94 protein-coding genes, 1 pseudogene and 2 riboswitches (1 of these 97 cut by a window edge) are annotated in these 98,103 nt (G+C 51.8%); of the genes and pseudogenes, 31 read left to right on the top strand and 64 right to left on the bottom strand.

Features of this window, described 5'->3' with window-relative positions; translation table 11 throughout:
• Window positions 1-467 precede the first annotated feature (467 nt).
• The 4 genes from A3844_RS31580 to A3844_RS31565 are packed head-to-tail and all read right to left on the bottom strand — an operon-like array spanning window position 468 to window position 4,282.
• Window positions 468-1,541, bottom strand: a complete 1,074-nt coding sequence (locus tag A3844_RS31580) for an ABC transporter substrate-binding protein (RefSeq protein ID WP_074109577.1) — start codon at window positions 1,539-1,541, stop codon at window positions 468-470.
• Complete coding sequence (locus tag A3844_RS31575) at window positions 1,538-2,365, bottom strand: ABC transporter permease (protein ID WP_074088453.1); 828 nt, start codon at window positions 2,363-2,365, stop codon at window positions 1,538-1,540. The genes A3844_RS31580 and A3844_RS31575 overlap by 4 nt, the downstream gene beginning before the upstream one ends.
• The gene (locus A3844_RS31570) at window positions 2,365-3,168 is read right to left on the bottom strand and encodes an ABC transporter permease (protein ID WP_074088452.1); all 804 of its coding nucleotides are present in this window, start codon (window positions 3,166-3,168) and stop codon (window positions 2,365-2,367) included. Before A3844_RS31570 ends, A3844_RS31575 begins: the two co-directional genes overlap by 1 nt.
• Window positions 3,158-4,282 carry an ABC transporter ATP-binding protein gene (locus tag A3844_RS31565; RefSeq protein WP_074088451.1) on the bottom strand — a complete coding sequence of 375 codons (1,125 nt, stop codon included), beginning with the start codon at window positions 4,280-4,282 and terminating at the stop codon, window positions 3,158-3,160. The genes A3844_RS31570 and A3844_RS31565 overlap by 11 nt, the downstream gene beginning before the upstream one ends.
• A 298-nt stretch (window positions 4,283-4,580) precedes the next feature.
• Between A3844_RS31565 and A3844_RS31560 the strand changes: the two genes are divergently transcribed.
• Complete coding sequence (locus A3844_RS31560; protein WP_074088450.1) at window positions 4,581-5,681, top strand: FUSC family protein; 1,101 nt, start codon at window positions 4,581-4,583, stop codon at window positions 5,679-5,681.
• Between the two features lie 305 nt (window positions 5,682-5,986).
• Window positions 5,987-6,080: riboswitch (cyclic di-GMP riboswitch) on the top strand.
• Window positions 6,081-6,182: 102 nt separating this feature from the next.
• On the top strand, window positions 6,183-8,069 hold the full coding sequence (locus A3844_RS31555; RefSeq protein WP_074088449.1) for a flagellar assembly protein A: 1,887 nt from the start codon (window positions 6,183-6,185) through the stop codon (window positions 8,067-8,069).
• A 98-nt stretch (window positions 8,070-8,167) separates the two neighbouring features.
• Here the strand turns inward: A3844_RS31555 and A3844_RS31550 are convergent, their stop codons facing one another.
• On the bottom strand, window positions 8,168-8,770 hold the full coding sequence (locus A3844_RS31550) for a flavin reductase family protein (protein WP_074088448.1): 603 nt from the start codon (window positions 8,768-8,770) through the stop codon (window positions 8,168-8,170).
• 13 nt (window positions 8,771-8,783) lie between these two features.
• A complete protein-coding gene (locus tag A3844_RS31545) occupies window positions 8,784-9,677 on the bottom strand; it encodes a DMT family transporter (RefSeq protein WP_074109576.1) in 894 nt (297 codons plus the stop codon).
• Window positions 9,678-9,772: 95 nt separating this feature from the next.
• On the opposite strand from A3844_RS31545, the gene A3844_RS31540 reads away from it, so the two are divergent.
• Window positions 9,773-10,684, top strand: coding sequence for a LysR family transcriptional regulator (locus A3844_RS31540; protein WP_083607142.1), 912 nt, complete (start codon window positions 9,773-9,775; stop codon window positions 10,682-10,684).
• 34 nt (window positions 10,685-10,718) lie between these two features.
• On the top strand, window positions 10,719-11,693 hold the full coding sequence (locus tag A3844_RS31535) for an aldo/keto reductase (protein ID WP_074109574.1): 975 nt from the start codon (window positions 10,719-10,721) through the stop codon (window positions 11,691-11,693).
• Window positions 11,694-11,776: 83 nt separating this feature from the next.
• On the opposite strand, the gene A3844_RS31530 is transcribed toward A3844_RS31535, so the two are convergent.
• Together A3844_RS31530 and hcp are read right to left on the bottom strand one after the other, a co-directional pair.
• Window positions 11,777-12,091 (bottom strand): hypothetical protein, encoded by a 315-nt coding sequence (locus A3844_RS31530; protein ID WP_143192226.1) that lies wholly within the window; start codon window positions 12,089-12,091, stop codon window positions 11,777-11,779.
• Between the two features lie 221 nt (window positions 12,092-12,312).
• The gene (gene hcp, locus A3844_RS31525; RefSeq protein WP_083607140.1) at window positions 12,313-13,965 is read right to left on the bottom strand and encodes a hydroxylamine reductase; all 1,653 of its coding nucleotides are present in this window, start codon (window positions 13,963-13,965) and stop codon (window positions 12,313-12,315) included.
• Window positions 13,966-14,106: 141 nt separating this feature from the next.
• On the opposite strand from hcp, the gene A3844_RS31520 reads away from it, so the two are divergent.
• Together A3844_RS31520 and A3844_RS31515 are read left to right on the top strand one after the other, a co-directional pair.
• Window positions 14,107-14,814: a Crp/Fnr family transcriptional regulator gene (locus A3844_RS31520; protein ID WP_074088444.1), complete on the top strand. Its 708-nt coding sequence runs from the start codon at window positions 14,107-14,109 to the stop codon at window positions 14,812-14,814.
• A 175-nt stretch (window positions 14,815-14,989) separates the two neighbouring features.
• Window positions 14,990-15,373 (top strand): RidA family protein, encoded by a 384-nt coding sequence (locus tag A3844_RS31515; protein WP_074088443.1) that lies wholly within the window; start codon window positions 14,990-14,992, stop codon window positions 15,371-15,373.
• 130 nt (window positions 15,374-15,503) lie between these two features.
• Here the strand turns inward: A3844_RS31515 and A3844_RS31510 are convergent, their stop codons facing one another.
• Window positions 15,504-18,470, bottom strand: a complete 2,967-nt coding sequence (locus tag A3844_RS31510) for an ABC transporter substrate binding protein (protein WP_074109572.1) — start codon at window positions 18,468-18,470, stop codon at window positions 15,504-15,506.
• Window positions 18,471-18,732: 262 nt separating this feature from the next.
• Here A3844_RS31510 and A3844_RS31505 point away from each other — a divergent pair, with 262 nt between their 5' ends.
• Window positions 18,733-19,710 (top strand): LacI family DNA-binding transcriptional regulator, encoded by a 978-nt coding sequence (locus A3844_RS31505; protein ID WP_074109571.1) that lies wholly within the window; start codon window positions 18,733-18,735, stop codon window positions 19,708-19,710.
• Between the two features lie 414 nt (window positions 19,711-20,124).
• Here the strand turns inward: A3844_RS31505 and pgmB are convergent, their stop codons facing one another.
• From pgmB to A3844_RS31480, 5 genes are all read right to left on the bottom strand, one after another.
• Complete coding sequence (gene pgmB, locus A3844_RS31500) at window positions 20,125-23,133, bottom strand: beta-phosphoglucomutase (RefSeq protein ID WP_244169907.1); 3,009 nt, start codon at window positions 23,131-23,133, stop codon at window positions 20,125-20,127.
• A gap of 51 nt (window positions 23,134-23,184) precedes the next feature.
• Window positions 23,185-24,276, bottom strand: a complete 1,092-nt coding sequence (locus A3844_RS31495; RefSeq protein ID WP_074088440.1) for a carbohydrate ABC transporter permease — start codon at window positions 24,274-24,276, stop codon at window positions 23,185-23,187.
• Entirely contained in the window at window positions 24,277-25,392 is a 1,116-nt protein-coding gene (locus A3844_RS31490; protein ID WP_074088439.1) for a carbohydrate ABC transporter permease, read from the bottom strand.
• 203 nt (window positions 25,393-25,595) lie between these two features.
• Window positions 25,596-27,023 carry an ABC transporter substrate-binding protein gene (locus A3844_RS31485; RefSeq protein ID WP_074103386.1) on the bottom strand — a complete coding sequence of 476 codons (1,428 nt, stop codon included), beginning with the start codon at window positions 27,021-27,023 and terminating at the stop codon, window positions 25,596-25,598.
• Between the two features lie 207 nt (window positions 27,024-27,230).
• Entirely contained in the window at window positions 27,231-28,235 is a 1,005-nt protein-coding gene (locus tag A3844_RS31480; protein WP_074088437.1) for a LacI family DNA-binding transcriptional regulator, read from the bottom strand.
• Window positions 28,236-28,621: 386 nt separating this feature from the next.
• Here A3844_RS31480 and A3844_RS31475 point away from each other — a divergent pair, with 386 nt between their 5' ends.
• The 4 genes from A3844_RS31475 (at window position 28,622) to pepT (ending at window position 33,217) form a co-directional block, all read left to right on the top strand.
• Entirely contained in the window at window positions 28,622-29,635 is a 1,014-nt protein-coding gene (locus A3844_RS31475; RefSeq protein ID WP_244169906.1) for an LLM class flavin-dependent oxidoreductase, read from the top strand.
• A 483-nt stretch (window positions 29,636-30,118) separates the two neighbouring features.
• The gene (locus A3844_RS31470) at window positions 30,119-31,222 is read left to right on the top strand and encodes a hypothetical protein (protein WP_074109570.1); all 1,104 of its coding nucleotides are present in this window, start codon (window positions 30,119-30,121) and stop codon (window positions 31,220-31,222) included.
• Between the two features lie 31 nt (window positions 31,223-31,253).
• Window positions 31,254-31,925, top strand: a complete 672-nt coding sequence (locus A3844_RS31465; RefSeq protein ID WP_074100155.1) for a sortase — start codon at window positions 31,254-31,256, stop codon at window positions 31,923-31,925.
• A gap of 59 nt (window positions 31,926-31,984) precedes the next feature.
• A complete protein-coding gene (gene pepT / locus A3844_RS31460; RefSeq protein ID WP_074100154.1) occupies window positions 31,985-33,217 on the top strand; it encodes a peptidase T in 1,233 nt (410 codons plus the stop codon).
• Between the two features lie 59 nt (window positions 33,218-33,276).
• On the opposite strand, the gene A3844_RS31455 is transcribed toward pepT, so the two are convergent.
• From A3844_RS31455 to A3844_RS31435, 5 genes and pseudogenes are all read right to left on the bottom strand, one after another.
• On the bottom strand, window positions 33,277-33,717 hold the full coding sequence (locus A3844_RS31455; protein WP_074109569.1) for a winged helix-turn-helix transcriptional regulator: 441 nt from the start codon (window positions 33,715-33,717) through the stop codon (window positions 33,277-33,279).
• A 154-nt stretch (window positions 33,718-33,871) separates the two neighbouring features.
• Window positions 33,872-35,008 carry an NADH-dependent flavin oxidoreductase gene (locus A3844_RS31450; RefSeq protein WP_074109568.1) on the bottom strand — a complete coding sequence of 379 codons (1,137 nt, stop codon included), beginning with the start codon at window positions 35,006-35,008 and terminating at the stop codon, window positions 33,872-33,874.
• A gap of 175 nt (window positions 35,009-35,183) precedes the next feature.
• Complete coding sequence (locus A3844_RS31445; RefSeq protein WP_074088430.1) at window positions 35,184-35,558, bottom strand: winged helix-turn-helix transcriptional regulator; 375 nt, start codon at window positions 35,556-35,558, stop codon at window positions 35,184-35,186.
• 141 nt (window positions 35,559-35,699) lie between these two features.
• Window positions 35,700-35,885 carry a hypothetical protein gene (locus A3844_RS31440; protein ID WP_178382096.1) on the bottom strand — a complete coding sequence of 62 codons (186 nt, stop codon included), beginning with the start codon at window positions 35,883-35,885 and terminating at the stop codon, window positions 35,700-35,702.
• 17 nt (window positions 35,886-35,902) lie between these two features.
• Window positions 35,903-36,336: pseudogene (locus tag A3844_RS31435) on the bottom strand (carbohydrate ABC transporter permease); the annotation flags it as partial.
• A 236-nt stretch (window positions 36,337-36,572) separates the two neighbouring features.
• Between A3844_RS31435 and A3844_RS31430 the strand changes: the two are divergent.
• Genes A3844_RS31430 through A3844_RS31415 form a run of 4 tightly spaced genes read left to right on the top strand, consistent with a single transcriptional unit; the run spans window position 36,573 to window position 38,915 of the window.
• The gene (locus tag A3844_RS31430) at window positions 36,573-37,019 is read left to right on the top strand and encodes a hypothetical protein (RefSeq protein ID WP_074109567.1); all 447 of its coding nucleotides are present in this window, start codon (window positions 36,573-36,575) and stop codon (window positions 37,017-37,019) included.
• A gap of 58 nt (window positions 37,020-37,077) precedes the next feature.
• A complete protein-coding gene (locus A3844_RS31425; RefSeq protein WP_074109566.1) occupies window positions 37,078-37,611 on the top strand; it encodes a hypothetical protein in 534 nt (177 codons plus the stop codon).
• Window positions 37,524-38,543 carry a heparinase II/III domain-containing protein gene (locus A3844_RS31420; RefSeq protein ID WP_167374797.1) on the top strand — a complete coding sequence of 340 codons (1,020 nt, stop codon included), beginning with the start codon at window positions 37,524-37,526 and terminating at the stop codon, window positions 38,541-38,543. The genes A3844_RS31425 and A3844_RS31420 overlap by 88 nt, the downstream gene beginning before the upstream one ends.
• Before the next feature lie 51 nt (window positions 38,544-38,594).
• Window positions 38,595-38,915, top strand: coding sequence for a cupin domain-containing protein (locus A3844_RS31415; RefSeq protein ID WP_074109564.1), 321 nt, complete (start codon window positions 38,595-38,597; stop codon window positions 38,913-38,915).
• A gap of 90 nt (window positions 38,916-39,005) precedes the next feature.
• On the opposite strand, the gene hxlB is transcribed toward A3844_RS31415, so the two are convergent.
• On the bottom strand, window positions 39,006-39,563 hold the full coding sequence (gene hxlB, locus A3844_RS31410) for a 6-phospho-3-hexuloisomerase (protein WP_074088425.1): 558 nt from the start codon (window positions 39,561-39,563) through the stop codon (window positions 39,006-39,008).
• Between the two features lie 7 nt (window positions 39,564-39,570).
• Window positions 39,571-40,203 (bottom strand): 3-hexulose-6-phosphate synthase, encoded by a 633-nt coding sequence (gene hxlA, locus A3844_RS31405; protein ID WP_074088424.1) that lies wholly within the window; start codon window positions 40,201-40,203, stop codon window positions 39,571-39,573.
• A 208-nt stretch (window positions 40,204-40,411) separates the two neighbouring features.
• On the opposite strand from hxlA, the gene A3844_RS31400 reads away from it, so the two are divergent.
• Together A3844_RS31400 and A3844_RS31395 are read left to right on the top strand one after the other, a co-directional pair.
• Window positions 40,412-41,860, top strand: coding sequence for an MATE family efflux transporter (locus A3844_RS31400; RefSeq protein ID WP_425270631.1), 1,449 nt, complete (start codon window positions 40,412-40,414; stop codon window positions 41,858-41,860).
• 108 nt (window positions 41,861-41,968) lie between these two features.
• Window positions 41,969-42,571: a class I SAM-dependent methyltransferase gene (locus A3844_RS31395; protein WP_167374796.1), complete on the top strand. Its 603-nt coding sequence runs from the start codon at window positions 41,969-41,971 to the stop codon at window positions 42,569-42,571.
• Between the two features lie 279 nt (window positions 42,572-42,850).
• Here the strand turns inward: A3844_RS31395 and A3844_RS31390 are convergent, their stop codons facing one another.
• The 8 genes from A3844_RS31390 to A3844_RS31355 form a co-directional block, all read right to left on the bottom strand.
• Complete coding sequence (locus A3844_RS31390) at window positions 42,851-44,188, bottom strand: extracellular solute-binding protein (RefSeq protein WP_074109562.1); 1,338 nt, start codon at window positions 44,186-44,188, stop codon at window positions 42,851-42,853.
• Between the two features lie 111 nt (window positions 44,189-44,299).
• Complete coding sequence (locus A3844_RS31385) at window positions 44,300-45,100, bottom strand: response regulator transcription factor (RefSeq protein WP_074088421.1); 801 nt, start codon at window positions 45,098-45,100, stop codon at window positions 44,300-44,302.
• On the bottom strand, window positions 45,084-46,790 hold the full coding sequence (locus A3844_RS31380; RefSeq protein ID WP_083607146.1) for a cache domain-containing sensor histidine kinase: 1,707 nt from the start codon (window positions 46,788-46,790) through the stop codon (window positions 45,084-45,086). The genes A3844_RS31385 and A3844_RS31380 overlap by 17 nt, the downstream gene beginning before the upstream one ends.
• A 311-nt stretch (window positions 46,791-47,101) precedes the next feature.
• Entirely contained in the window at window positions 47,102-47,332 is a 231-nt protein-coding gene (locus A3844_RS31375; protein WP_074088419.1) for a cold-shock protein, read from the bottom strand.
• Window positions 47,333-47,468: 136 nt separating this feature from the next.
• Window positions 47,469-47,669 (bottom strand): cold-shock protein, encoded by a 201-nt coding sequence (locus tag A3844_RS31370; RefSeq protein WP_019914790.1) that lies wholly within the window; start codon window positions 47,667-47,669, stop codon window positions 47,469-47,471.
• 258 nt (window positions 47,670-47,927) lie between these two features.
• On the bottom strand, window positions 47,928-48,206 hold the full coding sequence (locus A3844_RS31365; protein WP_074088418.1) for a hypothetical protein: 279 nt from the start codon (window positions 48,204-48,206) through the stop codon (window positions 47,928-47,930).
• Window positions 48,207-48,277: 71 nt separating this feature from the next.
• A complete protein-coding gene (locus A3844_RS31360; protein WP_074109561.1) occupies window positions 48,278-49,381 on the bottom strand; it encodes an MBL fold metallo-hydrolase in 1,104 nt (367 codons plus the stop codon).
• A 93-nt stretch (window positions 49,382-49,474) separates the two neighbouring features.
• On the bottom strand, window positions 49,475-50,188 hold the full coding sequence (locus A3844_RS31355) for an HAD family hydrolase (protein ID WP_074088416.1): 714 nt from the start codon (window positions 50,186-50,188) through the stop codon (window positions 49,475-49,477).
• Between the two features lie 148 nt (window positions 50,189-50,336).
• Between A3844_RS31355 and A3844_RS31350 the strand changes: the two genes are divergently transcribed.
• The gene (locus A3844_RS31350) at window positions 50,337-51,362 is read left to right on the top strand and encodes a copper amine oxidase N-terminal domain-containing protein (RefSeq protein WP_074109560.1); all 1,026 of its coding nucleotides are present in this window, start codon (window positions 50,337-50,339) and stop codon (window positions 51,360-51,362) included.
• A gap of 131 nt (window positions 51,363-51,493) precedes the next feature.
• On the opposite strand, the gene A3844_RS31345 is transcribed toward A3844_RS31350, so the two are convergent.
• The 17 genes from A3844_RS31345 to A3844_RS31265 all read right to left on the bottom strand — a co-directional run bounded on the left by A3844_RS31345 (window position 51,494) and on the right by A3844_RS31265 (window position 70,618).
• The gene (locus A3844_RS31345; protein ID WP_074109559.1) at window positions 51,494-53,080 is read right to left on the bottom strand and encodes a histidine kinase N-terminal 7TM domain-containing diguanylate cyclase; all 1,587 of its coding nucleotides are present in this window, start codon (window positions 53,078-53,080) and stop codon (window positions 51,494-51,496) included.
• 493 nt (window positions 53,081-53,573) lie between these two features.
• Window positions 53,574-53,822: a type B 50S ribosomal protein L31 gene (locus A3844_RS31340; RefSeq protein ID WP_074088414.1), complete on the bottom strand. Its 249-nt coding sequence runs from the start codon at window positions 53,820-53,822 to the stop codon at window positions 53,574-53,576.
• 257 nt (window positions 53,823-54,079) lie between these two features.
• Window positions 54,080-54,934: a diguanylate cyclase domain-containing protein gene (locus A3844_RS31335; protein WP_074109558.1), complete on the bottom strand. Its 855-nt coding sequence runs from the start codon at window positions 54,932-54,934 to the stop codon at window positions 54,080-54,082.
• Window positions 54,924-57,020, bottom strand: a complete 2,097-nt coding sequence (locus A3844_RS31330) for a cellulose biosynthesis cyclic di-GMP-binding regulatory protein BcsB (protein ID WP_074109557.1) — start codon at window positions 57,018-57,020, stop codon at window positions 54,924-54,926. Before A3844_RS31330 ends, A3844_RS31335 begins: the two co-directional genes overlap by 11 nt.
• Before the next feature lie 44 nt (window positions 57,021-57,064).
• Window positions 57,065-58,315 (bottom strand): glycosyltransferase family 2 protein, encoded by a 1,251-nt coding sequence (locus A3844_RS31325; RefSeq protein WP_074109556.1) that lies wholly within the window; start codon window positions 58,313-58,315, stop codon window positions 57,065-57,067.
• 21 nt (window positions 58,316-58,336) lie between these two features.
• Window positions 58,337-59,875: a hypothetical protein gene (locus A3844_RS31320; protein ID WP_083607132.1), complete on the bottom strand. Its 1,539-nt coding sequence runs from the start codon at window positions 59,873-59,875 to the stop codon at window positions 58,337-58,339.
• Entirely contained in the window at window positions 59,872-61,449 is a 1,578-nt protein-coding gene (wsfD, locus tag A3844_RS31315; RefSeq protein ID WP_074109555.1) for a glycan biosynthesis hexose transferase WsfD, read from the bottom strand. Before wsfD ends, A3844_RS31320 begins: the two co-directional genes overlap by 4 nt.
• A gap of 24 nt (window positions 61,450-61,473) precedes the next feature.
• Window positions 61,474-62,625 (bottom strand): hypothetical protein, encoded by a 1,152-nt coding sequence (locus tag A3844_RS31310; RefSeq protein WP_074109554.1) that lies wholly within the window; start codon window positions 62,623-62,625, stop codon window positions 61,474-61,476.
• Between the two features lie 201 nt (window positions 62,626-62,826).
• Complete coding sequence (locus tag A3844_RS31305; RefSeq protein WP_341864911.1) at window positions 62,827-63,807, bottom strand: potassium channel family protein; 981 nt, start codon at window positions 63,805-63,807, stop codon at window positions 62,827-62,829.
• A 37-nt stretch (window positions 63,808-63,844) separates the two neighbouring features.
• A complete protein-coding gene (locus A3844_RS31300) occupies window positions 63,845-64,237 on the bottom strand; it encodes a DUF350 domain-containing protein (RefSeq protein WP_074088407.1) in 393 nt (130 codons plus the stop codon).
• Entirely contained in the window at window positions 64,234-64,890 is a 657-nt protein-coding gene (locus A3844_RS31295; protein WP_074088406.1) for a hypothetical protein, read from the bottom strand. Before A3844_RS31295 ends, A3844_RS31300 begins: the two co-directional genes overlap by 4 nt.
• Entirely contained in the window at window positions 64,877-66,100 is a 1,224-nt protein-coding gene (locus tag A3844_RS31290) for a glutathionylspermidine synthase family protein (RefSeq protein ID WP_074109552.1), read from the bottom strand. Before A3844_RS31290 ends, A3844_RS31295 begins: the two co-directional genes overlap by 14 nt.
• Window positions 66,097-66,783 (bottom strand): hypothetical protein, encoded by a 687-nt coding sequence (locus A3844_RS31285; RefSeq protein WP_074088404.1) that lies wholly within the window; start codon window positions 66,781-66,783, stop codon window positions 66,097-66,099. The genes A3844_RS31290 and A3844_RS31285 overlap by 4 nt, the downstream gene beginning before the upstream one ends.
• A 23-nt stretch (window positions 66,784-66,806) precedes the next feature.
• On the bottom strand, window positions 66,807-67,025 hold the full coding sequence (locus A3844_RS31280; protein WP_167374795.1) for a hypothetical protein: 219 nt from the start codon (window positions 67,023-67,025) through the stop codon (window positions 66,807-66,809).
• Window positions 67,026-67,051: 26 nt separating this feature from the next.
• The gene (locus A3844_RS31275; protein WP_083607130.1) at window positions 67,052-68,401 is read right to left on the bottom strand and encodes an MFS transporter; all 1,350 of its coding nucleotides are present in this window, start codon (window positions 68,399-68,401) and stop codon (window positions 67,052-67,054) included.
• Between the two features lie 313 nt (window positions 68,402-68,714).
• Window positions 68,715-70,013, bottom strand: coding sequence for a nucleobase:cation symporter-2 family protein (locus tag A3844_RS31270; RefSeq protein ID WP_074109551.1), 1,299 nt, complete (start codon window positions 70,011-70,013; stop codon window positions 68,715-68,717).
• A complete protein-coding gene (locus tag A3844_RS31265) occupies window positions 70,007-70,618 on the bottom strand; it encodes a xanthine phosphoribosyltransferase (RefSeq protein WP_074088401.1) in 612 nt (203 codons plus the stop codon). Before A3844_RS31265 ends, A3844_RS31270 begins: the two co-directional genes overlap by 7 nt.
• Window positions 70,619-70,786: 168 nt before the next feature.
• Window positions 70,787-70,890: riboswitch (purine riboswitch) on the bottom strand.
• Window positions 70,891-70,985: 95 nt separating this feature from the next.
• Between A3844_RS31265 and A3844_RS33830 the strand changes: the two genes are divergently transcribed.
• A complete protein-coding gene (locus A3844_RS33830; RefSeq protein ID WP_279629286.1) occupies window positions 70,986-71,111 on the top strand; it encodes a hypothetical protein in 126 nt (41 codons plus the stop codon).
• A gap of 15 nt (window positions 71,112-71,126) precedes the next feature.
• Here A3844_RS33830 and A3844_RS31260 read toward each other — a convergent pair whose 3' ends face one another.
• Together A3844_RS31260 and A3844_RS31255 are read right to left on the bottom strand one after the other, a co-directional pair.
• Window positions 71,127-71,807 carry an S-layer homology domain-containing protein gene (locus A3844_RS31260; RefSeq protein WP_074109550.1) on the bottom strand — a complete coding sequence of 227 codons (681 nt, stop codon included), beginning with the start codon at window positions 71,805-71,807 and terminating at the stop codon, window positions 71,127-71,129.
• 162 nt (window positions 71,808-71,969) lie between these two features.
• Window positions 71,970-72,362, bottom strand: coding sequence for a winged helix-turn-helix transcriptional regulator (locus A3844_RS31255; protein WP_074088399.1), 393 nt, complete (start codon window positions 72,360-72,362; stop codon window positions 71,970-71,972).
• A gap of 199 nt (window positions 72,363-72,561) precedes the next feature.
• Here A3844_RS31255 and A3844_RS31250 point away from each other — a divergent pair, with 199 nt between their 5' ends.
• The gene (locus A3844_RS31250) at window positions 72,562-73,767 is read left to right on the top strand and encodes an MFS transporter (RefSeq protein ID WP_074100135.1); all 1,206 of its coding nucleotides are present in this window, start codon (window positions 72,562-72,564) and stop codon (window positions 73,765-73,767) included.
• A gap of 133 nt (window positions 73,768-73,900) precedes the next feature.
• A complete protein-coding gene (locus A3844_RS31245) occupies window positions 73,901-74,743 on the top strand; it encodes an aldo/keto reductase (protein ID WP_074088397.1) in 843 nt (280 codons plus the stop codon).
• Between the two features lie 109 nt (window positions 74,744-74,852).
• Here A3844_RS31245 and A3844_RS31240 read toward each other — a convergent pair whose 3' ends face one another.
• Window positions 74,853-75,782, bottom strand: a complete 930-nt coding sequence (locus tag A3844_RS31240) for an AEC family transporter (RefSeq protein ID WP_074100133.1) — start codon at window positions 75,780-75,782, stop codon at window positions 74,853-74,855.
• A gap of 178 nt (window positions 75,783-75,960) precedes the next feature.
• Here A3844_RS31240 and A3844_RS31235 point away from each other — a divergent pair, with 178 nt between their 5' ends.
• Window positions 75,961-76,299, top strand: coding sequence for a winged helix-turn-helix transcriptional regulator (locus tag A3844_RS31235; RefSeq protein ID WP_074088395.1), 339 nt, complete (start codon window positions 75,961-75,963; stop codon window positions 76,297-76,299).
• 160 nt (window positions 76,300-76,459) lie between these two features.
• On the top strand, window positions 76,460-77,179 hold the full coding sequence (locus A3844_RS31230) for an SDR family oxidoreductase (RefSeq protein WP_074109549.1): 720 nt from the start codon (window positions 76,460-76,462) through the stop codon (window positions 77,177-77,179).
• Between the two features lie 84 nt (window positions 77,180-77,263).
• Here the strand turns inward: A3844_RS31230 and greA are convergent, their stop codons facing one another.
• A complete protein-coding gene (gene greA / locus A3844_RS31225; RefSeq protein ID WP_074088393.1) occupies window positions 77,264-77,743 on the bottom strand; it encodes a transcription elongation factor GreA in 480 nt (159 codons plus the stop codon).
• A 174-nt stretch (window positions 77,744-77,917) separates the two neighbouring features.
• Here greA and A3844_RS31220 point away from each other — a divergent pair, with 174 nt between their 5' ends.
• Entirely contained in the window at window positions 77,918-79,357 is a 1,440-nt protein-coding gene (locus tag A3844_RS31220) for an FAD-dependent oxidoreductase (RefSeq protein ID WP_074109548.1), read from the top strand.
• 116 nt (window positions 79,358-79,473) lie between these two features.
• On the opposite strand, the gene A3844_RS31215 is transcribed toward A3844_RS31220, so the two are convergent.
• Window positions 79,474-80,955: an MDR family MFS transporter gene (locus A3844_RS31215; protein WP_074109547.1), complete on the bottom strand. Its 1,482-nt coding sequence runs from the start codon at window positions 80,953-80,955 to the stop codon at window positions 79,474-79,476.
• A gap of 226 nt (window positions 80,956-81,181) precedes the next feature.
• On the opposite strand from A3844_RS31215, the gene A3844_RS31210 reads away from it, so the two are divergent.
• The 3 genes from A3844_RS31210 (at window position 81,182) to A3844_RS31200 (ending at window position 83,652) form a co-directional block, all read left to right on the top strand.
• The gene (locus A3844_RS31210) at window positions 81,182-81,652 is read left to right on the top strand and encodes a MarR family winged helix-turn-helix transcriptional regulator (RefSeq protein ID WP_074100130.1); all 471 of its coding nucleotides are present in this window, start codon (window positions 81,182-81,184) and stop codon (window positions 81,650-81,652) included.
• Window positions 81,653-81,716: 64 nt separating this feature from the next.
• A complete protein-coding gene (locus tag A3844_RS31205) occupies window positions 81,717-82,889 on the top strand; it encodes an ATP-grasp domain-containing protein (protein WP_074109546.1) in 1,173 nt (390 codons plus the stop codon).
• A 13-nt stretch (window positions 82,890-82,902) separates the two neighbouring features.
• Complete coding sequence (locus A3844_RS31200; RefSeq protein WP_074109545.1) at window positions 82,903-83,652, top strand: esterase family protein; 750 nt, start codon at window positions 82,903-82,905, stop codon at window positions 83,650-83,652.
• 94 nt (window positions 83,653-83,746) lie between these two features.
• On the opposite strand, the gene A3844_RS31195 is transcribed toward A3844_RS31200, so the two are convergent.
• The 9 genes from A3844_RS31195 to A3844_RS31155 form a co-directional block, all read right to left on the bottom strand.
• Window positions 83,747-84,034 (bottom strand): DUF6509 family protein, encoded by a 288-nt coding sequence (locus A3844_RS31195; protein WP_074088387.1) that lies wholly within the window; start codon window positions 84,032-84,034, stop codon window positions 83,747-83,749.
• 437 nt (window positions 84,035-84,471) lie between these two features.
• A complete protein-coding gene (gene rlmN, locus A3844_RS31190) occupies window positions 84,472-85,566 on the bottom strand; it encodes a dual-specificity RNA methyltransferase RlmN (RefSeq protein ID WP_074109544.1) in 1,095 nt (364 codons plus the stop codon).
• A 218-nt stretch (window positions 85,567-85,784) separates the two neighbouring features.
• Window positions 85,785-87,035: a polysaccharide deacetylase family protein gene (locus tag A3844_RS31185; protein ID WP_074109543.1), complete on the bottom strand. Its 1,251-nt coding sequence runs from the start codon at window positions 87,033-87,035 to the stop codon at window positions 85,785-85,787.
• A gap of 35 nt (window positions 87,036-87,070) precedes the next feature.
• Entirely contained in the window at window positions 87,071-87,790 is a 720-nt protein-coding gene (locus A3844_RS31180) for a hypothetical protein (protein WP_074109542.1), read from the bottom strand.
• A gap of 293 nt (window positions 87,791-88,083) precedes the next feature.
• Window positions 88,084-88,440 carry a nucleotide excision repair endonuclease gene (locus tag A3844_RS31175; protein ID WP_074088383.1) on the bottom strand — a complete coding sequence of 119 codons (357 nt, stop codon included), beginning with the start codon at window positions 88,438-88,440 and terminating at the stop codon, window positions 88,084-88,086.
• Window positions 88,441-88,576: 136 nt separating this feature from the next.
• Complete coding sequence (locus tag A3844_RS31170; RefSeq protein WP_074109541.1) at window positions 88,577-89,560, bottom strand: NAD-dependent epimerase/dehydratase family protein; 984 nt, start codon at window positions 89,558-89,560, stop codon at window positions 88,577-88,579.
• A gap of 111 nt (window positions 89,561-89,671) precedes the next feature.
• A complete protein-coding gene (locus A3844_RS31165) occupies window positions 89,672-90,220 on the bottom strand; it encodes a TetR/AcrR family transcriptional regulator (RefSeq protein WP_074109540.1) in 549 nt (182 codons plus the stop codon).
• A 260-nt stretch (window positions 90,221-90,480) separates the two neighbouring features.
• Window positions 90,481-91,221: a Bax inhibitor-1/YccA family protein gene (locus A3844_RS31160; RefSeq protein ID WP_074088380.1), complete on the bottom strand. Its 741-nt coding sequence runs from the start codon at window positions 91,219-91,221 to the stop codon at window positions 90,481-90,483.
• 78 nt (window positions 91,222-91,299) lie between these two features.
• On the bottom strand, window positions 91,300-92,526 hold the full coding sequence (locus A3844_RS31155; protein WP_074109581.1) for a nitric oxide synthase oxygenase: 1,227 nt from the start codon (window positions 92,524-92,526) through the stop codon (window positions 91,300-91,302).
• 222 nt (window positions 92,527-92,748) lie between these two features.
• Here A3844_RS31155 and A3844_RS31150 point away from each other — a divergent pair, with 222 nt between their 5' ends.
• The gene (locus tag A3844_RS31150; protein WP_074100123.1) at window positions 92,749-93,072 is read left to right on the top strand and encodes a putative quinol monooxygenase; all 324 of its coding nucleotides are present in this window, start codon (window positions 92,749-92,751) and stop codon (window positions 93,070-93,072) included.
• A 104-nt stretch (window positions 93,073-93,176) separates the two neighbouring features.
• On the opposite strand, the gene A3844_RS31145 is transcribed toward A3844_RS31150, so the two are convergent.
• From A3844_RS31145 to A3844_RS31135, 4 genes are all read right to left on the bottom strand, one after another.
• Window positions 93,177-94,007, bottom strand: coding sequence for an EcsC family protein (locus A3844_RS31145; protein ID WP_074100122.1), 831 nt, complete (start codon window positions 94,005-94,007; stop codon window positions 93,177-93,179).
• Between the two features lie 66 nt (window positions 94,008-94,073).
• Window positions 94,074-94,292: a hypothetical protein gene (locus A3844_RS31140; RefSeq protein WP_074088377.1), complete on the bottom strand. Its 219-nt coding sequence runs from the start codon at window positions 94,290-94,292 to the stop codon at window positions 94,074-94,076.
• Complete coding sequence (locus A3844_RS32990) at window positions 94,282-94,446, bottom strand: hypothetical protein (protein ID WP_167374794.1); 165 nt, start codon at window positions 94,444-94,446, stop codon at window positions 94,282-94,284. Before A3844_RS32990 ends, A3844_RS31140 begins: the two co-directional genes overlap by 11 nt.
• Window positions 94,447-94,569: 123 nt before the next feature.
• Window positions 94,570-94,851 carry a hypothetical protein gene (locus A3844_RS31135; protein WP_074109539.1) on the bottom strand — a complete coding sequence of 94 codons (282 nt, stop codon included), beginning with the start codon at window positions 94,849-94,851 and terminating at the stop codon, window positions 94,570-94,572.
• A 268-nt stretch (window positions 94,852-95,119) separates the two neighbouring features.
• Between A3844_RS31135 and A3844_RS31130 the strand changes: the two genes are divergently transcribed.
• The 3 genes in view from A3844_RS31130 to A3844_RS31120 are tightly spaced (at most 2 nt apart) and all read left to right on the top strand, a layout consistent with a single transcriptional unit that may run on beyond the window.
• On the top strand, window positions 95,120-96,097 hold the full coding sequence (locus A3844_RS31130) for a CehA/McbA family metallohydrolase domain-containing protein (RefSeq protein ID WP_074100120.1): 978 nt from the start codon (window positions 95,120-95,122) through the stop codon (window positions 96,095-96,097).
• A 2-nt stretch (window positions 96,098-96,099) separates the two neighbouring features.
• Window positions 96,100-97,071 carry a PHP domain-containing protein gene (locus A3844_RS31125; RefSeq protein WP_074088374.1) on the top strand — a complete coding sequence of 324 codons (972 nt, stop codon included), beginning with the start codon at window positions 96,100-96,102 and terminating at the stop codon, window positions 97,069-97,071.
• Between the two features lies 1 nt (window position 97,072).
• Window positions 97,073-98,103 carry the 5' portion of an MATE family efflux transporter gene (locus tag A3844_RS31120; protein ID WP_074109538.1) on the top strand. It continues 322 nt past the right edge of the window, so the window shows 1,031 of its 1,353 coding nt (coding positions 1-1,031); it begins with the start codon at window positions 97,073-97,075; the stop codon falls past the right edge of the window.

Here is a 98,103-nt window from a genome sequence, read left to right as displayed (position 1 = left end):
GGGGTACGGGGGTACGAGGGTACGGAGGCCCCACGCCTAAACCACCCGACTTAGGCCGCAGCCTGCCTTCTTAACTCATTAGGCGTGGTTCCACCACCCACGGCTCCACGGAAAGAGCCTGACGCGTAGTTCAACGTCAGGCTCTTTTTTTGCCGAGTGTGCTGCCAAGCGCTTGTACAGACCCGTTCCCGGAGCCTCGCACAGCAGCAACAATAGATGATTTTCCAGCTCTTCCAGCTTTCCCAGCTTTCCCAGCTCTTCCAGCTTTACTGGACCTTCCAGCTTATCCAGCTTTTCTGGACCTTCCGGACTTTCCGGATTTCGCAGCTTTTTCGGATTTCATATCTCTTCCAGCTTTTCCGGATTTCATATCTCTTCTATCTTTCCCAGCCTTTCCAACCGTTCTATCTCAGCTCAGCCTATCTCAGCCCAGCTCATTACCAGGTCATTCCTATCCCTTCCGCCACTCACTTCTTGTTCATCTTGAAGCGCAGGAATAGCTCGTTGTAGTGAGCGAGCATCCGTTTGCCGAGGTTGTCGTAGACCTCCAGCTTGTCGGTGATTTCGGCGGGCGGGTAGAAGCGGGTATCCCCGGAGATATCCTCGGGAAGCAGCTTCAGCGCCGGAATGTTGGGAGTGGAGTAACCGACATACTCTGCGTTTTTGGCGGCCACATCGGGGCGGAGCATGAAGTTGATGAACTTATGTGCCCCTTCCACGTTGGCTGCCTTGCGCGGAATGACCATGTTATCGAACCATTTGTTCGAGCCTTCCTTTGGCACCACGTAATCCAGCTTGTCGTTCTGGTCCATGATTTCCGAAGCATCGCCGGACCATACGATCCCAACAGCCGCTTCTTCATTCGCCAGCAGCATCTTGATCTCATCGCCGACAATCGCCTTCACGTTAGGGGAGAGCCTGTCAAGCTTGGCCAGCGCCTCCTGCAGATGCTCCTCATTCTTGTCGTTGACCGAATAGTGCAGGCTGTTCAGCGCCATACCCATGACCTCGCGGGCACCATCCACAAGGAAGATATTATTCTTCAGCCTGCTGTCCCACAGGGAATCCCAGCTGCTGAAATCCATACCCTTGGTCATGTCCGGGTTGAAGATAATCCCGACCGTCCCCCAGAAATAGGGCACGGAATACACGTTCCCCGGATCGAACGACAGATTCATAAACCGCGAATCGATGTTGGCCAGATTCGGAATCTTGCTTTTATCCAGCGGCAGCAGCAGGTTCTCTTCCCGCATTTTGGCAATGGCGTAGTCGGACGGGACCACGACATCGAAGTTCGTACCGCCCTGCTCAACCTTGGTCAGCATAGCTTCATTGGAGTCAAACGTCTGGTAGATGACCGTGATTCCGGTCTCTTTCTCGAACTGCTTCAACAGCTCAGGCTCAATATAATCGCCCCAGTTGTAGATGGTCAGCGTATTTCCCCCGGAATATCCCTCAGCCGAGTTCAGCCGGGCCGCGAGGAACATCAGCCCGAAGGCCACAATAAGAATCGCCAGAAAAGCATTTACCAGTTGCTTCATCTAGGCACCCCCATTTCGGCGGCAGGCTCGGTGAGCGGGGCTGCCGGGCGGTTCTTGCGGCGGTTCAGGAAGTAATACCCGGTCACCAGCAGAATGGTGAACAGGAAGATCAGCGTCGACAGCGCATTGATCGACAGAGATACACCTTGCCGCGCGCGGGAGTAGATCTCCACCGACAGCGTGGAATATCCATTCCCGGTGACAAAGAATGTCACCGCAAAATCATCCAGTGAATACGTCAGGGCCATGAAAAACCCGCTGAAAATCCCCGGTTTGATAATCGGCAGCACGACCTTCGTCAGCACATCACGGCGGCTGGCCCCGAGATCCCGGGCCGCATCGGTCAGCGTTGGGCTCATCTCCTGCAGATGCGGCAGGATCATCAGCACAGCAATCGGCACACTGAATGCCACATGCGAGAGCAGGACTGACGTGAAGCCGAGCTTAACGCCAACAATGGTGAACAGGATGAGAAAGGAGGCCCCGATAATGACGTCGGGACTGACGATTAGCACATTGTTGAGCGAGAGCAGCGTATTTTTGGCCCGCCGGCTGCGGACACGCTGAATGGCCAGTGCGCCGATAATCGCGATCAGCGTGGCCATCGCCGAAGACAGCAGCGCAATGACCAGTGTGTTGATGACAATAATCATCAGCCGGGTATCCTGAAGGACCTCGCGGTAATACTCCAGCGTGAAGCCCTTGAATTCATGCATCGTGCCCCCGCTATTGAACGAGTAATACATCAGATACAGAATCGGTGCATAGAGCACGGCGAAGACCAGAACCAGATACAGGTTGGCAAATCCGTTTTTATTCCTCACTAGCGCACCCCTTTCCGTGAACCGCCCGTCAGCACCATGAACAGCGCCATAATGACGATCAGGAAGACGGCAACGGTAGAGCCCATGCCCCAGTCCTGTGTGACCAGAAAATGCTGCTCAATCGCGGTACCCAGGGTAATCACACGGTTGCCGGCGATAAGGCGCGTAATCATGAACAGCGATAAGGCCGGAATGAACACCGCCATGCAGCCGGAACGCACTCCCGAGATCGTCAGCGGGAAAATTACCCGCCGGAAGGTCGTCCACCCGGATGCGCCCAAATCGCGCGCGGCATCTACCAGCGACAAATTCAGCTCCTCCAGAGCGCTGAAGATCGGCAGGATCATGAACGGAATAAAGATATACACCGACACAAATACAAAGCTGAAACCCGTGAACAGAATCTGCTGTTCCCCGATCCCGAGCAGGTCGAAGAAATTATTAATCGGCCCAAAGGTGCCAAATATCCCGATGAACGCATACGTCTTCAGCAGCAGATTAATCCAAGTGGGGAGAATAATCAGCAGCAGCCACAGCTGCTTATGCTTGGTCCGTGTGAGCAGATAAGCTGCCGGATAAGCAACCAAAAGCGAGAACACCGTGATCAGGAATGCATACCAGAAGGAGTTAAGCATCATCCGCATATATACTGGTGTGAAGAAATTAATATAGTTATCCAGAGTGAGATGCCCGTCCAGGTCAAACAGGGAATAATAGAGGACCAGCAGCACCGGTGCGATGACAAACAGCGCGATCCACAAGTAATAAGGGATGAGAACATACGACCGGCCCTTACTGTTCATGGCTTTCCACCTCGCCGTACGCTTCCAGACGTTTGTCGAATTCTTCCTCCGTTTCACCGAAACGCATAACATGAATCGCTTCCGGGTCAAAATAAAGCCCGATTTCACTGCCGACCTCGGCCTTCCGGGTAGAATGGACCAGCCACTCATGGCCGGATTCATCATAGCAGCTGATCTCGTAATGTACGCCCCGGAACAGCTGGGAATCCACACGCACGCGCAGCTTGCCCTGCTCAAGCGTGGTAATTTCCAGGTCCTCAGGACGAATGACAATCTCTACCGCCTCATTCCGTTTGAGCCCCGCATCGACACATTCAAACCGGTGCCCGCCCCACTCCACGAGGTAGTCGTCAATCATCACACCCGGTACAATATTCGACTCTCCGATGAAATCGGCCACGAAGCGGTTGATCGGCTCATCATAAATATCATTGGGCGTGCCACTCTGTTCGATCCGTCCGCCGTTCATGACGAAGATCCAGTCCGACATCGCGAGCGCCTCTTCCTGGTCATGGGTCACGAAGATGAAGGTAATACCCAGCCGCTGCTGCATTTCCCGCAGAATATATTGCATCTCTGTACGAAGCTTCAGATCCAGCGCAGATAACGGCTCATCCAGCAGCAGCACCTGTGGCTCGTTGACGATGGCGCGGGCAATCGCTACACGCTGTCTTTGTCCGCCGGACATTTCATTAATGGCGCGCTGATCGTAGCCTACGAGGTTCACAAAGCGCAGCGCTTCCTGCACCTTTTGCGTGATCACATCCTTCTTAAGCTTTTTAATGCGCAGTCCGAAGGCCACATTCTCGAATACGTTCAGGTGCGGAAACAGGGCATAATCCTGAAAAACTGTATTGACCTGCCGTTCATTAGCGGGAATGTGGTTGATTAATTGGCCATTGAGAACAATCGAGCCTTCCGTGGGCTCGGCGAAGCCGGCGATCAACCGCAGAATAGTCGTCTTGCCACAGCCCGAAGGGCCCAGCAGGGTATAGAACTTGCCGCGTTCGATCTCGAAGCTGACGCCTTTTAGTACCGGCTCTTCATCGTCGTATTGTTTAACCACCTGGTCAAAAGAAATAATAGTGCCTTCCGGGGTAGCTATAGCTAACAACCTCCCTTACCTTATGTAATACAACCTATTTTACCCGCTTCTTGCGGGAGGAAATCGAAATGGCATGCTCAGCGCGAATAAGCGACAGTTCCCCCCTTCCTTCGACATACTTCCATAATATACAGCATAAAGGATAAGTCCTATATATGCGATAGCATACATTGGTGAAAATCAGCACCGGAAACTTAACAAGTTCGTAAAAATTAAGGCTCTTCCGGCCCGTTTTGCGGTGCTATAATGAAAACGGCTGAAAGTTATTTCATTTTTTCTCTTAATAACCTGAAAGAAGATGACCCTCATGAACGAAGGATTACAGGACCGCCTGGAGAAATTCGGACTGTCTTTATATATGATACGCGTTACACTGGCTGCTTCACTCTCCTGGCTGACGGTGCACACCTTGTATGGAGACAGCTACTTATATTTCGCTCCACTGGCGGCAATTCTGATCACTCAGGGAAGCGTCAAGGCTTCCTTTGAAAAGGGTGTATACCGGATGACCGGCGTTGTGCTTGGCGGAATTGTGAGCTTGATCGTGGGACGATTCTTCGATGTCGGAGCGCTCTCCATTCTGCTGATGCTGCTGGTTGGTATCGGAGTCGCTACTGCCTGCCGGATTAATATCCAAGCCATCTCCCAGGTCGGTGTAACCTCTGTTCTGGCCCTTACCTTCTATCATGACCATTATATCGAGTGGCGGGTCGCCGAAACGCTTATCGGAGTCATTATTGCGCTAATCATCAATATGATTATCGTTCCGCCTAAGGGGTTCGTCAAGGTGAAAGGCTTGGCACTCGAAGGCAGTCTGCTGCTGGCTGATGCCCTAAGCGGCCTTGCGGGTGGCGGACGGGGAGCGCCTCCGGTTTCGGATACGCTGGCACGTTCCGCTTCGCTGCTGGCCAAGAGCGAGCAACAGCAAAAGGAACTACATTATACCCTAACGCATTACCAGTGCCGCAGCGAGCTTCGCGGACTCTCCCAGGCCACTGCACATCTCAAGCAAATACAATGCTATGTCAAGGAGATCAGCTCAGAAATTGCGCTGCTGCCAACACATCATGCTGCGGCTGACTGGATGGCAGAGATCGTAACTGCCACCGCAGACTGTATCGCGCTCTATGGTACCAAAACACTCTCAGATGCCGAAAGTCAGCATTCGCTTCCCGAGTCACTGCGCCGGGCCCGTGATCTTCAGCTAGCCTGGTTCTCGGAGCTGCAGGGACAATGCTCACTGACTTCCATCCGCGATCTCGGCGCGGTCTTCTCCCACCTGAACCGGGTGCTGGAGGAAATCGAACAGGCCGACTACGTAGTGATATCAGCCGCACCGCAGAACAGCAAGACTGAGGCAGCCCGCGCTATACACTTCATACAAAAAGGACTCTCCCACAAGCTTTAGGCTTGGGAGCGTCCTTTTTTTCTGGAGTATCGGCCATAATCCCCCGCTAAATCCCCTTTTAGTTTAGAATTCAATAAACAGAAAAAAATCCTTAATTACATTTAATTTACAATAAATCAACAATTAGTTACATTTATCATTATTTATAGTCTAAATCAATTATTCCAGTTGAAAATTCGCTACTTAAGTACTAGAATTAATGTTGTTTGCTGAAGTTTTTATTGGACAGAGTGCCAGTATTGACCATTTTTTTGTCGATTGTAGTCGATTTAAATGGGCCTTGTACTGAGTATATATCATTGATCTATTCCTAAAGGCAAACTGTCTGAAAGGACAGGACGCAAAGCCATGGGCCTAAGAGTACAGTTATTGCTGTTTTATGGTCGCCAGGTTGCCAATAGAGACGCCATTTGGTCGGATATCCCAAGATATCGCATCACGGCTCCATGATGTTCTTTCTGTACAGATACCATTGATTATACGAAAAGTGAGGTTACGAGAATGCCGCAGCATATTATCGAACGTTCACGGTACGAGTTCATTGCTTCCATGCTTCTTGGAAAGCACGATCTCATGGATCTTTATTCTGTGGATGCTCAGACGTTTGGCGGAACAGACAGAGCGAAGAACGGCGTTATCATTATCCAGAACAACCAAATTTTCATCACCCCTCCTCTGCCTGGCGGCATGCCGGCTGTAATTTCAGCTGTCCATCCCGTAATTCTTAAGATCAATGGACAAACCCTCACAGAGCCAACTCCAATCACGTCTGCAGATGATCTCACCTGGGAGATTTGCGAGAAGCCACAATACCAGATTACCGTATCCGATGATAAGCTCAAAGTGTACTTTACGCTTTACCGTGCCGAAAGATATGCCTGGAACCTGGTCAACAGTCCGGCTTCAGCCAATGTCACTGTACGTGCAGAAATGAACCGTGATTCCTTGTTGTCCGTTCTGTCGATAGCGCAGATTATGTCTGGCCTTGAGAAAAGCTCCATTGTCAGCTCGCTCAACATCCCCGCTCTCTATGAGGAGCTGAACAACCCGACCTATCTTCCTGTCTGCATAGCAGAAGGCAAGGCTCCCGTACCCGGGACCAATGCGAGGCTGGAGCTGCTGTTTCAGAAGAAAATAGAAAATGCATTTAAGGGGACATGCCTTTCTGAAGATGAATCCTGCCACGGTGAATTCCTTACTGTCCAGGAAGGCGAAGTGTTTGCACAGAAGCTGCCACCCCAAGAGGGCCTGCCTGGATTCACCGTGTACGGAGGTGTCCTTCCCCCGCCCCCGCCGCGGGACCTTACTCTATTGACCGGACATTATGCGTCACTGCTTCCGGGGGGACAGATCTCTGCCCGCTGTAAAGGCAGACCGCGTATTACCGGAAACGGAACCTTTGTGAAAACGATTGATTTCCCCCAAACCTATGTGGTTCCGCAGAATGATGCCGTGGAACCAGCCACCATCAGGTTCCCGGGAGATGTCATTGCAGCTCATCCTCTGAACAAGAACACGGTGATTGAAGCCTTGGGTAATGTATACATATACGGTGACGTTCACAATTCCAGAATTGCAGCAACAGGCAGTATATTTATCAGCGGCAAGGCCGTCGATAGTGAATTGTATGCCGGAGCGTTCGGCGCCGCACACCACCGTCTGTGCAGCTTTTCTGAGCTGCTGATCCAAGAGATCTCCAGTCTGAGAGAAGCAGCTAAGAACCTTGCCGAGACGGTCGAGTCCACGATGCAGACGGTAAAGTACGGCCTAGTCATTATGCTGCTGCTGGAGAGCAAATATGAGCATCTTCCCCTTCTGATTAGCGATATGCGGGAACTGTTGTCGGACTTGAGCGCTGACTACCCGCAGGATACCAAAATTGTGAGGCACATGATGGATATTTTTCTGAGACCCGGACATTTTACCGACCTCATTACGGATGCGGGAATAGGCTCTTTTCTGAGTCTGCTTAAAAACCTTATCGAGGGAATCTCCCTCATGCAGGAGGAGCAAGTCCGGATCGATATTTCGGGGGCACAGAACAGCATCATTAAATCCGGCGGAGATATCCATATTCATGGGGAAGGGATTGGCCGGAGCACGCTGTGTTCCTGCGGCGATATTTATTTTGCGAAGGATGGTTCCATGTGCTCCGACTCCGCTATGGAAGCAGAGGGAACGATCACAGCTCAGAATGTCAGCGGTGAGTCCCTTCCCGGATCGCTCCTTGTGGCAGGCCAGCAAATCACAGCTAGCGCCATTCATAATGCATCAGTAACCATAGACGGGTATTCCTTAGAGATTGCTAAACCCGGCGGGGGAATTACGTTTACAGCCAAGAGCCTGAAACAAAAATGTAGAGAATCCGGCGCTATTCCCATCGAATAACCACCAGAATCCTCTACATACAGCATGAATCGCCAAAAAAACAAAGAGACCCTGCAGAGCCGCGTGGCGGCATCCTGCTGGGTCTCTTTTCCGAGCGCTCAAGATTCGTACTGGGGTCTTTCTAGCTCAAACGTCCGGCCGATGGCCGCATAAGAAGCTCCGGCAAGACGGCTGACCGGCTTCAGCTTAGCAGCGTCAATGCGCCCGCCCTGAATCAGTTCATCCTCTATATAGAAACAGAGCACTTCACCGACCAGCATATCGCAGTGTCCCAGCTCCACATGCCGCACGAGACGGCATTCCATGGCGATCCTGCACTCCTCTATACGCGGAACCCGGATCATCTGCCCGGGTATTGGCGTAAGTCCGGCCAACTCCACCTCGCTGATGCCTTCAGGGGCATTGATCGAGGTGTGATTAATAGCGCCAACATTATCCTCGTCCACGATATGTACAACAAACTCTCCATTTCCCAAAATGTTGCTTGCGGTGTGCTTCATCTCTCCGGTTGCCTTGCGCACACAGGAGATCATAATCATTGGAGGTTCATCATTCACAATATTAAAAAAGCTAAATGGGGCGGCGTTCACTACGCCTTGTTCGTTCATCGAGGTGACAAAGGCAATGGGCCGGGGAATAATACTGCCGATCAGCAGCTTGTAGTTATCATGCGCCGTTTGTTCAGAAGCTTTGATATACATGGTACACCTCCAATTAATGAGTAGGACGTCTTAGGGTTCTTCGGCTTATTCTAACATTAACCAGAACAATGCTGCTCACAATAAGCAGCAGGCCAATCACCAGATTCAAGGTAATCTGCTCATGCAGCAGCACTACACTTGAACCGATAGAGATTAGCGGAATCAGGAAGGTGAACGAACCTACTCTGCCCGCCTCCCCATTCTTAATAAGATTGAAATATACCATCCAGCCCAGAGCAATCACAAATACGGAAATAAACAGGGTGTTCAAGATAAAAGCCGCATTCCAGGTGATATCCGCCCAGCTCTCGGTCACCGACCCTGCAGATAGCAGAATGATGCCGCCGATCATAATCTGCATGGCGGTCATCCAGAGCATATCTACACGCGCCGCATTGCGTTTGGTATAGACGGTGGCAAACGCCCAACTGAGCGCACTGGCTAAGGCGAGCACAATTCCCTGGACCGAGATGCTCCCGTTGAAGCCGCCGATGCTGAGCGAGGCCACGCCGAGGAAACCAAGCAGGAGACCGGCCAGCTTCAGGCCGTACATGCTCTCCCCCAGCCAGATCCAGGCGAAGATACCGAGCAGCACCGGCTGCAGGAAGACGATGGCCGAGAACAGGCCGGAGGGCACATACTGCAGGCCAATGGTCTGGAAGCCATAATAGAAGACGATACTTAGAAAAGCCGAAATCAGATATACAGGCCACAGCCGCTTAAAATCAAGCTTCTTCCACTTCGGAAGCGCAGCGAATATCAGAATTATACCGGCGATCACGGTTCGGATGCCGGCAAACAAAAGCGGCGGAGCGTAATGTAGAGCAATTTTGGAAAGAGGCCAATTGATGCCCCAGACAATAACCAGAAAGATAAGCAAAGCAATGGTTTTTCTCTGCTGATGCATGTATTCACCTCTTGTTCTATTTTCAACCTAATGATACATTAAAATTAGTTATAATTGAAATGAATTATACTCATAAGGGGCATACCAAATCTGATATGAACAATACTCAAATTCGTTTGTTTGTCAGCATCGCCGAAAGCGGCAGCTTCACCAAAGCCGGATTGGAAATGAATATGACCCAGCCGGCAGTCAGCCGGGCAATCTCTGCACTGGAGGCGGAGCTTGCGGTAAAGCTGCTGCTGCGGGACCGGCGCAACGGGCTGATGCTGACCGATATTGGCAAGCGCGTCCTTGTTGTTTTCCGCGAGATTCTGATCGGGTATGACAAAGTGGAACAGGAGATCGCCGCTGAGAAAGGGCTGGAGAAGGGGCTGATCCGGATCGGGGCATTTCCGGTTGCCTCGGCCCACCTGGTACCGAAGATTATTCGCGAAATCGCGGCAAGCTACCCCGAAATTGAGATCAGGCTGTTTGAAGGAACCGTAGCCGAGGTGAAGGAATGGCTGGAAGCCCGGATCATCGATGTGGGACTGATCATTCCGCCGGAAGGGGAGTTCGACTCCGTTCCGCTTTATCGGGAGAAGCTGTATGCTGTACTCCAGGATGACCATCCGCTCCGGCACAAGCATGTCATTTGCGTGAAGGATCTGGAAGATGAGCCGATGCTGATCTGCAGATCCGGGTATGAGCCTCCGGTAGTTGATTTATTCAAGAGAGGCGACAGTAACCTCAATGTAAAATATGAGGTCAGCAGCTATATGACTGCACTGAGTATGGTGAAGGAAGGGCTGGCTGTGGGCGTGATGTCCCAGCTCTCACTGCTCTCGCTTCCTCCGGGTGTGATTATCCGGGAGCTTGCTCCCGATGCCTACCGGGATATTCATCTCGCGGTCAACTCCCTTGCAGAAGTTTCGATTGCCGTCAGATTGTTCATGGATACCGCACTGCGGCTAACCTCGGAGTCCGGTACTGCTGTACCCCCGTCCATCCAGGGCGGACGAGTATAGCTGTTCAGATGGAATGAAAAAGGAGTGAGATGAAGTGAAAATTAACCGTTTGGGCCACAGCGGGTTGCAGGTCTCTGCGCTGGGCCTCGGAACCAACGCATTCGGAAAAAGAGCCGATGAGCAGACCTCCATTGACATTGTTCATGCCGCGCTCGATCTGGGAATTAACTTTATAGATACCGCGAATATTTATGCCGGGACAGAATCGGAGCGAATTATCGGACTGGCGCTTGAGGGGAGACGGGAGAAAGCGGTCCTGGCTACCAAGGCAGGGCTGCCGGTACATGGAGGACCCGGGGGCAGCGGCTCTTCCCGTCATCATCTGATGCAGGAGCTGGAGGGAAGCCTGCGCCGCCTGAAGACAGACTATGTGGATCTGTATCAGATACATACCTTCGATCCCTATACACCGCTGGAAGAAACCCTCCGTACCTTAGATGATATGGTATCCGCAGGCAAGATCCGCTATATCGGCGCTTCCAATTATGCCGCCTGGGAGCTCATGAAGGCACTGGGAATTAGCGAAGCCCGTAATCTGGTCAAGTATGTCTCCATTCAGACCAGCTATTCTCTTGCCGACCGCACCCCAGAGGGCGAGCTGCTTCCCCTCTGTCTGGATCAGGGAATCGGCATTATCCCTTACTTCCCGCTGGCCGGAGGCATACTCACCGGCAAATATGGCGGCAGCGGGCCTGCGCCTGCCGGCTCCAGAGCGCAGACCGATCCGAACTTTAGCCGCTTCCTGAACAAAGACCGGATCGCCCTTGGCGATGCGGTGGGAGGCATCGCCACTGAGCTGGAGACCTCCCCCACCGTGCTGTCGCTGGCCTGGCTGATGCACCAGCCAGCCGTCTCCACCGTCATTGTCGGCGCTACGAAACCCGCGCAGCTGCAAGAAAGCATCCAGAGCGCTGCGCTCGCTCTGGATGCCGGCAGCCTGCACCAGCTGGACGAAGCCAGCCGGGCCTTCCGGCACGGCGAGCCGTTCGCCTACTACCGGCTGCCGTAGACAGCACAGCCGCTGCCTTTGGTGAAGGGCAGCGGCTGATCGCTGTAACGTGAGCGCTTATGGCGAAGCCAATAGCTGCTTTATTACTTGGAGGCCGGGGAGGCCGGAGTATAAATCAGGCAGCGCAGTTTCTTCTCGGGATAACGAAGTTCTGCGGTGTAGGAGCTTCCGTCTTTCAGTTTAACCAAAACTGCTACAACCCCACGTTTGTCATATATGCTGTCTTTAATAATAGTAGTGCCGATAATCTCACGGGTGTCGCCCTGTTTGTCCGCAACAATGGTGCGCGCGGCTTGGAGCCAGCTGGAATCTACATTGAATAGACGGGTCACACTCTCTCTTGCTTTGACGAGGGGGTCAGCCTCACCGATGCCCTTATGACCGGGCTGCGGCTTCACATCGTTCAGGCTTAGCAGATAGCTCTAGCGATAATTCCAATCGATCAACTGCAGCATTTCCTCATCCGTCAAGGCACGCTGGGGACCCAATTCCCTCTATTTTACAAACCTGTAGCCGTTCCTCAACCCTTGGAGTATGGAGCCTATCCATCTTAAACGCCAATAGGCCGGACGCTATTCTCCCAGCGGGAGTAAGCGTCCGGCCTATTTAACTGTCTATGTTACACAGCAGCGATAAAATGCTCCATATCCTCTTTTACAGTTGTAATACCGCTAATCCCGAAGGTGTCTACCAGCACCTGGGCCACGTTCGGGGAGAGGAAGGCCGGCAGCGTCGGGCCGAGGTGAATATTCTTGACCCCCAGATGCAGCAGGGCCAGCAGGACAATAACTGCCTTTTGCTCGTACCAGGCAATATTGTAAGCAATCGGCAGATCATTAATGTCATCCAGTCCGAATACCTCTTTCAGCTTCAGCGCAATGACGACCAGAGAATAGGAGTCGTTGCATTGTCCGGCATCCAGCACGCGGGGAATCCCGCCGATCTCACCAAGCGCCAGCTTATTGTATTTATACTTCGCGCAACCCGCCGTCAGGATCACTGTATCCTCCGGCAGTTCGGCAGCGAAATCGGTATAGTAATTCCGGCTCTTCATCCGGCCGTCGCAGCCTGCCATCACGAAGAACTGCTTGATTGCGCCGCTCTGTACCGCTTCTACCACCTGATCGGCCACATTCATTACCGCAGCATGGGCGAAGCCGCCGACAATCTCTCCGGTCTCGATTTCAGTCGGTGCATCGCAGTTCTTGGCCTGTTCAATGACCGCAGAGAAATCTTTCTCTCCGTTCTCATCAGCCGCAATATGCTGCACTCCAGGGAAGCCGGTATGACCTGTGGTGTACAGACGGTTTATATAGCTCTCCTTAGGAGGTACAATACAGTTCGTAGTCATCAGAATCGGACCATTAAAGCTCGCAAATTCCTCGGTTTGCTTCCACCAGGCGTTCCCGTAATTGCCTACGAAATGGCTGTACTTTTTGAAGGCAGGATAATAGTGGGCCGGCAGCATCTCACTGTGTGTATACACATCCACTCCGGTCCCTTCCGTCTGCTTCAGGAGCGCCTCCATATCCTTCAGGTCATGCCCGCTGATCAGAATTCCCGGACGGGCTCCCACGCCGATATTCACCTTGGTGATCTCCGGGTTGCCATAAGTCGTTGTATTCGCCCGGTCCAGCAGCGCCATCACATCCACACCCAGCTTCCCGCATTCCAGAACAAGTGCCGTCAACTCATCACCACTTAGTGTGTCATCCAGTGCCGCAGCCAACCCTTTTTCCATAAAAGCCTGTGCACCGGGTTCGTAATAACCCAGCACCGCCGCATGCTCCATATAGGCCGCCATCCCTTTCAGCCCATAGGTCAGCAGCTCGCGCAGGGAACGGATATCCTCATGCTCTGTGGCTAGAACACCTACCTCTTGTGCTTTCAGCATCAGCTCTTCGTCCGTACCGGCAACCCAGAGGGCTGCGTCATGACCGGTAAGGGCAACCTCTGCCCCTGCCAGCTTCAGTCTGTCTCTCCACTGGTCACGAAGCCTCACGCCTTCCCTGATGCTTGCGGTAAAATGCTCCGGGGTGAAGTTTGCATTGGTGATGGTAGCAAACATGCTCCCGGTCATAAATTTCTCCGTAGCCGGATCGGTGATCCCGAGTTCGCGGCCCCGCTGTGCAAAGATCGCAATGCCTTTTAGCGTATACAGCAGCAGATCCTGGAGATTAGCCACCTCGCTGGTTTTGCCGCAGACGCCCTGGATCGTACAGCCTGACCCCTTTGCTGCCTCCTGACATTGAAAACAGAACATTTCGCTCATTCACATTCACTCCTTATGGGTTATTGGAACCTTGCGAGGACCTCTTCATCCCGCCTTTACAGTTACCAGTAATTGTAGTAGACTTTCGTCGAACAATCGGTAACGGATGTTACCGGATACTTAAAATTCAGGAGGAAATCTATGAAACCGCACCCTGCTGTGCTGCAGGCCTGTCTGCTGTTTCGGGGACGGTCTGTAGAAGAGATTGAAGCGCTGCTGCAAAAGATGATCTACACCGTCAGCGAGTATCCGAAGAAAGCCGTAATCCTGGCTGAGGGTGATACGGCTGACCGTCTGGGCATCGTGCTCTCCGGGCGGGTGGAGGTGCAAAAGAACCATCCTACCGGCAGCGGTGTCACCATCGCCCATCTGAATCAAGGTCAGACCATTGGCGAAGCCGTACTGTTCCGCAGGAACAACAGCGTTCCCGCCACGGCAACCGCCGCTGACCCCTGTACCATTATGTTCATCGGCAAGCAGGAGCTCCTGCGCATGTTCACGGCAGATACAGACATGCTGACCCGGTTCATTGAGAACCTGTCCGAGCGTCTGGTGCTGGTCAACCGGAAAATCGAGATACTCTCCGCAGGCCCATTGCGGCGCCGGATTGTCGATTTCCTGCTGGAACAGGCCGAACTGCAGTCTTCCGATCAGATCCGCCTTCCTTTCAGCAGGAAAGAATGGGCAGAGCATTTAAATACAGCAAGGCCTTCACTTTCCCGTGAAATGGGGATTCTGCGTGATCAGGGCTGGATTCAGTTCAAGGGCAGGGAGATTGCCCTGCTGGATATGCTTCAAATGAAGGATTACATTCACAGCGTAGAAGCTGCTCCCGGGGACAACCGCTGAAATACAGAGGATATGAAACGAGCTAAAGAACTTACGTATGGGTAAAAAGTGACGCAGGGAAAGTTTAGATACTTGCAGAATGCTATAGGATCAGTTTAGATAGGATATATGGTTTAGGATGCTGGAAACAGCACCACAAAAAAATAGAACAAGCCTAGAATGGAGAGGAGCTATTATGGAGCGAAAACAAGTGTTTACAGGCTCGCCTTGGGAGTCCACTGTAGGGTACTGCAGGGCCATCCGGGTTGGGACCCGGATTGAAGTGGCAGGAACAACAGCGATGAAGGACGGGGAAGTTGTCGGTAAAGGGGATCCCTATGGGCAGACCCGGTATATCCTGGAGATTATTGAGAAGGCGCTTGGCGAATTGGGCGCAGGCCTCGCAAATGTTGTAAGAACCAGAATGTTTGTTACGGATATCTCCAAATGGGAGGAATTCGGAAAAGCTCATGGGGAGTTTTTCAAGGATATTCAGCCTGTTGCGACAATGGTTGAGGTACAAGCGCTGATCGACCCCGATCTGCTGATTGAAATTGAAGTAGAAGCTATTGCACCCTGAAAAAAGGTACAAATGATTACCCTCTCTACAGTGGCTGCCATCGGCGCTCCAACAACGGCGTTTCTGCCGTTGTTTCAGAGCGGATTGGCCATTTGCGCTTCGGACATTGACTCTCAAATTCTCCTCAGGTTCAGCCGGCAGTTCTGGCGGCAACCCAGGCGACGACCTCTTTTTCCGGGATCGGTCTGCTGATAAAGTAGCCCTGGATCTTATCACAGTTTGTACGCTCCAGGAAAGCCAGCTGGTCCTGTGTCTCTACGCCTTCGGCGGTTACGTTCAGTCCCATATCATGTCCGATAGTGACAATGGAGCTGGCCAGCGACATATTGTTCGGTGCATCAATACTGTCGATAAAAGACTTATCGATCTTCAGTGTGGTAATCGGCAGCTGCTTCAGATAGCTCAGCGAGGAGTAACCTGTCCCGAAGTCGTCCAGCGCAATACCAATCCCCTTCTGCTTCAGAGATTCCAGCTTGGAGCTGATCGCTTCGAAGGATTCCATAAAGATCGACTCCGTAATCTCCAGCTCCAGATACTCCGGTGCAAGCCCAGTTTCCCTAAGTATAGTCAGTACCATTTCCGTGAAGTCATCCAGCATCAGCTGGATCACTGAGATATTGACCGAGATGCGATAACCTTCGTAACCCTGTGCGTGCAGCTCCTTCGTGAAGCGGCAGGCATTCCGGAGGACCCATTCGCCAATCGGAACAATCAGCCGGCAATCCTCGGCGATCGTGATAAATGACAGCGGAGACACAAAGCCAAGCACAGGACTATTCCAGCGGAGTAATGCCTCAAAGCCCCAGATGTCTCCTGAGCCGATATCCACCAGCGGCTGATAGTGCAGCGACAACTCATTGTTCGCAATCGCATTTCTTAAGTGATGCTCCACAATCATCCGTTCATCAAAATGCCGCTGCATCTCCTCACCATACATGACATAAGTGCCCTTGCCTTCCTCCTTCGCCTTATACATCGCGATATCGGCATTCTTCAACAGCTCACCAGCACGGGTCCCATTCTCCGGATACCTGGCAATTCCGATACTGACCGAGATATGCACACTGCTGTCATTAAGCTCAAAAGGCTCACCGAAGCCCTGAACCAGCGACTCCGCACAGAAAACCACCTCAGAATATCCGTCAATATCCTTGATCAGAATCACAAACTCATCCCCGCCAAAACGGAAATGCAAACACCGCCCGTCTGATAATTCCAGCAGCCGTTCACCCGCCTTCACCAGCAGCTGATCACCCAAGGTGTGGCCCATGGTGTCATTAATGTATTTAAAGTTATCGATATCGAGAAAAAAGAGTGCGGCTTGCCCGTCCGGATGCTCTTCGATAAAATTCTCCAGCTCTTCAGACAGTGACAGACGGTTTGGCAGACCGCTCAGGATATCGTTATAGGCCAAATACCGGTATTTCTCTTCACTGGTCTGCAGCAGCTCCTGATTCTCCACGACCTTGTTATACTGCTCCAGAAGCTCATCCTGCAGTGCCGTAAGCTCCTCATAAGTGGACTCCAGCTCCTGATAGCTCATTTGGAGCTTACTCTCATAGCCCTTACGGTCCGTAACATCCATCATCGATCCTGCAAAACGGACATACCCTCCGGCTGCATTCCGCAGCACTTTACCCCGGGCCTGAAACCATTTATACTCCCCTGACTTAGAGCGCATCCGGTATTCCGCATAATAATAGGAAGAGCGTCCCTCCAGATGCTGTGACCGCGCTTTTTCCTGCTGCTCTGCATCCTCAGGATGGACAATGTCCCTCCATCCCCCATGGCTCTCATTAATCTCATCACGTTCATAGCCCAGCAGCTCATACCAGCTGTCCGAGAAATAATAGATCATTGTGGACATATCCACGTCCCAGATCACCGCATCCGAACCATAGGCAGCGAGACTAAAGCGCTCATTGCTTTTCTCCAGGTTGCTTCTCATCCGCTTCACCAGCTGGACGTAGAACAACAAGATAAAGATGAAGGTCACCAGCACGGCAAAAGCAGCGATAATGCTCAGAACCAGCGTCTTATAGGTTTCATAGAAGGAAAAAGGTTTGTTGATAATCTCGCTGCCCTTCGGCAGCTTATTCACGGAAATGTCAAAATGCCGAAGCTCGTTATAGTCGAAAACATTCCGTTTGGTGCCATCTGTAACAATGGGCAGTTCATCGGCATGTTCCCCCTGAAGAATACGCAGCGCCAGGCTGGCTGAAGTCTGGCCCTGGATTTTGCCGCTAATCAGGCTTCCGCCAAAAGCTCCATGGTTCAGGCCGAAATCATATAAATGGTATACCGGTACGCTGCTGCTGTCCGCCAGCTCACTGGCGAATCTATCAAACTCGATAATTCTGCCGGTGGAATCGCTATAATATGTAGTCATCAGCACAATACTGTCTGAAGAAAGGGAAGAGACGTTTTGTTTGATTTGTTCAATGGAGAAACGGTTCATAGGAATGATCTCGAGACCCCGATGGAGCGAGGTAATCTGATCCATAACCATTTGGCCCGTAGAGAGTCCGCTTTCAGAGTTGTCAAATACAACATACACCTTGCGGATCAGGGGGTTAATATGCAGTGCCATTTGTATCGTTTGGGAAGAGTTGATCTGTTCGATCACACCGGTCAGATTGTGCTTGTCCCGGATGCTGGCCACACCCCGTTCATTGACCCCACTGAATATAATCGGCGCATCATGCAGGAGCTCCTGCCGGTATTTCAAGGCGAAGCTAAGCGCGGCGTCATCTGTGGTAATGATGGCATCGATAGGGCTATTCTGGTATTTGAACTTCAATCTATTGTACAATTGCTGGAGATTTTCCTGGCTTGGGTAGCGTTTCCAGTCCATATACTCCGTATAGATCAAAGGCACATTGCCTGTACCTTTCAGAGTCTCTTCGATACCCGTGCTTTGTTCATCCGTCCACTCGAAACCCTTCTGATAGGAATGAAGTACCAGCACATTCTTCGGAAGAGCCTCCTCGGCGCTGGCGGTGAATGTCGGATACAGAAATGCCCACAGCATGACACACAGAATCAGAGGCACAAGCCAGCTCTGCAAACCTTTGAGATGAAATCTCCCTACGCCCATTAGTATACCCCCATGCATCTATCCCAAAGTCTTCCTCATACTCCAAAGGCAGGTCCCCACACCCTTTAGAGCCGCATCACAAAACGAGGAGTTTCGACAATATACTAATTCGTTGACCAGCTTCAGCTTCCCTCTTTATATATCGTTTTCATTTAATTATACGGGGAACGTTTATTTTTTCAAACCGGGGTTTTCTAGACAGCTTAAGGCATAGGGGATAGAATAAATTAGCAGTAACCCCTTAGACAGGAGACCTTATGTTATGCCTACCATAAAAGACGTAGCCCTCAAAGCGGGCGTATCAGCGACAACCGTATCCCGGGTGCTGAACAGCAGAGGCTACTTAAGCGACGCACTGAAGAAAAAGGTCTATGCCGCGATGGAGGAACTAAACTACAGACCCAATGAGCTGGCCCGTTCGCTGAGCCGCTCCAGGTCCAATATTATAGGACTGATTATTCCCCACGTCTCACTGCCGTTCTTCGGTGAATTGACGAGCCGGATTGAGGAGCATGCCTACCGGAACGGGTATAAGCTGCTGCTCTGCAACTCCCAACAAGACAAAATCAAAGAGCTTGAGTATATCGATATGCTGCGCGCAAGCCGGGTCGACGGCATCATTATGGGCAGTCATACGCTGGAAGTAGAAGCTTACCGGCAAATGAATCTGCCCCTGGTCACCTTTGACCGGCAGATTTCACCGGATATCCCTTATGTCTGTTCAGACAACTATGCCGGAGGACAGCTGGCTACCACATTATTAATAGAAAAGGGCTGCCGGAAGCTCGCCCATATTGGCGGTCATCCTCAGCTGAACCTCTTATCCCACCTCCGGTATGAGGCTTTTGCCGATACGGCCCGGGAGCATGGCGTATGGCAAACTTCACTGCATACGGACAATAACAGTTTCGATATGCAGGCTTATGAAAGGCTGCTGGAGCAGCTATTCCGGGAGCATCCCGAGATTGACGGTATCTTCGCCGGCAGCGACCTCATCGCTGCCTACGCACTGAAAGCCTGCCGGGAGAGTGGCCGCAGCGTGCCTGAAAATGTGCGGATTATCGGCTATGACGGAATCGCACTGCGCAGCCTCTTCCATCCCGCCATCTCATCCATCCGCCAGCCGATGGATGAGATGGGCCGGCTGGCGGTAGAACTGATCGTGAAGCAGGTCGAAGGCACCGCAGTCGCTGCCGAGAATATTTTGCCGGTAGAACTCGCGCAGGGGGCTACGACATAAAGCTTGGACGAGGGCGAACCGCATGACGAAAGCGGTGGATTGCGAACAGCAAACGTGAGACGCGTTTGTAGTTGTACGAAATACAACCACCTCTCCCATACTAGCCGTAATGTGAACCGGGATCAGCCTATTTTTCCGGAATTTCAATATTTTTAATTTAGATTGAAAGGCAGTGAGAAGAACCCGCTTGTTTTCCTGATGGAGAACGGCGGAACCGTCACCCTGCAATGGTTAATTGAAGATTATCTAGATCACATGAAGCATCACTTGGAGCAAATCTTCCCGGATCAACATCTGCTGTAACCGGCTGGCTCTAATACATATTCGGAACAGAGCCTCCATTCCGGAACGTAGTTCTAAATGCGAATACCCCGTCTCTCCTCCAACCATGGAGGGTAGACGGGGTATTTCCATTTAGAGCTGGATTAGCTCCATAAGCTTCTCAACACTCAGCCCCGAAGGCCCGGGTACCAGCAGATCAGCCGTGCCAAGCTGAGCTGCGCTACCGATGCCCACTGCCTTCATGCCGGCAGCCTTGATAGCGGCTATGCCCGCTGCCGCATCCTCCACGCCGATACAATGGCCCGGCGTGACCCCAAGCAGCTCCGCCGCCTGCAGGAAGATCTCCGGGTCGGGTTTGCCCTTCCGCAGACCAGCCGGGTCGGCGATCGCCTGGAACCAGCGGGCTGCGCCGAGACGCTCCAGAATCTGCGGAGCATTCAGGCTCGCCGAGGCCAGCCCCAAGAGGATTCCCCGCTCCCGCAGGGAATCCAGCAGCTCCGGGATCCCCGGCAGCAGATCCTCCGGGGTGATCCGCCCGATCATTTCCCTGTAATGATCGTTCTTCTGCTCCGCCAGCCGTTGCTTCTCGGCTTCCGGGAGGCTCAGGCCGCTGTCCTCCAGCACGATGTCCAGCGACTCCATGCGGCTCACGCCTTTCAGCCGTTCATTCTTCTCCCGGCTGAAGGGCACCCCCAGGCCATCGGCCAGCGCCAGCCAGGCTAGATAATGATATTCGGCCGTGTCAGTAATTACGCCGTCCAGATCGAAGATCACCGCTTCCAGCCGTCTCGCAAGCGAGACGGTCACCGGCTCCCGCGGAGACAGCTGCAGCGTCTGCTCCAGGTGCCGGATCGTGAGGCCTTCCCCCTCAAGCAGCGTATAAACTGCCGCCTCACGGTCTACATACACATCCAGCAGCTGGCCCCTGGATGTGATTTTGAAGCGGTAGCTCTGCCACTGCTCCGGCAGCGCCGGATGGAAGCACAGCACGCCGTCATACTGGCGCATTCCACCGAAGCCGTTCACGATCGACATCCACGAGCCTGCCATTGCCGCCATGTGCAGCCCGTCTTTAGCGTTGCGGTTGATATCATCCAGGTCCATCCGCACCGTGCGGTCAAAGTAGGCATAGGCACCTGCCAAGTCACCGATTTCAGCGGAGACGATGCTGTGAATACACGGGGACAGGGAAGAATCATGGGTCGTCAGCGGCTCATAATACTGATAATTGCGGATTTTGTCGGCCAGGCTGAACTGGTCACCAAGCAGGAACAATGCCATAACGAGATCGGCCTGCTTCAGCACCTGGTGGCGGTAGATCACGAGCGGGTGATAGTTCAGCAGCAGCGGATACTTATCCGCCGGGGTGCGCTCGAAATCCCATTTCCGCTTGCTAAGAAACGTATCATCCTGTGCATAGATGCCCAAGGCCCGGTCAAATGGGATATACATCTTCTCCGCAGCCTCCAGCCAGCCCTCTGCCTCCTGCGTGCTCAGTCCTATACTTCGTTCCAGCCGTTCGTAATCTCCGGGATATTCCCGGCGGAGCAGATCAGCTGTCTCAAAAGCATACAGAAGCTGATCCCGCACCATCAGGTTCGTATAGGCGTTATTGTTCACAATGGCTGTATATTCATCGGGACCGGTTACGGCATCAATGCAGAAGGCTCCGCCGCGTGCCGGATTATAATGGCCCAGATCCGCCCAGAAGCGCGACGTTTCAAACAGAACCTCCGCACCCTTAGCGGCGAGAAACTCTACATCGCCTGTCGCCTGCACATACTGCTTGATGCCATAAGCAATATCCGCATTGATATGTGCCTGGGCCGTACCTGCCGGGAAATAAGCCGAGTTCTCCGCGCCGTCAATTGTCCGCCAGGGATAGAGCGCCCCTGTCTGCGACATCACTGCCGCCCGCTCCCGCGCTTTACCTAATGTGGCATAGCGGAACTCCAATAGTGCACGGCTCACTTCGGGCTGGGTGTACGTGAAGAACGGCAGCATGTACATTTCGGTATCCCAGAAATAATGGCCCTCATAGCCTTCACCGGTGAGGCCTTTGGCTCCGATATTGGTTACACCGTCACGTCCTACAGACTGCAGCAGCTGAAAGGCATTGAAGCGGATCCCCTGCTGCAGCGCCGGGTCGCCGGTAATCTCTACATCCGTGTGACTCCAAAAAACATCCAGGTAGGCCTGCTGTTCAGCAGCAAGCCCGTCAAAGCCGCAATCCGCTGCCATCTCCAGTACGGCCATGCTCCGGCTATGCAGTTCCTCTTCATCATAATCCTTGGAGGTATGATACGAAATATACTTGCTGAGCGAAACACTCTGTCCACTAAGCACTTCAGCGGTATAACATACCGAGATCCGCGGCCCGGTCAGGTGGCGGCTTACCTCATGGCCGGACTCGGCCTGCAGCTTATGGCTCATCGCCGTCAGCAGTGCGAACTGCGTATGCCGGGTCCGCTGCTTCATCCACAGCATTCCTGCAGCCTCATCATAACCCGTGCCTTCCAGCAGCAGGCTTGGTTCACGGCTACCCGATCCGAGCCGGGGATCTCCGCTTGCCTCCTGCCGGACGATATCCCCGTCCATGGCGGAACTGAACGTTAGCGTACCGTCGAAATTAAGCGCTGTTACGCTGTAGTGGGTGGCGGCGAGATGCTTATGCTTCAGGGACACCATCCGCCGGATCTGCAGCAGGACACGGTGGCCTGCCGGCGATTCCCACTCCACTTCACGGTGGAGGATGCCGCTTCGCATATCCAGCCAGCGCCCGTAGCGGTGTACCGTACCACTGTTCAGATGGAAGGCATGGCCTTCAATACTCAGCTCGATGATCCGGGCATCGGTTACATTCAGCATGGCCTGGTTGCGCTCAGGATACCCGTACGCCCCCTCGGGATACACAATGGGCTCAGAATCAAAGAATCCGTTCAAGTAGTTGCCGGCCACCGAGGTTCCCGCCAGGCCATGATAACCTTCCTCAAAATTGCCGCGCATGCCGATATATCCGTTGCCCAGCGCGAACACGCTCTCGCTTCTCTGGTTGTGCTCATCCTCGTAGGCATCCTCACCAAGGCTCCAATCCCGGTAGGGATACAGTGCCGCCGGATGCTCATAGGGCTTCATCTTCATCTTGAACATCTCCTCCTGATCGCGAGACTCTTAGAACCCTCCAGCTCTACATCATCCTTTCACTGAACCGCCCATCAGGCCGCGGACGAAGTACTTTTGCAGCAGGAAAAAAATCGCCAGCGGCATCAGCATCGAAATAAACGCCGCCGAGGTCAGCAGATGCCAGTCGTTACCGCGCGAGCCGACCAGATCGGCGATCTTCATCGACATAACCTGAACCGAAGGCTGGTTGCCGATAAAGATCAGCGAGACGAGATAATCATTCCAGACCCACAGGAATTGGAAGATCCCGATGGAAGCCAGGGCAGGAACGGACAGCGGCAGAATCAGTCTGCTGAAAATGGTGAAATGGCTCGCGCCATCAATAAAGGCCGATTCAAACAAATCCTTAGGCAGCTGGCTGATGAAGTTATACATGAAATAGGTGACCAGCGGCAGACCGAAGGCGGTATGCGCCAGCCAGATCCCCAGATAGCTTCCGTTCAGACCCAGTGCGGTATAATCCTTAAGCACAGGAATCAGTGCGACCTGAATCGGAATCACGAGCATGGCGATAATGATCACGAACAGTGTTTTGCGGCCCGGGAACCGCAGCCAAGCGAAGGCATACGCGGCAAAAGAAGCGATCAGCACCGGAATAACTGTAGCCGGAACCGCAATCGTCAGCGTGTTCCAGAAGGCCTGCGACAGCCCCGTTCCTTTTTGTACCGTTTCACTGCCGTCGGCCTCCTTGAGTTTGTACTCTTTGCCGGACAGCACATTATTGTAATTATCCAGTGTAAAATCAGGTTTGGTCTCCCAGCCCTGCTCCTGCATATTGACCGTGCGCGCTCTGCGGTTCTCCCACATCAGACGGCTGTCATCCACCTCCACGCCTGCCTTCAACTGGTCGTCTGTGTAGGTTTTGCCGTTCACCTCAATCGGCTGGCGCAGATCCACATCCTTGGACAGCTGCAGCGTTTCGCCTGCCTTCCACTCCTGATGGGGGAACACTTTCCACCAGCCGGTCTGCAGAATATCCGCTGCCGGACGGAACGAGGAAATAAAGAGGCCCAGCGTGGGAAGCAGCCAGATAAAACAAATGACACCCAGTGCCAGATTGACGATGGTTTTGCCGCCTTTTCTTTTCTTTTTGCCGACCATTTAGAATCCCCCCTGCTTGCGGAACTGTCGAAGATTAATAATAATAACCGGCAAGACCGCGATCAGGAGAACAATAGCCAGCGTCGAGCCGTACCCGAAATTACGGTACATAAAGAACTGCCGGTAGAACTGTGTCGCTACCACTTCCGTATCGTATTGACCTCCTGTCATCACCATGACGACGTCAAATATTTTCAATGTAAAGACGATAATGGTGGTGGTAACGGTAAGGATTGTCGCAGAAATGATCGGAATCATAATCCCAAAGAAAATCTTCACCTCACCCGCCCCATCCACGCGCGCAGCTTCCAGAATATCGTCAGGGACCCCTTTGATCGCAGCAGAGAAAATGACCATCGCAAACCCGGTCTGCATCCAGATCAAAATGACAATGAGAAAAAAGTTATTCCAGGGCTGCAGCATACTCGTCCAGGCTTGCGGCTCGCCGCCAAAATAGGTCACGACCGCATTCAGCAGTCCGATTTGCTCATCACCCGGCTGATAGTAATAGACGAATTTCCAGATTACGCCTGCGGCTACAAAAGATATAGCCATCGGCATGAAGATGATCGATTTGGCGATTTTCTCGTAGCTGCTGCGATCGGCAAGGATGGCGATGAGCAGCCCGAAGCAGACACAAGCCAGCGTCCCCACGAACACCCAGAGCAGATTATTACGCAGTGCAGTCGCCATGAGGTGGTCGCTGAATATCGCAGCGTAGTTGCTGAGTCCGACAAATTTCTCCGAGGAAGCATTAAAGAAGCTCAAGTACAACGTACGCAGTGCAGGCAACACCAGCAGCCAGCCCAGAATGATCACAGCCGGCCCGATAAAAATATACGGCAGCACCTTCCTGCGGATATAGTCAGGGTACTGCTCCACCGCCCAGGTCAGCGTATAGTAAATGAGATACACCCCCAGCACGCCCCACAGTACAGCAAGAACCGCCGTGAGCAGCGGATTCAGCGTGGAATCCCGGAAAAACATGAAAATCACACCGTTGATAACGATGTTGGAGAGTAGTACAACAAGGGACAGGAGCACCGCCCTGAGGCTGATTTTCTGCTTCGCCCCGGTACCTGCAACACTGGATTCCGGCTTTATTTGTGCATCCATATTAGCTCCTCCTATAAGTTTTGCTGGAGCAAAACTTCCTCGCAAGCATAGGCTCTGGTTTCGCCGAGCAAAGCTTTCTTCGTAAGCCTTGTACATGGTCGATCTGTTCGGTCAGAATACGTTAACAGAGAAAAAGCGGGACAGGCCATACTCACTGCACACTGCCCCGCTTTTAGATGAATATATGACTTAATAAGTTCCGCTTAGTTTTTCCAGCCTGACTGGATCTGTTCCAGAGCCTTATCCAGTGTTGCCGTTCCGCTCACATAGTCGGTCATGCCTTTCCAGAACGTACCCGCACCCACTTTACCCGGCATCAGGTCAGAACCGTCAAAACGGAGCGTGGATGCATCCTGCACCAGCTTCGCCATGCGGCGGTCGGATTCAGAGGTGTACCAATCCAGAGAAGCATCATTCATTGGAGCGATTACACCGCCGGACTGCACCCAGCTCTTGATGGATTCACCGGTGGTGAAGAATTCCATTACTGCACGGACTTCCGGACGGTCATTGAACATGGCATAGATATCGCCTGCTACCAGCACCGGCTTGCCGTACTGCGGATCAATCGGCGGCAGGTAGAACCAGTCGTAATCCTGATCCACCTTAGCGGTTTCCGGGAAGAAACTTGTGATAAAGTTGCCCATCAGGTTGAACCAGGCCTTTGGAGGATTCTCAAACATCGGTTTAGGAGCATCCCCGAAGGCTGTAGTTACGATCGATTTGGTTCCGCCATAGACATAATCCTTGTTGAGCCAGATCTTGGACATGACTTCAACGGCGTTCTTCACTTCCGGGGAAGTGAACGGCAGCTCACCCTTCACCCATTTGTCATAGTTCTCCGGCGTGGTTGTCCGCAGCATGATGTTCTCTACCCAGTCCGTTGCCGCCCAGCCTGTAGCCGCACCACTCTCGATACCGATGGTCCAGGCCGGATCGCCGTCCTTGGCGATTTGCTCAGTCAGTGCCATCATCTCATCCCAGGTTTCTGGAACTTTATATCCGGCTTCTTCGAATTGTTTTTTTGGATACCACACCAGGCTCTTCACATTGCTGCGGTTCCAGATCCCGGCCATAATCTTGCCGTCTTTGCCATCCATAGTCGACATATCGAGCCAGCTTTTATTGTAGTTGGCCTTCAGTTTCTCCTGGTCCAGCACTCCTGTCAGGTCAACCACCTTGCCGGTTTTGGCAATGGAGGCCAGCAGACCAGGCTGCGGGAAGTCAGCGATATCCGGCGCATTTCCGCCGTCGACGCGGATATTGATCGTTGCTTCGAATTCCTTGGAGCCTTCATATTGAATGTCGATGCCGGTCTTGTCTTCAAATTCCTTGATGCTTTTCTCGAATTTCACCTGGTCAGCATCTACGAAGGGTCCGAACATCGTGACTTTGGTTCCTTTATAATCACCTTTCATAGCCAAATCCAGCGGTGAGCCCGGAGCAGCGGCCTCTGTAGGATCAGGTGATGCCTGATTGTTAGATGCAGCCGGTGCCTCTGTAGTCGCTGGCGGATCAGTCTTAGCCGCATTATTCGTGTTATTATTCCCGCCGCAACCGCTAAGCAGCATGGTGAAGGATAAGCATAGCACCATGGCGAGTGACAGTTTTCGTCCCGTAGCCTTTTTCATTCGTCATACATCCCCTTTAATTATGGTTTGTGAGACTGCATTTCTTGTGCTTACGTTCGGTTGTTGCTCGCTTACCTGCGGGATCACCTCCTTGCAAGAAGTAGTGGAGCATAAGACTGTCTTAGGTTGTATGCGCTACCAATACTATATTGAAAATAATTAGCCTTCATCCTACTCTTGTGAAAAGCTTTTCAAAGTATACAGGACTCATCGTTCCCGTGAGGATTCCCTCACAATCAGCTTATGCTCCATTTTTTCTGTGGTTACTTCCACCTTGCCGGTGGTCAGCAGCTCATGCAGCTTCTCGGCGGCTCTATAGCCCAGTTGATAAATCGGCTGTGCAATTGTCGTCAGCTTCGGAATGAACATCCCCGACATCCGCAGATTATCGAACCCGATAACGGATACCTGGCCCGGCACCAGAATATTACGGTCTTTCAAATACGAGATTGCCCCCATCGCGAACTCATCAGCGACACAGAATAAGCCCGTCACTTCCGGATAATCCGCAAACAGCTCATGCGTAGCTTGATAGGCATGCTCAAAACGGTGATTGGCATATCTGACCTTCTCCACATTGTACTCAAGTCCGGCTTCTGTTAATGCTCTTACAAAGCCGTCATACCTCGGTGGGCCTGACACGGAATTCACATGATCGAACCCGATCATGCCGATTTCGGTGTGACCCAGCTCAATCAGAAATCTGACCGCGTCGCAGGCTGCCTTTTCATCATCAATCTCCACTGTAGGCACATCGAATTCTTCCGAGTGGGATGAGACCAGCACAAAGGGAATTCTGCAGCCGGTCAGCTTCTCATAACATTCCGGGTACAGGACATCACTGGCGTACACAATCCCATCGACCTGCTTCTCATGAAAAGTATCAATGTAGCTCAGCATCCGGTCCTTATCACGGTCGGTATTGCAGATCATCAGACTGTAACCCAGCTTAATGCAGGCATCCTGCATTCCCCGGATCACTCCGGCAAAATAAAGGTTCTCAATATCAGGGATAAGCAAGCCCAGCATATAAGACTTCTTGTAAATCAATCCCCGGGCGAAGGCATTGGGCTGATACTTCAGCTTCTCTATGGCTTCAATTACACGGCTGCGTTTACTCTCAACTACGGTATTCGGTGCATTCATCACGCGGGATACAGTACTGATCGACACCTCTGCCATTTTGGCAACATCTCTGATGGTTGGCTTCATTAGCGTAACTTCCTTTTTTAAAATATAAGAATTTATATGGCTCACAAATAAATTATCCTTATATTTCTCGCTGAAACGGATACCATCCTTAAAAGGACGGCGAAGCCGTTTTTACTTAGAAAAGCTTTTCAAAGCGATTATAGCAGGGGTTTCCATAATTGACAACAGATTTTTTTAAGCGCTTTCATTGTTGGCGTTTAGGCAATACAGAATTCATTTCATCTCATGGCCACCCTTGGAAAAAGGGGGATTCGCAGCAAACTTCCGGACACTAGCTTACTTAAAGTGTGTAAATAATTTATTTTCATGTTATAATTGCCGGGTAGATCATTTCCATGCTGCAAATACTGGTTATTAATAGAAGCATCCATTTGGGAGGGATATTCGTGAAAAAACTGCAGGACATTCCGTTTTCCGTGCTGGATCTGGCTCCTATTGTGGAGGGTGGAACGGCAGCGGATTCTTTTCATAACACGCTTGATCTGGCCCGTCATGCCGAAGGTTGGGGGTATCACCGCTATTGGCTCGCAGAGCATCATAACATGCCTGGAATTGCCAGCTCTGCTACCTCCCTTGTCATCGGCCATGTTGCCGCAGGCACCAAGAGCATTCGGGTAGGGTCGGGAGGCATTATGCTCAGTAACCATGCACCGCTCATGATTGCCGAGCAATTCGGAACACTTGAATCGCTGTATCCCGGCCGGATCGACCTGGGACTGGGCAGAGCTCCCGGTTCAGATCAGGCTGCTGCCCGGGCCATGCGCCGCAGCCTTGGCAGTGACGGCAGTGAATTCCCCGAGCAGCTCAGTGAGCTCAGAGCCTACTTTAATCCGGAGGGAGCCGGCTCACGGCCGCTTGGTGTCCGCGCAGTTCCAGGTGAAGGCCTGAATGTGCCGATCTGGCTGCTAGGCTCCAGCGGCTTCAGTGCCCAGCTCGCAGGCCAGCTTGGTCTACCATTTGCTTTTGCCAGCCACTTCGCACCCGATTATCTGCTTCCGGCCCTTCATCTGTACCGCACCAGCTTCAAGCCGTCAGAGACGCTGGATAAGCCGCATGTCATGGTGGGGCTTGGAATTACGGCGGCCGCAACCACAGAGCAGGCTCGTTGGCTTGCGACTTCGCAGCAGCAGCAATTTCTCAATATTATCCGCGGCCGGACCGGCAAGCTCCAGCCTCCAGTAGACAGCATGGAGGGACTGTGGTCTCCTCAGGAAAAGGCTATGCTGCTCAGCAAGCAGCTCTACTCCATCGCAGGAGATCAAACCTCGATCAAGGAAAGACTGCTGCAAATCGTAGAAGAAACCCAGGCCGATGAATTCATCGTGGCCTCGCAGATTTATGACCACTCTGCACGCTTGCATTCCTATGAGCTTGTTGCCGAACTGGTGAAGGAAAGCTAAACTATCTGAAGCCGGGTTTAGATAAATCATATTCAGAATCAAAAAGAGAAGGCAGCGTATTGTTGCTTTCTCTTTTTTGACGTATTGGAAACAACACACCCGCTGATGTTGAATGGACTATCACAATCGTTCTTTATAAAAAACACAAATATTCTTTAATCCAGAGAAATAAACAGAAATCGGAAGCTATCTTTAAATATTCATCTATTTATCCTAACTTTTGATCCTATAAGACCAATATACATCCTAATTCCCGTTTTTACTTATCTGAAATTTTGATTATACTGATATTATTCGTTATAACGAACATACATAATTCCTTAACAACCTAGACACTTCCCTTTATCGCTTTATACATGTAGTGGTTCTTCAAAAAACCACTCTTTTCGACAAGGTATATGCAAATAGTGAGAATAAAGCGGAGTTTATGCCGAATGTCTGCGGGTAGCAAGGCTGAGCTTCCAGAAAGAAAGGAGCGGGCAAGTGAAGAGAAAATACCACAGGGCAATTATTGGCGTCTATATTCTGATCGTTCTGGCCGGGGTTGTCTGGCATGCCGGGGGCGCAAGTGCAGAGGACACGATAAAGCTTACAGTGAATTCACACACAACCAGTATGGCGAAGATGAACAATATGCAGCCGGGGGATGTCACCTCCTCTGACTATACCGTGATTAATGAAGGTAATGAGCCATTCAATTACTATGTAGACTTCAAATTTATGTCCGGGGACAAGGAATTGTACAATATCCTGCAAATGACCCTGCAAAAAGAGGGAGTCATCCTCTATTCCGGGGTAATGAGCGAGGCGGAGGGGCGGGTGGCAGTAGGAACACTGTCTGGTGGAGCCCAAGAGGCCATTCAAATGGATGTAACTTTTCCGTATGAGGCCGGTAATGAATATCAGGCGAAAACAACCAGTGTAGCCTTTATATTCTCCGCTTCCGGTGAGCCGAATCCTTCGGCTACGCCTAGTGCCACACCTTCGGCTTCTGCTACTCCGAATCCGTCGGCTGCATCTAGTGCCACACCTTCAGCTTCTGCTACTCCGAATCCGTCGGCTGCGCCTAGTGCTACACCTTCGGCTTCTGCTACTCCGAATCCGTCGGCTGCGCCTAGCGCCACGCCTTCAGCTTCTGCTACTCCGAATCCGTCGGCTGCGCCTAGTGCCACACCTTCGGCTTCTGCTACTCCGAATCCGACAGACGGTCCGACCGCTGCGCCAACCGCCAGCTCGGTGCCGGGAACAATCGTTACACCTGCTGCTTCATCTGCAGCAACAGCTTCACCGGGTTTAAATGAAGCTACGGTCACCGACCCGCCGGTTCCACTGGGCGGCAATAACAGCAGCAGCGGAAGTCCACCATCGGCTTCACCGGGAACCGGCAATACAGGAACCGGCAATGAAGCAACATCATCACCGGATCCTGGAGTGACACTAGGGGATGATGAGCTTCCGCTCGGGGGACCCGACGGCGGCGGGAAGCTGCCGGACACTGCAGAACCCTGGTATAACCTGATTCTGATCAGCTTGGCGGTAGCAATTGTGAGCATAATTATCTTACGTAGACTAAGCTCGAAGAAGTAAACCCATTTCAACACAGGCTGGAGGCGAGAGTATGAAGAAGCATTCGGGGCTGGCCATTGCCGTGAAGCTGATCTTCGTACTCTCTTTGTGTATCATGCTCTATTCGGCCTTCCAAATCTTCCGGGCCCCCGCCGAGGCTCGCCAGGCACTGCAGGAATGGGAGAAAAAGAGGGAGGAAGCTCCCATTATATCCCAGTCCAATGATGAAACACCCCTGCCTGACGGCATGATCAGTCCATCGGAAACAAAAAGCACCTCAAAACCCATCTACAAGAAGGGCGAAATTATCGGAGAGATCTATCTGCCCAAACTGGATAAACGGATTGCCATTCTGGAAGGCACGCAGCGGCCACAGCTTAAAAAAGGGGCTGGGCATGATATAGGGAGCGCCCCGCCCGGTACATTGGGCAACAGTGTGGTGGCCGGCCATCGTGACACGGTGTTCCGGGGGCTAGGCACTTTGAAGAAGGGTGATCTAATCGAGGTTGAAACTGTGGGCGGAAAATTCATTTACAGCATTACCGGCAGTACGATTGTAGACGGTGACGCAAGAGGTGTAATCAAGCAGCAGAACAGCGAAGCAGTGCTTACTCTGATTACCTGCTATCCGTTTACCTATATCGGCCCGGCACCAGACCGCTATCTGCTCTCAGCCACTCTGCTCCGCAAAGAGCCGGTTTCCCCATCTGGCGACAAGGGATGAGACATTGTATGGAAAGTGATACTATAGATATACGATGAGATAGAGGAGATGACCTGTTAATGAAAGAAAAGCTGATCGAACGGTTTGTTTCGTATGCCCAAATGGATACCCAATCGAATGATGACAATGAAGCCTGTCCTTCCACACCGGGGCAGATGGACCTGGCCCACAAGCTGGTAGCAGAGCTTCAGGAGCTGGGACTTGTGGAGGTTACAGTGGACGAGCATGCCTATGTCATGGCTACCCTGCCTGCCAACACCCAAAAGCAAGTTCCCACAATCGGTTTCCTGGCACATCTGGATACTGCGACTGATTTCACCGGAGCGGGTGTGAAGCCGCAGATTATCGAGAACTACGATGGCAAGGATATTGTCCTGAATGAAGCATTGGGCGTTGTGCTCTCCACGCAGAGCTTCCCGGAGCTGCCTGAATACAAAGGCCACACGCTGATCACAACCGATGGCACCACCCTGCTGGGGGCAGACAATAAAGCGGGAATCGCTGAGATTATGACCGCCATGGCCTACCTGCTGGAGCATCCGGAAATCAAGCATGGCAAGATCAGAGTGGCTTTTACCCCTGATGAGGAAATTGGACGCGGGCCGCATAAATTCGATGTTGCGCGCTTCGGGGCTTCCCATGCCTATACGGTGGACGGTGGACCGCTCGGGGAATTGGAATACGAAAGCTTCAATGCTGCCGGTGTCAAAATCAGCTTCCACGGTGTAAACGTGCATCCCGGAACTGCCAAAGGCAAGATGATTCATTCGTCCAAAATCGCCATGGCGTTCCACCTCCGACTGCCATCCGGCGAAGCGCCGGAATTCACTGAGGGCTATGAGGGCTTTTACCATTTGATCTCCATGTCGGGTACAGCGGAGCACAGCAAGCTGCAGTATATCATCCGTGACTTTGACCGAGAGGCCTTCGAGAACCGCAAGGCGTATATCGCAGCGATTGTTGAGGAATTTCAGTCTACCTACGGAGCAGAGAATGTAGTTCTGGAAATGAAGGATCAATATTATAATATGCGTGAAAAAATCGAGCCAGTGCGGCATATTGTCGATATCGCCCAGGAAGCTATGGAGAACCTTGGTATTACTCCAGTGATCCGCCCGATCCGCGGTGGCACCGACGGTTCGCAGCTGTCGTATATGGGGCTGCCGACACCGAATATTTTCACTGGTGGCGAGAATTTCCATGGAAAATTCGAGTATGCCTCCGTGGATGTAATGCTAAAGGCCGTGCAGGTCATTGTCGAGATCGCCAAGCTGACTGAGCAGAAGGCCTAACGGCTTAGGTGCAGTGGGTACACACCCCCTTATATGTAACAATATCCCCGGCAGGAGCATTAGCTCCTAGCCGGGGATATTTGTTTAGGCTCTGCCTGCGGTTCTGCAGCCGGAGAAGCAGAGGCTGGCAATTCAGTCAGCCCGGGATGCTCCCTGAAGAGTTCCTGGCGGTAAGTTTCACCCCAGCTTTTGATATTTAGAAGGGCTGTCTCCAGGCCTCGGCCACATTCCGTCAAGGAGTATTCCACCTTCCGCGGGGCCTGCGGATACACCTTTCGATGAACAAGTCCTGCACGCTCCATGTCTCTGAGCTGAAGAGTCAGCATCCGCTGGGTGATGTCCGGGCAGAGCCTGCGGATTTCGTTGAATCGCTTAGTTCCGCTGATTAGATGATAGAGAAGAATCCCCTTCCACTTCCCGCTGATCAGTTCAAGCGTGCTCTGAAGGGATTCCGGGTATTCATTTGAAGTAGATGCTCCGCTGCTCCGCTGTACATTCATTAGGTGTGATCCCCTTTGCCCAAATTATGTATATCGCCAATAAATATGATTGTATCACACATCCCTTGGAATCTACGCAAATAACCTCTCACTGCCCTGATGAAGCAGCAGCGAGAGGTTATGAACAGCATATTTCATTAAGCTGGCGGTCTTCTTAAGACTTCACTGGAATCCAGCCAGGAGTATGGGTCAGAGCACCCCACAGCGGATCGGGGATGACAAGTGTGCTCTGTGCAGCAGTGTCCAGCTCCGTACGGATCTCATCGGCACGGCCTTCAGCAACCTTCTGCACCCAGTCCGGTTCAATCAGCAGCGGACGGCCCAGCGCCACCAGACGGATTCCGCTAGTCAGGCCCTTCAGCGCATCATCTGCGCTGTAGAGCGAACCGACGCCAATCACCGGCAGTCCGCTGCCCGCGCGGTCAACGATCTGTTCAATCCGCGGGCGGCTGTCTTCGGTTCCGCGCCGCGGCAGCGACCAGAGTTCCTGCAGCGAGGCATGGAGATAATCCAGCCCTTCTTCCTTCAGCGCATCGATCAGTACGAAGGATTCGGCCATTGTAATTCCAGGCGTCTCCGGTTCCTCAGGAGAAAAGCGGTAGCCGACAAGAAACGGCGATGATGCATGTTCGTTCACTGCACTTTTTACTGCGCGCAGAACGGCCAGCGGGAAGGCCAGGCGTTTCTGCACATCTCCGCCCCAGCGGTCTTCACGCGTGTTGGAATGCGGAGAGAAGAACTGCTGCAGCAGATAACCATTTGCTCCATGAATCTCCACACCGTCAAATCCGGCTTCAATCGCACGGCGGGTAGCCGCACCAAAGTCGGCGATGATCCCTTCAATTTCTTCATCGGTCAGCGCACGGGGAACAGGTCCATGTCCGCCGCCGGGAAGCTCTGACGGCACATTGCTTGCGCTGACGGGCTGTCCGTCAGGCAGCTGCGCCGGCGGGCATTGGCGTCCGCCGTGGAAAATCTGCAGAACCGCCTTTGCGCCCTCACCCTTTATGGCTTCAGCCAGCTGACGCAGGCTGGGAATCAGCTCATCACGGTCAGCACCGAACTCACCTGCGAATCCCTTGCCTCCACGCGATACGTATACACAGGCGGTAATCACCATTCCTGCTCCTTTGGAGCGGCGGATGTAATAATCAAGCTCCGGTCCGGATACCGTCCCATCCTCATTCGAGGAGAAGTTGGTCATAGGTGCCATTACTACGCGGTTTTTCAACGAAATCCCGCTTGCGAACTGGAATGATTCAAGCAACGGACTGTAATCTGTTTTTAACATCTTCTGTAATCCCTCCAATATAATTTATATACCGAATACCGAATATCTAATATCTTTTAGTAAGCTTCATACTTAGTGTAATCTAGTTGGGCACAAAAAGAAAGCACGCACATTTATGTAACGTACTTTCCTTGCAGATACTATCGATATGAGCATAGAAATTTCTATTCCATTGCTATCTCTCGCCTGGAGGGATGTCCTTCCAGATTACATTCTCTCCGTAGTTTTTGCCCCAGTCATACATCATATGCAGCACAGGAAGCAGGCTTTGCCCGTACTCCGTCAATGAATATTCCACTCTCGGCGGAACCTCGGCATACACTTGTCTGAATACAAGCTGATCCTCTTCCAGCTCACGGAGCTGGTTGGTCAGCATTTTCTGTGTAATATGGGGAATCAGCTTCTTCAGCTCGCTGAAGCGTTTGGTCCCTTCCAGGCCCAGATGCCACAGAATAATCAGCTTCCACTTCCCGCCAATGACAGCAAGCGTAAGCTCCTTCTCGCAGTTGATTTCCTTCAGGTTAATGCGGTCCTTAATCTCCGTTGCCAATTGAAGCAGCTCCCTTCCTTCTTAATCATACTACAGAACACCCGGGAGACGCACATGACCGCGGAGAAGCCAAATCCCGCTCCATATACGCACACAGACCGCCGGCTTGTAAGCAGGCGGTCTGTGTGCGTTCCTTCTATTTTACTTGTCAGCTAATGATCCCTGCAGACTGACCGCGCTGAAATCCGGCTGTGCTGCAATATCGGTGTCGCCCGCAGCTTTGGCTTTTTCCAGTGCTGCATTGTAGCGGGTATTCAAATCCTGGAGCTCCTTGTCCAGATCACCGCCGGCAAAAATAAATTTGTTGAAGACATCGACTTTTTTCATTCCTTCGAGACGTCCTTGGGAGAAGAAATAATCCCGGAGCCTATCAGCAGCTGGTTCACCATTCCGTTGTAGGAATTGAAGATCACATAGAACACGATTGCCATAACCGAAGCACTGATCACGGTAGGCATAAAATAAATTGCCCGGAGCAGCTGCCGCCCCTTCAGTGCACGGTTGAGGACAACGGCCAGTACAAAGGACAACGGCAAAGTAATCAGCAGCTTGCCGCCAGCATAGATGAAGGTGTTGACCACCGACTGCCAGAATTCCTGTCCCGGAACAGGCGCTCGAAATTATCCAGTCCGATGAACAGCGGTTCGCCAAAGCCCTGGTAATCATAGAACATGTACTTTAGAGCCCAAAAGATAGGATACACTCCAAAAATCAGCGTCAGAATCAAGCTGGGAGCAACGGAGGTCCAGGCGTTAATTTGACGTTTCGATTCATTCATTTATTGTTCCTCCTGTCATTGGTCTATGCATCTGTCCTTAATGATAATTCACTCCGTTCATAACGGTTAGGGAGAAAGCGACTGCCCTTGGGGGAGAATTTCACTTTTTCAGTTGCTTTGTCCCCCTTTCTTCCCTTTGTTTATCCATCCCGCCCTTAGTGAAAGCACGGCTATACTAATAAAAGAAAGGGACGCCAGCGAATCATGACAACTTTACAAGGAGGTCTGAACTACCGATGAATTCAGCACACGGCGGCGGTGCCGGGGCCCGCATCGGCGGCCTGCGACTGACTCATTCCCAGCTTGGTTTGCCCATTGCACTGGCGAATGGCGGCTTGCAGTATGCTCTGTCGGGATGGTGCCAGGAGCCGGGTAGCGGCAGTAATGTTTATCTGGAGCAAATGCCAGGGGGCCGGAGTGGTCTTCAGCCTTCGGGCGTGACTCCGGCGGGAAGTGTTCCGGATGAGGATGTGCAGTGTATCCGGATAAGCAATACGGCGGAATCTGAAATGACAGTCCTGCGTTATGAGGAGCTCATCCCTGTACGCGAAGGGGATCATTACAGCATGCAAACAGCACTCAGCCTGGAGGCGCCTCTGAGCGGAGGAATCCGCGCCGAGTGTCCGTTTCCTGAATGCTGCGAAGCAGCCGCTGGGACCGGAACTGCTCTCCCCCACTTTTAACCGGCCCACGCTGACCAATTGGGTGTACCAGCTTGAGTCAACGGGTGCAGACGCCAATATGTATATGATCTCAGGCGAAAGCAGATTTGCGGAACAAGCCAAGCAAAAGCTGCTGTACATGCTGGCAGACATGCAGGTAGGCATGGATATTTTCCGCAGAGACGGCTGGCATGACGATGATACCTACGGTGCGGTGCATATCGGGAGAGGGCTTGCTGCTGCCTCGGTCATCTATGATCAGATAGCTGGCAGCAGTGTTCTCCTTCCCGAGGAGGAGTCTCAGCTTCTCGCCCACTTCCGCTACATTGCCGCAATGATGATGGATACCGGCTACTACCGGTTCGATCTGGAGACCTTCCCGGACGAGAAGGGCGCAAACGCAGCAACTGGAATGCGGACCGGGCGACCGGGCTGGGCGTGTATGCCCTCCTCTTCCCGCAGGAGGAACAGAGCGGAGCCTATCTTGATCATGCCCACTCTGTCATCGACTGGCAGCTCGCGGAAGTGGTGGACCCAGACGGCGCTTGGCCGGAGAACATCCGCTACCACGGGGCCGTGCTGCACCGCTATTTTCTCTTTTTCGTCCTGCTGAAGTGCTTGAAGGGCGTTGATTATTTCAAGCATGACAAGGTAAAGGGCATGTACCGCTTCCTTATGGGCACGGTGACTGCGGCAGATACCCTTCAGGGCGGCGTTTCCGGCCCCCCGGTTCTGCTTACACCGGCTGTTGGTGATGCCAATGTACAGGAGAAGTGGTTTCGCCTACTCGGCTATGCGGCTCCATTCTATACGGAGGAAGACCCGCAGCTTGCCGGGGAAATGATCTGGACCTGGAAGCGCGGCGGTGCACCCGTGGAGGATAACGGAGCATATCCCCTGCCTCTGGTCGCTCTACTGTATCCACAGCCGAACCTCCCGGAGCAGCAGCCCGCTCTCGGCTCCGTACATTATCCCGATATCGGCTATGTCATCTTCCGCAGCGGGGAGCAGAATCTGCAGCATTATGCGATCTACGAGGCTTCGCCGCTGACTTACCATGCTCATCACGATGAGGGGCATTTCTCCATCTGGGCGAACGGGGTTCCGGTAACACTCGATTCCGGAACAGGGGGCTATTATAACGGAGACCGGCACTGGTATGTATCCGGCGCAGCCCATAATGTTGTCCAATTTGATGATAAATCCGGAAGATTCGCCAACGGCCCGCTGCAAAGCAACTGCAAGGAGGTCCGGTTTTCGGAGGAACTGGATTATGTAAGAAGCCGCATTCCAGATGCTAATGCCAGGGAGTATGAGCGTAATTTTGTATTCATTAAGGCAGGCTGCTTGTACAAGATCACCCGGTCGGACGGCGCGTGGTTTATCGCCGCCATCAACGGTACCGGGCAGAGCCGTCATATTACGGTCCCGGACCTTGGACCACTCAGACTGCTTGGAGAGCCTGAGACAGCAGAGCCAGGACAGCCTGAGCCAATGGGACTGAGACTTGAGGCAGGCAGGATTCACATCGCCATGCCTCGATAAGCGGCAAATCCGGGTAATACACACATTAAATAGATGGAGGAAGATTAGAACATGAGCAATCTTGGAGTATGGGAACCGGCAGAGCCTGGAGTCAAACGCTGTATTTTGAATGCGGCAGCAAGTCTGATGATGATGGAGGTTCATTTCGAAAAAGGGGCCGAGGGCTATGAGCACAGCCATCCCCACGAGCAGATGAGCTACTGTCTGCGTGGAAGCTTTGTGTTCCGTATTGACGGCATGGAGCACATTGTTAGCGCAGGCCAAAGTATTGCCATACTGGCAAATGCCAAACATGGCGTAACAGCCTTGGAGGCAGAATCAGCGCTGCTCGATGCCTTCACACCTATCCGCGAGGATTTGCTTAAGCGCTAGAGGGGCAGGCCGTAAGATAGATCAAGAATCTGCCAGCTGTACACAATCAAACACCGCCTATCCGGATTCTTTGGACAGGCGGTGTTATTTTCATTCCAGATTGGCGTGGTTGCCGAACATCCGGGTGGAGGTCTGGCCGGTCTCTTCCATCATCCGCAGAATCACGGCATCGTAAAAGAGCAGCAGGGTCTGTTCAAACAGTGAAGCCATCGGCTGGATGGTGATATGACCTCCGTCCGTCTGTTCCTTGGGTGCACCCGGCAGCTTGACGGTTTGATCAGCCAGCCGGCCAATGGATGACTCCGGGGAAATCGTTACAGCCACAACGGCGGCTCCCGCTGCCTTAGCTTTGCCGGCCATGGTCAAGAGGCTGGCCGTCTCGCCGGAACCGGAGCCCAGCACCAGCACATCTCCCGGCCCGATCCCCGGTGTTACCGTTTCACCGACCACGTAGGCTTCCTTACCGGTGTGCATCAGCCGCATCGCGAAGGCCCGGCCCATAAGACCAGAGCGGCCGGCACCGGCGACGAAGACCTTGCCGGAGCGCAGCAGCAGCGCTGCCAGCTGCTCGGCCTCCGCTGTCTCAAGCTGTCCGACCGAACGCTGCAGCTCATTCACTATCTCCTGTGCATAGCTAACAGTATCCATAAAGGGATTAGGCCTGGCTGACCAGGCGCTTCATTTCCGCCGCCGCAGCCTTCTGATCGCTTTCACCGGTAATGCCGCCGCCAACGATCACCAGATCGGGGCCGGCTGCAATCACTTCAGGCAGCGTGCCCAGCTTGATGCCCCCGGCAATTGCCGTTTTGGCCTGCTTCACTACACTCTTGATGGCCTGCAGATCAGCGAAGGAGTTTTTGCCTTCAGCCTGATGGTCATACCCGGAATGCACACAGACATAATCCACACCAAGCGCGTCCACTTCGGCCGCTCTTCCCTTGATATCCTTGACGTTGATCAGGTCCACAAGAATCTCACGGCCGCTTTTCTTGGCTTCCTCTACAGCCCCTTTAATCGTTGAATCATCGGACACACCAAGTACGGTCACGATATCCGCGCCTGCTTCAGCCGCCTTCATCACCTCGTACCCGCCGGCATCCATAATTTTCAGATCTGCCAATACGGTCAATGCTGGAAAAGCTTCCTTCATCGCCTTCACCGCATGCAGGCCCTCATTAATAACAATCGGTGTTCCAATCTCCACAATATCTATGAATTCGGCTACCTCCGAGACAATATCCTTCGCCCCTTCAATATTTACAAGGTCCAGCGCCAATTGCAGCTTCATCTATTCGACTCCTTTTAATATATTTTAGTAAGTGCTTCACCTATTGTAGGTGCATAGATTCATTAAGGGAAGTAGGCACTTTGCCGTGTTGTAGTTACTCCAAGGATACTATTGTGCCTGGTAAAGGTCTGCTTAACGGGAGTGGTCCAGGAAACTCATGTTGGTTTTTTCAGAATTTTCGTAAATGTACTGCATTTTCATAAAAGCTGTGCTAACATACACCTTGTTTACAGCTGACAGGCAGCAAGAAATAACTAAAAGAAGGTGTGTAATGAACCAAACGAAACACCAGGAGTTTAATTTGATTAAGCTGACCTGGCCTATATTTCTCGAACTGTTCCTGTTTATGCTTATGGGAAGTGTGGATACGTTCATGATCAGCTCGGTATCGGATGATGCGGTGTCCGGTGTAGGCGCAGCCAATCAGATTATTACTATGGCTATCCTCGTGCTGAGCGTAATCGGCAACGGTGCAGCCATTGTCGTGTCCCAGTATCTCGGATCGAGGAGGCCCAAAGAGGCCGCAGAGGTCACCGGCAATGCCATAACATTAAATCTGGCCGTAGGCATTATTCTCAGTACAGCTCTGCTGTTCTTCGGAGGCTCGCTGCTGGGCGCGCTGAATGTCACAGGGGACATTCTCGTACACGCCAAGGTCTATATCCATATCGTCGGAGGCGGGATTTTCCTGCAGGCGCTGCTGAATGCCCTGGCAACGACCATCCGCACACACGGCTTTACCAAGCAGACCATGATGGTCTCCCTGCTGATGAATCTCATTCACGTAGCCGGTAATTATCTGCTGATCTTTGGACATTTCGGCCTGCCTGCGCTGGGTGTGCAAGGAGCAGCAATTTCCACGGTAGCCAGCCGTCTCATTTGCCTGATTCTCTTCTTCCTGCTGCTCTACAGAATTATGGAGGTGCGGGTAAAATGGACGTATTACATTCATCTTTCCAAAAAATATGTCATGCAAATTCTCAAAATCGGTATCCCGTCCGCGTTTGAATCGGTGATCTATCAATCCTGCCAGCTGATTTTCACCCTATATATTACGTATCTGGGCGCCGAAGCTATGGCTACCCGCCAATATGCGCTGAATATCTCCAGCTACATCTTCTTATTCAGCGTTGCTGTATCTATGGGAACCTCCATTATTGTAGGACATCTCGTCGGAGCAGGGCGGCCGGAGGAAGCTTACAAGCGGGTGTTCAACAGTGCAAAATGGGCGCTGCTCGTCACGGTGATTATTGATGCTGCCGTCATTTTCTTCCGTATTCCACTGATGGGTCTATTTACAGATAATATGAGTATCGTCACCATGGGTGCCCAGGTTATTCTGCTCAGTATCTTCCTGGAGACCGGACGAACCTGCAACCTTGTCATTATCAATTCCTTGCGCGCCTCGGGCGATGCCAAGTTCCCTGTCTATATGGGTCTTATATCGATGGTCTGCATCAGTCTGCCGCTCGGCTATGTGCTGGTATTCCAGATGCATTTGGGCCTGGCCGGAGTCTGGCTGGCTACTGCCTTTGATGAATGGCTCCGGGCGATCATCATGTATTTCCGCTGGAAGAGCCGGGCTTGGGAAAAGTATGGACTGATTGGGCACGAGTCTTCGGAGGCTGCTGTCCCTTCGGCCGCACCGGCACACTGATGTATAATGGAATAAAACAAGCGGTTCATCCCGATCTGTCCAGATCCAGAGAACCGCTTTTTATACATATAATTTTCCAATTTATAACAAAGGGAGAGAATGATTGCAATGACAATGAATGAGCGGAAAGAAGCAGAGAAAGAGCAATTCAATACCCTCGCCGCTGTCTGGAGCAATAGTGAGGAAGCAATTGGACAGGCCGAAAAAGTAGTCGCCGCCCTCGGTATACAAAGCGGCCAGAGTCTCATGGACGTGGCTTCCGGCAGCGGCGTCATTCTCCATGCGCTGAAGAAGCGGCAGATTGCTCCCCGGCGCTACTTGGCTATGGACATTTCCCCGGGAATGCTGGAGGAGCTGCGCAGAAGCTTCCCCGAGGCGGAGACGGACTGCGCCGATTTCGAGAGCCCGCTCGCTTACCATCCGGGCTTTGACCATGTGCTGATCTATAACAGCATCCCCCATTTCTCCAATCTGGATATGCTCTTCGCCAACGCCCAGCGGAGCCTGCTTCCTGGAGGCACCTTTGTGATCGCCCACTCCAGAACACGGCAGGGTCTGAAGGAGCATCATCAGCGCATCGGTTACATTAGCGAGCGTGAACCTATTCCCGCAAACGAAGAGCTGTCCCGTCTGGCGGCACAATATGCTTTTGACCAAGTTGTTACCTCGGATGATGAATTTTTCTATTTCTCTTGCCGCAGCAGGAGGTAGGTCTCTTTCTCCGCGACAGCTCTTGATACGCAGAAATGGGATCCCCGGCAAGCCGTCAATCCGGCTGTGGGACATCCCATTTCTCTAAAATGGGCTAAGGCTTCTACAGCCTCCAGAGCGCCAGTGAAGCCGCTGTAATCCACACACTGTTTATAAAATAATGCCTTGTATTTCCATTTATACACACATTGGCGTAGTTGCTCCAGTGGGGATGGGCCGGAATCGAAAGGGAGCCCTAGCACCACAGGAGACTTCCGTTTCCGCTAATCACCCGAATCTTCAGTTTCCTTTCTCCACCGCTTCTTTATGCTTGGCTGCGAACTGCTCCGGCGTTACCGCCTTGCCGAACAGTGCCTGAATCATATCCAGGTGGACCTGAGCGGCATTCGGCTTCATCTGCACATCCGCAAACAAAGTAATGCTGCTCGCATGATTGAGCTCGTTCAGCAAATCCACATACAACTGAGGCAGCTCGGAATTCGAGGTATCTACTTTGGTCGCCGGAATAACACCCGCCGTCGTTACAGAATCCTCGCCCCATTTGGATACGAAGTACTCGACGAAGGCTTTGGCTTCTTCCTTCACCTTGGAGGATTCAGCTATGAATAGGCCGACACCGGGACCGCCCACCCAGCTGTTGATATTTCCTTTTCCCCCATCCACGGTAGGGAACTTGAAGAACCCAACCTTGTCCTTAAATACCTGCGGGATATCCGGGTTGGTAGTAAAGTTGGGCAGCTCCCATGTTCCTGTCAGATACATAGCCGCTTTTTCATTCACGAACTCCGACTTGCCCTCCTCGTTCGACAATCCGTTGAAGCCCCTATTAAAAGCGTTCATGTCCACCAGAGTCTGCACTTCAGCCGCAGCCTTGATCAATCCCGGGTTAGCGAATGAACCTGAACCATCGGTTGCTTTCTTCAGGGTGTCGCTTCCCGCGATCCGGTCGGCCAGATACATATACCACAATGAGCCGGTCCAGCGGTCTTTGTTGCCCAAGGCGATAGAAGTTACTCCGTTATACGAGAGTATTCTCACAATTTGCTTGAATTCCTTATACGTGGTTGGAACCCGCAGACTGTATTTGGAAAAGATATCCTTGTTATAGTAAATAGGCGAGATGTTCAGCTCGATGGGCAGGGCATAAGTCTTGCCGTCCACTGCATAAGCTTCCGTAGTGCCGGCTACAAATTTGTCCTTCAGCTGCTCCCCGTACAGGATATCATCCAGCGGAGCGAACAATCCGCCCTTCACGTAAGGCTCCATGAAGCCTGCGGCCCAAGTAATGCCGACATCCGGCAGCTCGTTTGCGGCAGACAGCACCTTCAGCTTGTTCTTATACTGCTCATTCTCCAGCACTTCCTGCTTGATCGTGACGTTCGGATGCTCCTTCTGGTAATCGTCTATGATCTGTCCAACCAGTTTATTCTGCTGTGCCGAGCTGTCCGCCGGCCATAAATGCATCATCTTGAGGGTAACCTTTTGCGCCGGCGCGTCACCTGGTGTCTGGGACGCAGGGCTGGTCCCGGCTGAATTGCCCCCCCAACCGCAGCCCGGCAGAACGAGTGCCAGCATAAACGTCAATATCAGGCTTGGGGTTATTGTGTTCCTCCGCATTCCTATAACCTCCATGATTTGTTGTGCGGGCGAATGTAATCGTTCTCATACACACTCTAGCATCGCGGCCGGAGGACTATAAGATCACGCTCATTGGGTATAATTCCACTTTTATTGGATTTCGCTGTGCTCATCCTTCATTTGTTGGCGGTAGCGGCTTGGACTGATGTCTTCCAGGGACTTGAACACTTTGATAAAATATTTATCCGTGCGGTAGCCTACGCGCTCTCCGATCTCACCAATCGGCAGGCGCGTCTGCAACAGCAGCTCCTTGGCACGCTGAATTCGGATACGCGACAAATATTCGCTGAACGATACGCCAACCTGCTCTTTGAATAGCACGCTGAAGTAGCTGGCATTCAAGTGAATCAAGCCGGCTACTTCAGACAGGGTCAGCTGCTCGTGCAGATGCTGCTCTACATAGGCCAAGGCTTCCTTCACCGGTTCCCCCATTCCCGCCGTATCCGGATCGATCTCCATCAGCTTGTGATCCACCAGCTTCTCCAGCTTCTCGTGGCGCTGCTGCTCTTCTTCCTGCTTCAAAGCCGTCTCCACAACTTCTAGCAGTTCTCCCTTGTCCAGCGGTTTAAGCAGATAATTGAATGCTCCAAGCCTCAGTGCCTGCTGCACATATTCAAACTCAGCGTAGCCGGAGATGACAATAATGACCGGCTTCCGGGCTTCTCCCTTCAGGGAGCGGATCAGGTCCAGTCCACTGACCTCAGGCATGCGGACATCGGTAATCAGCAAATGCACACGTCCATGCTGCAGCCGTTCACGCGCGTCAATTCCGTTATCAGCCGTTTCTATGATGTAGCGGCCAGCCGCCCACACCTCCAGCGTCTGCCGGATGCCCTGCCGTGTTCTCGGTTCATCATCTACGATCAGTATTGTCCTATTGCCCAGATTCATAAGTATGTCCTCCATCATTCGGAATTTCAAAAGTGATCACCGTTCCCTCGGAACGGTTACTCTCAATGCGCATTCCCTCCATCTCCGTGCCTTCCGCTCTATAGTACAGCTTCAGACGCCGCTGGACATTTACAAGCCCTATTCCCGTACCCTTAGAAGAGATAGATGGACCGCCTTCCAGTGCAACGTATAATGACTTTAAGGTGTCGGAATCCATTCCCGGGCCGTCGTCCTGTATCGATATCCGGGTCCAGCCTTCACGCGTGGAGGGGGTGACAATAACACTGACTGCTCCGTTCCCTACCCGGCCCTCCACTCCGTGGAGAATCGCATTCTCGACGATCGGCTGAATAAGCAGCTTTGGCACAGGTACGGCCGCCTCAGGAAGCTCAAGCTGAATATTCCAGGACAGGCGGTCCCCCATCCGCATCTCCATAATTTTCAGATAACGCTTCACCTGCTCCATCTCTTCCCCAAGTGTAACCCATTCATCGGAGCTCGAATTTCCGATAATGTACCGGAACAGCCTGGACATGATAACCACAAGCCCGGCCAGCTCTTCTTCACCCTTCTCCTCAAGCGACCAGTTGAATGCCTCCAGCGTATTAAACAGGAAATGCGGGTTAATCTGCGCCTGCAGCGCCTTTAGCTCCGTACGGCTCTGTAGTACTTCTTTTTCATATACCACACGGATCAGATCATTCATATTGGCAATCATGCCATTGTACGTATAATTCAATTCCCTTAATTCCATTGTGGATACCGACTCTGAATTAGGGGTCAGAACCCCGAGTCTGGATTTACGCATTGCCCGAATCAGATGGATAATCGGCCTGGTAATCATCGTAGACAGCACAAAAGACAACAATAAAAACAGCAGCGTGCCGATTCCTCCCGAAACCAGTAATACGGTTCTAAGAATAGAGATACCTTTGGTAACATAGCTTACTGGAGTGAGCACCAGCAGTGTCCAGTTGGTCTTGTCCGAGCGCAGCTTCACCTGCACATATTCCTTATCCTGAAAGCTGACCGTCTGGTCCTCGCTGGCAAGCAGCGGCAGCAGCTCGGGCTTAGGCTCCTCACTGCCCCCGAGCAGTTGGCCTTCATCATTCACCAGCAGCACAGATTCGCCCCCGTCGCTGCCGGACAGCGGGTCATCGAGCTGGAAGTAGCTGCGCTGGATACGCGCGATTAAATAGCCGCCCCGTGAGAACCAGCGGTCCATCAGGCTCACCTGGCGGATGGCCAGAAGACTCCCGTCGTCATTGGGATCAACGCCGATCCAGACCAGCCTGCCCTTTTGAGTATTGGCTTCAGTGATGTAAGGATTGCTGATTCTTGTGCCAAGGCTGCCTTCCTTGATCGGGAACAGCAGCCGGTAGTCTGCCGTATACAGTTCCAGAGAACCCACACTCGGCATATAGGCCTGGTAGCTGGAGACAATCTGCAGCAGAGACTGCCGCTGGTTAAAAGACACGGATTTGCCGTTCAGCTCTTCCGTCAGCAGCTGCTGAACGGTCGGGTGATTCGCTACCTGCTCCGTCAGGCTGTCGATCTGGTCAATCAGCGCATCCAGCCTCCCGTTAGCTTGCACCGCAGTCTGCTGGATGTGCCGCTCTGCATTATTTTTCAGCAAAAACGAGACCCTGTTATACACAAATGCCCCGGACACAGCAATAATCACCAGCATAACCAGCAGAAACCCAATGAATATTTGATTGCGCAGCGTATTTAGTTCCTTTATTTTCCCATACACACAGGATTCCCTCTTTCACGTGGCAGCGTTTCCAACCTTATTCTCCAAAAGTTTCGCCAATTGTCAAGAACAAATGCCGCCCTCCGCCAGACGCACCAAAAAAACCCTTAAGCAGTTTCCCTTGGCAAGGGTTCTGTTAAGGGCCTTATTCACAAAAAAAATAGCCCGCTCCTCTAAAGGAACCGACTGCTAAATGATATTCTTAGTGCTGTCTAAATGTATAGATCGGCTTCTGAAGCGGCAGATTACGTAATCGTAATGCCCTTCTTGATCGCCTTCATGTCAAAATTCGTGTTCACAAGCATAGGCAGTATCTTCATGCTTCTAGTCATTGGAGAGTTACATTGCCAGCAGGTAGGTACATATTGAAAGGCAAAGTTATCGCGCATCCATCCTGAGCAATCCTCTTTGGTGCAGGACCAGATGGCTGTGTCTTCCTGTGGAAGATCCTCCAGTGCTTTTTTACGAAAATACATAAGTACCCCTCCTTGGTTCGAATTGAGAAGATGTCCACACCCCTTAACGGGCGTTATGGCAGGGCTGCAGCGGCTTGTTCGGTGTCAAAAAAAAAAGCTGCCCTCAACATGTGTTAAGGACAGCCTGATTTCAAAATTACAGTTTTACAACGTTTTCGGCTTGTGGTCCACGAGCGCCTTGAGTTACGTTGAACTCAACGCGTTGGCCTTCGTCCAAAGATTTGAAGCCGTCGCCAGTGATTGCGGAGAAGTGTACGAATACGTCGCTTCCGCCTTCAACCTCGATAAAACCGAAACCTTTGTCTGCATTGAACCATTTAACTGTACCTGTTTGCATGATATTACCTCCAAAATTTTATTTAACACATGTCCTTTTATTCCTACGTATTGTACGAACAAATAAAAATTCACACATTGGAAAAGGCTTCATACGCACAAATGATAACCCTTTACAATATGTGAATTAAGGTTTAACTTTATGTTTGAATTTATTGTATCACATTAATTCTCCGAAAGCAAAGGAATTGCTAAAAATAAAAATATTCTGCCCGGTCTGAGTCTTCCGCAAAGGCCGAAAACCGGGCAGCCGCAAGGGTTAGTCGATATATCCGGCTAGCCCTTTATCCATTAAATAATCCATTTCAGCATCGAGGATGCTCTCTACAGTCAGTTCATCCAGCTTCACATCACGCTGGGCGACGATATAATCCACCAGATCATCGTTATCGATGTCTACCTCACCTTTGGCATTTGCTTTGGCCTTGTTGATAAAGGTCTGCTCATGCTTCAGCACCAGCTCAATCAGCTTCGGGTCGACTTTGGTCTCCGCAGCCAACACCTCCAGCAGCTCCTGCTCATTCACTTGATCACTCATATTCGTATAGTCAGCTCCTCTGGCATTTATGCACAGCTATTGTACCACAAGTCCTTACTCCGTCCCGCCTCTTACTTCCACCATGCCAGTGTAGGGACCTCGGCAGAACCCGCATAGACCGGCTCGCCGATACGCGGTGTAGCCAGACGCACATTCTGCGCCTTCGCCGCTGCGAAGACACGCTCCACCGGATCAGTCCAGTCATGCATCGACAGGGTAAATGCCGCCCAATGGATCGGAATCATGAGGGCGCCGCGCACATCCAGATGCGCCTGAACCGTCTGTTCCGGAAACATATGAATATCCGCCCAGCGCGGATCGTATTGACCGCATTCCATCAGCGTCAGATCAAAGGGTCCATACTTCTCGCCAATCTCGGCAAAGTGGGGGCCATAGCCGCTGTCCCCGCTGAAGAAGATCTTCGTCTCCGCCCCCCGGATAATCCATGAGCACCAGAGGGTGGAATTGCGGTCCAGCAGGCTGCGCCCGGAGAAATGCCGCGCCGGAGCGCTGGTCAGCGTAAGCCCTGCATACCGGATTTCATCCCACCAGTCCTGTTCACGAATGTTCTCCCGGCTCACCCCCCAGCGCTGCAGGTGTGCGCCGACGCCAAGCGGTACAATGAACATGCCCACCTTGTCCTTCAACTGCTTGATCGTGCCGTAGTCGAGGTGGTCATAATGGTCATGGGAGAGCAATACGGCATCGATGTGAGGCAGCTCCGAAATCTGGGCCGGCAGCTGCTTGCTGTATCGACGTCCCCCGACAAATGGAAAAGGGGATGGAGAGCGGCCCAGCATCGGATCAAGGAATAGCGTCACTCCATCTATCTCCAGCAGGACAGCGGAATGTCCAAACCAGGTCACCCGGGTGTCTCCGGTCGCCTGAATCGAACCGGGCAGGAGCTTCTCCGGAATCAGGGGCTGCTGCGGCCGCGAGCGGGGATTGCCTTTGATGAAATCCTTGAGAATGGATAAGCCGCCTCCAGCGCTGTTTTCCATCATCACAGTTGCTGCAGGATACACAAATTTGCCATCCTTGTAATTCAGCGAGCGGCTGATCATCCGCTTTTCCTCCTTGGAGGCTCTGCGGCCAAAGGAAGGATAAAAGGTCATTACAACGTAAGCCAACACGGCCAGCGCCACAAGGAAAACAGCGATAATAATTAAGGTCATGGTCCAGCCCTTCTCTCCCACATATTAAGATCTTAGGCATATTATAAATCTGGCCGGAACCGGGAGCAAATGTACCGCCAGTAATCCAGAAAGCTACAGGTTCCAGCCAGGGATTTTGCGCAAATCGCCATCCCAGATTTGGACGGTGCTCTGCACCGGAACGTCAGCCGGAGAGGAAGCCGTACGAATGAAGCAGGAATCAATTCCCACTGCCGCCGCACCTGTCATGTCTGTACGCGGATCATTGCCGATCATAACAGCCGAGCTTAGATCAGCCCCGTACTTCTCTGTCAAATAGCGGTAAAACAGCGGATCAGGTTTGCTGATGCCTGCCTCCGAGGATATCGCAACCCCGTCGAATAAATGCAGAATACCCAGCATGGTCAGTTCTGCTTCGATGAAGGTTTTCTGGCCGTTGGAGAGCAAGAACACCTTCTTGCCCCGCGATCTCAGGTGCCGCAGTATTTCCTCAACCCCGTCATACAGGGAGATCTTAATCATGGATAAGGTGCGCAGCCATCTTACGGTTTCGTGCAGCCAGGCTTGTCCAGGGTTCCCGCCCAAATACCGGGCTACCTCCCGGAAGACCTCCTCCATCACAAAATCCGGGAACTCACAGTGCTGTGCAGCAGCGGCAAGCTGACGATCCCGTTCCAGCAGAAACCGCTGCTGCAGCTCCTCTCCGGTAATAGTCAGGCCATGATAACCGAAGTGGAGCGCGAGCCGCTCCCAGACTCCGGGTTGCTCCTCGTCCGTCTTAATGTCAATCAGCGTGCCATATAGATCAAAAATATATGTCTGATACATAGTTCCCCTCCTAAGCGTCTGTATTGAAGCTATTGTTAATATTTTCATTCTAAACGGATATGGGACTTATGCAACAAAATCCCATATCCTGACGTTTAGAGGTTAATAGACCCGGCACCAGAGAATCTGAACCAAAGGAGCATCCGTCATGAACGTCATCCTAAAAACAAGTGCTATCCTGCTAACCCTGTCGCTTGCCCTTACCACCGGAGGGGTCTCTGCTGCCCCTAGCGCTTCATCCACACACTTCAGCGCCGTAAAGGCATCCTCATCTGTGGCTGCTATATTCTCGATATCCCTGAGCGGGACTGCTCTTTCGGAGTCCGGCTACCAGCCTTCCGGCAGCAAAGAGCCGCTGGTTCCTCTTCGCGCTGTTGCCGGTGCGCTTGGCTTCACGGTCGCCTGGAATGCGCAGACGAAGGCCGTAGACCTGAATAAGGGGAGCATTTTCACTACAGTAAAAAGTGGCCAAGACCGTTATACAATCAATAAAAGATACATCACACTCGGTACAGCTCCGCAAACAAAGCAGGGCAAGCTGTATGTCCCCGCCTCTTTTATAAGTAAAGTGCTGCGGCAAGCGGTAACCGTGGAGGGACAACAGATTCTGATTCGTCCGGCAGCAGATGGTCTCAGTGAGACCGGCGTGATTACTTCTATTACCGATGCGGACAACTACCAGGCCGTGCATATCCGGGGGATCGGTACAGAGGGAATCGTTCTGAACGTTGGGAAGGATACCCGGCTTGTCCGCAAAGACGGCTCGGCGCTGGCCTTCAACGAGCTTCACATCGGCATGACTATTGAGGCTCAGCACTCCCTGATCTCTACCCGCAGCTTGCCTCCGCAAACTCCGGCCTACCAGATTACTGTACTGGACGCGGAATCACCAGACGAATTTCTGGGCACGGCAGGCACCATCCAGCAAGTCATTACCGCCGGGGATGGTACAGCCAGCATCCGTATCCGCGGCAGTGCACTGAGCGGGAAATCACAAAATGAAGTTGTGCTTCGCCTGACGGAGGCTACTGTTATCATCAATTCAAGCGGAGAAGCTGTATCTTCCGCCGATCTCACCGAGGGCGCCAAGGTTATCGGGTTCTATAGTCCCTTCCTGACCCGAAGCCTGCCTCCAACGGGAACGGCCCTGAAGGTGGTCTTGGAGACGGAGTAACATTAGGCTTGTGCGCTCGCAATAGCGTGAACCCTATAAATCCTTGTATTTCAAAAAAAAGCCGCGGTGCTCTGCAAAATTGCAGAGTCGCGGCTATTTGATAGGTGCCTCAAATCATTTATTCTATGTACTCATCCTTTAAGTGCTTCCCGAATGGCCGGCTCGCGGCCCAGCGTAACTCTGTTCTTGCCGGTGGCCTTGGATAGATACAGCGCTTCATCGGCCTGGCGGTACAGATCCTCAAAGGTTACATCGCTGCGCTCCGTAAAGGCAATTCCGATGCTGACCGTAAGCCTGATACTGTGTCCCTCGCCCAGATGGACCACATGCCCGCCCATCGTTTCCCGGAAGCACTCTGCCTCTTTCAGTGCCTCGTTCTCACTGCCTGTGAAGAAGCACACGGCGAACTCTTCGCCGCCCACCCTGCCAGCAATCCCCTTATTCTCATATTCCGCAAGGATCTTGCGGGAGAAGTTCACCAGTGCCAGATCGCCAGCCATATGCCCGTATGTATCGTTAATCAATTTAAAATCGTCTATGTCGAACAGAAGCAGTGCTAGTCCCGCTCCGTCCCGTACAGGATACTGCTGTAACAGACGCATGAAGTGCCTCCGGTTATAGAGGCCGGTCAGATCATCCACTGTCGCCTGATGGAGCAGTTCACGTTCATAACGTTTCTTCTCGCTGAGGTCACTGAATACCATGAGCATCCCCGTAGTTTCGGCCTTGCCCCGTTCAGTGGCAATGAGAGAGACGCCAAACCAGGCACCCTCCTCGCCAGGCGCTTTAATTTCGAATTGCCCCTCGATGCGTTTGGAATATTGTGATGCGATATCTTCATAGCGGTTCAGCAGCAGATGGATACTCCTGCCCATCCAGGTGTTGTTCCTGGGCTCCTGCTGCTCTTTCAGCAAGCTGCGCAGCATAGAGTCAGCTGCCTCATTTATATCAATAATGTTGTCATAGCGGTCCGTCAGCACAATGCCGTCTTTCATATTCTCAAAGATTTTACTCTTGGCCAGAGGATACAGCGACAGCCGCGGATCGCGGAAAATGCTGAGGTATCCGGCAAGAATCGGCGGCAGATAAGTAAATGCCGTGAAGCCTGTAATGGTAATTCTGAGAAGCGGCAGCAAAAACACTGATAGAACCGGAATCAGCAGCCCTCCCAGCAACATTAGATTCCGGCGAAAATAATATTTGGGGGAGTTCAGTAAGGATAAAGCCAGTAAATAAACAGCATATAACCCGAACATCTGGTCATAGGCAATCAGTATCATACTCAGCACCGTGGGATGAACTACTATTCCGGTGACGCCCGCCACGGTGGCAAGTCCTATCCCGCTGCGCATCAGGTGATGATACGAATCGGTAAAGATCAGCGCCACATCCAGGGCAACCGGAATGCAGAAGAGGGCAAGCCTCCTGGCCAGCCCCTCCACAGAACGGGACACATACTCTTTGATTACCGCGTAAGTAAAGATCGTGCTTAGAAATAGCGGGGGCTGCTGCAGATTCTTCCACCAAAGCTTGGCCTGAAAAGAAACCGATATGATCTCTCCGGCTGTAGCCGCAAAGATCAAGCTGACCAGCAGCATTAAGATCCATAAATAACGTCTTCCCGGCGTGGAGCGGTACTTATATGAACTGACACCCATATAGAGACTTAGAACACAGCCCATCAATAGATAAAACGGATAACCCTGCATCCACGGCATGTCATATTTCTCCTATTTTTGAGATCACTTTGCCTTATTATATCCTACTCTTTCACACAAATGAATGATACTTACAAAAACTCCGGATGTCACGGGACATTTGCTTCGCGTACAGGTCAAAGGGAACCACTGGTTCTTCAGCCAGCTCTGTGCCTTCGAAACACAACGAAGACCCTGCGGGCAGCCCGCAGAGTCTTCAAAAGGTGAGAAGTGAATGTTTAGTTATGCCAGGTTCCAGAGGCTAGGGTACTTTTCCGGTAAACAATCGACGCCATCTCGATTTGTTTTTGCCTTTCAGATAGTACATGGGTGAAATCAACTACCTTTCGGAAAACACATTACATGCCGTTCCAAACGCTATAATTGACACCTTCCACTTCCCACCTGCTTATTATTACCCGAAATCTGCGGTTGATAAGCAGCTTGTACAAAAAAAAGAGGATCTCCCATCCGCCATCTGCATGGCTGCGGAATATCCTCTGTGGCCAAACTATTATTTCTTCTGAGCCAACCGTTGTTTGAACTTGTCAACACGGCCGCCAGTTTCGGTATCTCTTTGTTTACCAGTGTAGAACGGGTGGGATGCGGAGCTGGAGTCCACACGGATCACTGGATAAGTGTTGCCGTCTTCCCATTCCATAGTTTCACCGGACGATTTAGTGGACGAGCTCAGGAATTTGAAACCTACGCTGGCATCCAGGAAAATCACCTGGTTGAATTTAGGGTGTATGCCTTCTTTCATTGTAGTAACCTCCTTCCCGTACATATACAATCTCTATGGCAAAATGAAGCGATCTCTAGGGAGATAACTAAATCCACAGATTTACACGCCATACTATCATACGTGATCTGGAGCGTGGAGTCAACCATCAAAATCAATACTCAGCCCAGTTAGAGCGGCTTCACCATTCCACCATCAATCAGCAGGGTCTAGAGCCAGGCTCGCGGGAGCCGCCAGCATGCTTATCGCCATCTATACTGATACGGACTACTTATCGGCTATACATCATACTCCAGCTGCTTCTTGGCCTGAACAATAAAGTCTAACGGATTCTCTATCGTTGCTTCCTCATATTGCACGGCTCCGATTTTCAGCCCCAGATTGACCTTATATTTCTTAGAGAACTCCGTGTCATTCAATTCCTGCAGCTTGAATTTAATCCGTTCGATTACAATCTTGGCCCCTTCACGGTCCGTGAACAGCAGAAGCCCCCAGGTGGCTTCCTCCTTGTCCAGCAAATACAGCGCATCATTGGTGCGGATACTGGATTGACTAAGCTGGGAGACATCATAGATCGCGTCGGATAACTGATCTTCAGGAATCAGACGGCGGATTTCGCTCCAGTACTTCACCTTGACCACCAGCAGGGTCAGCGGAATGCTGTAGCGGGTAGAAATCCCTGTGAACAGACTGGCGTCCTTCTGAAAAGATATCGTGTTGCGCAAATCGGTGTTCTCGTCTACAGTGGCGAGATTAGCCGTTCGTTTCTCCAGCCGCTCGTTCTCGGCCTGCAGCTCCCGGGTAGTGGAGGTGAATACCCACAGCACCACCGTAAGCAGCGGAGTCATCACCAGCCAAAAATACGTATTGACACCAATGGTCTCCCCCTCCGACACCGTCTGGTAGAGAACAAAAAAGCCGTATCCGAAGATAAATGCAAGATTAAGCACCAGCCCGGCGGTTACGTTGGTGAAATAGGTGACCAGTGCCAGCAGAAAAGCGATATTTAAAATAATAATATTCTGGATGTAATGATCTGAAGAGCCTGCGATAAACACGATACATATGAAGATCAGCACCAGGAATACCAAAAAGGCTATATCGGAAAACAGGCTGCTGCGGTTACGTCTCATGCTTATCACCACGTTTCTTCATATGTTTACGGAGGAGCAGAAGCAGCGACACGATCATAAGCATGACCGCAAGCACGACAGCCACTACGAATCCCAGCACATCGCTACGGTCTGTAATCTGTGTAATCACGGAGTCCTTGGCTGCTCCGGTAATCGTTTTGAAGCGGTACGCGCTGACATTGCCGTCTTTGTCGGCGGTGACGCTGTCGCCATATACCTTCCACTTGTCTTTTTCGCTGGCGATCAGCTTGGAGACCAGATAGATATCCTCCGTACTGGCTCCGGTCACCGCCATAAAGCCCCGTCCGCTCTGATAAGGGGACTCCAGCAGCTGCAATGTGCCGATCTCTGCCCCATACTGCTCATCAATGCTCATCTTCTCATTAGAGATGAACGAGGACCCGTCCTTGCTGTACCGGAAGTACAGCTTGTCATTGTTGTCACGAATGACCTTATTATTCTTATAAGAGCCGATAGCGATAATATTATTGTCCTTCAGGTTATCCGCACCGACAGTATCGGTGTAATAGTGGATATCTCCTGTATTTCCGCCCGCATATTGGCCCAGCAGATTGAAGACATTCGACAGGCTTAGGTAAGAGTAGTTATCCATCTTCTGGGGCAGTACAACCGCCACATGGTTGAAGATTTCATCACGCAGGAACGGATACGGGTAATTATTGAACAGCAGATCCGTCCGGTCCTTGGTATTCAGATGCATAGCCGTTTCCTTGCTGATATAGGCCCAAGGCATTTGTCCCGTATTCGGGGTACAGATGGCATTCTGCATCTCCAGGTCGAAGGCCACCGTCACTGAGAAGTTGCCGGTGATATTCAGACTCTGCGGAATGGCCAGATTCAGTATATCGCCGTTCGCCAGCTCCTTGGTCAGCTTTTTGCTGCCGACCGGAGTATTATTAATGCTCACCGTTACCAGCGAGCGGTCGAAATCCAGATTCTCCGCATAGCGGAAATCCAGGCTGATCTTGCCGGAATCGGCAATCGAGCGGTTCGACGGCAGAGATACGAAATAGGTCTGCTCCTGATGGTTCGGACCAGTCAGCTTGTCTCCGGTTTCGGTAAAGGTCACGTTAGAGCTGATGGCAAAAGCGGGAGACGACACATCGGTGGCCTCATCCACAACCTTAGTGTCGCTGCTGATCTGGCTGACGAGCTGCCGGCTGGCGAGGAGCCGTCCGGCCTTGATCAGCAGGCTCTCATCCTTGGAAGTGACCACCAGGGTAGGCCGCGTATTCTTGTTCACCAATTGGATCAGGGCATGTCCCGCCAAGTCCACGGAAGAATCCAGCTGCTGCTTCAATTCACCCGGTACACGGTCCGCCAGGGCAACCAGAATCACGAGTCCCTTGTCCTTAACCGATTCTTCCCTGTAAGGCAGCAGCGGCAGGGTTGTGCCCGGCAAGGTATTTGCCTTGGCGAAGCCGGATAAGGCATAGGTGGCCGCCTCCAGCTCGGAACCACTGGCATTGTCCGGTACGCTCAGGAGGCTTTGGCCTTTTTTCACATAATCCATACCGGAGAAACGCTCGCTGAAATCGCCGATGCCGCCGCTCAGAGCCTTGGTGGTATAGGATACCGCAACATCAGAGGTATTGAACAGATGCAGCCAGTTATCCGGTGTATTGTCCACGTAGCAGACCTGATTATTCTCCTTCGCTGTCCGCAGATACCCCTGAATGCTTAGCGTGTTTACCCCATTCTTCAGGAAGCTCTTAGGTGCGTTAACGGATATACTTTGTTCCCCGTTGTTTTGCAGAGAGGGTCTGAAGGAGTAGAAAGGGCTGCCGTTCAGCGACAGCGTAACACTGGAGATCTGATCCGCTGTTATTTGCGAAATCTGAAAATGCAGATTGACCTTCAGGCCCTCGACATTCCAGTAGTCCATTACTGTAAAATACTGCTGTTGCGAGCTTGTTCCCTGAAGTGAACTGTCAGTTCCGGTAAATGCGGTCTCATAGATCAGCTTTTCGCCAACCGGGACCGCTGCAGCTGCAGAAGCCGCCCGGATCGGGATCAGGAAAAGGGAGAGGCAGAGCACCCATATCATCATCTGTTTTTTGTTCATCGTCTTGGTCTCCTGTATCACTGATTTCTTGTCCTGCTGGTGTCTTAGTATCGTTCCGTTTTGTACCACTTGGCTTCCCTTTTGAAGATGACGTCTTTCAGATAGTTGTATAGCCCATAAGCGGCAACGACCATCCACAGCTGGCAGTAGGATACATACATCAGCATAATGATCCACAGGTTGGACAGGCTCATCTCGCCTTTTTCTGTCGTGAGTGTGACGAAAATGCCCACTACGAACAGAATAACTGCGAGCAGCCACAGGAAGCTGCTGAGTCCGGCTATGGTGGTATGCACATAGCCCATCGCATGCAGCACGAGCAGCAGATCGGAGGTGACCAGCGAGATCAGCAGCAGGAAGTAGATGGACAGGTAATACAGGATATCGAAGCGGATTTTGGCTGCCGAACGGTCGAAGAGCAGAGGGATATTTTTGACAATGACATAGATATTGCCCTTGGCCCAGCGCGTGCGCTGCTTGAACCAGACCTTCACCGTCTGCGGTTCCTGCTCCCAGGTGACCGATTTGGGCTGGAATTTGATCCGGTAGCCCATCATATAAATGCGGAAGCTGATCTCCGTATCCTCAGCGATTGCTTTGACGTCCCAGCCGCCAATGCTCTCCACAATCGACCTGCGCATAATGAAGTTGGTGCCAGGGATCGTGCACAGCTTGAACAGCTTCCAGCGCCCGGCCTGGGCCATCCATTGAAAGGACAGCGTCTCAATATTAATAAACCGGGTGAGCAGGCTTGCATTGCGGTTGCGGGTCCGGAATTTGCCGATCACCGCGCCCAGCGTGGCATCATTCATGATTTCGGCGACGAGATACCTCAGTGCGGTCCGCTCCGGTGTATTATCTGCATCATAGATAGCGATCAATTCGCCTCTGCTGCGGGTGAAGCCGATGTTCAGCGCATTGGACTTCCCTTTGCCGCCTGTGACCGCATCCGTGTTGATAATGATCAGATTCCGTCCCGGGACGCGGCTCTGAATATGGCCCAGCAGCTCGGCACTGTTGTCGGACGAATTGTCGTTAATCACAATAATCTCGTACCGGTCATGCGGGTAATCCAGCGCCAGCAGGGATTCGACGGTTTTGCTGATGACAACACCCTCATTGTGGGCCGGTACCATAATCGTAACGAAAGGATACTCGCCCTTAATCTCCGGAACATCTTCATTTTCGGTTGTAATGTAATACAGATAGCCCGCTATAATCAGAGCCACATTGACCAGCAGCAGGGACCAGATGCAGATCACCGCAATTACCATCAGCACATCTGAGATCGTCATGTTTTCTCCTAGCTCCTATTATCATGATTTCAAATACTTCTTCCGGTACAGCCTGTAACCGATGGTCATCAGGCCGCCGAACAGCAGCAGGGCAGCAATAATAACAACGATAAAAAATTTATTCTGCACACTGAACAGCTTGGTGAAGCTTCGGATCTGCTCTTCTTTGTATTGGTAATCACTGCTTACGGCCTCCGGGACATAGTCGACATTCAGGGGAACGCCGTTCACCGACACCACTCCATCTGCGGAGACCACCGTATTCTCCTCTGTAACAGTCTTGTGCGCCCCCTGCTTGTAATCGGCAAAAGTGATCCACTGCTGTTCCAGCGTCTGCAGCAGCTTGTTAATCCCGGCTTCATCCTCCGGCAGCTCTGCGGTAATTGCCGTATTGACCGGCAGCTGCGGCATCGCGTGGGAAGTGTGACTCAGCCCCTGCAGGGACTCCGTCGTCAGGCTGTAGAGAGAGGAGGCGAACGTCTTGGAGACATTCGTCTGGTCCATGTACCTGACTTCCTCATCCGGGTACAGCACCGCAGAGTCAAAAAAGCCCAGTCCCCGCTCTGCATATTCTTTGTCATAGCTCCAGTAGCTTTCCGCACCCGCACCAAGCGGTGCCAGCCCGTTCTTGATCAACACATTGAGAAAAGCGTTCATTTTATCATGCAGCGTATAATCATTGCTGTTGATGGGAGGTCTCACGGCAGGGGCATTAACCAGGATAGTGCCATTGCGGGACTGTACAATTTTCAGTGCCTCCAGATAACGTTCCATCGCCGGAAAATCAGTATTGCCGAACACCGGTTGGACACTTGCGATGAACGGAATGCCTTCCTGATATAGCCGGTCCGCCACTTTCTCCAAGAGATCCAGATCAGAGAATGGATAAATCTCTCTAAGCACCAGATAAGTGTGGGGAACCGCGGAAGAAGGAAGCCAGTCCTTTAGCACATAGGCCATCGCCATTACACTGGAGTCTCCTTGCCTCAGGTAAGGAGCGTAGGTATATTGTCCGCTGCTTACAGCATAAGGAGCCTCCAGGCTGCTCTCCTGAAAAGACAGGCGGCCATAAGTCCTGACTGCCTGGCTTGCAGCAATATAGGGCATCTCCTCCACCTTAAGATCAATCCCTGAAAAGCCCCCTATAGAGAGCTTGGCACTCCCTCCGGGCCATACAGCAGCAGTAAGCCTCAGCGCCTGCTTCATTGGACCGGGAGTATTGTATCCTACATACATCAACTGACCCGGATAGTCCGCGATATCCTTCAGATAAGCCTCATTTGTAATGGACAGATCGGAACGGTTAATGACAGTAATTACTTTGGAGTAGGAGTTCAGAACACCTTTCTCGTACTTATCCAGACTCGACAGCGTAACTTTTGTGCTGTAAGCTGCCAGCAGCCTTTGAAGCTCCGCCACATTTCCCGCGAGGGCCGTCCCCTTCGCCAGGCTGTCGTACAGCAGCAAGACTCGCTGCGGAGCGGCCGCGGAATGTGCGGGTGCGGGCAGCAACAATAGAGTCATAAGCAGCAGCAGGCTGACCATCCCTTTAAGTTTCAAACACTCACACCCTTTTCAGGTCCCGCATAATCGGTTGTAGGAATTGTAGGAAGAGCGGTGTCAGCAGGGGTCGCCTGTGCAGCTGTTGGCAGTTTTCTGCGAGTAAACAATCCCCGGCTAATGACGCTCGACAGGGTCAGAAATGTCACCAAATCAAACGACTGTGTGAACAAAAATTCATGTTTGGCGATGTCGGCATCGCCCGCTCCAATAATGGATACAAATATGCCGGAGAGACCCACCAGCATGGTCGCCAGAACCAGCATTGATCTCTGCATTGACCGGAAATCCCGCTGTTTGACCGCCGCTGCGAAGGATGGCATATAGATTCCCGTAACCACTGCCATCCACAGGAGAATGAAACCAAACGTCCGGGGAGCAAGCTTTTCCTTAAGCAGACTGTATCCGGTGAAAAACCTGCTCTGTGCCCGGAATTCCTTCCCTGCTGATTTCTCGTAGTTTCCCATAGCCGCAGGTTTGATGGTATAAGCGCTCTTGGCAGCGGTATTCAGAATAGAGCCCATTTGGTCGGGATGAGTCATATAGTATTTCAAAATCGAAATAAATCCATAGTGGCTGTAGAAATTCTTCTCCAGAATTCCCGCTTTCACATCGACCGTACCGTACTGGTCATAATACGTATTCCCTTTCAGAATGGCGTATTGCTCATTGATGCCAAAGGATTGGAGTTCCGTTTCCGGGTTCTCCGATTCCAACAACACGCCGCGGGTCATCGCATGGTATTGGTTGATGTTCACAAATTCCTTAGAAATGTTCAGATAGGTCGCTATTCCGGATATCATCATCAGCCCAATAGAGGCGGCAGTAAGGTAGCGGAAAATACGATCTTTACGAATCCCAATGAGCGGTATTGCGAGCACGGAAATGACCATGCCTACAGGAGCGTTCTGCTGCTTGGAGGTAGTCAGGATGAGGGTACTGACCACAAAAAGTGCCAGCATGGCATAGTCATTGTATTTTTTGCGGTACAGCAGCAACCAAGAAGCGAAAACGAAGAGCATCATGATCATCACCACGCTCTCGCTGAAAAAAGAGTTGAAATAAGCCGTATAGCCTGTATCGCCAAATATAAAAACAGCCAAGGCAGCGACAATCATCCCCCGTGTGCGAGACATTTTGCAGGTCACGGCTTCGATTAATAAATAGACGCCGGTCACATACAGAATCGTATAAATACCTGCTTGAAATCGGATATCGAAGACCTCTTTGCTGAATACCAGCTTATTGATCACAAGGGACAGCTTAATAAATAGGGATTGGGAGGATACCAGCATGGAACTATTCTCGTTATAGTATTGATAGATTCCAAACTGCTTCACAAAATAACCAAAATATCTGCTGTCATAATCAGGCAGGTTGAAGTACAGCCCATTACTGTAGATGATCCGGAAAAAGTCACCGTTGTCTGCCATTCCTACATAGGGAGCTGTAAACAGAGCTATAACTGTAACCAGCAATACTCCGAAGGCTGCTAGAAGAGCTGGGGAAACCCGTAGTCCGGTAAGCACCATATGCTGCCGAAGTGTTGTTTTTACTATGTTGTTATCGATCATGCGGGTCACCTTCGTTACTGTGGTTTAGAGTGAATAAGAATAAGCAAGCAAGGCCATAAGATTATCAAAAGAATACGCCTGTCCCGTATCTGTATTGCCGAATCCGCCGAACATCGGACTGTTCGTCTCCCGGACCTGAAATTCGTTCATTCGCGAAATTCCCGACCGGTAGAGTGCATCGTCTCCTGCTTCTGCGCCAATCATAGCCGCCAGAGCATAAATCGCGGTGGACCTTATCTCATTCAGCGGCTTCCCGTCACGGGAATATTGTCCGTAAAGCGTCCCTGCCTCGACTTGTTCCTTGATATAGCGGATACTTGCAGGCTTCTGCCGACCCGTCTCTGCCAAATGCAGAATACTCAGGAGGGATTCCACCGTATTGATATTCTCCGAGCTGTAAACTCCTGTACCATAATCGAATCTCGTCTCGTAGAATGGGAACGAATCTGAGAGGTAGCCCTCCTCCAGAATCCCATCCATGTTATGCAATAATATACCTCTTAATTCGTTAGAAATCGACATTTTTCGCAATGTGCCTAAATCAATATAACACAATGTAATGAAGCCATTCGTAGTTTTGTAAATTTTGTCATAAAAATCGTACATATATCCTTCTTTTACATTATTCCCATAGAAGCGCTGGCTGTATTTATCCGCTTGCTCTGTATAAGCCGGCTCGTCAAAAATCTCACCCGCCTCATATAAAGCTCCAATTAAACGGAGGTCATCGACAGCTGCATTCACAGGATACTGCTTCTGCTGTTTGGGGCTGTAGCGATAGCTAAATCCGCCCTCCATATCAAAGGTTTGCTCGGCCAATGCCCACTGGCTGGCAAATTGCTCCTTGTCGCTGGCAAGCACGGCCGCTCTCATCAAAAGGGAAGCCGATTCGCTCAGCACCTCATGACCGGTGGCCGCTTCACCGGATTCATCGGTCTCCAGCAAATTGGTATATACACCGTAAGGACCGGTAAGCTGCTTCGTAATAAATGCGCTCAACTCCTGCCTTTCTTCACGGATATCGATACTTTGGCCTATGGGCGACGAGGAAGGAGCTGCGGTCATCGTCTCATTGGCTGTGGCGGTAGGTTCGGTGGCTGGTTGGCCGCCGCTGCAGGAAGTCAGCAGCAGCAGAGTGAGTAGAAGCGCGGTGGCTGCGCTGAGTTTTCGGGTCAATCCATCACATCCTCGAGGAAGAAGACATCTGTTATCTATATAATATAACGGTAATATAAGTCACAAAATTAACTATGTAATTGATCATTATGTGTCTAATTGAATAAAAGATTCAATTTCCAATAAGAAAGAGCTGTACGAAGGTTCCTGAGGGACCTGTACAGCTCTTTTTCGGATGAAATATAGATAGATATCGTCCTGCTAGCCTTTGATCTGACGGTAAGTTTCCTCATCCGACACGATATAGAGTCTGGCTTCCTGCGGGATCGGCTGATCCAGCTTGCGGTTGATGCCAAGGTCACCCCGGTCGGACAATAGTGTCGCTCCCTGAAGCAGCAGCGCCTGAAACGCATCGCCGTAGGTACGCCAAGCGGCATCCCGGGGAACTTCATAGATATCATCCCCATGCTCCCGGCTAAGCAGTTGGGTAATCACCTCGGGATTCCCTTCCTGCAGCGCTGAGCGGACAGCGAGTCTTGAAATGGCATCATGCGAAAGTACGAATTCATTGACATGGACATGGCGGAAGTTTTGGATGTTCTTTTCCTGCATGATCTCAACAGTGGTATGTACCTGCGGAGCAATCCGCTCAATACTGGAGGCGATCAGCAGGGTTTTGCCATCCGTCAAAGAGGCCTCATCGATCCGCGTATCCCCGAATATGATTGCTGCCCTGGCTCCATAAATATTCGCCTTCTGCAGGATATCGTCGCTGGAAGGATCACCGCTGATGAAATGGACATGCTCCAGATGCCGCAGCGGATGCTGACCGCTCTCGTCGATGATGACGATCCGGCAATCCCGCGAATAGCAGAGAATCTCATCGACGGCAGCCTGCGTTTTGCGGTTCCAATTGATCAGTACCACATGGTCTTTCCCATGAAAGCTCAAGGTTCCGGCTCCCCTCCTTCTTTGCAACTCCCCCATGGAATCAATAATCTTCCCGATCACCAAACTGAGCAGCCCAATGCCGAAAATATACAGAAACATGGTAAATAGCTTTCCCGTCACCGATTTGGCAAAAAAGTCGCCATAACCTACGGTGGACATCGTCGTCATGACCCAATAAAAGGCATTAAACCAGTTATGGAAAGTTCCTGGCTCCAGTAAAAAGGCAATCGTTGCACTCATCACAATAAAGGCCAGGATGACCAGCCCAATGGACTTTTTCCTTAGACGCATCAGCTTTCCAGAGAGACGCAGTAGAAAATGCATCGGCTTAAATGATCAGACTGCTGACGGCGAACGCTGTCCCGATGAAAACCAGGCACAGCATCAAGCCTACAGCGACATTCCCCTTCTGCAGATGATCGGATATTTTGAAGCCCGGTGTGAACAGCTCGAAGATCCAGTATGCAGCGATCAGGCAGACGTATCCAACCGCGAACCAGAGTATCATGAACCAGATTGAGGTATTCGTATACGCGGCCACGCCCAGAATAATCGCCGTGGCCAGAAACTTGCCACCGAGCGCCAAAGCTACGGCTACGTTGCCTTTTTTCAATTCTTCCATGTCCTTGAATGGAGTCATCAGGCTGAACACTACCATCCCGAGTACCTGCAGCAGAATGATTGTCAACACGCTGACAATCAGGTTAATCACAATCGTCAATTTGCCCACCCCCGAAATTTTGCGTAGGCCGAATCATAATCGGCGAAATCATGCACTTCCTCCAGCACAACAGAGGCTTTCTTTTGTTTCTCCAGCGCCGTATAGCGCTTATCATCAATCGGCTGCTTGATCCGGTTGCCCGAAGGCAGCTCAACCACAGCAAAGTTTCTGGTTTTATCCTTGTACTTGGTTTTGTATACACCTACAAGATCCACATCCGTTGTAATGGATACCTTCAGACGGGCCAAATCTTCTGCGGCCGTCTTCTGGTCGGCATACGATTTAATCGTATCCCAGGAAGACAGGCGGATATCGTTCTTCTGATCGGCATCCGTCACCAGTTCGGCATCCATGAACTGTAAGGTCCATATCTTGTCGCCGGTGGCATAATTACCGTCGTTCGGAAGCAGCTCATTGTCCGGCAATACGGTCATGTCGCTGCCGATCAGATCTCCAACTGTGCCTTCAACCACCCGGTAATCCCAGGGGACCCGTGTTACACTGTCCGTTGTCTCCTTATCGGTATGAAACACACTGTTCGCATTGCCCGAGCATGCGCTCAGCAGCAGTACTGCCATCAGCAGCATGCCAAGCATTGTTCCTGAATGGAGCCTGCGGCCCCCTCTATTCCGGCGACTTCTATCCTTGTTCATCTTCAAGCCCCCTCACTCCTAGCGCGATAAAATGACTGGCATTGCCTGTAATCGGTCCACCCGCGCGGCCCAATAGCCCGCATGGCACGCCGTTGATCACGAACATGCCAGTCAGCAGGTGAAGCTCCCCTTCAGGGGTCTGAATTCGGGCCAGCTCCGCCCGCTTCTGGTACACCGTCGGAAACAGCACGCTGCTGTCGAAGCCGTCCTCGTCGGCAAGCTCCAGCGATCCGCTGTCATCGAAAATCCGTACCGAGCCGCCTTCGCGGCCGAAGACGGACTTGGATACAAAGTTGCCGGAGAATACAGGCTTATTGTAGGTTGGCAGGATATAACTGGCTATCGCCTGACGCTCCTCCTCGCCGAAGAGCAGGCCCAGCTCATACATCCCCCACACGGCGGCAATCAGTCCTTTGGACTGCAGCAGGATGCTGTGCGGACCGTTGAACAGCTGAAGCTGCCCGCTCTCGATGGCGTAGGCCAGCGCCTCGCCGCCATCATCCACCGCCATCCACTCCTTGGGATAAAGAGCGAACATCCGCTTGATGACCCGGTCCTCCGCATCTCTGACTGCCCCTTCATCAATCCACAAATCCAGGCAGTCGACACAGCGGATATCCAGACCGCTGTGCGCAACAAGCGCCTCAATGGTGCCGGAATCCTCCTGATGTGTTCCATAAGCAACACAGGCCGCCGTATCCGGCTGCTCAATGCCCCAGGCAGCAGCCAGGCGATCCTTCATGCCCGTATTCGGGCTCGACACTCCGGCCTTCCCGCAAATCCAGGGTGTAGCGATGGAAGCTTCCACATACCCGGTTGGCGTATCGGCGTTCAGTTCCAGCAGCTTGATCGTACCGTCGCCGGCTATGGCAAAATCAAATCTGGCATAGCGGCTGATCAGCCCCGGCTCCGGCAGCGGAGTGTCGTCCAGCATCTGCCACAGGACATGCGGAATACCCAGCAATTCATACAAATCATGCCGCTGGTGGACATAACGGACAGCCTTGTCGAGGATACTCCAGAGCTTAACCGAGGCTTCCTCCAGCTCCTTGTAGGTCTCGCCCCGCATCACGGCAACTGCATCCAGCCAGTATTCTTCATCCTCCAGGTCAGCCCAGGTGAATCCGAGCCCGTGCAGCTCTTCTACACGTGGAGCCCGTTCCAGCCCCGACTGATCGATATACTCAAAGACGCTGTCTGCCGGGCTCATCCGCCGAAACCGCTCCTGCCTGAACTCTTGCCGGAGCTGGACTTTGACGAGGAGCTGGACTTGCTGCCTGAGCTCAGACCGCTGGATTTGCCTCCGACTCCTCCGGCCTTGCTCGAAGTGTTTCTTCTGGTGATCGAACCGGTGGACGAGGTAGAGGTCCGCGGTTTAACCACGGAGCCGGGCACCGGCTTGTTCTGAAAGCTGCCGCTGTTATAGCTGGGTGCCTTGTAGACCTTCCGCGTGCCTCCATAATAGGTAGGGCGGTTGTTGTACCAGCCTCTTGAAGAATAGAAAGAGCCGCTGTTGAACAGCATGTGGTACAGCAGCAGATCATCCCAGCCGAAGCCAGAGTTATAGCCGCCGTAATTGTTGATGACCGTTGTGCCCCCCGAGGTGACTACCCCCTGGCCCTCCTGCAGCACTTCTCCAGCATTCTCATCCGGGTAAGGGATATTCCAGTCTACATTCTTGTCAAAATAAGCTTTGACCTCCTCGGTAGACCACGAAACCAGCGTGGGCTCATCTGCAGAGCTGCTCCCGGCTGCACCTACGCCCCCTGGAATAAATAGAGCATTAGCCAGCAGCGCAATACCCAGGGACGTGGACAATACCCGGATCGGTTTGCCGTCCGGGGTGAATAATCTGGAAGCCGCCGGTTCTTTTTGTTGTTCATCCTTTGCCAATTTGAGACCCTCCTCTCCTGACATTATTCTTCCGTACGCATGGGGACAAGCAGTAGTTCGAGCTTGCCCTGATCCACATTCAGCCGTCCTTCCACGGCTTCGTACTCCCGGCTGCCGACTACAATATAATTGACATGCTCCAGAGCCGTAATCATATTCATGCTCCAGGTCCGCTCCTCAATGATTCGCAGTTCGCCATCCGGCATCTTTTCAAACAGAATGACATTCATTCCCTGATCCACTTTTTCCTCATCCTTCCTGAACACTATTATGTTTCTGATACGTCGTTAGCACCATTTCGTTTCAACCCGGGCCCGCGGGATCGTCTATAGAAGAGAACCAGGCCCAGAGAGCACAGACTCACCGCAAGCAGAAGGCCATAGACATGCTTGTAAGCGCTCGATGGTACCCCTTCCCGCTGGGCATGAAGCAGTAATCCGCAGACGGCAACAGAGACTGATCCTCCGAAGAATTGGATCAGCTGCAGAAGCCCCATCCCCGATCCGATCCAGGTGCGCGGCAGGATCCCGGAGGCTTCATTGTTCAAGGATGCCATGGTTGCCGAAAAAGCCGGCGAGAAGCACAGGTACCCGAACAAAAGCACGAACGGCGACGCGGACAGGCTCAGGGCAAAAGTCGCCATAACAGCGGCAAGCACACCATGGCCGATGAGCAGAAAACGCAGATTTCCATACCGGTCGATCCAGCGGCCGACAAAACGGGTCAAAAATGCCGACAAAATCGCGCCTGGTGCAATAAAAAGGCCAATCATCAGCGCCGATTGATGGTACACGCTGGCCAGGGCAAGCGGCATCAGGAATAAATTACCCAGATTCAGCACTAAAATGCTGAAGCCAATGGCTGTGAGCTTTAAATAACCGGACATCCGGAGCAGTTCGGGATTAATAAAGGAGTTCCGGGCTTGGCGGAGATGGACAGCGTGAATCCCGAATGAGACTACACTTCCGGCAAGCCATATGTAGGACTTACTGGTTACGGCTACGAGCAGGCTTCCTGCATTGATAACCGTAAGTAAAGCTCCGTACAGGTCAAACGCCGCCGCCTTGGGCTGTTCCTTGGGCAGCAAATAGAGCAGCACCGGCAAAACAAGCAGTACTAGACAAGTAATGCCAAACAATCCGTTCCAGCCGAGATATTGGCTGATCAGACCGCCAGCAATCGGACCCAGCCCGAAAGCCATGGCACTTCCTGCAGAGATCATGGCGATGGAGGCACCTCTCCTGGCAAGCGGCACATACCGGCTGGCGAGGACCAGCCCTAGACCCGCCATGACGCCGGCACCGGCGGATTGCATAATCCGGGTAATCAGCAGAACATTGAAGCTGTGCGCAAACAATCCGGTGACCGAAGCCAGGCCCAGCGTTGTCAGGCCAATGGTCAGCAACTTGCGGATGGGCACCAGATCAGACAATCTGCTGTAGATCACCGTCGACAAGGCATAACCAATGGAGTAGCCCGAGATTACCCACGAACCGAGATCAGCTGAAATATGCAGATCTTGAATAATGGTGGGCAGTGACACATTGAACATAGTAGTGTTCATAACCACAATGAACAGGCAAAAGGTCCACAGCGGCATTACGACTTTGTCATTCATGCTTGACTCCATCCCTATCAATATATATATCTGTTACAACCCCATTAAATTCTATGCCCTGGACCTATAATTGGCAATATATTCATAGGACTCTCTGAACCCAGCTGTCCATGACACTATCCGGATGGATACCAAGCCCGCTATGCAATAGCGCCTTATAGTTCTCATAGTGTCTCCTGAATCCGAAATAATCACCCACCGGGATTAGCAAATTATACCTTGAAACGCTTTAGTGTTAAAAGCAAAAAAAGCCGATTCCATTATATTTCGGAATCGGCAGATAACCTTTTTAGAATTGAGAACCTGAAATATTTCACTTTACCTCAGGTGCTGCGGCAGCCTGTGCTGTGCTCTCTTGCGTTCTGGACAGGAAGATATTCAGAATAATGGCTGTCAGCGAGCCGGAGACAATCCCATTCTGGAGCAGCATTCTGGCGAACTCAGGAAGCTGATCGAACATGGAGGGCAGAACTGCGGACCCCAGGCCCACAGCAATACTGCACGCAGCAATCAAGAGATTCCCGTCCTTACGCAAGTCGACCTCGGAGAGAATGGACATCCCGGACGCGGCCACCGAGCCAAACATAACAATCATAGCCCCGCCAAGCACCGCATTCGGCACGACGGTGGTCAACGCCGCCAGCTTCGGAAGCAGGCCAAGGACGACCATAATTCCGCCGGCTGCAAAAATAACATTTCGTGTCTTGACGCGGGTCAGTGACAGCAGGCCCACGTTCTGGGAAAATGCCGTATACGGGAAGGCATTGAACAGGCCGCCCAGCATGATGGCCAGGCCCTCAGAGCGGAGGCCGTTTACGACTTGCTTTTGCTCCACTTGCTGGTCTGTGGCTTTGCCTACAGCGAAATACACGCCAGTCGATTCAACCATGGAGACGATGTTGACGATAATCATCGTAAAGATTGCGGTAATGCTGAATTCAGGCCATCCGAAATAGAACGGGCGGGCAATGCTGACCCATGATGCGCTGCCCACGGTGGAGAAGTGAACGAGACCCATTGCATAGCCGATCACGGTTCCGGCCACGAGTCCGGCCAGAACAGATACCGATCGAAGGAAGCCTGTCGTGAACCGGTTCACTGCCAGAATTACCAGCAGTGTAATTAGGCCAAGCAGCAGATTACGGGGCGCTCCAAAATCAGCGCTGCCCTGACCACCCGCCACATTGTTCATAGCGACGGGAATCAGCGATAAGCCAATGATTGTTACCACGGAACCGGTAACTACTGTCGGGAAGAACTTCAACAGCTTGCCGTATATCGGGGCTGCCAGAACGACGAACACCCCAGAGATGATGATCGCTCCGTAGGCTGTTGCCAGGTTAGAACCGGAAGCAATCGCAATGATCGGGCTTACCGCCGTAAAGGTACAGCCCAGCACCACCGGAAGCCCGCTGCCGAAATGCTTGCTGCTGATAATCTGGAGCAGTGTAGCCAGCCCGCAGGTGAAAAGATCCGCGGCGATCAGGTAAGCCATCTGTGTTCCGCTTAAATTCAGCGCCCCTCCGACAACAAGCGGCACAATGACAGCTCCGGCATACATCGCCAGCACATGCTGCAGTCCCAAGGCAAATATTTTCTGTTTGCTTAACATCCCGCACTCTCCTTCATGGTTTCTTCTGTATGGTGATTTATGAAATGGATTTCCCCTGGAGACATCGACGAGATTCTTGCCAAAGAATGAACAGCAATACCCCGTTCTTCAAGCAGGCTGCGCCCTTCCTGGAAGCTTTTCTCGATCACACAGCCCACACCCAGCAGCTCTGCTCCCGATGCGTTCACAATATCCGCCAGCCCCACAAGCGCCGCACCTGTAGCCAGAAAATCATCAACAATCAGCACCTTATCATCGGGACCCAGGTATTTCTGCGAAATGCTGATCTGGTAATCCTCATGCCTTGTGAAGGAATGGACCGGGGCCGAATAGACCTCCTCAGACTGGGTAACGGCTTTCTTTTTCTTGGCATACACGAACGGAACCCCCAGTGCAATTCCTGTTGCCATGGCGAACTGGATGCCGCTGGCTTCAACGGTCAGCACCTTGGTAACCGGCTGGTGTCCAAAAATCCGCCCGAACTCCTCGCCAATCTGCAGCACCAGCTGCGTATCCACCTGATGATTCAGAAACGAGTCTACCTTAAGCACCGTATCCGACAAAATGAGACCTTCCTGTCTAATGCGTTCCTCTAGTATTTTCATATTGCAGCCAACCTCTCCTTGTCTATAAAAAAAGACAGATCCCCTTGAGCGCTTCTCTCAAGTGAATCTGTCCTTCTGGGTTTTTGTCCCTTGGTGGTGTAACACATACATGTGTCCGCATCGCTTGGACCAGCTTCTTTTATGCTATGGCACAAAAAAACGGAACCCTAGATGCGCTATATCACTCATAGTCGGATAATTGCAGTGGTTATCCGGTAGAAACTTATGGGCCCTATTCCCAAGATTATATGAGTTGTTCATATTTTTTTAAAACCTTTGTATATCTTACACGCTCTACTACGTTCCGGACAAGTGGAATTTCAAGTATTTTCATGAATATTCCCGGTCTTTCATAGGAGTTTCATTTTTGTTCAAATATCGGGGATGCTCTGCCCTATCATCGCTGTATATTCTGCGGCAGCTACCTGTACTCAGCAGCAAAAACCGCAAGCTCCCTATCATGGGGCTTGCGGTTTTGCTGCTGCCGTACTGACAGGCGGGAACCGCCTTACTCCGGGAGGCCACCGGCCGGGGCCGGATGAGCATCAATATATTTCAAAGCGTTATAGATCATCTCCGCAGCTTCGGCGCGGGTAATGCCGGCAGAAGGATGGAATTTGCCGGTACCGTCCAGACTGGAAATCTTCAGCGCCAGCGCGCGTTGAATGGAGCCGTCAAAACCGTTGGTGAATTCTGCCTGGTCTGCAATGTCTACCGGCATGATTTTGATCATCGGCAGATTACTGTGCTTCTCGATCGTCAGAATCAGCTGATGGGTGAACTCCTCACGGGTCCAGTTCTTCGCAGGGTTAAGATCAGGAGATAAACCAATATCGTTGTTAGCTGCAATAATAAGTGCATTTGCATACCAGGCATCGTTGTGGGCATTAGCGAAATAGTCGGTAGCCTGCGGCGCCTTCACGAAATTGAGCAGGTCTATATTCAAACCAAAAGCGTTAACGAACATTTGAATTCCCTGGGCGGCTGTAATTGTCGCATTCGGCATGAATTGCGTATCGCTTACGCCGTGGATCACGCCTCGCTGCTGCAATTCGGCGATCTTATCCTTGACCGGTGTGCTGGAGAGATCCTGGAACGTCGCGGCTGCGGCGAAGCTCTGTCCGGCAAAAGTCAAAGTGAGTACGGCTGCTGCCGATAATGTGATTTGCTTCAATGTATTTTTCTTCATTCGGGTCACCTCTTAGTTGGATTTACAAGCCTTAATTGTCCTCTTCATCCTTCCAGACGGATCATCTGCTAAAAGGTTGCAGCCGGTCCTTTTACTTTGCTGCAAACAGCACACGCGGGCCGCCTGCTGAATCTGCAGGCGGCCCGCGTGTAGGGTTTTCTTTTACTCCATAACAGCTGTGTGAGCTTCTGTCTTCTTATGGTTCAGTACATTGTCCTCCAGCACAGTGAATTTATCCCCATACTCCTTGACGATGTGCTGCTCTCCCCAGGCGCATAAGGAATCAAGAATGGAGCTAAGCGTGCGCCCGTAATCGCTCAGCTCATACTCCACCTTCGGCGGCACCTGATTGTAGCTGATGCGGTTCACTATGCCGTCCTGCTCCAGTTCTCTAAGCTGCTGGGTCAGCATTTTCTGTGTAATGTTCGGCATATGACGCTTCAAATCGCTGGTCCGCATTGTACCATGCGTCAGATGGCAGAGGATAACACATTTCCACTTCCCTCCGATCACCTCGAGTGTAGCTTCAACCGATATATTATATTTTTTGGCCATGATCAGCCCTCCTGAAAGTTTGTTAGCATTCCTTCACTGAACAGCTTCGTACAACCTGGCTTCGGAAGCATTCCCTAAGTTTGGTCTATAGTTACTTTTTGGTACCTATATTACTTAAAAGTACGTACTACCCTTAATCGCTATAATAATTCATAATAACACTTACCGGCCGGTGATTACCATAGTAGGAGTGAATATCATGTCCCTGGATCGAAAAAGAAGTACGCTCGCACTGCTGGCTCTAGCCATTAGTGCATTCGCAATTGGAACAACCGAGTTTATCAGTGTCGGGCTGCTGCCCCTCATCGCTGATGACCTGCATATATCCGTGACGACAGCCGGATTAACCGTAACACTGTACGCGCTGGGCGTTACCTTCGGTGCGCCGGTGCTGACCTCACTGACCACAGCCGTCTCCCGCAAAACCCTGCTGCTGGCGCTGATGCTGCTCTTCATTGCCGGCAACAGTTTGGCGGCCACTGCAGGCGGTATTACCGTCCTGCTGGTAGCCCGGGTCATATCCGCGCTGTCGCACGGCCTGTTCATGTCCATCGCCTCTACGATCGCTGCCGATCTGGTGACCGAGGACCGCAGGGCAAGCGCCATCTCCATCATGTTCACCGGGCTTACGGTAGCGACCGTAACCGGAGTGCCGCTGGGCACATTCCTCGGGCAGCAGCTCGGCTGGCGGGCCGCCTTTATCGCCATTGCCGCAGTTGGCATTGTCGCGCTGATCGCCAACCTGATTCTTATTCCTTCCGGACTGCGCAGGGGCACGCGAACCCCGCTGCGGGACCAGGTGAAGCTGGTGACGAACGGACGGCTGCTGCTGGCTTTTGCCATCACAGCTCTTGGTTACGGCGGCACCTTCGTCGTCTTCACCTATCTATCCCCTCTGCTGCATGAGATCAGCGGCTTTCAGGAACAGACGGTTGCCGTCATTCTCCTTGTCTACGGTATAGCCATTGCCATCGGCAATATCATAGGAGGGAAAGCGGCCAACCGCAAGCCGATGAACGCTTTGTTCTATATGTTTGCCTTTCAGGCAGTGGTTCTGCTGGTGCTTACCTTTACTGCTCCTTTTAAGGCTGCTGCCCTCATCACTATTTTCTTCATGGGACTGCTCGCCTTCATGAATGTGCCCGGGCTGCAGGTCTTTGTGGTGATGCTGGCCGACCGGTATGCCCCAAGCGCCCGGGATGTTGCTTCTGCCGTTAATATTGCCGCCTTCAATGCTGGCATCGCCATTGGGGCCTATCTTGGAGGCCTCGTCACAGATCATATCGGACTGATTCATACCGCATGGGTCGGGTCCCTCATGGTATTCGGCGCAGTCATTCTTACCGCTTGGAGCCGTGCTCTGGAGAGCAGGGATGAGCATAAGCTTCTGAACAAGGCAGCATGATTGCCTAAGTACCTGACTGCCACTGCCACTGCCACTGCCACTCACCTTAATTCGGCTTACAGCCAATCAGCTCACCGTAGAGTAGAAAGATCATCCGTACTCATACTATATCCATTCAGGAGGTTTTTTCATTATGGCACAGCATTTACAGGATACGATCCGCTTGCACAGCGGAGTGAATATGCCCTGGCTCGGGCTGGGAGTTTTTCAAGTGGAGGAAGGGGCAGAACTGGTTCAGGCAGTGAAATCAGCCATTGCCCACGGCTATCGGAGCGTGGATACCGCTGCCGTCTATCAGAATGAGCGGGGCGTGGGTCAGGCTATCGCGGAGGCTCTGGCTGAGAATAAGCTGGTCCGCGAAGACCTGTTCATCACTTCCAAGGTGTGGAACGCCGATCTCGGGTATGAGGCCACGCTTGCCGCCTATGAGGCCAGTCTGGAGAAGCTGGGGCTGGATTACCTCGATCTGTATTTGATTCATTGGCCGGTGAAGGACAAATACAAGGAGGCCTGGAGAGCGCTCGAAACCTTATACAAGACAGGACGGGTCAAAGCTATAGGGGTCAGCAACTTCCAGATTCATCATCTGGAGGATATTCTCAAGGATGCGGAGATTAAGCCGATGGTCAACCAGGTGGAACTGCATCCCTACTTGTCCCAGCAGGCGCTGCGCCGCTTCTGCAAGGAGCAGGGCATCCAGATTGAAGCCTGGTCACCCCTGATGCAGGGGCAATTGCTGGATCAGCCTGTACTCGCGGAGATCGCCGCGGCTCACGGCAAGTCTGTAGCCCAGGTGATTCTGCGCTGGGATCTGCAGCACGGCATTGTTACCATTCCGAAATCTACCAAGGCGCACCGGATAACCGAGAATGCTTCCGTGTTCGATTTCGAATTGAGCACTGGAGACATGGACCGGATCGACCAGCTTAACCAGGATCAACGGGTGGGTCCCGATCCAGACCATTTCGACTTTTAATTCGGGACCCGTCCGATTCACCAAGCCCTCCTTTCTCACCTGAAAGGAGGGCTTGGTGCGGTTTCCGGCCATGGTGCTTGGCGGCATCCCCAGAACCTCAAGAAGGGAATTACGCATTGCCAACGATAGAGATTAAGATCGGGAGCACGAGAAAGGACGCCAGTGTGGTCCAGAGAATGCAGCGCGATACCAGCGCAGGCGAGCTGCCGAAGCGTTCGGCCAGCACCACGGAGTTGACCGCAACCGGCATGGAGGCGAGAATGAGCAGCACAGCGAACAGCGTTCCCGAAATGTTCAACAGGTACAGCAGCAGCGCGGCGGTCAGCGGGGCCAGCAGCAGACGGACCGACAACCCTGTCCAGAACGCCAGCCGTACATTGCGTACAACATCCGCAGTTTGTACCCGGACCATCTGGGCCCCCAGTATGGCCAGCACCACCGGGGAATACGCTCCGGCTACCATCGACACCCCCGAAGCAATCTCATGCGGCATATGCAGACCGAGTGCCCGCAGCAGCAGAGCCAGCATCGCCGCGTAGATCGCCGGCAGGGAGAATACCGAACGGACGGCACTGCCGATAGAAAACTGTGATCTTGCCGCAAAATACACCCCAATCGTGTTCACAATCACCATCTGGGCAATGACATAGACCGAAGCCTTGTCGAGCCCCAGCTGACCAAAGGCCAGCAGCACCAGCGGCAGGCCATAATTGACACTGTTCGTGAAGGTGGAGATCAGGGTCAGGCCGGCTGCCTCCGGCGCAGCCAGCTTCAGGACTCTGCCAATCAGACGGGCCAGCGCCCACAGCACCAGCAGATTTAGCAGCGAGAAGGCAAGCGTTTTGTATACATCATCGAAAGAAATCTTGGCTGTAGCGAGCGTATCCAGAATAATTGCGGGACTCAGGAAATACAGATACAGCATTAACAGCGGCTTGGTATCCAGGTTCTTGAACCGTCCAAGCAGCGCACCCGATACGACCGGGATGGATAACGGGACAATCACCTCGACCAGAGTGGACAACACCTGTTGAATCAATTGCGAGGACTCCTCTGCTAAAAAAGTTACTCTTACTATACCCCTCCCCGGCGGATGCCGTCTAAGACATGGAAGCAATATGCTTAATAGTAAAAGCCTATGAACGTCTTAACTTCCCAAAGGATACTATTGTGGTATGATTAACATAAATCGTGATCACCACAGGAGGTTGACTGAAATGGACTTCACCGAGCCGGTCATTCTGACCAAAGGAACCCCCGGCGAGCCTTGTCCCATCGCCAAAACGCTGGATGTCATCGGAACCAAATGGACATTCCTGATTATTCGCGATCTGCTGATTGGCGGCACCATGCGCTTCAGTGATCTGCTGCGTTCTCTGGAAGGAATCAGCCCGAAGACATTAGCGCTGCGGCTGCGTGAGCTGGAGAACCACGGCATTCTTATGCGCACCGTATATCCCGAGGTGCCCCCTCGCGTAGAATATACCCTGACGAAGAAGGGCGAACAGCTGGAAGGCATTTTTATTGAGCTGAAAAGATACGGTCTTGCCCTCTAAGCAGACGTTTTCCCAAAAAAAGTTTACCCCCGGCAGCTCAGCATCAGCACAATACTATCTTTACGGTAACTGTATGTACAGAATGTAACTACTTCCCTAAAGGAAGTATAAGGAATATACTCTCCTCACAAGGCAGTTTCAATTTAGAGGAGGAACCATTATGTTAACAGGACAGAAAATAGTTATTATCGGAGGCAGCTCAGGAATCGGTCTGGCAACCGCAAAGCTTGCTGCTGCAGAAGGTGCGGAGGTGGTTCTGGCCAGCCGCTCCGCAGAGAAGCTGGAGCAGGCCAAAGCAGCACTTGGACCTGACGCAAAAGCAATTACGTATACGCTGGATGTTACGGACGAGGAACAGGTACGGTCCTTATTCGCAGAGCTGGGGACCTTTGACCATCTGGTGGTCACCGCAGCCGAAACCAAAGGGGGCCCGTTCCTCACTACAGCCACCAGTGCTTCACGCCAGCTGATGGACAATAAGTTCTGGGGCCAATACTATGCCGCCAAATACGGTGCGCCGAACCTGAACCCCCATGGCTCCATTACTCTGTTCTCCGGCGTCGTTGCCTTCAAAGCCATGGCCGGGTCCTCCGTGCTCGGCGCAGTGAATGCAGCCGTAGCCAATCTGGGGCAGACCCTTGCGCTGGAGCTGGCCCCGCTGCGGGTGAACACCGTCTCGCCGGGCATCATCGATACCCCTTCCCGCGCAGGCATGGCGGAAGAGGCCCGCAGTGCTTTTTACAGCAGCATCGCAGCCAAGCTGCCTGTGCAGCGCGTAGGCACAGCCTCGGATGTTGCCGAAGGCGTGCTCTATCTGATACGTAACGGCTTCGTTACAGGCACAGTGCTTCATGTGGAAGGCGGCCACACCCTAATCTAAGCCGGGCTCCCCTGGCCAAACCCAAAAAATCCCTGCCCCCTAATCATACGGGAGGCAGGGATTTTAACTTTCAGGAGCTTCAGCTTACAGCATTTTGATCTCCAGCAGTTCATATTTGATGATGCCCATTGGTGCGTTCACGCTGATGATGTCGCCTACTTTTTTGCCGAGCAGTTCTTTGCCCAGAGGGCTTTCGTACGAAATCTTGTTGTCCAGCACATCGGCTTCAGCCGGACCGACCACTCTATATTCGATCTTTTCGGAGTATTCCACATCATTCAGAATGACGATGCAGCCTACGCTGACTGTGCTCAGATCCATATTGCTGGAGTCTACAATCTGCGCTTTGATCAGCATTTTCTCCAGAATCATGATGCGGGTCTCCATGAAGGATTGATCTTCTTTGGCAGAGTGGTACTCACTGTTCTCCTTGAGATCCCCGTAGCTTATGGCCAGCTTAAGCCGGGCTGCGAGCTCCTTGCGCCCTGCTCCCTTGAGCTCCTTGAGCTCTTCCTCCAGCTTGGCCAGACCTTCTTTCGTCAAAAACACTTCTTCATTCGACATGTATACAACTCCTATTTTTACTCGCTTTACTGTATTCTACCCCATAATCGGCCAACATGCGAAAAGAAAGCACTTCCGCAGAAAATTGCCAATATCCATCCTAGTATAAATAACCAAAATTGATTTACAATAATGATATTAAATCTCATACACAGTCAGGAGCACAAGAAGTCCATGTTTATGCATTCCCCCAAATTCCATCGCTTTACAAGCTGTCTGGCCGCTGCACTGATTCTGCTGTCGGCATCAAACCCGACTACAACGGCGGCAGCGAAGTCAATTGTCCCTTCCATGGCCTCTCCAAGCTATGATGTTGTTGTCATTGGAAGCGAAATTCAAGGCGCACTGCTCGCTAGGGAAGCCGTCAAGGCCGGCCTGAAAGTGCTGATGCTTGATCCCCGCAGCAAACCGGGCGGTGAACTAATTCAAGGGCAAATGTTTTTTCTCGATGATGTGAACGACAACAAGCACAGAAGTCTCGTGCAAGGTGAGATCAAAAGTCTCTTCAATGGCTACAAGGCAGGAACCATTCTGAAGGCAGCCGATTTCCAAAAGTACTATAACAAGATTATGCAAGGTATTCCGCTGAAGAGCGGGGTTGTTCTGGACCATATTGACACGAAGGCGGCGGGCAGCGAAAAGACGCTGAGTTCCCTAACCTATCACGTTAAGAACGAAGCTCCGATTACGATCAGGTCCCGATACTGGGTAGAAAATACCGATTTCAATGCCTTGAGCGGACGTCTGAAGGAAGCCCGGATTCCGGGAATGGAGTCCATTGACCACGGTAAGAAGCCTGATTACATGGCCGCTACATATATGCTCAATTTCAAAAATGTGAATTGGAACCAGCTGCATGAGTCCATTCTCGAGAACTATCCGCTGACGAATGTGCGCAACAAATATGGACCCAATACCTACGTGGATTTACACTTCGCCACCGGATTCAGCAAGATCACCAAAAGATACTCCACCAAGGACAAGCAGCTTAGGTTGCGCGGGCTAAATGCCGCCTATCAAAAAAATGGCCAGGTGATCATCAATGCCCTGCTGATTTACGATGTAAATCCTTCCGACCCTAAGTCTGTGGCAGCAGCGGTACAGAAGGGCAAAGCCGAAGCCCCTTCTATTCTAAACTTCCTGCGCTTAAATATCCCCGGGTTCGCTAACGCTGAACTGAACGGGTTCCCGGAGTACCTCTACATCCGTGACTATAACCGCTATGAGACCAAATACGTGCTGGGTTACACGGACTTAATGTCCAGCCGGATGTTCTGGGATGATGTGAGCATTGGCGGGTACCCCGTCGATTTGCAGGGGACCCGGAAGATTCCCACTGGAATCGGCTTTGGCAAGCCGGACCGTTACGGGTTGCCGCTGCGATCCTTTGAACTGAAATCCTATGACAATGTGCTTGTAGCCGGGAAAAATGTCGGTGCGAGCATCAAAGCCTACGGCAGCGCAAGGATCATGCCTACCACTGCACTGGCAGCCCAGACCATCGGCATCATTCTGGGACGGGAGCGCAGCAAACGGCTGACTGACCTGAACGCAGCAGATTTCCAGAGAATCCGTTCTTATCTGAAAAAGGATTATCAGATCAGCTTGCAGTAGACTGCTCTCCATCTATTCAGGTATAACTAAACCGCCCCAGCAGGTCTGTCAAGAACCTGCTGGGGCGGTTTGCTGTTGGATAAGTCAGCCTTTAGTCTCCTGCCGGCACACAGCACTTAGCTATTCGCCTCCTGCTTGACGGAAGCTACCTTCAGTACAGCAGCCTTCGGTTTGGCTGTTCCGGTTCGGAGCAGAAAGGTCAAGGGAATTGCAAGAATCCCGATCACGGTTGCGATGAGGAATACATCCCGTACACCCAGCGTCATACCCTGGGCCTTGATGAAGCCGGCCGCAGCTGAGGTTCCGCCGCTAAGCTCCTTCTGGTGCGTCAAGGCCCGCGAAGCCAGCAGCGAGCTGAAGATCGCGATGGACAGCGCCCCGGTGGCTTGCCGTACCCAGTTGGTAACAGAAGAAGCATGACCGGTGATCTGTTTCGGCACGGAAGACATTCCGGCGTTCGTAACCGGCATGAAGGCCAGAGCAATCCCGACATTGCGCACCGCCATCAGCCAAGCCAGCCGAACATGGGTAGTGGCGAGTGTGATATGGCTGAGCTCCCAGGTTGAGGCGACCAGCAGCAGGATGCCGCCAAGAATCAGCCAGAACGGCCCGGTCTTGCTGTAGAGCTTGCCGACAACCGGTGACATGACAGCCATGGCAATGGAACCCGGCAGCAGGACCAGTGCTGTTGCGAGCGGAGTAGACTGCTGAATGTCCTGCAGAAAGACGGGAATCAAGAACGTCCCGGAATACAGGGCAACGGTAATGATACAGTTGATCATCAGGCTGTAAGTGAACCGGTTTTGCCGGAATACCTTAAGATTCAGCAGCGGTTCTGTCAAAGCGAGCTCTCTGCGGATGAAATAAGTTAGCGCTATAGCTCCGATAATCAGCAGGGTCAGAGTCTTCCAGGAGGTCCAGCCCCAGGCATTTCCTTTATTAAAAGCCAGAATAATGAACGCACTGCTAAGAATAACCGTTACAAAACCCGGCAGATCAAAGGTCTTCCTTTCACCAGCGGTTCGCTGAAACGGCAAGCACTTGAGTGCAACCACAATCGCAATAATCCCTATCGGCACATTGATCATAAATAGCGATTCCCAGCCAAAATATCCGGTCAGCCATCCCCCTAGTGTCGGGCCAAAGGCAGGTGCCAGCATAGAGGACAAGCTCCACAGGCTCATTGCGAACGCCTGCTTTTCCTTTTCGATAAATTGATAGATCATGGTCATTGTAGTAGGAATAATCAGCCCGCCGAACACCCCCTGCAGAATACGGAAGGTCACGAGTGAGTGAATGTTCCAGGCCATCATGCACAGTCCGGAGAATAGGGTAAATCCCGATAAAGCGAACACATACAGATATTTGTAACTCCATTTATCACCGAAATAGCCCACCACCGGCGCGATCACACCCGTAGCGAGCAGATAACCTGTAATCATCCACTGCACGGTCCCAATCTCCGCATGAAAGTCCTTCATAAATACCGGAAACGCTACGTTAATGGTGGTAGTACTCAGGATCGCCATGAAATTCCCGAAAAAAATAGCTAAAATAATCAACCAAAAGGATGAATTACGAACAGTTTGAGTCTTCAATAGGTTCTCTCCTCCGTGAAGCACAATACACTAAAGTCTGGCTTCCCCGCCATATAGGTGTATGATACAATTAAATAGTTATATGTGTATTATACAACTACATTCATGAAAGTCAATATGACTTATTTCATTCCTTTTTCATAAATAGGTGCGGCTTTTGCTTGTGGTCCGGTATGTTCACTATAATAATGGAGAAAAGTAATCCGTAAAGGAAGGAAGCTATCGTATGGATGAAAAAAACCTGGAGTCCCTTAACAATGAGCTGATGACACTCATCCGCCGTTCCTCTCTAGACAAGAAGCATGGGGGGCTGGACCGCTCGACATATACGCTGCTCTACCATTTGGCCCACCACAAGAAGGTAGGGGTAAAGGCACTGGCCGAAGAGTTCGGACTCGACACCTCCACGATCAGCAGACAGACCAGTGTACTCGAAAGCAAAGGCTATGCCGTGCGGGTACCCGACCCGATGGACGGAAGATCGAGCTATTTTGAGATCACCCCACTTGGCACACGCAAGCTGGAGGAAGCGCGGAACATCCGTCTGGAGCGGTATGGGGAGATCTTTGAAGACTGGTCTTCGGAGGACTGCCATACCTTCAGCGGACTGCTGGCCAGACTGAATCAAAAATTGGCGCAGCGCAGTTCCGGGGCTAAAGGATTGACGGAAGAGGCCGAAGCTGGTAGATTGAATTAATCATACAATATAAGTCGGAATTAAAACGCAGAAATATACCATATTGCCGAAGGGGCTGGTCCGCTTGAACTTTATTTTCTTTTCGCCTCATTTCCCGAGGAATAGCGCCGATTTCTGCAGCCACCTTCAGCAGCAGGGAGCCACGGTGCTTGGGATCGGTGATGCCGAGTATGATCAGCTGGAGGACAAGCTGAAGTCGGCCATGACCGAGTATTACAAGGTAAGCAGTCTGGAAAATTATGACGAGATTCTACGGGCTGTGGGTTATTTCACTCACCGGTACGGCAAAATCGACCGCTTCGAATCCCTGAATGAATATTGGCTGGAGCAGGATGCCGCGATCCGCACGGATTTTAACATTTACGGCACTAAGACTGATTTTGTCTACAACCTGAAACAGAAATCCAAAATGAAAGAGTTTTTCCGCAAAAGCGGGGTAAGCACCGTGCAGTTCTCCACCGGAACCACCCGCGACAGTGTGGATGACTTCATCCGCGGCACCGGCTTTCCGCTTGTGGTGAAGCCGGACCTGGGCTCCGGGGCCAGCATGACCTATAAGATCAATAACGAGGCGGAGCTGCAGCAGTTTTTTGACACGAAGCCGGATGATGTCGCTTTTATTATTGAAGAGTTCATTGACGGCGTGATTCTGACCTATGACGGGCTGGTGGATATCGACGGCAACGTGCGGTTCGCAGTCAGCCACCTGTTCGAGAACAGCGTGATGGATGTCGTCAATACGGACAATCACCTCTACTATTTCTGTCTGAAGGAGATTAGTCCCGAGGTTGAGCTTGCGGGAAAAAACATCCTCCAGGCCTTTGATATCAGAGAGCGCTTCTTCCATATCGAGTTGTTCAAGTCGAACAAGGATGGCCGGATCATTGCCCTTGAAGTGAATATGCGGCCTCCAGGAGCATGGATGACTGATGCGATTAACTTTTCATATGATGTGGATGTGTATGAAGAATGGGCGCGCATGATTGTTCACAATGAGGTAGGCGGACCGTTTGAAGGCAAGTATTATACCGGCTATGCCAGCCGTAAGCGGCATAAGCCTTACGTTCACAGCCATGAGGACATTTACCGTGCCTTTGGGGACAAGATTGTCCATTATGCGGAGATTGAAGAAGTGTTCAGCCGTGCCATGGGGAACAGCGCCTATCAATTCCGTTCTGCGGATCTGGGGGAAGTCAGAGACATCGTGGGCTATATTCAACAAGTTGAAGAGGGATAGGATGTGTTGATGCATGAGGATAAGCTACCATAAAGAATACAGCAGGCACCTTCACAGAGATATGGAATACAAAGTGTACGGCCATGCGGGGAAACCGATGCTGGTCTTCCCGACTTCACTGGGTCGGTTCTATCAATATGAGGATTCCGGCATGATTCAGACCCTTTCGCAGTTCATTGATGCGGGTAAGCTGCAGATCTGGGCCTGCGACACCCTTGATGAGGAAACCTTCTTCTCGGGCGGCTGGAATCATGAGGACAAGGTGCAGCGCCATGAGCAGTACGACAAATACATCATGCAGGAGCTGATCCCCCGAATCCTCGAGTCCAGCAAGGCAAGCAACGGCGGCAGCGACCAAAAGATCCTCGTCTCCGGCTGCTCCATGGGCGCGTACTACAGTGCCAGCTTCTTTTTCCGGCATCCTCACGTTTTCGATACATTAATCGCCCTCAGCGGCGTCTACTCCACCCATTACTTCTTTGGTGATTATATGAGCGGGACCGTCTACCTGAACTCGCCGCTGCATTACCTGCCGGGCCTGACCGATGAACATTACCTGAGCGCTTACCGGGCCAGCCGGATCATCCTCTGTGTCGGACAAGGCGCCTATGAAGACGAGATGCTTCATGAGACGCGCCTGCTCCAGGATCTGCTCCAGCACAAAGGTATTGCGGCACAGATTGATTATTGGGGGCATGATGCTGATCATGACTGGCCTTGGTGGAACAAACAAATTCACTATTATGTAGGCGGGTGTCTGTAAGGCAAACGCGTATGACAAATAGACCGTCCCCTCCGAAAGGGGTGCGGTCTGTTGGTTCGTGATCTACCCGGCGGAGCTTATTGTCCACTCCGGCTTAAGCTGGCAGGTGCTCTTTGCAGAACAAGACCAAGGCTGCTTCCTCGTCCTCTTCCATATCAAAATCAAGAATCCGGCCGGTTGTGGTCTCCAGCAGATCGTAGCTGACGATGCTGAGCTGTTCTTCCTCCACCTTCACGATGGCCCGTGCGGATAAGCCATTCTCTTCGTACAGCTCATCATCCTCCGGCACTTCCAGATTAATAACGAACTCGTACCGCTTGCCGCTTAAAATATTAAATGGATCTCTTACGTTCTCCACGGTGTAGCTTGTAAATGTCAACATTTCACATTCCTCTTTTCATCATTCATCTGGCTATTGTATCATACAATCCATGGCAGAGGCTCCCTCAGTTGCCCGCTGCAGACCAAATTACCAGGAAAATGCCGGATTATCGCGGATCTTCCGGATTGTACGCTAGTATTATAACAAGTACAGATCAAATCCATCTATTGATTTTTGTAAAAGTCTGTAAGAATCAGGGGTTAATGCTAGACAGCCACATCGGCTTACCGGTGTCCTCATAAGCTTCGGGCATTGCCGCGTCTTTTATACCTGACGTATGGATGGGCGGGCCCACAAAACATAAATGTCAGCGGGTTAATCCCAAAAAAGGCGGTGCCCCGTATGTGAACACGGGGCACCGCCCTTTTGTAACGCTATACTACGGGCGCTGCATTAACGGCATCTCTGCCGTTGTTCCGTCCCGTCAGCTGCCTGGGTTACCCGGCGGCCACGCCGCTCTCAGCAGCGGCGCCCTTGGCTTTCTTGATCTGCTTACTGCGCAGCTGACCGCAGGCGGCGTCGATATCGACGCCGTGTTCCAGCCGGGTGCTTACGCTGACGCCCTGCTTTTTGAGCGTATCAAAGAAAGCCCGCACGGATTCACGCTCGCTCCGCTGGTATTGGCTATGCTCATCTACAGGATTGTACGGAATCAGGTTCACGTTAGCCATCTGGCGGCGGTCTCCGATCAGCTCGGCCAGCTCCAGGGCATGCTCCTGCTGGTCATTGATATCCTTAAGCAGAATATACTCCAGTGTAATTCTCCGGTTCGTCTTCTCCAGATAGTAATCAATAGCGGGCATTAACTTCTCTATAGGAATGGCCCGGTTGATCTTCATAATCCGTGTCCGCAGCTCATTATTCGGCGCATGTAAAGAAATAGCCAGGTTGACCTGCATATTGGCATCGGCGAATTCTCTGATTTTGTCAGCCAGACCGCTTGTAGACACCGTGATGCCCTTGCCGGCAATCGCCAGTCCCTTATGACTCTTGATAATAGTCAGGAAATTGAGCAGGTTCGTAAAATTATCAAACGGCTCGCCGATCCCCATCACTACCACATGGCTGACCCTTTGATCCAGACCTGCGCGGTCCAGATGATGCTGCACCTTCATAATCTGCTCCACAATCTCTCCGCTGGACAGATCGCGGCTCTTCGCCAGCAATCCGCTTGCGCAAAAACTGCAGCCGATGTTGCAGCCCACCTGAGTTGTCACACAGACGGACAAACCGTACTTCTGCCGCATTAGCACCGTTTCGATCAGGTTGCCGTCCTTCAGGCGGAACAGAAACTTAATTGTGCCATCCGCCGACTCCTGCTTCACATGCTCGTCCATCGTTTGAAAGACAAAATGCTCTGACAGGAGCTGCACTGTCTCGCTGTTCACCTCGGTCATTTCCGCGAAATCCGTAACCCGCTGGCGGTACAGAGAGTCCCATATCCGGGACGCGCGGGATTTCTTATGACCATGCTCCACGAGCCATGACGACATTTGTTCCAAAGTTAATCCATAAATGGATTGTTTATTCATTATTTATCCTCTTTTCAAAACATTAAAGTTCAATTCATTCTACCTTGCAGGGCTCCGTCTAACAACATGCACTTATTGTCTCAAATTTTTTTTATTAAAACAAGAAGATTCCAGTGCTTCCCCGGCTTCCGCGAAGACGGACAGCCCTCTGAAAGACATACAAGCGTACCCGAAAGGATCGGATACGCTTGTATTGGATTGGCATAAGCATCCGCCCATTATTTGAAAATGGCGAACTTCAGCTGTTTTTTCTTAAGATATTCTATAATGGCAGGCAGCGCTTTGACTGTTATTGCTTTTTCATGCAGCAGATAGATGCCCCCGGAGGGGTCCGTATGATAAAAATATTGGATGATTTGCTCCGAGGTCTGTGCTTTCCAGTCTTCAGGATCACGGTTCCAGAGCAGTACTTTCAAGTTCTGTTTGACGGCTTCTGCAGCCAGAGAACCGTTGATAGCCCCATAAGGCGGACGAAATACGGTCACCGGCCTCCCCATATTCTGCTCCAGCACCTGAACGGAACGCAACAGGTTGTTATGGTTCTCCCCGCTGCTGTTCTTCGTCATGTCGCTGTGATCCCAGGAATGACTGCCCACCGGCATTCCGTGTGCATTGGCATATTGGACCGCTTCCGGGTGCTGCTGGGCATTCTGGCCAATGAACAGAAAATTCGCCGCAATTCCGTACGCCATAAGAATATCGACGATTTCCTTAGTGTACTTGGATGGGCCATCATCAAAGGATAAAGCTACATAACCCTTCGGCAGACTATACTCATAACGGCTTCCGTCCAGCTCCATCTCTTCAACTGTCGGGTTCTGCACCTCTGGCTCCGCACTCTGCACCGGCGCCGGTTCCTGTTCTTTTTCCGGCACAGCTTCAGCTTGAGCGCTCTGAAAGGATGCCGTATGAACCTCAGGGACATAGGGCACAGGGACACTGCTGTCCACCGGCGACGTGAAGTCTTCATGCGCTTCAGCACTATTGAGCAGAGTGTCATCCATCCGCAGAAAAAATAATACGAATAACAAACTGAACAAAATGCAACGCATTACGATAGGCCGGGTAACCCGGAAGGCGCTTGCACGTCGCTTGGGCTGTGGTTGTTCAGGCTCGGGCACAGGAACCACTGCTTGAACCGTATTCGCCTCATCGGACGGCATGGTTTGCTGTTTCAACTCAAGGATCTGTGAGACGAAATCTTCTGAGCAGGCAAAATACAGAGTCTCGGAGCAGGTTCTGTTCATCTTGGTGAGAGAGCTGAAATATTTGCGGCGAAAGGGGTCCCACTTGGGGTAAATCGACAGCCGTACTCTGTGTTCCTGATAAGAGCCCAGTATGCTATTCACTTGCAGATATGTATATTCATCGATGAGGAGAACTTTTCGGGTGAATCCGCCGCTATGGGTTAGACCTACCTCCATCTGATAGCTGTCCTGCTTAGGCTCAAGCGACAGCAACTCTATCATCAGTGCGGAATCTTGTTCTATAAGAGGCATAATAATTATGTAGTCCCGTTATCTGTGCGGTCTGCCGGGGGAGTACTTCCTCCAAAAGGAGCCGTCATACGCGTGGTGAAATCGTTAATCATGCTGGAGAGGTAGGCTTTCTCCTGCCGGACCGTTTCGTATTTCTGTTTCATATGGGCGTTCTCTGTTTCAAGGCGTCCGATTTTTTCCTCAAGCTCGTTCATCTTCTTCAGCTTCTCCGAAATGGCATCATTATGCTTCTGAACGAGATTCATATACTTTTGCCGCTCCAGCTCGATGGTGCTCTTGAGCTCGTCCATTTCTGAAGACAGGGTGGTGTGCAATTCACGGTGGTCCTCCATGACCTGATCCACCTTCAGGTTGCGCTCCACCAGCTTATGCTCCAGCTCCAGGATGCTTCTTTCCCGTTCCTCAATCGCCTTGTTCAGATTCTTCAGGTCCTTGTTCAAACGCTCCACATGTCCGCTGGTATGCGTCAACCGGTCCTGGAGCTCATGATTGGTTGTATCCGCATGCGTTCTGGCCTGGATCATTTGCTCTACTGCAAAAATCAAATCAAGTGACTTCTTGTCCAGCTGCGCTTTGCCTATGGAAATGAGGCTGGACAGACTCTCGTTCGTTTCGTAAGTTTCCGTTGCCTCAGGCGGGTCTTCCGCCAATTGAACCTTTTGAACCACGCCGGGCCTGGGCTGCTTGTCCGCCATGTCTTTTTTCTTGAAAAAAGGAGTCGCCATCTATGCTATCACCTCATTATATATGTCAAAATATGTCGAGCCTATACGCATTTATTATAGTTGATTTTACCTGTATGTAAGTGAGCCTTAGTATCTAAGTTTCGCAAATGTATCCAAAGGCCTAATTTCCCTTGGGCGGAAGTATTAACCAACAACTTAGGAATAATTGCCCATGCTATAGGCACTTTTTTGTACAGAATCTGGATACTTTAAACTTCAGGTAAATGCCGAGGATAGATAAATGGGCAACAAAAAAGCGCAATCCCGGGGACCGCGCTTCAGCTATACTTGATTTATTTGTACAGCACTTTCTCCACATTGTATTTAGCTCTAAGCTTATTCACAATGTACGTTTCGTAAATCTCTCTGTCGACGGCTTCATCAACGATGCAAACTTCAATCTTGGTCACTTCATCACGGTGCGGCTTCATCACGGAAACATTATCTTCGAAATGCTTTTTGATCCGCGGTCTCAGCTTTCTGGCTTTACCCACGAACAGCAGCTCATCCTTGTCGTTGTAGAACATGAAGATGCCGCCTTGTTCCCGGGTAATCAGGTGGAAATCTGTAAATCCATAAATATGGCTCAGTACGGGATTCGCCTGCTTCGTAATGGTGACATCCGGCGTTGGAATCGTAATGCTGATCATTGTAGCTCACTTCCCTCTTGGATATAGACATAAATAGTAACATAGTTCCAGAACCCTGACTATACAGAAGCAGCGCCGGATTATACAAAGGGGAGCCCTGCATGCAGATCGGGACCGGGATGTATGAGCCTACTGCTTATAAAGATTTGGCCTGACGGCTCTGAATGGCTTGGATCGTCTCCCGGATTCCTTCCTCGAATGAAGTCGTCGGAATCGGGCCGACCAGACGCTCATACTTCCGTCCGCTTAAACGGAGCGGTTCCTTCGTCAGATAGAGCATCTCTACAATCTCTTTCATGACCGGTACAAACAGGCCAAGCAGCGATAAACCAAAGGCCCCCAACGGGATGACCGGTTTGGACTTGCCGCTTGCCATCCGGGCGATGCGGACAATTTCCCGGCCGGAGATGGTACCTGCACCAGGAATGTTCCAGTTCTGCCCATAGGCCTCTTCCCGGAGGGCCAACTCCACGATCATCACCGCTGCATCGGGCAGATATACATATTCACGAGGAACCGTCATATTCCCGACGAACATTCCCGGTTTACCGGCAGCAATCGCATCAAGCGTTGAACCCAGATACGAAGCCTCATTGGCAGTAGGGCCATAATAATCAGGCAGCCGTACAATCATGCCTTGGGTATGGCTCCAGCGCGCGCTGAAGAACATCCGCTCGAACTCCAGCTTTGTTTTGCCTTTTTGGGTATGCGGGTTCTTGGGGAATTCCTCCGTGATCGGCTGCTCATCCTTTCTCCGTCCATAAGGATAAATTCCGTCTACTGCAACGACCCGGGCACCGAGTCTGTCCGCCGCCTCCATCACGGCCTCACCCATTGGAAGCAGTCTGGTGCTCATTTCGTTATAAGGCACCGACGCGCTGTGAAAAATAATATCCGCTCCCTGCGCAGCCTTGAATACATCCTCCGGTTTGAACACATCTCCTGTTCTCAGACTAAGACCAGCCGGGTGGCCCAGTTTTGCCGCGAACTGCTCCAGCTTCGGCAATGACCGTCCAAAAGCAACCGTTTCGATCCCTTTCCTCAACAGTTCGGCGATGATTACCGTTCCTGTTCCTCCCGTTGCACCCAATACGATAGCCTTCGTTGTTTTGTTCATCATTAGTTATTCCTCCAATTTGTTTTTGTTATTTGTTATTGATTAATCACTACCTAATGAGCATGGACAACTAAGGGCAGAGCCCTTAGTCCCGGGGCTGGTTGATTCCCCCGTCTATTCCAGATGCTTCGGTTTCAGATTAGGCATCTCCAGCGCCATTGCAATATGACACAGCATACCATTCGCCATAAATGTACTGACTTCTACCTCGGGATGAGCGATCCCCGCTGCAGTAAACTTGCTTTCCATCAGGCTTGTCACCCTGTGCATTCCTGTCTGCATAGACCGGCGGATGGCTTCATCACGAATTCCGAGCGCCTGCACCTGCAGAATGATTTCACTTGGATGGGTCTCCATCATCTGCTCATATACCCGGATCGATTCCCGAAGCAATTCTTCCCCCGAAGCCTTCACCTCTGTAAACGTGCGGATCGTCCGATCAAATGCCCGGTCCAGCGCCGCTACAAACAGCTCCTCCTTGTTCTTGAACAGCTTGAAAATGTACGGCTGGGAGATCCCCACCTTCTCTGCCACCTGTGCAGTAGTAGCCTTGAAATAGCCATGCTCTGCGAATACAACCACAGCCGCCTCCAGAATTTGCTCCCTCCGGTTGACTGAAGTCGCTTCATCCTTCGTCCGTGCGCCTCCCGATAGCTTTGTCATGCTGGCCTCCTGTTGTTCTGCGGATATGTGTTCTGATGCGATGTTGGTTTTTGATGATTAATCTAGGTTATTGGTCAATCACTATCTTGATTTGAAGTATACAAGGACTTTCCCCACAAATCAAGCCTATATTTAAAATTTTTCGAATCCATTTTCCATGCAGAGCCTAGAAGCCTTTGTATTATAAAAAAACAGCTGCCCCGCCTTTATTAGACGGGATCAGCTGTTTTATGAAACCCTTCGTTACAGCACTGCTGTCCTTAATTCCGGCTCCGCAGCTTGGACAGCAGTCTGAGAATCTCCACATAGAGCCATACCAGTGTGACCATAAGGCCGAATGCTCCGTACCATTCCATGTATTTGGGAGCGCCCTGCTGTGCGCCGTTCTCAATAAAGTCAAAGTCCAGCACCAGATTGAGCGCAGCCACAATAACGATAATGACCGAAATGCCGATTCCGATCAGGCTGTTGCTGTGCAAATATGGAACCGTTACACCGAACATTCCCAGCACAAAGCTCAGCAGATAGACGATAGCAATTCCGGCTGTGGCAGCAAATATGCCGAGCTTGAATTTTTCCGTCGCTCTAATGATTCTTGTCTTGTAGGCAAGCAGCAAAGCGACAAATATACTCAGCGTCAATAAGGCTGCCTGCAGAGTAATTCCATAGTACAGGCCTTCGTATGTTGCTGAAATAGCACCCAGAAACAAGCCTTCAGCCAGCGCATAGACAGGCACCAGATACGGTGCAGCAGTCGGCTTGAAGCTGATAATCAAGGCAAGCACGAACCCGATCAGTGCACCGCCGACGGCATAAGGGCCTACATTTTGTCCATTGAAATACATCGACCAGGCACTGAACGCCCCTGCCAGCAGAATGGTCAGTGTGATAAAGGTTTTGTTGACCGTTCCGTTAATGCTCATGCGTTCCTGCCCGGAGTACCGCTCTGCACGCTCAAACGTTTTTTCATTTAGTGTGGGATTTCCGCTGCGTCCGATCAAGAGATCATCTCATTTCATCACTTATTTGTGTCCATAATAGCATATTCACCGCATGAAAACATTCGTCTCGCCTTCCCCTTAATTCTGAGGAGGGTGAAAGGGACAAGCCGGCTTAGGTTCAGGAGCAGCCTCAGCGTTTGAACTGATCTTAGAGTCTGGACTCCTCTGTGAGCCTTCTTCCAGCCAATGGGCGTATGCCGCTTGCTGATAGATCAGCCTCGGGCTGAGGTTCAGCTCCTTCAGGGTGTTATCGTTCCAAACCGGTGTAGACGATGGTGACATTGGAGGGATCAGCCAGCCCCACTTGCCTGAGACCTGGCGTCCCTGCTGCTTCTCCTGCTCCTGGAAGCGGGCGAACTGATCGGCGGCAGTATGATGATCTACAATGCTGACCCCCGCCTGCTTGAAGGAATGCAGCACCGCGCGGTTCAATTCCAGCAGCGCCCGGTCTTTCCAGAGAGAGGTGTTGGTCGAGCGGTCCAGACCGAGCAAATCCGCTACAGCCGGCAGCCGGTTATAGCGGCTTGTATCCCCAAGATTACGTGAACCAATCTCTGTCTCCATGTACCAGCCGTTAAAAGGCGCAGCGGTATAGGAAATTCCGCCGATTTCGAGCAGCATATCCGACACGACCGGTACAGAATACCAGCGCAAGCCAAGCTCCGGGAACCGTTCGATCTCGGGATGGGTCAGCGGGACCTCCTGCACCAGCTCCGGCGGAATGGCGAACCAGCGCGGTTCTTCTTCACCAATGCTGACGACGAGCGGAAGCACATCGAAGTCTCCGCCATTCCCCTGCCAGCCCAGCCTCCGGCAGACGGCAGTGAACACATCCGATGCCGGATCGCCGGCACGGGCAAGGCCCCCTTGTCCAGGGTATCCGGCATAACGGATCAGCTGGTGATTCCAGATCCGGACCGCCTTCTCCGGATTCCCGCCGCTGCGGAATACCGTAATCATAGGCCGGATGCGGCCGCCATTGTTCGCCTGCTGCACATGCTGCAGCAGTGCCGCCGCCACCTCCTCGGCAGTCTCCGCCTGCCGGGCATCGTTCACCTCAAGGGTGTGCCAGAACAGGCGTCCGATGCAGCGGCTGTTGTGGCGCCAGGCCATTTTTGCACCATGGGCAAGCTCTTCCTCTGTATGGTTGTAGGTACCGGATTGCTCGATTTCCTTATGTATGGCCTGAATACGTTCCGCGATGAGCTGCTCCGGCTTCTCCAGCTCTGTATAGCATAGCCGGATGAAAGATTCTGCCTGTCCGGTCAGCTTCCCGTACGACTTCTCTTGTTCCCTATTATCCATCCTGCCTACTCCCACTCCTCTCCCGTAGGATTTCGCCTTCGGAAAATTGAATGATTTCATCATAGTAACTCCTGGAGGAATATGCAAGAATGGCTGCAAGCGGCTGATTTCAGACGAAAATCGATTATAGCCTTCCTGTTCACCCGATCTCTGATAAGATATAGCTGATCTCCAAATGCTGTTCCTTGGATTGTAAAGCCAAACCTGAAGGAGTGACGGGGCATGAGTAAATTCGGAATGATTGCCAAATTCACCGCCAAACCAGGTGAACGTGATGCCCTTGCGGCGATTCTTCTGGAAGCTGCAGCTGCAATGGAGCAAGTTCATGAATGTGAGCTGTACATCGTTAACCTCTCGGAGAGTGAGCCTGACACCCTCTGGGTTACTGAGGTATGGAGCCATGCGGAAGCCCATGCGGCTTCATTGCAGGAGGAGTCCACCCGGGAGGCCATCCAGCGGGCTAAGCCGCTGATTGCAGGTGTTGAACCTACCCGGCTGATTCCCCTTGGGGGCAAGGGACTTGAGTCCCTTAATCCCGACGCCTAAGAGATGTTTTGAACAAAAAAAGCAATAATGGCAGCCGCATGAAGCACTGCACTATTGCTTTTTTTGCTTGCAGATATACTCTGATTTCTTCCTTCGCATGAGAGTCAACCCATCTCTGCCAGTCTGGCGATGATTCTTCTTTTGCGGTAGAGCATCCGGGCGGCCTCGGCCACATCCTCCAGCGCCTTACGGTTGATATAGGCCCCGAAGAACATCCCCGCTACAGGGACAGCCTGCAGCATCTTTTTCCAGCCCCAATTGTCCCGGTACACCGTGATGACCTCCCGCCAGCCCTGAATCCTGGACACGGCAGCCTGGGTTCCGGCAGTAATATCGCCGTCGCCACCTGCCTGCAGATTAAGCTCCTTCAGGATGGTTCGCTTGCCCACAATATCGGAAGAGGCAAACTGCATCACCTTGACGGCAAATATCCGTTCTGCTTTATCTGTAGGATTGTAGCCATAGCAGAGGCCAATCTCCTGAATGACTTTAAGGGACAGGCCCAGAATCGCGGGGATGTCCGCCGCCAGCGTGAACAATCCGCCGAATCCCGTCGTCGCTCCTTGCGCGGTGGCGACGTTCCTGCTGCTCATTGTAAGCTGCCGGGCAGCATTATCCATCACCGCCAGCGGATATGGTCCCTTCCCGGTCCCTCCGGCCGCGCGGCTCCCGGTCTCCATTAACACCCCAACCTTGCGCCCGGCTACGAGATAGTTGCCCCCATTCTGGATATAGCCTCCCAGCTCGTCGAGCAGCTTGCCCAGCTTCTCATGAATAAACTTCGGCGTAAGCTTATCGAACAGCTTGAACGGCAGCCTGGTGATGCGGTCCCAGATCATTAGCTGGTTCTGTTCCTTTTCCCACTTCATAATTTCGGCAAGCGCGGCATTCAGCTCCTCTACAGTCTCCAGATACGGCCCGGTGGTTTCCGGCATCTCTAAGCCCCCTTAATGATACTTGTTCGTTTCAATAGTACGTTCGTTGCAGGCAATCGGTTCTGTTCACTTTATTAACCCGTTTGTGGACACTTGAAAGATTAAGGGATTATAGGCTGTCAAGAACCTCATGCCACCAATTTGCTCACCTGCGCCGAATTCAAGGGTATTTATACCTTTCATTCCACCATTTTGCTCTCCTGAGCCGAATTCAAAGGTATTTCTACCTCTCATTCCACCGTTTTGCTCTCCTGAGCCAAATTCAAAGGTATTTCTACCTTTCATTCCACCAACTTTGCTCTCCTGAGCCGAATTCAAAGGCATTTATACCTTTCATTCCACCATTTTGCTCACCTGAGCTGAATTCAAAGGTATTTCTACCTCCCATGCCACCAATTTGCTCACCTGCGCCGAATTCAAAGGCATTTCTACCTCTCATTCCACCAATTTGCTCGACTTGGTTCCGTAGTTCATTTAGCTACTTCGGGGTTCTAAAAGAACAGCTTTTGCATAACAAAAAAGCATTCCCGGATAATACCGGAAATGCCTGAGCTTCAAATATCTACTGTTTGGTGCCTCTATTTGCTGCTTCTGCGAGAGCGAGCCTCTTTTTCTCATCAGCCAGTCTTTCCTTGGTCAGATCCACCCCATGGCCCCCAATCGAGCCCTCCGGAGCATGGCTCACTGCCTCCTCCGCGTGCGTTAGGCTGTTCTCAGCCTGCATAAGCATCTGATCATTCGGATGGCTGAGCGCCTGGGATACAGAGTTATGCAGCGTGGTCACCGCATCCTGCGCCTGATCTACCGTACTATTGGTCCGGAGGCTGGATTCGTAATGCTTCATCTTGTCAACCGCTCCCTTCTGTCTCACTGTTCAATCCTTTTTAGGATGGATAGAACAAAGGTTTTTATACATTCCATTTGTAACTCCCGCATCAAATAACGGCTTATTCGGTGGAGTTATTTTCGATTTCGGTAAAGTTTGTAATCGCTCTGTTAAATAATTTAAATTCGATTGAAACCCATTTCGCCTGGCTGTATGATGATCACAAACAACAAGAATCAATATGAAAACACAAGAAAACAAATTCCTAATGTAAGGAGAATGGCAGATGAAGAATCAAATTTACCTGGCAAGAAATAAAACGGTGTATAAAGGCAATCTGCATCTCCACACCACATGGTCTGACGGCTCACTCCCGGCAGCGGAGACTGTCCAGGTGTTCAAGGAGAAGGGCTATCATTTTATTTGCATAAGCGATCATGATGTCTATTCCAGAACGGATGAGTTCAATACAGACCATTTCATCACGATTCCCGGAATGGAGCGGGGCGGGCTCAACCCTGTACCTGATAAGGACCCGGGCTACCACTTCGGAGTTCTGGATGATCCCACCGCACAGCCTGTGCAGCCAAGATTCCAGCATCTCGAGAGGTTCCCGGTTCCCATTCCCTGGGAGGGGGATCAGTCCCCGCAGGTGCTGATTGATGAGATGATTGCCCACGGTAATCTGGTGATTTTCAACCATCCGGAGTGGCATCTGACGCGCTTTGAGGACATGGTCAACTACGACGGATTTTTTGCCGTTGAAATCTATAACCATGCAACGGAATGGTCTACGGTCAGCTCCTATGGAGCTGCTTATTGGGATCACGCGCTGCAGAACGGCAAACGGGTGTATGGCATCGCTGCGGACGACTCCCACGGACACGACCGGAATTGGGCGTTCCCTGAATACGGCGGCGGCTGGGTTCAGGTTCAATCGGAAGCGCTGACGCCTCATGATATTGTGACCAGTCTTAAGGCAGGCAGCTTCTATTCCAGCACCGGACCGGAGATCTACGATCTTCGGGTGGAAGACGGACAACTCATCATTGAATGCTCCCCCTGCAAATTCATTATGTTCAAAGCATTCCCGCTCCGGGGGCCGTTTGTCGGCAATTATCAGAACGGTGAACCCCTGACTGTCGCCTCGATGCCGGTTGAACCGGAGATGCAGTATATCCGGGTGGAGTGCATTGATTTTGACGGAAATGTAGCGTGGTCCAATCCGGTGTTTGTAGCAGATTTGCTGGAGGGGGACGAATAAGGATGACGCCGGTGATTGTTCTGGACAACCAGAAACGCAAGTATAAAGGCAATCTTCATACACATTCTACGCGCAGCGACGGGCAGTACTCTCCCGAAATGGTAATGAACGCCTATAAGAATAATGGCTATGACTTTATGTGCCTGAGCGATCATGAAATCTATTTCAAGTCAGATGACTATGATGATGAACGCTTCATCATGATAGACGGCTACGAGATGGCTTGTGAGATGAGCAGACAGGAGACAGGCCAGCAATACCATATCCATGGACTGCTCGACCGGACGCTGCATTCGGCCCAGGAGTTCGGGCATGACGAAGAGCATGCAAAGCCGGATTACGAGGACCTGGACACCATTCAAAGCTTGATCGGTGAAATGCGGGACAAGGGAAATCTGATCATTATGAATCATCCGGAATGGTCCAGAAATACGCCGGAGGATCTGCTGCGGCTGGAGGGCTATTTCGCCATCGAGATATACAACCATCAGTCGGAGCTTGATGAGGCGGTTGGATATGGGGTTCATCATTGGGACTATTTGCTGAAGCACGGCCGCAAGGTGTACGGGATCGCCTCGGATGACGCACACGGCGGTGACATCGACATTGCGATCTCTGAATTTTTCGGCGGATGGGTGTGTGCTGAAGCGGAGAAGCTGGAGCAGCAATCTGTCATTGATGCCTTAAAAGCCGGTCAATATTATTCGTCGAACGGCCCTGAAATCTATGACCTGCGGGTGCAGGATGGCTTCCTGCAGATTGAATGCTCTCCGGTCAAGTTCATCAGATTCCTTACACATCCCGGCAATGGCCGCAACATATACAGCAAGGAGGCACTTCCCGTCAGCCAGGGCTCCTACCGGATAGAGGGCAACGAGCAATATATCCGTGTGGAATGCGTGGACTTTGACGGGAAGGTGGCCTGGTCTAATCCTATTTTCCCGGCCGACCTTCCGCACGGAGCCCTTGAATAGGGTGGACAGCTTAGAATGGCAGTTCCGCAGGGACATGAAAAGGCTTGTCCTGCCTTCGATTCTACAGATGCTAATAGGGAATTCATTCTCGCTGATCAATACGCTGATGGTGGGCAGCATGGGCGATTCCGCCATAGCGGTTATGGCCGCCTCAGGTCAGATCAACTTTATTCTCGGGATGATTCTGTCCGCCATCTTCGGCATTTCTGCCTACATCACCCAATTTCATGGGAAAAACGATTCCGCCAATGTGAAAAAGGCCTTTGGACTCATGCTTATCTCCAGTGTCGCTATCAGCTTAACTGCATTCATATTAGTCTCCTGCTTCAAAGCTCCCATCCTGTCGCTATTTATCAAGGATAAGGACGTTGCTGCTTACGGCGTTCAATATGTATCCGTCATCGTATTCGTCTATCTGATCAATTCGGTTAAGGATGTATACGGAAATGCACTCGGCTCGATCGGAAAAATGAAGCTGATGCTGGTGGTTGGCATGATCGGAATGCTGGTCAATGTCCTGCTGGACTACACGCTTATCTATGGAAAGCTTGGATTTCCCAAGTTAGGCATTGTTGGAGCGGGATGGGCGACACTTGCTTCATCCATTCTCAGCGCAGGTATTTTAATAGGCTATGTTTATGGAAGGAAGTACTACGTCAACGTTACGCTGCGGGAGATCTTCTCCTTCCATTGGCCGTTTGTAAAAAGAGTGTATGCCACCACACTGCCGCTCATGTTCCATGAAGGCATGTGGTCGGTCGGGAATATGCTGTATGCGCTGGCCTTCGGTCATATTGGCGTGGCGGCGCTGGCGACCTATCAATTGGCGAACACGTTCAACGGCTACTTCATGATGGGGATCTATGGCTTTGCTTATGCCGCAAAAGTAATGGTCGGCCAGAAGCTCAGCCAGGACGACCGGAACGAGGCGGTACTCTATGCCCGGAAATTCACTCGGATCGCCTTGTATTCCGCATTGGCCATGAGCGCTGGAATTCTGATTCTGAGCCCATATATTGTTCACTTATTTCC

The organism is Paenibacillus helianthi (assembly GCF_001909055.1).
In the GTDB taxonomy this organism is placed as follows: domain Bacteria; phylum Bacillota; class Bacilli; order Paenibacillales; family Paenibacillaceae; genus Paenibacillus_AQ; species Paenibacillus_AQ helianthi.
This window is presented reverse-complemented; position numbering and strand designations above follow the sequence as displayed.

Coding starts and splice junctions, on each gene's coding strand:
- A3844_RS31415 (WP_074109564.1), top strand. CDS start 38,595: ATGAGCAATCTTGGAGTATGGGAACCGGCAGAGCCTGGAGTCAAACGC.
- A3844_RS31270 (WP_074109551.1), bottom strand. CDS start 70,013: ATGTTAAGCAAACAGAAAATATTTGCCTTGGGACTGCAGCATGTGCTG.
- A3844_RS31150 (WP_074100123.1), top strand. CDS start 92,749: ATGAGTAAATTCGGAATGATTGCCAAATTCACCGCCAAACCAGGTGAA.
- A3844_RS31390 (WP_074109562.1), bottom strand. CDS start 44,188: ATGCGGAGGAACACAATAACCCCAAGCCTGATATTGACGTTTATGCTG.
- A3844_RS31375 (WP_074088419.1), bottom strand. CDS start 47,332: ATGTATTTTCGTAAAAAAGCACTGGAGGATCTTCCACAGGAAGACACA.
- A3844_RS32990 (WP_167374794.1), bottom strand. CDS start 94,446: ATGAGAGGTAGAAATGCCTTTGAATTCGGCGCAGGTGAGCAAATTGGT.
- greA (WP_074088393.1), bottom strand. CDS start 77,743: ATGTCGAATGAAGAAGTGTTTTTGACGAAAGAAGGTCTGGCCAAGCTG.
- A3844_RS31195 (WP_074088387.1), bottom strand. CDS start 84,034: ATGTTGACATTTACAAGCTACACCGTGGAGAACGTAAGAGATCCATTT.
- A3844_RS31130 (WP_074100120.1), top strand. CDS start 95,120: ATGAAGAATCAAATTTACCTGGCAAGAAATAAAACGGTGTATAAAGGC.
- hxlA (WP_074088424.1), bottom strand. CDS start 40,203: ATGAAGCTGCAATTGGCGCTGGACCTTGTAAATATTGAAGGGGCGAAG.
- A3844_RS31330 (WP_074109557.1), bottom strand. CDS start 57,020: ATGAACAAAAAACAGATGATGATATGGGTGCTCTGCCTCTCCCTTTTC.
- A3844_RS31365 (WP_074088418.1), bottom strand. CDS start 48,206: ATGAGTGATCAAGTGAATGAGCAGGAGCTGCTGGAGGTGTTGGCTGCG.
- A3844_RS31360 (WP_074109561.1), bottom strand. CDS start 49,381: ATGACCTTAATTATTATCGCTGTTTTCCTTGTGGCGCTGGCCGTGTTG.
- A3844_RS31555 (WP_074088449.1), top strand. CDS start 6,183: ATGCCGCAGCATATTATCGAACGTTCACGGTACGAGTTCATTGCTTCC.
- A3844_RS31350 (WP_074109560.1), top strand. CDS start 50,337: ATGAACGTCATCCTAAAAACAAGTGCTATCCTGCTAACCCTGTCGCTT.
- A3844_RS31200 (WP_074109545.1), top strand. CDS start 82,903: ATGAGGATAAGCTACCATAAAGAATACAGCAGGCACCTTCACAGAGAT.
- wsfD (WP_074109555.1), bottom strand. CDS start 61,449: ATGATCGATAACAACATAGTAAAAACAACACTTCGGCAGCATATGGTG.
- A3844_RS31570 (WP_074088452.1), bottom strand. CDS start 3,168: ATGAACAGTAAGGGCCGGTCGTATGTTCTCATCCCTTATTACTTGTGG.
- A3844_RS31550 (WP_074088448.1), bottom strand. CDS start 8,770: ATGTATATCAAAGCTTCTGAACAAACGGCGCATGATAACTACAAGCTG.
- A3844_RS31485 (WP_074103386.1), bottom strand. CDS start 27,023: ATGAAAAAGGCTACGGGACGAAAACTGTCACTCGCCATGGTGCTATGC.
- A3844_RS31465 (WP_074100155.1), top strand. CDS start 31,254: ATGAAGAAGCATTCGGGGCTGGCCATTGCCGTGAAGCTGATCTTCGTA.
- A3844_RS31290 (WP_074109552.1), bottom strand. CDS start 66,100: ATGAGCCCGGCAGACAGCGTCTTTGAGTATATCGATCAGTCGGGGCTG.
- A3844_RS31490 (WP_074088439.1), bottom strand. CDS start 25,392: ATGGATGCACAAATAAAGCCGGAATCCAGTGTTGCAGGTACCGGGGCG.
- A3844_RS31185 (WP_074109543.1), bottom strand. CDS start 87,035: ATGATAGAGTTGCTGTCGCTTGAGCCTAAGCAGGACAGCTATCAGATG.
- A3844_RS31140 (WP_074088377.1), bottom strand. CDS start 94,292: ATGAAAGGTAGAAATACCTTTGAATTTGGCTCAGGAGAGCAAAACGGT.
- A3844_RS31380 (WP_083607146.1), bottom strand. CDS start 46,790: ATGCTGGTGATTATTGCTGTGTCCGGGGCATTTGTGTATAACAGGGTC.
- A3844_RS31345 (WP_074109559.1), bottom strand. CDS start 53,080: ATGCCGTGGATGCAGGGTTATCCGTTTTATCTATTGATGGGCTGTGTT.
- A3844_RS31335 (WP_074109558.1), bottom strand. CDS start 54,934: ATGAGACGTAACCGCAGCAGCCTGTTTTCCGATATAGCCTTTTTGGTA.
- A3844_RS31180 (WP_074109542.1), bottom strand. CDS start 87,790: ATGGCGACTCCTTTTTTCAAGAAAAAAGACATGGCGGACAAGCAGCCC.
- A3844_RS31125 (WP_074088374.1), top strand. CDS start 96,100: ATGACGCCGGTGATTGTTCTGGACAACCAGAAACGCAAGTATAAAGGC.
- pgmB (WP_244169907.1), bottom strand. CDS start 23,133: ATGAAGATGAAGCCCTATGAGCATCCGGCGGCACTGTATCCCTACCGG.
- A3844_RS31250 (WP_074100135.1), top strand. CDS start 72,562: ATGTCCCTGGATCGAAAAAGAAGTACGCTCGCACTGCTGGCTCTAGCC.
- A3844_RS31560 (WP_074088450.1), top strand. CDS start 4,581: ATGAACGAAGGATTACAGGACCGCCTGGAGAAATTCGGACTGTCTTTA.
- A3844_RS31505 (WP_074109571.1), top strand. CDS start 18,733: ATGCCTACCATAAAAGACGTAGCCCTCAAAGCGGGCGTATCAGCGACA.
- A3844_RS31325 (WP_074109556.1), bottom strand. CDS start 58,315: ATGACGATCTCAGATGTGCTGATGGTAATTGCGGTGATCTGCATCTGG.
- rlmN (WP_074109544.1), bottom strand. CDS start 85,566: ATGAATAAACAATCCATTTATGGATTAACTTTGGAACAAATGTCGTCA.
- A3844_RS31235 (WP_074088395.1), top strand. CDS start 75,961: ATGGACTTCACCGAGCCGGTCATTCTGACCAAAGGAACCCCCGGCGAG.
- A3844_RS31265 (WP_074088401.1), bottom strand. CDS start 70,618: ATGAAAATACTAGAGGAACGCATTAGACAGGAAGGTCTCATTTTGTCG.
- A3844_RS31135 (WP_074109539.1), bottom strand. CDS start 94,851: ATGAAGCATTACGAATCCAGCCTCCGGACCAATAGTACGGTAGATCAG.
- A3844_RS31510 (WP_074109572.1), bottom strand. CDS start 18,470: ATGGGCGTAGGGAGATTTCATCTCAAAGGTTTGCAGAGCTGGCTTGTG.
- A3844_RS31430 (WP_074109567.1), top strand. CDS start 36,573: ATGAATTCAGCACACGGCGGCGGTGCCGGGGCCCGCATCGGCGGCCTG.
- A3844_RS31210 (WP_074100130.1), top strand. CDS start 81,182: ATGGATGAAAAAAACCTGGAGTCCCTTAACAATGAGCTGATGACACTC.
- pepT (WP_074100154.1), top strand. CDS start 31,985: ATGAAAGAAAAGCTGATCGAACGGTTTGTTTCGTATGCCCAAATGGAT.
- A3844_RS31175 (WP_074088383.1), bottom strand. CDS start 88,440: ATGATCAGCATTACGATTCCAACGCCGGATGTCACCATTACGAAGCAG.
- A3844_RS31370 (WP_019914790.1), bottom strand. CDS start 47,669: ATGCAAACAGGTACAGTTAAATGGTTCAATGCAGACAAAGGTTTCGGT.
- A3844_RS31440 (WP_178382096.1), bottom strand. CDS start 35,885: ATGAAAAAAGTCGATGTCTTCAACAAATTTATTTTTGCCGGCGGTGAT.
- A3844_RS31165 (WP_074109540.1), bottom strand. CDS start 90,220: ATGACAAAGCTATCGGGAGGCGCACGGACGAAGGATGAAGCGACTTCA.
- hcp (WP_083607140.1), bottom strand. CDS start 13,965: ATGAGCGAAATGTTCTGTTTTCAATGTCAGGAGGCAGCAAAGGGGTCA.
- A3844_RS31515 (WP_074088443.1), top strand. CDS start 14,990: ATGGAGCGAAAACAAGTGTTTACAGGCTCGCCTTGGGAGTCCACTGTA.
- A3844_RS31545 (WP_074109576.1), bottom strand. CDS start 9,677: ATGCATCAGCAGAGAAAAACCATTGCTTTGCTTATCTTTCTGGTTATT.
- A3844_RS31255 (WP_074088399.1), bottom strand. CDS start 72,362: ATGGCCAAAAAATATAATATATCGGTTGAAGCTACACTCGAGGTGATC.
- A3844_RS31540 (WP_083607142.1), top strand. CDS start 9,773: ATGAACAATACTCAAATTCGTTTGTTTGTCAGCATCGCCGAAAGCGGC.
- A3844_RS31495 (WP_074088440.1), bottom strand. CDS start 24,276: ATGGTCGGCAAAAAGAAAAGAAAAGGCGGCAAAACCATCGTCAATCTG.
- A3844_RS31455 (WP_074109569.1), bottom strand. CDS start 33,717: ATGAATGTACAGCGGAGCAGCGGAGCATCTACTTCAAATGAATACCCG.
- A3844_RS31145 (WP_074100122.1), bottom strand. CDS start 94,007: ATGCCGGAAACCACCGGGCCGTATCTGGAGACTGTAGAGGAGCTGAAT.
- A3844_RS31355 (WP_074088416.1), bottom strand. CDS start 50,188: ATGTATCAGACATATATTTTTGATCTATATGGCACGCTGATTGACATT.
- A3844_RS31480 (WP_074088437.1), bottom strand. CDS start 28,235: ATGAAGCCAACCATCAGAGATGTTGCCAAAATGGCAGAGGTGTCGATC.
- A3844_RS31520 (WP_074088444.1), top strand. CDS start 14,107: ATGAAACCGCACCCTGCTGTGCTGCAGGCCTGTCTGCTGTTTCGGGGA.
- A3844_RS31305 (WP_341864911.1), bottom strand. CDS start 63,807: ATGCGTCTAAGGAAAAAGTCCATTGGGCTGGTCATCCTGGCCTTTATT.
- A3844_RS31170 (WP_074109541.1), bottom strand. CDS start 89,560: ATGATGAACAAAACAACGAAGGCTATCGTATTGGGTGCAACGGGAGGA.
- A3844_RS31425 (WP_074109566.1), top strand. CDS start 37,078: ATGTATATGATCTCAGGCGAAAGCAGATTTGCGGAACAAGCCAAGCAA.
- A3844_RS31295 (WP_074088406.1), bottom strand. CDS start 64,890: ATGAACAAGGATAGAAGTCGCCGGAATAGAGGGGGCCGCAGGCTCCAT.
- A3844_RS31275 (WP_083607130.1), bottom strand. CDS start 68,401: ATGAATGACAAAGTCGTAATGCCGCTGTGGACCTTTTGCCTGTTCATT.
- A3844_RS31230 (WP_074109549.1), top strand. CDS start 76,460: ATGTTAACAGGACAGAAAATAGTTATTATCGGAGGCAGCTCAGGAATC.
- A3844_RS31260 (WP_074109550.1), bottom strand. CDS start 71,807: ATGAAGAAAAATACATTGAAGCAAATCACATTATCGGCAGCAGCCGTA.
- A3844_RS31580 (WP_074109577.1), bottom strand. CDS start 1,541: ATGAAGCAACTGGTAAATGCTTTTCTGGCGATTCTTATTGTGGCCTTC.
- A3844_RS31395 (WP_167374796.1), top strand. CDS start 41,969: ATGACAATGAATGAGCGGAAAGAAGCAGAGAAAGAGCAATTCAATACC.
- A3844_RS31385 (WP_074088421.1), bottom strand. CDS start 45,100: ATGAATCTGGGCAATAGGACAATACTGATCGTAGATGATGAACCGAGA.
- A3844_RS31245 (WP_074088397.1), top strand. CDS start 73,901: ATGGCACAGCATTTACAGGATACGATCCGCTTGCACAGCGGAGTGAAT.
- hxlB (WP_074088425.1), bottom strand. CDS start 39,563: ATGGATACTGTTAGCTATGCACAGGAGATAGTGAATGAGCTGCAGCGT.
- A3844_RS31450 (WP_074109568.1), bottom strand. CDS start 35,008: ATGTTAAAAACAGATTACAGTCCGTTGCTTGAATCATTCCAGTTCGCA.
- A3844_RS31220 (WP_074109548.1), top strand. CDS start 77,918: ATGTTTATGCATTCCCCCAAATTCCATCGCTTTACAAGCTGTCTGGCC.
- A3844_RS31155 (WP_074109581.1), bottom strand. CDS start 92,526: ATGGATAATAGGGAACAAGAGAAGTCGTACGGGAAGCTGACCGGACAG.
- A3844_RS31340 (WP_074088414.1), bottom strand. CDS start 53,822: ATGAAAGAAGGCATACACCCTAAATTCAACCAGGTGATTTTCCTGGAT.